Below are 114,135 nucleotides of genomic sequence, written 5' to 3' on the forward strand. Positions count from 1 at the left end.
GCGGAGTTGAAGAGCAAGAACATGGACGCCTACCTGGAACTGGTCAATGAGGCGCACAAGCGCTACCAGGAGAAGAACTAGCAGACCTGTCCGGTCCGGTCGTGTCGGCGCGACCGGACCGGGCACCCTCCACCCCGAGCACAGGGACGACGATGCGGATCACCGTTGCGGAGCAACCCGTCGGCCGGCTGAGCGACGCGTGGCGCCTGGCCGTCGGCACCGGCCGGCTCGACCTGGCCCTGCGCCGCGACTACCAGGACTCGTTGGCGCTGGTCCAACGCGAGATCGGCTTCCGGTACATCCGCGGGCACGGCCTGCTCAGCGACGGCGTCGGGGTGCACCGACCGTACGAGCACCGCGGCCGACGCCAGGTCCGGCACGCCTTCGGCTACCTCGACCAGATCGTCGACGCCTACCTCGAACTGGGCGTCAGGCCGTTCGTGGAGCTGGGTTTCATGCCCTCCGGGCTGGCCAGCGGCGAGCAGACGGTCTTCTGGTGGCGCGGCAACGTCACCCCGCCCCGGTCGCACACCGAGTGGGCCGACCTGGTCCGGGCAACCGTCGGTCATCTCGTGGACCGGTACGGCCTGGACGAGGTACGCGGCTGGCCGATCGAGGTGTGGAACGAGCCCGACCTCAAGGAGTTCTGGCAGGACGCCGACGCCGACGCCTACCACCGGCTCTACGAGGTGACCGCGCACGCGGTGAAGGACGTCGACGCCGACCTCCAGGTCGGCGGCCCGGCGCTCTCCCCCGGCGCCGACGACGGATGGTTGCCCCGGTTTGCCGAGTTCGTCACCGACCGTTCGGTCCCGATCGACTTCGTCAGCCGGCACGCCTACAGCTCCGGCCCGGCCCAGCACGTGCCGTTCGGCGTACACCAGACCCTCGCTCCGGCGCAGCGGCTGCTGGAGCAGTTCGCCAGCCCGCGCCGGTTGCTCGCCGGCACCGCGCTGGCCGACCTGCCGGTGCACGTCACCGAGTTCAACAGCTCGTACCGGCCGGACAACCCCGTCCACGACACCGCCTTCCACGCCGCCTACCTCGCCCCGGTGCTGGCCGGCGGCGGTGACCTGGTCGACTCCTTCGCCTACTGGACCTTCAGCGACGTGTTCGAGGAGGTGGGTGTCCCGACCACGCTGTTCCACGGCGGCTTCGGCCTGCTCACCCACCGGCAGATCCGCAAGCCCACATACCACCTGTACGCCTTCATGAACCGGCTGGGCACGCAGGTCCTGGCCCGTGGCGCGGACCACCTGGTCACCCGGGACGACACCGGCCGCATCGCGGTGCTGGCCTGGGCACCGGTCGACGTCACCGGCGGTGAACCGGTGAACGGCCACGCCGTACGCCTGTCGCTACCGGTCACCGACCCGGCCGCCCGCACCGCGTTCCTGCTGCGCTCCTCGGTCAGCGAGGAGTCCGGCAACGCCTGGCGGGCCTGGTGCGAACTGGGCCGACCGCCCTCCCCCACCGCCCGCCAACTGGACGTCCTGCGGCAGGCCGCCGAGCCGGCCCGGCGACACGGCTCGCTGCCGGTGCTGGCCGGCCGCGTCGAGTTGGACCTGCACCTGGCCCGGCACGAGGTGACCCTGGCCGAGGTGAGCCCGGTGACCGACGAGACTCCGCCCTGGTGGGACGAGCGGCGGCTGTTGGGCGGTGAGCCGTCGTGAGCACCGCCACCCGTCGTGAGTTCGGTGCCGGCCCGCTGTCCCGAGGGGCGGCGCTGATCTACACCCTGCTGGTGGTCGAGTTGCTGCTGCTGGTCTGCGCGGCGCCCGGCCTGGTGGCGCTGTTCGCGCTGGAGCGGCACGTGAGCAACCTGCCGCTGGTCGCGCTCTGCGCGGTACCGCTCGGCCCGGCCTTCTCCGCCGCGCTGTACGCCCTGCACCGGCAGCGTCTCGACCTGACCGAGCTGCATCCGTGGCGGCTGTTCTGGCGCGGGTACCGGGCCAACCTGACCGGTTCGCTGCTGGTCTGGGTGCCGACGCTGGTGTGGCTGACCGTCATCGCGGTCAACCTGGTCAACCTGTCGGCGGCGGGGGTGCCCGGGTGGTGGGCGGTGCCGCTGGTGCTGGTCGGTGCCGGGGTGTCGGTGGTCGGGGTCAACGCGCTGGTGATCACGTCACTGTTCACGTTCCGGCTGCGTGACGTGTTCCGGCTGGCCGGGTACTTCGTGCTGCGCACCCCGATGGTCGCCGCCGGCACCGTACTGCTGCTGGTGGCGGCGACGGCGCTCACCATCGTCGCCTCGGAGGCGGCGCTCGCCGCCCTCGGCTCGGTGCTGGCGCTCGCGCTGGTTCGTGGTGGCGCACCGATGACCGACATCATCGCCGAGGAGTTCGTCGAATGAGCCCGCCCGTCCCGCCCGAGGTGCCCGTCGGTGCCACCGCCGACCCGCTCACTCGGTCTCTGTGGTGAGGGTACGGAGGTTTGCGCGTACCTTCTCGAGCAGTTCGACGAACGTGGCTCGTTGATCGGTCGCCATGCCGGCGGTTGCGGTCTCGGCGAGCGTGCGCCAGGCCGCCTCGATCTTCGGGATGACGGCGCGGCCCTTGGAGGTCAACCGGATCCGGGTGGCCCGCCGATCGCCCGGTACCGGTTCCCTGACGAACCATCCGCCCTGATCGAGGCGACTCAGACTGCGGGTCACCGTGGGTTGCTCCACGCCGAGCCGGGCAGCGATCTCGGAAACCGTCATGCCGTCGGGTTCCTGGCCGAGTATCCACAGCAGGACGTCCTGCCCCGGGTGCAGGGCGAGCGCGCTGAGCGCGTCGGCCTGCGCGCTGCGGTACAGCTTGGCCACCTTGACCAGGGCTTTGTTGGTGGCCAGGACATCCGTCAGTTCCACCCGGGCAGTGTACGAGTTGACGAGTCGGCACCAACCGATCCATAGTCGGCTAACATATAGCCGACTATGGAGAAGATGGTCATGGAAACCGGTCTGTCGAACAGGGTCGCCCTCGTCATCGGGGCCTCCGGGGACATCGGCCGCGCCATCGCCCTGCACCTGGCGGCCGAGGGCGCCTCCGTCGCCGTGTCCTGGTACACCAACCAGGACGGTGCCCAGGACGTGGTCGATGCCGTCACGAGAGCCGGCGGTCGGGCCTGCGCCGTCCACCTGGATCACGGCAGCCCCACCAGCATGCCGGGGGTCATCGAGGACGTCGCCGAACGGCTCGGGCCGATCACCGTGCTGGTTGCCAACGCCGTGCGGTGGCCCTCCTTCGACGCCGACGAGATCGGTGGTCTCATCACGTCGCTGTCCGCCAACACCGTGGGTCCGGTGGCACTGATCGATGCGGCTCTGCCAGCCATGCGTACCGCCGGCTGGGGACGCATCGTCGTCGTGTCGACCGACATCGTCGCGCAACCCATGGCGGGGCCACTCGCCTACGCCACGGCGAAGGGCGCGCTCGAGACCGCCGCCCGGGTGCTCGCCGTCCGGGAAGCCCGCCACGGCATCCTGACGAACATCGTGCGTCCCGGCTTCACCCTCACCGACAAGGCACTGACCGCCCCGTTCCTGGGACCGGACGCGGTCGCGGCCGAATCGGCGAAGACCCCCACCGGTCGCATCTGCACTCCCGAGGACGTCGCCACCGCCGTCACCTACCTGGTCTCGGCGGCGAACGGTCACGTCAACGGGCAGACGTTGTCGCTGGCCGGTGGTCGGGAACTCGTCCGCGAGTGACGCCGACACGGGCACCGGTGTCCGAAGGACGCGAGTGCGCTCCACGCCCGCACGGTCCGCCACGAGCGGCGGGTGGGTGGATAATCACCGGCGATGCAGCTGTACGAGCGGTCGACCGCACTCCGGCTCCTGGACACGCTGCTGCGTGGGGCGGCCGACGGCGGTCGGGTGGGGCTGATCGCGGGCGAAGCCGGGATCGGCAAGTCGTCGGTGGTCAAGGCGTTCGCCGCGGCGTGCGGCGGCCGGGCTGTCGTGCTCTGGGGGGCCTGCGACCCGCTGGTCACCCCGCGCGCGCTGGGGCCGCTGCACGACATCGCCCGGCAGACCGGTGGTGCGCTGGCCGAGGCGGTCGCCGCCGGTGCCGGGCAGGCGGAGCTGTTCTCAGCGCTTGTCGCCGAGCTGTCCGGGCCACGTCAGCGGCCACCCAGGGTCATGGTGGTCGAGGACGCGCACTGGGCCGACGAGGCGACGCTGGACCTGCTGGTGTTCCTGGGCCGGCGGATCGAGCGACTGCCGGCGTTGCTGCTGGTGACCTACCGCGAGGACGAGGTGGGGACGGAGCACGCGTTGCGGGCCGCGCTCGCATCGGTGCCCAGATCGGCGGTGACGCCCGTCCCGGTGACACCGCTCTCCGCGGCCTGCGTCGCCGGGCTGGCTGCCGACCACGGTCGGTCGGGTGCCGAGATCTTCCAGCTCACGGGCGGCAACCCGCTGCTGGTCACCGAGCTGCTGGCCGCAGATCGCGCACTCCCGGCCACCGTCGGCGACCTGACGCGGGCACGGCTGCGTCGGCTGTCGGCCGCCGCCCGCGAGGTGGCGCATCTGGTGTCGGTGATCCCGACTAGCGCCGAGGCCGCCGTACTGGCCGGCGCGGAGGACGCCGTCGACGAATGTGTCGCGGGCGGCGTCCTGGTGGCCCGGGGCGACATGATGGCCTACCGGCACGAGTTGCTGCGCCGGGCTGTCGAGGAGTCGCTCACCCCGCCGCGACGGGCGGCTCTGCACCGCCTCGCGCTGACCCGGCTCGCCCGGATCGAGGGGACCGACCCGGCCCGACTGGTACACCACGCCCGGCTCGGCGGCGACCATGCCGAGCTCGTCCGTTTCGGTCCGCGGGCCGCCGCCGGCGCCGCCGCGCAGGGCGCCCACCGGGAGGCGGTAGCCCACTTCCGGGCGGTCCGGCCGCACGCGGCGATGCTGCCGGAAGGTGACCGGATCAACCTGCTCGAGTCGTACGCCGAGCAGGCATACCTGGCCGGAATGGCGTCCGAGGGACTGGAACCGGTCACCGCCGCAGTCGCCGAGCGGGAGAGACTCGGGGACCCGTTCGCGCTCGGCGAAAGCCTGCGCCGGTTGTCCCGGCTGGCGTGGTGGAGCGCGCAGGCGGAGCAGGCCCGCGACGCCGCCGACCGGGCCGTACGGGTGCTCGCACCGCTCGGCCCGAGCCGGGCGCTCGGGATGGCATACAGCAACCTGGCGCAACTACACATGCTGTCGCACCGGATGGCGGAGGCGGTCGAGTGGGGCGAGCGGGCACGGCGGCTCGCTGACCAGCTCGACGACCCGGCGACGTCCGTGCACGCCTCGATCAACATCGGGACGGCGCGAATGTTCGCCGACCCTACTGAGGGCCAGGCCACGCTGCGGGCAGCGCACACCACCGCGGCGCGCGCCGGACACGTCGATGACGCGGCCCGCGCACTGGTGAACCTGACCACCTGCCACGAGCAGGTCGGCGACTACGCGACCGCCCACGCGGTGGCGGAGGAGGCGCTGCGGTACGCGGACACGCACGAGCTGGGTGGCTACGTGCAGTACCTGCTCGGTGTCCGGGCGGTGCTGCGGGTCGGGCGGGGCGACTGGGACGGCGCGCTGTCCGACGCGGCCGAGTCGCTGGACCGGGCGAGCGTGGCCAGCGTGGCGATCGTTCCCGCACTGGTCGCGAAGGGACGGGTCGACGCGGCGCGAGGCGGCGACGCGGCTGCGACCCTGACCCGGGCCGTCGACGCCGCGTCAGCCACCGGCGAGCTTCAGCGGATGGCGCCGGTCTGCGCCGCGTGGGCCGAGTTTCACCTGCTCAACGGCGAGGCCGAAGCGGCTGCTCGGCAGTTGCGTCCGGCACTGCGGCTCGCGGTCGACCGGGGGCACCCCTGGTTCGCCGACGAGCTCGCGTTCTGGCTGTGGCGAGCCACCGACGAGCCGGCACCACCCGTCGCCGCGTCCACGCCCGCCGATCGGCCGTACCGGCTGTTGATGAGCGGCGACTGGGCCGGGGCCGCCGCCCTGTGGCGGGCGCGCGGCGACGCGTACCGCGCGGTCCAGGCGCTCGCGTTCGGGGACCGCGCGGCGGCCGTGGCCGCGCTGCGCGAGTTGGACCGCCTGAACGCCGTACGAGCGGCCCAGAGTCTGCGGGCCGCGCTGCGCGGGCGCGGTGTGCCGGGGGTGCCGCGCGGTCCACGGCCGGCGAGCGCCGCCAACGCCGCAGGGCTGACGCCACGTCAGGCCCAGGTGCTCGGGCTGCTCGCGGAGGGCTTCACCAACGCCGAGATCGCCAGCCGGCTGACCCTGGCACCGAAGACCATCGAGCACCATGTGGCAGCCGTGCTCGACAAACTCGGCGCGACCACGCGCGGTCAGGCGGTCGCCGCAGCACGTCGACGCCACCTCATCGGCTGAGCGTACGACCCGGTGAGCTGCTCGGCGGCCGGCTGCGGCGTACGCCAAGTTAGGGGTAATCCCCCAGGACGCGCCGGCCTTCGGACCCTAGCGTCCGGCACATGACGCACCTACGAACACCCACCGAGTCGGCACTCTACGCGGCCGAGGCCGACCGGCACGGCTATGTCCCGGCGTACGCGCGGGTCTTCGCGCTGGCGCCGCAGGCCTACCGGGCGTGGATCGGGCTGGGCGCGGCGGTGCGCGGCGGGATGGACGAGCGCCGCTACGAGTTGGTCACCGTCGCCGCGGCCAGCGCAATGAGGGCCCGCTACTGCGTGCTCGCACACGCGGCGGTGCTGCGTGACCGGCACCTCGGCGACTCTCAGCTGCGCGCCGTGCTCACTGACCACCACGCTGCCGGGCTGGACGACACCGAGGTCGCGGTCATGGACTTCGCGGCCCGGATCGCCACGGACCCGGCGTCGGCATCGGCCGAGGAGATCGAGTCGCTGCGCGGGCATGGGCTGTCCGAGTCGGACATCTTCCAGGTCATCCTGGCTGTCTGCGTGCGCCGCTTCTTCGCCGGAGCCTTGGCTGCGGCCGGCACCGTGCCCGATCCCGAGCTGGCATCCATTGCCGCCGTCGTAGCAGCCCGACCGTGAGTCCTGAACGACAGCATCCGCACGACAGCAGGAAGGACGCCATGGCGAACAAGGCAGTAGTCAGTCTCACCACCGGCCTGGAGGATCCCGAGTGGGTGACCGTCGCCTTCCTCGTGGCCGTCGGCGCAGCGGAGTCCGGTCGACCCACCCTCATGTTCCTGACCAAGGAGGCCGCTCGCCTCGCGCTCGGCCAAAGTCGGGTGCGGGCGGACCGGCAACAGCAGTAGCGTCCCGACCCATGACCTCGGACGCTTTCGTACCTGCCGGCTTCACCCCGCCGACGTCGCTGGTCACCGACCGGTTCCGCCTCGAACCGCTGGGTCCGCAGCACAACGTGGCGGATCACGCCGCGTGGACGTCGAGCATCGAGCACATCCGCGCCACGCCTGGTTACCCGGACGGCAACTGGCCGCCACCGAGCGGCATGTCGCTGGAGAAGAACCTTGCCGACCTGCGCCGTCATGCCGACGACTTCGTCAACGGCACCGGGTTCACCTTCACCGTCCTCGACCCGGGCGACGGCGACGTCATCGGCTGTGTCTACCTCTACTCGTCAGCCTCGGCGGAGTACGACGTGACCGTCCAGTCCTGGGTACGGGCCGACCGGGCAGACCTGGACGTGCCGCTCGCCGACGCCGTCGCGGACTGGATCGCCACCGACTGGCCCTGGCAGCGCCCGGACCGGTGCGGCCGGTGAGGAAGCGGTGACTATCCGACTGTCCGGCGGCGGAGTGCCGTCCCCTGGTCGTTGATCGCGGTTGCTCCCGTGACGCGCAGCAGGTCCAACTTGTCGGCGTCCGGGGAGCCGGCGGGTGCCGTGTACACCACGACGCGCAGGTCGGAGCCGTGCGCGGTCAGCACGTCGCAGTCCAGGGTCACCGGGCCGACAGCCGGATGCGCGACCGTCTTGCGTTCGCTCTCGTGCGCGGCGACCGCTCCGGAGTCCCAGAGGGCGGCGAAGTCCCGACTGGCGGAGTGCAGCGCGGCGACGAGTGCCGCCAGCCGGCGGTCATGCGGATGAGCGGCCGCTGTGGTGCGCAGGTCGGCGACGAGGGCGGCCGGCAGGGCCGGGGAGACACCGTCGGGGGCGACACGCCGCCAGGCGGGTGACGCGCCCGGCAGGAACAGGACACGCAGGAGGTTGCGCTCCTCCGGGGCCACGACGGCCGGGTCGCCGAACAGGGACGCCCACAGCGGGGTCCAGGTGAGCAGCGTCCAGTCGGCCGAGAACACGGCCAGCGGGACGTCGCCCAGGCGGGCGACGATGCGGGCCACGCCGGGCGGGATGTGGGTGCTCACGTCGCCCGCGGCGGGTGGCAGCAGACCCGCGGTGCGGTACAGGTGGTCCCGTTCGGCATTGTCGAGTTGCAGGGCGCGGGCCAGAGCCGCGACGACGTGCGCGGACGGGTTGCGGGCACGGCCCTGCTCCAGGCGGACCACGTAGTCGACCGACAGGCCGGCGAGGGACGCCAACTCCTCGCGACGCAGACCGGCCGCCCGACGGCGGGCCGTGGTGGGCAGGCCGGTGTCAGCGGCGGAAAGCCGGTCCCGCCAGGCCCGTACGGCGGCACCGAACGCACTGGTCACCTCACCAGTATCCCGACCGGCCCGAGGCTCGGCCTGGTACTGCTGGTCCTACCGTCGTACCGGGTGCTGGCTACCCGCCGCCGCCGCGGCCACGGTCGAGGCATGACCGAGACGATGCTGATGACCGGCGCGAGCCGGGGAATCGGGTGGCACGCGGCGGTTGCGATGCTCGCCGCGAACCCACGGCTGCGGATGTTCGTGACCGATCGCACCGGCGGACTGGCCGAGGCCCTGCGCGACAAGAGCGGAAACCAACAGGTGTACGGCGTACGCACCGACCTGGCTTCCCTGGGCTCGGTACGCGCCGCGGCGGACCACGTGATGCGGCGGGCCCGGGTTACGTCGTTCGTCGGCAACGCGGGACTACAGGTGACCAGCGGGGCCCGGTGCAGCGCCGACGGGTACGAGGTGACGTTCGCCGTCAACGTGCTCGCCAACCACCTGCTGCTGCGACTGCTCGGCGACCAGCTACGACGAGCGGTGATCACGGCCTCGGACACCCACTTCGGGGACTTCCGGCACAACCTGGGGCTCGCGCCCGCGCCGGTGTGGCGGCCCCCGGCGGAGCTGGCCCGTCCGGATGGGCCGCACACCTCGGTAGCCGGGCGGACCGCCTACTCGACGAGCAAGCTCGCCGTCATCCATCTCGTGCACGAGTGGGCGCGGCGACTGGACAACACCGAGGTGTACAGCTGGAACCCGGGCTTCGTTCCGGGCACCGGACTGACCCGCGACGCGGGTCCGATCGTGCGGTTCGCGGCGGCCCGGGTGCTGCCGCTGCTCACCCTCACCCCGTTGTCGGTGAGCCCCCGCACCGCCGGCCGTCACCTGGCACGGGTGGCGACCGGTCCGGCCGTGGCGCCGAGCGGGTCCTATGTGAACCTCGGGCGGGCCGAGCGCTCCTCGGACGCATCCTACGATCCACAGCGGGAGGGTGAACTCTTCGAAGCCGCCCAGGCTCTCACCGCGACCTGACAGCCCTGCGACGACACGCGCCCAGGCACCACGACGATCCCGCCGTGCTACCGGGCTCCGGTCACCGGGGGCGTCCACCCACGGTCACGACCGGTGAGCCCGAGGACGCGGTCGAGCAGCGGAGCGTCGTCGGGCCGGGCGATCGACGGGCCGAACAGGCCGGGCGTGCCGTCGCTGCTGGCCTGCTGGGAGACGAGCCGGTAAACCGTTTCCAGGGTCTGGTCGTCGATGTCGTACGGCTGCCCGGTCGCGCGGGCGAGATCCCATCCGTGCACGACCAGCTCGTCGAGCGCGACGACGCCCATGATCTCGGCCGGCAGCCGCACCCCGCCAACGGCGGTCTCGCCCGTCCAGGCGGCGGGCTCGCGCCAGGCGGCGACCAACTCGTCGAGCCGCCCCGGCAGTGCCCTGCGCCACTGCGGATCGAGCTTGTCGGCTGAGGGCTCACCCGGACCGTCCGGTGCGGGATCCGGTCCCTTCTCGGCAGCCGTCCGGAACGCGAGCGTCAGTCCTACGAGGTGGTCGAGCAGGTCACCGACCGTCCAGCCGGCACACGGAGTGGGACCGGAAAGCTGGTCGTCGGTGACCCCGGGCAGCAGCGCCTGCAACGCGCGGGCTGCGGGCGCGAGATCCGGGCTGCCGTGACTGTCGATCATCTCTGCTCCTTCGTCGCGAACTCCGCCGCACGCTACGCGCCGGGACCGACAGAACAGCGCGTGCGGACGGCCGATCAGGAGGTGCCGGGGGTGGCGTGGCGCCACTGGGACGGGGTCACCCCGTGTTCGGCGCGGAAGCGTTTGATGAAGTAGCTGACGTCGGGGTAGCCGGCGCGGCGGCTGATGGTCGCCACGGTCAGGTCGGTGTCGGTGAGCAGCAGGCGGGCCTGCTGCATGCGACGCTGCGCGAGCCACTGCTGAACGGTCCGGCCGGTCCTGCGGCGTACCACCGTGGTGAGATGCCCGGCGGTGAGCGCCAGTTCGGCGGCGACGTCGGCGAGTGAGATGGGCTCCCGGTAACGCCGCTCGATGACGTCGAAGACGGCCGCGAGCAGCGGCTCCTCCGCCGACCGCAGTTGGTCGGCGACTGCGGTCGGCAGCCGCGCCGCGGCCACCAGCAACAGGGTCAGGTGGGCGAGGGCGGCGTCCTGGTGACCGTCGCGCCGGGCGCGCAACTCGGTGTCGAGCGAGACGAGGCGCTCGACCCAGCCGGCCCGGTCGGACGGCGGGATGCGCAGCCGCTGCGCCCGGTGGGTGCCGTGGGCGAACGGGAGGAGCAACGGATGCGACCGCCACGACGAGTAGGCGCCCGACGTGCCGGGCCGCACCGCGTCGGTCGGGAACCACACCGCCCATCCGTCGGTGGCCGTGGTCTCGATCGGGTCGAGGAAGGAGACGACCTGCCCCGGTGCGATGACGAACAGGTCCCCGTCGGTCACCGTCCACCTGCGGCCGTCGATCACCAGCTGGCCGTCGGCACGGTGCGCGTAGAACAGCACCAGGAATTCGTGGGCGTGGGTACCGCCGGCGGCCGGCTGCGCGATCGGCGTACCCGGTGCCACCCGGGCCACGGCGACCGGGGCGAGGCCCGCCACCCGGCCGAACCCGATGACCGGCACACCCTGCCCGGTCGCCCCGACCGCGAGGGACCAGGGAACCGAACTTTGTCGCATCCGATCCACGGTTACGCCATTGTCCACGGTGTCACGCTCCACGACGCTGATGGTACGACCGAACTTCGTCTGATATCGGAGCGTCACATGACCGGACCGTCCCACCACACCGACGCGCAGCAGTACCTGCCCGGCATGGGCAGGCACTGGCTGCTCCCGCTCTACGATCCGTTCTCCCGCCTCGCCGGCATCGGGCGCATCCACGGGCAGCTGATGGACCGGGCGAACCTCCGGTCCGGCCAGCGGATTCTGGAGATCGGCTGCGGTACCGGCAACCTGCTGACCGCGCTCGGGCGTCGCGTACCGGACATCGACGCGCTGGGCATCGACCCGGACCCGGCCGCGCTGCGCCGGGCCCGCCGCAAGGCCGCCCGGCACGGGCTGCCGATCCGGTACGAGCAGGCGTTCGCCGGTGCGTTGCCGCTGCCCGACGACAGCGTCGACCGGGTGCTGTCCGCGTTCATGCTGCACCACTTGGACGACGACGAACGCGCCCGGGCGTTACGGGAGGCCGGGCGGGTGCTGCGCAGCGGCGGTGAGCTGCACGTGCTCGACATCGACGGCACCCCGTCCGGGCGGGGTGGCGGGATGGCGCACCGCAACGCCCGGGTGGCGGCCAGCCTTCCCGAGCGGGTGCTGGCCTCGCTCGTCGACGCCGGCCTGGCGGGCGTGGCGGGAAACGGCGGGGGTAAGGCGTGGTTCGGCCGGTTCGCCTGCTACCGGGCCGAGGCACCCTGAGGCGGACGACACCGCTTCACCGCAGGCCGGCTCAGTGCAGGGGCCGGCCGTGCGCGTCGGGTATCCCGGACTTGCGGTGGAAGTAGGCGTTGATCTGGTCACGCCACTCCCGGGCGCAGCGCAGCTGCTCGTCGAGTCGTTCGGTCACCCGGGCGTGCACCGCCGCGTCCACCAGCCCGACCAGCGACGTCCACCGCAGGCGGGCCGCCTCCACCTCGGCCACCCCGTCGAAGTGGGTGTCGTAGACGTGCTGGATGACGGTGCGACCGCTGTGCAGCACGTGCTCGTACGGCACGTGGTGGAAGAAGAGCAGCAGTTCGTCGGGGCAGGTGTCCGGGGACTCGTACACCCGGGACCACGGCCGGGGGTACTGGCCGGTGAAGCCGGTGCCGGTGGCCCGGGTGCGGTCCACGCCCACGCCGTCGCGATCGGCGAAATGGTACGTGCCCCACGGGGTGTACTCGTATCCGTCGACGTCGGGGCCGTAGTGCAGCCCCGGTCGCACCATGAAGCCCACGCCCAACGGGGCGGTGTAGCGCTCGTAGGTGCGCCACGAGTCGTCCATGATCTCGTGCAGGGTGCGGCGGAGCAGGTCCGGGTCGGCGGTGGTGTCCGGATGGAAGGTCAGCTCGATCCACTCGTCGAGCAGCTCCGCCGGTCGTAGTCGCGGATCCCAGGCCAGCCGGCCGAAGGCGTACAGGTTGGCCTGGGCCAGCGGATGTCCGGTCCAGAACGGGTCGTCGCCCACGTTCGACACGGCGACCAGGCCGCCACCGTCGGCGGCCACACCGGCGACGGTACGTCCGTCGTCGCCCCAGCCGAACCGCAGCACCTCGCTCCACCAGGGTGCCAGGTAGCACACGTGCCGCTGCTGGCCGGTGTACTCCTGCGTCACCTGGAACTCCACCGCCATCCGGGTGCCGGGCATCGCGGTGATCACCGGGGAGACGGGCTCCCGGGTCTGGAAATCCATCGGACCGTGCTTGACCTGCACGATGACGTTGTCCCGGAAACGGCCGTCGAGTGGGGCGAAGTGGTCGAACGCGGCCCGGGCCCGGTCGGTGGAGCGGTCCCGCCAGTCCTGCCGGTGGTTGTAGACGAAGGCCCGCCAGTGCACCACCCCGCCGTGCGGGGCCAACGCCTCGGCGAGCAGGTTCGCCCCGTCGGCGTGGTCGCGACCATAGCTGAACGGACCCGGTTGTCCCTCCGAGTCGGCCTTGACCACGTAGCCACCGAAGTCGGGGATGCGGGCGTACACCGCCGCCGTGGTCCCGGCCCACCAGGCCCGCACCGCGTCGTCGAGCGGATCGGCGGTGGGCAGGCCGGCGAGGACGACGGGCGCGGCGAAGGTGACCGAGAGGTGCACCCGGATGCCGTACGGGCGGAACTCGTCGGCGATCTCGGCGACGTCGTCGAGCCGCTCGGTGAGCAGCCGCGCCTCGGTGGCGTGGACGTTCACGTTGTTCACCGCCACCGCGTTGATCCCACCCGCGGCCAGCAACCGCGCGTACGCGCGCATCCGGGCCCGGTCGCGGCGGGGGTGGCCGGCCTGCCAGAAGATCGACCCACCGGCGTAGCCGCGTTCGACCTGCCCCATCACCGGGTGCACGTCGACGTTGTCCCAGTGGTCGAGCATGCGACGGCGCATCGCGGGACGGTGCGACCGGGCCGCGTGCGGCGCGCCGAACGCGGCCTCACCGAGGCGGATCAGGTGGAACAGCCCGTAGAGCAGCCCGGCCGGTTGGTCGGCGAGCAGCACCGTGACCTCGCCGTGGCGGGCCAGGGCGTAGCCTTCCGGGCCGAGCGGCGCCGCCTCGGCCGCCTCGACCTCGGCCAGGGCGGCGACCAGTGCGGCTGGGCCGTCGTCGCCGACGGCCGGGACCAGGGCGAGCACCAGGCTCGGCGGTGGCCCCTCCGCCCCTCGCCGGACGCTGCCGCCGTGCTCGGCGCAGGCCCGCTCGACCTCGGTGACGACCGTGTCGACGAGCCCTCCGTCGCCGAGTACGAGGCAGTGCCGGGAGCCGATCGCGCGAAACGCCTCGGGCGGCAGCCAGGCGGGGTGGACGTCGGTCGGGGCGGGGGCGGTCATCGCGCAGATCGTAACGTTCCCACCAAACACGTCAAGATACTTCCGGAAGTTCCGGTGACCGGTGGGCACGCCGCGCGGGCGTGCCCACCGGGCCGTCGCCCCACCCCCGTCAGGCCGGTTCGACGGGCAACCACAGCTCGCAGGTGGCGGTGCTGAAGTCGGCCGCGCGATCCAGGATCGCGACGATCGACGGGCCCGGCCGCAGCCGCCACGGGTTCGACGGGAACCACTCGGCCGCGGTCGCGGCCCAGGTCTGCTGCAGCGTCTGCGGGTACGCTCCGGCGGTACGGAAGACCGCCCACGTGCCGGCCGGCGTGGCGATGCTGTCCAGGTCGTCCGGGACCGTGGTGTCGCCGGTGACGGCGACCCCGTGCAGGTAGGTCAGCTCGGTGCCCTCGGCGGCGTCGGGAGCGACGTCGTCGGTGACCTGGAGCAGGCCGGCGGGCTCGGTGTCACCGAGTTCCTTGAGCCGCTGGTGCTCCTCGGCCGGCAGGGCGGTGACGTGCCGCTGGACGTGCGGGTTGACGCCGTGGTGGATGAGCGGAACCCGGGTGGCGTGTCCGACGAGCCGGAACGCGGGGCGGTCGACGATGCGGGTGTCCATGGGGGTGCTCCCTTCGACGCTCAGGCGGAACCTGAGTTGTGGCTGGGTACGAAGGGGGCCTCCGTCGCGGCGCACCTCACCGGGGCCGACACCGTGGACGGCCCGGAACGCACGTCCGAACGCCTCCGTGGAGCCGTACCCGTACCGCACCGCGATGCCGAGCAGGTCGTCCTCACCGCGGACGACGTCGGCGGCGGCGACGGTCATCCGCCGCCGGCGCACGTACTCCGACAGCGGAATGCCGGCCAGCGAGGAGAACATCCGGCGCAGATGGTACTCGGTCGTGCCGAGCGTCCGAGCCGCCCCGGTGACGTCGAGTTCCTCGGTGAGGTGCTCCTCCACCAGGTCGACGAGCCGGTTGAGTGCCGAGATCATGGGATCTCCCTTCGAGATCCAGCCTGGCCCGCCCGCCCCACGCGGCGCCCGATCGTTCTGGCCCGATCCGATCACGCGGGGAGCGGGGGCGGGGCTCGACGCACCGGCACCCGAGGCGACTCACGTCGCAGGTCAGTGCAGCGCGACGCGCTGGGCCACCGGTTCCAGGTACACCGGGAGGTGGTCACCGGCCTGCGCGACGAACATGGCCACCTCGTACGCCATGTCGCCGACCTCCGCGTCGCCGTCGATGCCGACGGCCAGGACGGCCCCGTTGCCGGTGGTGGCGTGGAACAGGAACGCCCGCGACATCTGCACCACGACCTGGTGCAGCTCGCCGTCACCACAGACCCGTGCGGCGGCCAGGCCCAGCGCCTGAAGCCCGCAGACCATGCTGGACAGCTGGCCGGCGAGTTCGTCGTCGATGCCCCGGGAGGCGCCCAGCAGCAGCCCGTCCGGGGAGAGCACCACCGCGAACTGGGCACCCGGCACGCGGTCGACGATGTTGTCGAGCGCGCGGCCGAGGTTGTCGGCGGTGGCCACCGCAGAAGTCATGGCAGGTCCTCTCGTTGACGGAACCGGTGGTCCGGACCGGTCCCCGTGGCTCAGTTCACGGCCCGTCGGGGCCACGGCTGTCCGTTCGTGGTGTACGACGGTTCGGCCAGGATGGTTCGAAGCATGGCCAACAGGTCGGTGCGGTTGGCGCAGTCGAGCCGCGAACGCATCCGGGCCACGTGGTGCTCCACAGTCTTGGCCGAGATGAACAACCGGTCCCCGATCTCCCGGTAGGTGAGACCGGCGACCACCAGTTCGGCCACCTCCCGCTCCCGGTCGCTGAGCCGGTGCGAGACGGTACCCGCCGCCGGTTTGCGGTCCTCGGCGGCGGACCGGCCCTGTAGCGCCCGGGCGCAGTCCAGCAACGTCGTCATCGCCCGTCGGTCCGCGGTACGGATGGCGGCCTGGCCGGCCAGCCGGGCGCCGTCCCAGCACAGGCCGGTGTCGTGCAGGCCCCGGGCGGCGGCCTCGACCCGGACCGGGTCGACGGTGCCGCGCAGCACCTCCAGCCAGCACTCGGCCGCGGCGGCCACCACGGCGGCGTACCGGCTGTGGCCGGCGGCGGCGACCAGGGCGGTCACGTGCTCGTCGGCGGCGGCCGGATCGTCGGTGAGGATCGCCGCGTGCAGTCCGCTCCAGTGCAGCGGGGTACGCCACAGGGGCGGGTCGGCCAGCCGGCCGAGCAGCTCGTGGGCGTCGCGCAGGTAGGGCTGGAGCCGGCCCAGGTCACCGAGCCGGGCACCGGCGATGGCCAGCTCACCCAGCGGCAGCAGGGTAAACAGGTCCACCGGGTGGCGGACCACCGCCTCCAACGCGGGCACCCATTCGCGCTGCAACGCGCCGAGGTCGCTGACCCGCCGGGCGATACCCATGGTCAGACCGGCGGCGAAGAGCAGGTCGCGGGGTCCGAGCGCGACGCCGGCGGTCGCCTCGGCGAACTGCTCGCTCGCCGCGGCGATCCGCCCCCGCGTCATCAGGATCCAGGCACGCAGCAGCCGGTGCCGGCCGGTCAGCAGCGGCCCACCGATACCGCTGGTCAGGGCCCGGTCCAGGACCCGCTCGGCGATGTCCAGTTCGCCGCAGTGCACGGCGGTCAGCGCCGCCAGCGCGGCGGGGCTGTCCGGCAGCAGCACCGCCCGCCCGTCCGGTTCCAGCAGGGCCGCCGCCTGCACCAGGGTGGACAGGGCCGCCGACGGGGTGCCGTGCACGCTCTCGCGTACCCCGTCGGCCATCAGCCGGGCGGCGCCGGCCGGCAACGTCGGCGGGCCGTCCACGACTGGTTCGGGATGCCCGGCCGGTCGGCCGGTGGCGAGGGCGCCGACGGTCGCGAAGGCGTGTGCGCTGCCCCCGCCCGACCAGCGGTACAACTCCACGCTGCGGTCGGTCTGTCCACGGTGGGCCAGGGCGGTGGCGGCGACCAGCGCGGCGTCCGCCCGACCGGCCGGCGCTCCCGTGGTGAGCAGCCGGTCGGCCAGCCGCAACGCGAGGTCGAGGTCACCGGCGAGAGCGGCGGCGACCGCCTGCCGGGCGGCGGTGGGTCGACCGGCGGCACCGGCCGCGGCGTACAGGCGCGCCGCCAGCGCCGGCTCGCCGCCGAGGGCCTCCTCCGCCGCCGCCTCCAGAGTGCCGGCCGGGCAGTCGCCGGCGACACCGGCCGCCAGCAGCGAACGCACCAGCGGCAACACGGGTGCGCCCCGGTTGAGCGCGAGTTCGCTGAGCAGGTGCCAGACGGCGGTACGGTCGGCGGCCGGGCTCAGCACGGTCACCGCCCGGCGCACCAGCGGAGTGGGTCGGCCGTCGGCGCCGAGCAGGCCCGCCGCCCGGGCCTCGGCGACGAGGTCGTCGATCTCCGCCGGTTCGCGGTTCAGCAGCGGGCGCAGCGCCTCCGCGGGCAGCGGAACGCCGGCGGCCAGCGCGATCAGCAGCCGCCGCACGTCGGCGGGCAGCTGTTCCAGGTCGGGGCCGAGATGCAGCACCACCTGGCGGGGCAGGTCGGTCGGTACACCGACCGTCTCCTGCTCGCGCAACCCGTCGGCCAGCCATGCCACGTGCCGGGGCGTCCCACCGGTCTGGGTGTGCACGAAGTCGACCAGGTCGGCGCGGCGGCCGAGGCGGGGCACGGCGGCGAGGTACGTGGCGGTGCGGGCCCGGGTGAACGGGGTGAGCAGGAGCTGGCGTCCCTCGCGGCGCAGCGTGTCGGTCAGCTCGGTCAGGGCCGCTGGTCGCGGCCAGGGGCGGTAGCTGATCGCGATGCGGTGTCGACGGTCGGTCACCAGTCGCCGCAGCGTGCGCAACCGGGCCTCGTCGAGCAGGTGCGCGTCGTCGATCAGCAGCGCCGTGTCGGGGGCGTACGCGTCGTCGGTGGCCGGCACCTCGGTGTGCACGGCGACGCCGGCCCGGGCGTACCGGGTGGCCACTTCCTGCAGGTAGGTGGTGCGGCCGTGGCCGCCCGGTCCGGCCACCCCGAGGGCGAGCGGTGCCGCCGGCTCCGCGGTGATCGCGTCGAGCAGGTCGGTCGCGTCGGCGGCGAGGACCAGCGGGCTGTCCGCCACGGCGCTCGGCATCATTGCGGTCATCCTTCGTGCCCCGGGCTGCGTACCAGCTTCCGGCGGGATCGCTTCGGCAGGTCCAGGGGCGGGTAGCGGATCGGCGGGCGGGGCGGCGGCTCGTCGGATGGAGTCAGGTCGTCGGCCGGGAACGGGCCGGCGGTGCGCGCCATCGAACCGACGGAGCCGGCTGCGACGGTGGCGGGGGTGCCGCCGGTCGCGGGTGGGCCGGCCGGTGGCGGCGGGCCGGCCGGCAGCGGGCGTGGGGACAGGATCCGGGTGCCGGCGGCGGCCGCGCCGGCCGCCGCGGTGTGCTGTGGGTCGGGCGCGGTCTCCACCGCGAAGCCGGCGGTGGCCAGCAGTTCGGCGACCAGCGGCACGCGGCTGGCACCGCCGGCCAGCAGCACGCCGTCGAGTTGCGCGGGTGTCAGGTCGGCGGCCCGGACGGCCTGCGCCAGCAGTTCCACTGTGGCCTGCACGGCCGGCCGGATCAGGTTCTCGAACTCCAGTCTGGTCACCGGCGCGCGGACGGGCCCGGCCGGCAGTGCCAACGCCACGTCGGTCTGCGACCCGACGGTCAGCTCCCGTTTGGCCCGTTCGCACTCGACGGGCAGCTGGCGCAGGGCGGCACGGGCACCGGGGCCGGCGGCGGCCAGGTCCCGGGCGAGCACGGACCGTACGTGCGCGGCCAACGCCTCGTCGAAGTCGACGCCACCGAGCCGGGCGAGCGTCACGGGAACACCGACGGTCTCGTACCGGTCCCGGGCGTTGCGTCGGACCAGCGCGGTCTCGAAGGTGTCGCCGCCGAGCGCGTACACGGCGGCGACACCACCGGCGAAGCCCCGGACGGCGTGTCCCTCCGCCACGGTGACCGTGCGGGGCAGCAGTGTCACCGCGCCCAGGCCGTAGTCCCGCAAGGCGTGGTGCAGCAGATCGCGACGGTACCGACCCCAGGACGCGGGATGGCTCAGCACGACCATCTCGGCCGGCGCGCCCCGGGCACCGTGAACCTGGTCGACCACGTGCGCGGCGAGCAGCGCGACGAGCGTCTCCGGTCGGTACCGCTCGCCGGCGAGCAACAGCGGCACCTCGTCGCCGACTCGGCTCAACACTCCCCGGGCGGTACGTTCCGGCTCGTCACCCTCACCGAGGGTGAAGGTCCCGTCGGTGGACAGCAGCAGCGTCGACGGCAGTGGGCCCGGCTCGGGATGCAGGGCGATCGGCTCCGGGTGACCCCAGTGCCCGTCGCGGTGGCGGGCGACCGCGGCGACGGTGCTGGTGTTGCCGATGTCGATCCCGAGCACGTAGGCCATCTGCTTTCTTCCTTGACCGCGTCGGCCGTTGGGGGTGGGCCGGACAGGCCCGCCGATGCGGGCCGCCCCGGGGAACCCCGTGGGCTCCTACGTTCGTACCAGAGATCACTCCGGCATCAGGAGCCCCAACTTCGGCGGGCGCCGGTCCCCCACTCCCCCTAACGTACGAGAGTCCCGTCGCCCCTAATCGGACGGGTCGGATTGCGGGATCGTCCCCGATGCCCGGTCCCGGGCACCGCCCGTAGCGTCGTCGGCGATCACCGGTCGTTGACGTTTCGCCGAGGAGTGAACCCCCACATGGACCAGACCCTGCACGACTTCGTGCTCAACCTGCTGACCGACGCGGACGCCCGGTCGGCGTTCGACCTCGACCCGGAGGGGGCGCTGCGGGCCGCCGGCCTCGGTGACATCACCGCCGCCGACGTCCAGGACGTGGTGCCGCTGGTGGTGGACTACGCCCCGGTGCAAGGGCTGGCCCCGGTCGCCCCGGTGACCGGGCAGCTCGGCCTCGACCCGCTGGTGGGTGACGCCACCGACGCGATCAGCCAGTTGCAGAACGTGGCCCACCAGATCAGCGTCGGCAGCTCCCACTCCGGGGTGGACGTCAAGGCCGGGGTGCTCGGCACCATCGCCGTCGACCCGTCGACGGTGACCGCGGGGGCGAGCGTCTTCCCGGGTGTCGGCGTCGGCGTGACCCCCACCGGGGTCGGTGTGGACCTGTCCGGGGTGCACGACGTGGCCGACACCCTCGACGCGGACGTGGTCGCCCCGATCGATCGCGTCACCGAGCCGGCGCTCGGTGACGTCACCGGCACGGTGGGTGACCCTGCGTCGGCGGTGCACGGCACCGGTTCCGGGCTGCTGGACACCACGTCGGGTCTGCTTCCCGGCACCACCAGTCAGGTCGGCGATCTGGTCGGTTCGCTCGGTGTCGACGACACCCTCGGCGGGCTGGGCCTGACCGGCGACACCGGTGGCCTGGTGCCGTCGGTGGACCTCAATTCCACTGTGGGCGGTGTGACCGGGCAGGTCGACGGCCTGCTGGGCGGAGTGACCGGCGGCGTCACCGGCGGCAAGGCGGGGCTGCTGGACGGCGGGGTCAGTGGTTCGGTGAGCGGGGACACGGCAACCCACGGCGAGGCCTCCACCTCGACCGGCGGGGTGCTGGGCCTCACCGACGGTCTCCTCTGACACCCGCCGGCGGGCGGGGTCGGCACCGGCCGGTGCCGACCCCGCCCGCCGCCTCGCACTTGATAATTGCGCCGAATTCAGCACACTTGGTGCGGTGATGGCGGGAATCTGGCTCGACGCGCTCGACGACATCGCCCGCACGTGCCAGGAACACGGTCGGGGCGACCTGCTTCAGGCGGTTCGCCTCAAGCGCGCACACCTGCTCGATCCGACGTTGACCGTGCTCGTCGTCGGCGAGCCGAACCAGGGAAAGAGCCAGCTGGTCAACGCGATCGTCAACGCGCCGGTCTGCCCGGTCGGTGACGGGACCACCACCGTCCTGCCGACGGTGCTGCGGCACGCCGAGGTCGCCTCGGCGACCGTCGTGCAGACGCCACTGTCGAGGCCGGGAACGCCGCCGGCCGCCGACCCGCCGGCCGTGCGACGAACGCCGGTGCCGACCGACCAGATCGCCGCCGGAGTCGGTGGCAGCACCGGTCGGCTGCCCGGCGGCGGCCCCGCGTACATCGAGATCGGCCTGCCGCGGGCGTTGCTCGGCGCGGGCGTGGTGCTCGTCGACATGCCGGGCGGCGGTGACGTCGCCGCCGTGGGTGCCGGCGCCCCGGTCGCCGCCCTGGCCCGCGCGGACACCGTCCTGCTGGTCACCGACTCCACTCGGGACCTGTCGGTGAACGAGCTGAACATGCTGCTGCACCTCACCCGGTCGCACTCCAACGTGGCCGTGGTGCAGACCAAGACGGACCTGGTGCCGGACTGGCGGGCCGTGGCCGACCGCAACCGGCGGCACCTGGCCGACGCCGGGGTGCCGGTCCCGTTGATCCCGGTGTCCGCCGCGCTGCGCCTGCACGCCGCCGCCACCGACGACCACGCGCTCAACGCGGAGTCCGGCTTCCCGGCGCTGATCGCCCTGCTCCGGCGGCAGCTGGCCGGCAAGCCCGACACCCTGGCCCGAGCCGCCGTGGTGCTGACCGCACGCACCGTGGTGGAGCAGCTCGCCGCGCCGCTGCGGGCGGAACTGACCGACCAGCGCTCGGCCGAGGAGTCCGCGCCGATGGCCCGGCTGCACGCGGCGCAGCGCGAGGTCGACGAGCTGCGCCGGTGCGCCACCCGGTGGCAGAACACGTTGACCGACGAGATGGCCGATCTGATCTCCGACATAGAGCACGACCTGCGCGAGCGCACCCGGCAGATCCTGCGGATGGTCGACGAGGCGTTCGAGACCGCCGACCCCCTGGTGGCGTGGGACGCCGTCGCGCAGTGGCTGGAACAGAGCCTCGTCGAGGCGGCCACGGCGAACCGGCGGTGGCTGGTCCAGCGGTGCGACTGGATCGCCCGACGGGTCGCCGAGTCGTTCGCCCGGTACGGGCACGGGTCGCTGCCGCCGTGGCCGCTGACCGCCTCGGTGGAGTACGGCGCCGCAGTGCCGGAACTGGAACGTCCCGCCGTCGACCGGTTCACCGTCGGCCAGAAGGTGTTCACCGGCATGAAGGGCTCCTACGGCGGGTTGCTGATGTTCGGCCTGGCGCTGACGCTCGCCGGCCTGCCCATGATCAACCCGATCTCGATCGGCGCCGGCGCCCTGTTCGGTGGCAAGAGCATCCGCGACGAGGGCAAACAGCTGTTGCGTCGCCGGCAGGCCACGGTCAAGGCGGCGGTGCAGCGGCACGTCGACGACTTCTTCATCCAGGTCAGCAAGGACAGCCGGGACGCGGCCCGCCGGGCGCAGCGGGTGCTGCGGGACCACTTCGCCGCGCTCACCGACGAGTTGCAGACCGCCATCATCGAGTCGCTGCGCAGCGCCAAGGAGGCGGCCGACACCGAAGCGGCGGTCCGGGAGCGACGGCAACGCGAGATCCAGCAGCGGATGGTCCGCCTGGCCCAGCTGTACGAGCAGGCGCAGCAGGTCACCGCCGCCCGCCCGGCTTCACTGGCATGACCGGCGCGCGGCTGGACGCGGCGGTCCGGGACCTGCTGCACCGGGCGCTGCACGGCTACCGCGACAACCCCCGCGCCGCCGAGTCGCTGCGGCGCCAACTGGCCCGCTACGACCAGCCGCTGCGGGTCGCCGTCGTCGGTGGCTGGCGCAGCGGAAAGTCGACGCTGCTCAACGCCCTGATGGGTGAGGAGGTGGCCCCGGTCGACGGGAGCGCCTTCACCTGGTACGAGGACGGGCCGCAGCCGGACGCCACCGGGTACTCCATGAGTCATCCGCCGCAGCGGCTGGCGGTGCTGCGCTCCGGCACCGGGATGCGGGTCGACCTCACCGGTTGGCGGGCCGGAGAGCTGCGCGACATCGTGGTGCGGTGGCCGGCCCGCTCGTTGCGGCAGGTGACCCTGCTGGACACCCCGGCGATCGGCGCGACCGACGAGCCGACGGCGGATCCGGTGCTGAACCGGGTGCTGCGGGAGACCGACGCGCTGCTGTACCTGAGCCGCGACGCTCGGGGCGCCGACCTGCGTGCCCTGGCGGCGACCCGGGAGGGCGTCGTCGGGCAGGCGGCGCCGGTTCACACGATCATGGTGTTGTCCCGGGTGGACGAGTCCGGTGGTGGTCGGGTCGACGCGCTGCTCGGTGCCCGTCAGCTCGCCCGGCGGGCGCTGCGGGACCCGCACGTGGACGCGCTGTGCCTGACGGTGGTGCCGTGCAGCGGGTTGCTCGGCCTGGCCGGTCGAGTGCTCGGCGAGAGCGATTTCGCCGCGCTGGCGACCCTGTCCCGGGTGCCGCGTGCCGAGCTGGAGCCGTACCTCCTCTCCGCCGAGCGGTTCGCCCGCGGCGAGCCACCGGCCGGGTTGGACGCGGCCACCCGCGGCGCGCTGCTGGAGCGACTCGGAGTGGTCGGGATCCGCCTGGCGACCACCCTCGTCCGCACCGGCTGCGACAACCGGGTGGCCCTGGCCGCCGAGCTGGTCCGGCGCAGCGGCCTCGGCGAGCTGCGCGAGTCCCTCAATCGCCTCTTCGTCGACCGCCGGCACGTGCTCAAGGCCCGGTCGGCGCTGATCGCGGTGGAGGCGCTGCTGCGCGACGAACCCGGTCCGGCCACCGGCGACCTGCTCGCCGCGCTGGAGCAACTGCTCGCCGGTGCGCACGAGTTCGCCGAATCGCGGCTGCTGGCGGCGCTGCGCGACGGCCGGCTCGGCCTCGACACCGAGCTGGCCGCCGAGGCACGGCGCCTGGTCGGTGGGGACGGTGACGAACCGGCGGCCCGGCTCGGCATCGCCCCCGAAGCGACACTGGCGTGGTTGTGGGAGACCGCCGCCGAGGCGCGCTGGCGGTGGCGGGAACGGGCCGAGGACCCCGGACTCCCGTTGCCGCAGCGCCGCGGCGCGCAGGTGGTGGCCCGCAGCTGCGAGGGCCTGCTCGCCGACCTGGCCGCCGCCCACGCCCGTTGAGGCGGTGTCCAGGAACGTTTTCGGGCCGGTCCGGGCGCAGCCGACGACCGGCCGCGTCGGGACCGGTGCCCGGTCAGGCGGGTCGGGCCGGACCGTGCACACCGACCAGGCCCGGCACGGCGGCGCGGCCGAGTTCGCCGCCGGTGTCCGGGTCCTGCCAGCACACCGCCGCCCGCTGGCCCAGGTAGAGACGGGCGCCGTCGGCGCTGAGCACGAGGCCGCCGACCGGGTCGGCGGTCACCCGCTCCGCGGTGACGGCGAGACCGGCCAGGTCGACGGTACGTAGGGCGGTGCCTCCGCCGAGGAACAGCCGCTCGGCGGAGGCCGCCGCGTACGCCGGGGCACCACCGGCGGCGAGGGCGGCGACGCGGCGGACGGTCAGCTCCTCGGTGGAGATCTCCGCGACGGCGCCGGAGCCGACGTCGGCGACGTAGAGCCGGCCACCGTCGGGGGTGATCGCCATGGTGTGGCCGTCCGCGCCGCCCTCCCCGAACGGGTGCGGCAGGTCCACGCAGTACGCCCACCGCTGCTCCAGGTGCAGCGTGTGGACGAAGGCGTGCACGTCGCGGCCCGGCCGGCCGCTGATCCGGTCCCGGGTGTGCTGGTGGTCGGGCTGGTGGGTGTAGAGCGTGTAGAGCACGGTGCGGTTCGGGGCCAGCACCGCCTGCCGTCCGTCGCCGCGCATCTCCTCCTCCGCGCCCGGCGGAACCGGCGTCTTGGCGCGGGTGAACAGCGGCCCGGCGATCCCGGTGGCGAGGTCGACCAGACGTACCCGGTAGCGGTCCGGGGCGGCCGGCGGCAGCCATTCCAGCACGAACAGTCCGGCCAGGTCGTGGGTGAACGCCTCCGGCACGACGGTGCCCGGCAGCCGCAGCCGTTGCCGCACCCCGGCGGCGTCGGCGATCAACACGAGTGTCTCGTCGCGCCCGGCGGGACGGTCCCCGGTCGCGCTGAGGTGTTCGGTGGTCAAGGCCAGCCGGGTGCCGTCGGTGGAGGTGGTCTGCGGCACCCACCGGCCGGGCAGCCGTACCCGCTCCGAGGCGTTGCCGCGGCCGGCGTCGACGCGCCACAGGAGGGTGTCGGCTCCGTCGGCCACGGCGGTCCACACCAGCCGCCCGTCGGCGGTGGCCACCCCGGCGCCGATCGACTGCCGGTCGGTGCCCCGCAACACCGTCAGGCCGCCGTCGAGGGTGACCAGGAGGGGGTCCGGTAGCGGGTCGGCGGCGGCCGGGGTCGGGTCGCAGCCGACCAGGGCGGCGGCTCCGGCCCCGGCCAGGGTGCTCAGCAGGGTACGCCGCGAGATCGTCGTGTTCGCCATCATGACCCGGTGACACCGCCGCAGCGTCCCGGGTTCCTTCTCGACCCGATGGAACCCGTTCGGCGTGGGCGGTGTCAGTAGTGGTGATCCCACCGGAGGTTGCCCTGGACGACGAGCAGTTGGTCACCCGCGCGCAGGCCGGTGACCTGGCGGCGTACGAGTCACTGGTCGCCCGGCACACCGCGGCCGCGTACCGCACCGCGGTGCTGCTCGGCGCGGGCTCCGACGCCGAGGACGTCATCCAGGAGGCGTTCGTGAAGGGGTACCGCAAGCTCGACCGCTATCGCGGCGAATCGTCGTTCCGCTCCTGGCTGCTGGCGATCGTGGCCAACGAGACGCGCAACCTGCACCGCACCAGGCAGCGGCGCGACGGGCTGGTGCTGCGCGCGGCGAGGGTGGCACCGGGCTCGGAGATCGTCGAGGACGACGCCGTCGGCGCGATCCTCGCCGGGGAACGCCGGGCCGCCCTCGTGCGGGCCCTGCGGTCGCTGCCGTCCCGGGACCGGGAGGTGATCGTCTGCCGCTTCCTGCTGGACCTCAGCGAGGACGAGACGGTCACCATGCTGGGCTGGCCCCGGGGAACGGTGAAGTCGCGCACCTCGCGGGCGCTCGTGAAACTGCGTGGTCTGCTCGCGGTGGAGGAGGTCAGTCGTGGATGACCTGGAGCGGGAGCTGCGTGACCTGTCCGCGTGGTTGGGGACCCCCGAGCCACCGGACGTCACGGCCCGGGTCCGTGCCCGGCTGGCCGCCGCGCCACCCGCCGGCCGCCAGATCGACCGACGACGCTGGCGGTACGCGTTGGCCGCGGCCCTGGCCGCGCTGCTGGTGGCGGTGCTGCCGCCGGGACGGGCCGCGCTCGCCGACGCGATGGCGGGCCTGTTGCGCTTCGCCGGCGTCACCATCAGCACCTCCCCGGTCGGGACGCCGCCGTCGGGCGTTCCGTCGCCGCCGCCGGGGCAGCGCTCCGCCACCCTCGACGAGGCGCGACGGCTGGTGCGCTTCCCGATCCGGACGCCGACCGTGCTGGGCCCGCCCGAGCAGACCCTGCTGGCCGACCCGGACGACACCGGCGGACACCGGGTGGCGAGCCTGCTCTACCGGGCCGGCACCCTCCGCCTGGACATCTTCGACGGCCGCCTCGATCCGGTCTTCGTCAAGCAGGCCGGCGGGTCGGACACCGAGTGGACGCAGGTGGGTACGGCCCAGGCGATCTGGATCGACGGACCGCACCCGATCTCCTACACCGGCCGCGACGGGGTCGTCCGCCAGGCGAGTGCCCGCCTCGCCGCCGCGACCCTGATCTGGGAGGACGCCGGGGTGACGTATCGGTTGGAAGGCGATCTGACCATGGCGGAGGCGGTCACGATCGCCACCACGCTCCAGTGACGCCGTACCCGCCGGTTTTCCGCGTTTCGTCACGGTCATCCGATGCCGACGACCCCTGCGTCGAATTGCGGATGTAAGCGTGATCAACCGATCTGCTCCGAGCGTCCCCGGCCGACTGACCCGCCGCGGTCCGGTATCACCTTCGTAACGGGCACACAACGATTCCCTCTCGGCGAGACCGGTGACGGCATCCGAACTCCTACCGGGATTTTTCCGGGACCAGGATGACAGCGGCCAGGCCTCCGCAGCGGCGCGGAGAACCGCTCGGTCCAGCTACCGGACGTTTCCGACCCCAATGCGGAGCAGTGGTTGTTAGCGCGAACACGCTGTCACGCAGAGCCACGGTCGTGACCGCCCTGCTACCGCCGCCGACAAGACCGACTGAACAACGAGGTCACCACCTCCGGCACTAGGTCACGGAAGTTTCGGAAACGTGTCTTGTTTTTTTCGGACAAGTCTGCGACCGTTTTGGCCGTCGGTGGCCTGGGTCACTCCGAGGTTGATCGCGATGCGACCGCGAGTCGAGCCCGGACCAGCGCCTGTCGACAGGAGACAACCCTTCGGCGTCGCCGTGGTGCACGTTTCGGCCGGCGGCTCGTCCCCAGGGGTGTTTCAGGTGGGCGGACTCGGCAGAGAGGAAGATTGATGAGGGCGAGAAAACTACTGGCTGTGTCGGTAGCCCTGGCAACCGGCGTCCTGGCGACGGCGGCCTGCGGCGGTGGCGACTCGGAGGGTCGCAACAGTGACGGCTCGGTCACGATGAGCTTCTGGCACAACGCCAGCACCGGCCCGGGCAAGGCCTTCTGGGAGAAGACCGTCGCCGACTTCGAGGCCGCGAACGAGAACGTGAAGATCGAGATCCAGTCGATCCAGAACGAGGATCTGGACGGCAAGCTGCAGACCGCGCTCAACTCCGGCGACGCACCCGACGTGTTCATGCAGCGCGGCGGCGGCAAGATGGCCGCGATGGTCAAGGCCGGCCAGCTGATGGACCTCACCGACTCGATCACCGACGACACCAAGAAGGTGATCTCCGAGGGGTCGTTCACCGCGCAGACGATCGAGGGCAAGGTCTACGCCATGCCCGTCGCGGTGCTGCCGGGCGGCTTCTTCTACAGCAAGGACCTGTTCGCCAAGGCGGGCATCGCCCAGCCGCCGGCCACCCTCGCCGAGCTTCAGGACGCCGTGGCCAAGCTGAAGGCGGCGGACGTCCAGCCGATCGCGCTCGGCGCCAAGGACGCCTGGCCGGCCGCCTTCTACTACTACTTCTTCGCGCTGCGTGAGTGCAGCTCGGAGACCATCACCCAGGCCGGTCAGACGATGACCTTCGACGACCCCTGCTGGCTCAAGGCCGGCCAGGACGTGCAGAACTTCGCCGCGACCGAGCCGTTCAACAGCGGCTTCCTGACCACCTCGGCCCAGCAGGGTGCCGGCAGCTCCGCCGGTCTGCTCGCCAACAAGAAGGCGGCGATGGAGCTGATGGGCGCCTGGAACCCCGGCGTCATCGCCTCCCTGACCCCCGACCAGAAGCCGCTGCCCGACCTGGGCTGGTTCCCCTTCCCCAGCATCGAGGGCGGCGCCGGCCAGCCCGGCGCGATCCTCGGTGGTGTCGACGGCTACTCCTGCTCGGCACAGGCCCCCAAGGCCGAGTGCACCGCCTTCCTGAACTACATCGCCAAGACCGAGGTGCAGAAGGCCTACTACGAGGCGTTCAACGCGCCGCCGGTGAACAGCGAGGCGCAGGCCGCGGTCACCGAGCCGCACCTGCAGTCCATCCTGGCCGCCTACAACCAGGCGCCGTTCGTCTCGCAGTGGCTCGACACGGTCTACGGGCAGAACGTCGGCAACGCGCTGAACACCGCCGTGGTGAACATGCTGGCCGGTAAGGGGGACCCGCAGAGCATCGTCAACGCGGTCAAGGACGCCGCCAAGAGGGCGCAGTAATCCAACCGCCATGTCTGAAACGCAACACGAGAGCGTACGGCTCGCGCCGGACCCGACCCCGGGTCTGACGAAGGTCGGGGGTGACACGCCGGTCGTGTCGCCCCCGGCCCGGCGCCGCCGGCGCAAGGGCATCGGCTGGGCCGCCCGGCTGGAAATCGCACTGATGACGGGGCCGACACTCATCGTGTTCCTGTCCTTCGTCATCCTTCCCGTGGCCATGGCCGCCTACTACGGCTTCTTCAGCTGGCAGGGGTACGGGCCCGCTGAGGACTTCGTCGGCCTCCGCAACTACCTGCTGATCTTCGAAGACAGCACCTTCATCGACGCCCTGCGGCACAACGGCATCATCGTGGTGCTGTCGCTGCTGCTGCAGGGGCCGGCGGCCATCCTGCTCGCCCTGCTGCTGAACCGGCAGATGCGGGGGCAGACGCTGATCCGGGTGCTGGTCTTCATCCCGTACGTGATCGCCGAAGTGGTGGTCGGCACCGGCTGGAGCCTGATGCTGCACGGGGAGGGCGTGGTCAACGCCGTCCTCGGCAAGATCGGGCTCGACTGGTTGCAGAACGACTGGCTGGCCGATCCGAAGATCGCGATCTGGACGCTGATGGGCATCCTCACCTGGAAGTACATCGGCTTCGCCGTCATCCTCTTCCTCGCCGGCCTGCAGGGCATCCCGGAGGAGCTGACGGAGGCCGCGGCGATCGACGGCGCATCGTTCTGGCAGATCCAGCGACGCATCACGCTACCGCTGCTCGGGCCGACGATCCGTATCTGGGCCTTCCTGTCGATGATCGGCGCCCTGCAACTGTTCGACCTGGTCTACATCATCTGGGGCCAGTACGTGGCGGCGACCGCCGGGACGTCGACGATGGCCACCTACATGGTGGCCAACGGACGGAACGCGGGAGAGTACGGGTACGGCAACGCGGTCGCCGTGGTGCTGTTCTTCATCTCGCTCTTCGCCGCCCTGCTCTACCAGCGGTTCATCCTGCGCCGGGACACCGAGGGCGCGATCACCGGAGGGAGGCGCTGATGGCCGTGACCGCCGTAGCCGGACGCGGGGCACCGCGCAGGTCGTCCCGGTCGAGGAAGCCGTTCAGCTGGACGGACCCGTCGGTGTACTTCGTCGCGCTGCTGCTCATCGCGACGATGCTGGCCCCGGTCGTCTACATCATCCTGGGCGGCTTGCGGACCAACGCGGAGATCACCACCGACCCGGCCGGGCTGCCCACCGACTGGCAGACCCAGAACTACCTCGACGTGCTGACCGGCAGCACCTTCTGGCAGCAGGTCGCCAACTCCACGATCGTGGCCCTGGCCACCACGGCCGGGGTGGTCACGCTCGGTCTGATGACCAGCTTCATCATCGCGCGTTACCGCTTCTGGGGGCGGGGGGCGATGTACGCGCTGTTCGCCGCCGGTCTGATGTTCCCGCTGACCGTGGCGATCACCCCGCTGTACATCCTGGTCAAGACCCTCGGGCTGATGAACACGCTGCCGGGGGTGATCCTGCCGCAGATCGGGTTCGGCATCCCGCTGACCATCATCATCCTGGTCCCGTTCGTCCGGGCGATCCCCGACGAGATCCAGGAGGCCGCCTCGATCGACGGTTGCAGCCGACTCGGTTTCTTCTGGCGGATGGTGCTCCCGCTGGCCATGCCGGGCGTCATCACCGTGGCCATCCTGACCTTCATCCAGAGTTGGAACGGTTACCTGCTGCCGCTGTTCATCCTGAACCGGGAGGAGACCTTCACGCTGCCCCTCGGCGTGCAGGCCTTCGCCTCGGAGTACTCGGTCGACACGGCGAAGGTTCTGGCGTTCACCTCCCTGTCGATGATCCCGGCACTGGTGTTCTTCAGCCTGTTCCAACGCCGGATCGTCGGCGGACTGACCGGAGCCGTGAAGGGCTGATCCGTCGGCGGACGCGGCGACAACTCCTCGGCGCGCCCGGCCGCCCCGGTCCAGACTCAGGTCTGGACCGGGGCGAGCCGGGCGCGTCGGTGTGTCTGGCGGCGCCATCGGTGCGGCGCCTGCTACATCCGGCCCTGCAGGACCGTGCCCATCCGCAACGCGACCTCCTTGCGCCGGTCCGAGTCACCGATGTCGGCCTTGATGCCGCAGAACTCCCCGTCGCCGCACGGGAACCACAGCTCGCCGTGCGTGTCGTCGTAGACGGCACCGTCGGCGGATCCGCTCACCGGCTCCCCGATCTCGGCCACCGCCTCGTACTCGTCGGTGGGCAGGACCGTGGCGTGCAGCGCCTGCCCACCCGAGGTCGCCGTCCAGACGCAACCGCCGAGCTGGTAGTCGTGCTGGCCGCCGTCGTGGGCCCCGATCGCGTCCGCGACCTCGTCGGTGGTGAGGCGTTCGCACTCCTCGCCCTCCGGCTCGGTCAGGGAATCTGCCGCGTCGTCGGCGGTCCGGGCGTCGCCCGGCTTGTCGCCCGGCGTCGAGGAACCGGTGCCCGCGTCACCCCCGCACGCCACGAGCGTGGCGAGCGCCGCACCGATGATCGCGGTCTTTACCAGCCTGCTGAGGATCTCCATGGGTCATCCCTCCGCCGCGGCACCGCTTGCCGCCGATGACCAACTCCAGCACGACCAGCCGAAACTTGAATCGGTGGATTCCCCCGGCTTAACCGCCGTCGTCCCGCGGTGACGCGGGGTCAGTTGGCGGGCGGGACGGCCAGCATGGCCAGCGGCACGTGGTGCTGACCGGCGTGGATGTCGCGGTCGCGCAGGCCGCCCTGCGCCACCGGCCTCGGGTAGCTGATCTTCACGACGTTCAGCGAGGGAATCCGAAAGAACTGGACGTCCGCCGCCTCGACGCCGTAGAGGCGGGCGATCACCGAGGCGTCCAGGAACGACGGATCGGCGAGGACGGCGTAGGCGTCGGCATCCCGGGCGAAGATCTCCATCGTCACCCAGAACGGTCCGGCGTTCTTCGACCGAACCTCCAGCGCGAGATCGGCGACCACGGTCATCGGTTGTCCTCCAGGCAGACGCGGAACAGGCTGGTCGGCGACGACACCTCGACGACGTGGTTGAGCACGAACTCGTACACCGGTCCCCGTTCCGTCTCGGCCGGTGAGGTGGCGAATGCGAGGCTGGGCAGGTAATCCAGGTCCGGCGTGGGCAGGTGCAGCATCAGCGGGTTGGCGACCTTCGCGACCGCCGTCGCGGTCGCCTGGTCCGTCGCGTGGACCAGGAGCATCACGCCCACCTCGCGAGGCGGCCCGGTGGCCGGGTCGAGGTCACCGAGGACCGCGTCGTACCCGTAGCGGCGGATGTCGAAGCTGTAGTCGCCCTCGGCCAGCCCGATGGTCCCGGACACCCACTCGGTGATCATCTTGCGGAGCAGGGCGGTCCAGGCGTCGATCTGGCCGAGGATGTGCGGGTCCCGGATCGCGGTGAACGACATCGTCTCGTACCCGGTGATCCGCGCGCCCTCCAGCTTGATGGTGTGCTGCGCGGCCGGCGCGAACCGGGAGCCCTCGACGCGCACGCGGCGCTCGTCCAGGGCCCGGTAGATCGCGTCGCCCACCTCGATGGTGCCGGCGGGCTCGCGCATGCTGAACGGGTTGACCGTCTCGTAGAGCATGTGCGCCGCGACCGAGGTGGGCGTGCAGGCGTTGCTCGCGTCGAGCGGCTCGATGGTGAAGCCGGTGGCGTCGACAGTGGCCAGGACGCCGCCGGCACGCGGGTTCGTGGTGCACTGCCCGCCGCACTCGACGATCTTCGCGGCGTGCCACACGGGCCCGGCCGGCATGCCCTTGAGCAGCGGATAGGCGGCGGCCACCGCGGTGTCGGTGGCCCGTCCGGCGAGGACCACATCGGCACCGGCGGCCAGGGCCGCGGCGATCGGTTCATGGCCCATCATCCCGACGATGTTGGTGCAGCTCTCCAGGGTCGCCCGGTCGAGGTCGCCGGCCGGCGGGAGGGGGTGGATCCGGTCCAGATCGAGGTCGGCCGCCTGCTGCGAGCTGTAGATCGTCGCCAGTCGCAACCGCAGGCCCTCCTCGGTGAGGATCTCGCGAGTGATGCCGGCGACCCAGTCGACGCCGGCGTCGGTGCCGCTGGTGCCGCACGAGCCGACGACCAGCGGGATGCCGGCCGTGGCCGCCGCCCGCAGCAGCAGGCGCAGGTCGCGGGCGACCGCGGCGCGGGCGGTCTTGGCCGTACCGGCACCGAGATAGTAGGGCCCGGAGTCGGTCGAGCCACCGTCCACCGCGATCACGTCGGCGCCGAGGGCCAGGCCGCAATCGACGGTCTCGGGCGGGAAGCCGGCGCCGAGCATGCCGACCGGCACGAGGATGCGGACGGAATCAGGAGTGGTGACCATCGTTCCTCACTTCTTGGCGATCGCTCGGCCGGCCTGCCGGCCGGAGAACAGGCAGCCGCCCAGGAAGGTGCCCTCCAGGGCGCGGTAGCCGTGCATGCCCCCGCCGCCGAAGCCGCTGGCCTCGCCGGCGGCGTACAGGCCGGGCACCGGCTGCCCGGCAGCGTCCAGGACCCGCCCGTCGAGGTCGGTGTGCAGGCCACCCAGCGTCTTGCGGGTGAGCACGTGCAGGCGTACGGCGATCAGCGGGCCGGCCTTCGGGTCGAGGATCCGGTGCGGCGGGGCGGTCCGCATCAGCCGGTCGCCCCGGTAGTTCCGGAAGTTCCGGATGGCGGCGATCTGCAGGTCCTTGGTGAACGGGTTGTGCAGTTGCCGGTCCCGCGCCTCGATCACCCGCCGCACCTCGACCGGGTCCAGCAACGGGGTCTCCGTGAGCGCGTTCATCCCGTCGACCAGCTCATCGAGGTCAGCGGCCACCACGAAGTCCGCGCCGCGGCTCTTGAACGCCTCGACCGGTGCCGGCGCGCCGGCCCGGACCCGACCCAGCACCTGGCGGACGCTGCGGCCGGTCAGGTCCGGGTTCTGTTCCGAGCCGGACAGCGCGAACTCCTTCTCGATGATCTTCTGGGTCAGCACGAACCAGCTGTGGTCGTACCCGGTGGACCGCAGGCGGGCGAGGGTACCGAGGGTGTCGAATCCGGGCGAGAGTTCGGCGGGCAACCGCTGCCCACGGGCGTCCAACCAGATCGAGGAGGGTCCGGGCAGGATGCGGATACCGTGCGCGTGCCAGACCGGATCCCAGTTCTGCACGCCCTCCACGTAGTGCCACATCCGGTCGGGGTTGATGACTGTGCCGCCGGCCGCCTCGGCGATGCCGATCATCCGGCCGTCCACGTGGGCCGGAACCCCGGAGATCATCCGGGCCGGCGGCACGCCGAGCCGCTGCGGCCAGTTGCGCCGGACCAGGTCCTGATCACCGCCGATGCCGCCGGAGGTCACCACCACCACGGGCGCGGAGAGCTCGAAGTCCGCGACGGCCGTGCGGCCGCTGGCTACGCCGCGCCGCGCGCTGCTCGGTTCGAGGATCTTTCCGCGTACGCCGGAGACGACACCGTTGGTGCGGACGATCTCGTCGACCCGGTGCCGGAACCGGAACCCCACCTTCCCGGCCCGGGCCGTGGCGATGAACGGCTCCAGCAGGCCCGGCCCGGTCCCCCAGGTGATGTGGAAGCGGGGCACGGAGTTGTTGGCCCGCTCCGCCCAGCCGACGATCGGGAACAGTCTGATGCCGAGCTGGCGTAGCCAGGCTCTCTTCTCCCCGGCGGCGAAGTCGACGTACGCCTCGGCCCAGCGTCGGGGCCACTCGTCCTCGGGCCGGTCGAACCCGGCGTTGCCCAGCCAGTCCGCCCAGGCCAGCTCGCGCGAGTCGCGGATGCCCATCCGGCGCTGCTCGGGCGAGTCGACCATGAACAGGCCACCGAACGACCAGAACGCCTGGCCGCCGAGACTGCGCTCGGACTCCTGGTCGAGCAGGAGGACACGGTGGCCGGCGGCCACGAGTTCGGCGGTGGTGACGAGCCCGGCCAGGCCGGCCCCGACAACGATCACGTCAGCGGTCATCTTCTCTGCTCCGGGTCGATCAGGTGGGCGTTGACGGAGGTCTGTGGCTTCCCGGCCAGGGCGGCGACCAGTTCGCGGGCGCCGCACAGGCCCGCGTCGCGGCGGGCCTCGGCGGTCTGGCCGGCCATGTGCGAGTAGACGGTGATGCCGTCGACACCGCGCAGCACGCTGTCGGCGGGCAGCGGTTCGACGTCCACCACGTCGAGGGCCGCCCCGGCGATCCGACCGGACCGGACCGCCTCGGCCAGGGCGGCCACGTCGACGATCGGCCCGCGTGCCGTGTTGATCAGGTGAGCCGTCGGCTTCATCCGGGCCAGCGCCGCCGCGTCGATCAGGTGCCGGGTACGCGGGGTCAGCGCGGTGTGGATCGACACGTAGTCGGCGTCACGGAGCAGGTTCTCCAGGGGAACGTCGTGGCCCAGCACCGTCATGCCGAACGCCTCGGCGAGCGGTCGCACCCGTTGGGCCACCGCGCCCCGGCCGATCAGGCCGAGGATCTTGCCGCGCAACTCGTGCCCGTCCCTGCGCGGCCAGCCACCGGCCGCGACCCCGGCCGCCATCGGGACCAGGTGCCGCGCCTGGGCCAGCAGCAGCGCGATGGTGTACTCGGCGACCGCGTTGGCGTTGATGCCGGGCAGGTTGCTGACGCTGATGCCGAGGCGGGTGGCGGCCGCTACGTCCACCGAGTCGTACCCGACGCCGGTGCGCACGACCACCCGCAGTCGGGGTGACGCCGCCAGCACCTGCGCGGTCACCGGCTCGTTGGCGATCAGCGCGCCGTCGACGTCGGCGAGCGCGGCGATCAGGTCCGCCGGCCGACGCGGGCCGCGCATCGGGTCGTGCCGGGTGGTGAAGCCCTGGCCGGTGAGGTAGGTGTCCACCTCGTCACCCGGGCTCAGGTAGTCGGTGGTGATCAGGATGGTCGGCATCGGCACTCTCTCAGCTGGTGCGGGCGGGGGTCGTCGCACGGGCCCGCTCCAGGCGGGCCAGCCGGATCACCACGACGGCCGCGAGCGTGGCCAGCACGGCGATGTCGAGCAGCATCCAGGTCCAACCGACGAGGTCGACGGCAGCGCCGACCAGTGCCGGCCCGGCGAAGCCGCCCAGGTACCAGGTGACCGCGTAGAGCCCGGTGTAGGCGCCGAGCATCCGGCTGGACGGGGCCAGGTTCCACAGGGCGACCGCCGCGTTGATCAGGAAGCCGGCGGCGCCCATGGCGGCGAGGCAGAACAGCACGACCGTGCCGGTGGGGGTCCGCACGACGGCGCCGGCCGCGAGTGCCCCGGCGAAGACGGCGATGCCGATCAGGATCACCCGTAGCCGGCCGAAACGCTCGGCCGCCAGTGCTGCCGGATAGGCCGCGATCAGGTACGCGACGCCGCTGGGCAGGGTGAGTCCGCCGGCCTCACCGCGGGTCAGGCCCAGCACCTCCATGCCGTACGGGGTCATCAGCGACCGGGAGGCGAACCAGGCGCCGCCGAAGAGGAAGACGGTGAGCAGCAGGAACACCCGCCGCCGGTCGTGGCTGGTGACGAGTTCGGTGACGACCCGCCACAGCGGCGATCTCGTCTCGCCGGCTCCGGCGGTCGCGTCCTCGGCCACCGCGGCCCGATAGGCCGGGGACCGGCTGTCGCGCACCTTGGTGATCATCACGGCGGTGGCGACCAGCATGATCGCCGCCGGGATGACGAAGGCCGCCCGGGGATGGTCGTCCACCACCAGGAGGCTGATCAGTGACGCCACGATGATGGTGAGCGACGTGGCGATCTTGACGACGGCGTTGGTCCGGCCACGGCGCTGCGGCGCGACGAAGTCCGGGGTCAGCGCCTCGGCGAGCGGTCGCATGGAGTTCGCGACGAGCGCGTAGGCGACCATCACCGCGACCAGCGTGACCAGCGACGTGGTCCAGGGCAGCAGCAGGAAGAACAGCGCCCCGAGTGGCATGCCCACCGCCAGGTACGGGATGCGCCGTCCCCACCGGGTCCGGGTGTTGTCGGAACGGTTGCCGATCCAGGGCTGGATGAAGATCCCCAGCAGGTTGTCCATGCCCATCAGCACGCCGACGAGCGCGGCGCTGGTGACATGCTCGCGCAGCAGGACGGGCACCTGGTTGTCGTAGAAGTTCCAGGTCGACTCCTGCGCGAACAGCGCGAGCGCGATGAAGAAGGTGATCTTCCGATACGACACCTCGTCGCGGGTTTTCATTTCGGCCATGTCGCCTCCACGTAACGTGTGCCGCGTCACGCTAGTTTGCTATAGCAAATTCGTCAACAGTCGCATGTAGCCTTTGCGATGGCATGCGTTAGGGTGTGGCCATGACAGTGACCGAGACGCTCGGCGACCAGGCGTACCGGCAGGTCCGCGCCGCCATCGCCGCCGGTGAACTCGCACCGGGAGAGAAGGTGACCGAGCGCGGGCTGGCCGAACGCCTGTCGATCAGCCCCACCCCGGTCCGCGAGGCCCTGCGACGGTTGGAGTCCGACGGGCTGATCGAGCGGATCGGGCCGCGGACCGTGCTGGTCGCCGAGATCCGGGACGCCGCCATCGACGACCTCGCCGAGGTCGAGGTCGGACTACGCGGACTGGTCGCCCGGTTCGCCGCCCGGCACGCCACGGCAGATCAGCTCGACACCCTCGACGAGATCCTCGACCGGGCCGACGACCTGCTGATCCTGCTCAAGGAGCGACGTGCCCAGGGCTTGCCGACCGAACGGCACCTCACCGCGCTGCTCGACACGATGCTGGAGTTCAACGAGACGGTGAACGCCTGCGCCCACAATCCGGTCCTCGTCCGGATGCTCGACCAGAGCCGGGTGTTCACCCGTCCACAGAGACGGGAGCTGCTCCTGGAGCGGGTCGCCGCGGACGACACCTTCGGTCTGGAGCGTTACACCAGCCATCGCGCCCTGGTCCGGGCGCTACGGGCCGGCGACTCCGCCGCTGCCGAACGCATCGCCATCGCCGACTCGCAGGGCGGCCTCGACGCACTGCGGAGGAGCCGATGAACCACCGGATCGCCGTCATCCCCGGCGACGGCATCGGCAAGGAAGTCGTACCGGCCGGAATCGAGGCCCTGGAGGCGACCGCCGGGCGCTTCGGTCTGCGGCTGGAATTCACCGACTTCGGCTTCGCCAGCGCCGACTACTGGCAGCGGCACCAGCGGATGCTGCCGCCCGACTGGGAGCAGACGCTACGCGCCTTCGATGCCATCTTCTTCGGCGCGGTCGGCTGGCCCACCGTGGTGCCCGACCACATCTCGCTGTGGGGCAGCCTGCTCCAGTTCCGGCGGACCTTCGACCAGTTCGTGAACCTGCGCCCGTGCCGACTCATGCCCGGCGTCCGCAGTCCCCTCGCCGACCGCGAGCCCGGCGAGATCGACTTCCTGGTGGTCCGCGAGAACACCGAAGGTGAATATTCGAGCGTCGGCGGACGCATCTTCGAGGGCACCGACCGGGAGACCGTGCTCCAGGAGACGGTGATGACCCGAGTCGGCGTCGACCGGGTCCTGCGATTCGCCTTCGAGCAGGCGCAGAGCCGCCCCAAACAGCACCTCACCTCGGCGACCAAGAGCAACGGCATCGCCATCTCGATGCCGTACTGGGACGAGCGGGTGGCCGCGATGAGCCAGCAGTTTCCCCGCGTACGGGTCGACAAGTTCCACATCGACGCCCTCGCCGCCCAGTTCGTGTTGCACCCCGAGTGGTTCGACGTGGTGGTCGCCAGCAACCTCTTCGGCGACATCCTCTCCGACCTCGGCCCGGCCTGCACCGGCACACTCGGCATCGCGCCGAGCGCCAACATCAACCCCGACCGCCGTCACCCGAGCCTCTTCGAGCCGGTACATGGCTCCGCACCGGACATCGCCGGTCAGGGCGTCGCCAACCCGATCGGCCAGATCTGGTGCGGCTCGATGATGCTCGACCACCTCGGTCACCCCGAGGCCGCCGCCCACCTCCTCGGTGCCGTCGAGGATGTCCTGGCGCTCGGGCCGAAGGAGTCGCCGCTCACCCCGGACCTGCACGGCATCGGTACCACGGCCGAACTGGGAAACGCGATCGCCGAGCGCGTCCGCGAGCGCTGAATCACGCCCCGGCCGGAGATGCCGGGTCGCCGAAGCAGCGGGTGGCTGGCACCACGCCGAGGCCCTCAGGAGCGGTAGGTCGACACGACACGACCTGGCGCTCCAGATCTCTTGCGCCGCTGCCATGGGTCACGGACCGTGAGCCGACGGCCAAATGCCATTTCAGTGCGCGATGAGGCCGCCGACCGGGACCGGCGCGACGTGCCCGGTCGCCGGGCGCGTCCGCGCCAGGGCGAGGCCGACGTCCACGAGGGAGGATCGGCGCAACTGCACCACATCCGGTAGCGGGGTCCAGACCGGCTCGGCAGTCGCACCGTTCGGCTCCGGCCGAAGGACCCCTCCCATGATGCGGACCTGGTAGAAAATGCCCACGTTCTGGTGCTCGCGTCCGGACCGCGCCTCGGCGGCGGGGATCACCCTGGAGTCCACGCCCAGCAGGCGGTCGACCACCGCGGCGCAGCCGGTCTCCTCGGCAACCTCCCGGAGCACCGCATCGAACGGATCCTCCGCGTGCTCGACCCGGCCGCCCGGAAGGGACCAGGTCGTCTCGCCCGACGGCGCCACACACCGGACGAGCAGCACCCGCTCGGCGTCGATGCACACGGCGTAGGCGGCCAGCCGGAAACTCATCCCGGCAGAGGTCCCCGTGCGCGACCCCGGGACGCCGACCACGCCACCACGCTGTTCATACGCTGGCGAGCAGCGCGTCGAGCGGCTGCGGCACGGTGCCCCGGGCGACGGCGGCCTCGACGAGCAGCCGGGCGTAGCGCAGGTTGCGGCGCGAACTGCTGCGCAGGAACCGCCACAGCTGCGCCTCGGGATCCCGACCACGCCAGGCGGGCTGGCTCTGGAACCCACGGAACAGCCGCAGGTCGCCCTGAGCCTCGAAGAGGGCTTCGACGGCCGGGTTGCCGACCGCCCGGATCAGCTCGTCCTCCAGGTCGTCGACGCAGACGAAGACGCCGAGCTGCGCCAGGTCGGTACGGGTGCGGGGCGTACCGACGCCCGCCTCGGTCAGCCCGCGCCGGAAGATCTCCTCCTCCCGCAGGTCGCAGAGGCCGGCGAGGCGTAAGCCGACGCCCGGCGGGCCCAACCTGGTCAGGAAGCGACCGATCGCGTGGGCGCCGCCGATCGGGACGATGACGATCCGCTCGGCGTCGAGATCGCGGCCACGGCCGGCCGCCAAGGTCTCCAGGGCGATCTGGTCGCTGATGCCCTCGACGAGCACCGCGGCCTCGGCGGACTCGGCCCGGGCCAGCGCGCGGGCGGTGGCCCGCATCGAGGCGGCGTTACCGCCCAACGGCCCGTCGAGGCCGGCCCGGGGCGGCTCGCGGCGCGAGGTGACATCCATTGGTTGGCCTCCCCGTCCGGCCGGAGGCGGAGCCCCGCGACGGGCGACAAAGACAAAAGGCAGAGAGTCACCTCCCTGCCACTCCTAACGTATAGCGCACCGGGGGGCTTGTGGCAAGACCCGGGTTCTGCCGCAGAATCGTCGGCCGGACGCGGCACTGACGAAGAAACGGGGCACACCGTGCGGGAGCTGACGACGGACGAGACGACCGGGCGGTACGTGGTGCGCCTGCCCGACATCGATGAGACGCGGGTCGACGTCGTGGGCGGTAAGGGGGCGCACCTGGGGGCGTTGTCGCGGATCGACGGCGTCCACGTGCCGGCCGGCTTCTGCGTCACGACCCAGGCCTTCCGACGGATCCTGGCGGAGGTGCCGTCGATCGACGATCTGCTCGATCGGCTGGCCCGGCGCAGCCCGGACGATCGGGAGGCCGTTCGGGCACTCGGCGCCGAGATCCGGCACGCCATCCGGGCCGTGCCCGTGCCGGCCGATCTGGCGGCGGCGATCAGCGGTTCCGTCGACGAACTCGACGGGCGGGCCGGGTACGCCGTCCGGTCCAGCGCGACCGCCGAGGACCTGCCGACGGCCTCCTTCGCCGGCCAGCACGACACGTACCTCAACGTGGTCGGGCCGACCGCGGTCGTCGAACACGTCCGCCGGTGCTGGGCGTCGCTGTTCAGCGAGCGCGCGGTGACCTACCGGCAGCGCAACGGCGTCGACCACCGTACGGTCCAGATGGCCGTCGTGGTGCAGCAGCTGGTGCTCCCGGACGCGGCCGGCATCCTGTTCACGGCCGATCCCGTCACCGGCGACCGCCGGGTCTGCTCCGTGGACGCCGGCTTCGGTCTCGGTGAGGCCCTGGTCTCCGGTCTGGTCAACCCGGACGTGTTCAAGGTACGCGACGGCGAGATCGTCAGCCGGACCGTCGCCACCAAGCAGCGGGCGATCCACGCCCTACCCGCCGGAGGTACCCGGGAACAGGCCGTCGACCCGCAGCAGCGGGGCCAGCCGGCGCTGACGGACACCCAGGTCGTACGACTCGTCCAGCTCGGGCGGCGAGTCGAAGCGCACTTCGGCAGCCCGCAGGACATCGAATGGTGCCTGGCCGACGACGACTTCCAGATCGTGCAGACCCGGCCCATCACGACACTGTTCCCCGTCCCGGCCGGCGACGGGAACAATCGCGTCTACGTCTCGGTCGGCCATCAGCAGATGATGACCGACGCGATGAAGCCGCTGGGTCTGTCGATGTGGCGGTCGACGGCCATGGCACCGATGCAGGCGGCCGGCGGGCGGCTGTTCGTCGACGTCACCCAGCGGCTGACCTCCCCCGCAACCCGCAACGCCCTCCTGGAACTCATGGGTAGGGGCGATCCGCTGGTCAGGGACGCCCTCGAAACCGTCCTCGGCCGCGACTTCATCCCGACGCGGCCGGACGCAGGGCTCGCCGGGGCCCCGGCCGTCGGGGCCGAGGTCGGCGCGGTGCGGGCCGCGGCGGCAGCCGGCCCGGCGGTACCTCCGATCGACCCGGATCCGGCCATCGTCGCCGGGCTGGTCGAGCGCAGCCAGGCGTCCATCGCCGCCCTGGGTCGCGAGATCCGGACGAAGACCGGCACGGCGTTGTTCGAATTCCTGACCAGCGCCTTCGACGAGCACAAACGGATACTCGGTGACCCGCTGAGCATGCAGGTCATCATGGCCGGGATGGAGGCCACCTGGTGGCTCAACGAGCACCTCCGGGAGTGGCTGGGTGAGAGGAACGCGGCGGACACGCTCACCCTCTCCGCTCCCGGCAACGTGACGTCGGAGATGGGACTGGCGCTGCTCGACGTCGCCGACGTGATCCGCCCGCATCCCGAGGTGGTGGCGTACCTGCACGGCGTCGAGGACGAGGGTTTTCTCGACGAGTTGCCGAAGCTGCCCGGCGGCACCGAGGCGCGGCAGGCCATCGAGGCGTACCTCGACCGGTACGGCATGCGCTGCGTCGGCGAGATCGACATCACCAGGCCACGGTGGCGCGAACGTCCCACCACCCTGCTGCCGGTGCTGCTGGAACACGTCCGGCACGCCGAGCCGGGTGCCGCCGAGCGTCGTTTCGAGCGGGGACGGCAGGCCGCGGAGCAGAAGGCGCGTGAGGTGCTGTCCCGGCTGCGGGCTCTGCCGGACGGGGCGCGCAAGGCCGCCGAGACCGAGCGGATGATCGACCGGGTCCGGACCTTCGCCGGCTACCGGGAGTACCCGAAGTACGACATCATCAGCCGCTACTTCCTCTACAAGCAGGCGCTGCTGGACGAGGCCGATCGCCTGGCGCTGGCGCAGGTGATCCGCGACAGGGAGGACGTCTTCTTCCTCACTGTCGACGAGTTCCACGACGCCGTGCGCACCAACCAGGTCGACGACCGGCTCATCCGTCAACGCCGGGAGGAGTTCCGGTCGTACCAGGCACTCCGGCCGCCGCGAGTGCTCACCTCGGACGGTGAGGCCGTCGACGGGGCGTACCGGCGCGACGACGTGCCGGCCGGTGCCCTGGTCGGCCTGCCGGTCTCCAGCGGGACGGTGGAAGGACGCGCCCGGATCATCCTGGACCTCGGCCGGGCCGACCTGGGACCGGGCGACATCCTCGTCACCGCCCACACCGATCCCAGTTGGACGCCCCTGTTCGTCGCCGCCGCCGGCCTGGTGACGGAGGTTGGTGGACTGATGACCCACGGCGCGGTGATCGCCCGGGAGTACGGCCTGCCCGCCGTGGTCGGAGTGGCAGACGCCACCCGGCTGATCCGCGACGGGCAGCGGATCCGGGTGCACGCCACCGACGGCTACGTGGAGATCCTGTCCCGATAGACGCCCTCCCCATGACGTGGCAGGCGGCGCGCGGCCGCCACCTGTGCGAACCTCAGCGATCGAGCGGCGAAGCCGTCGTTCGGCGGCGGGCCGGTGAGCCTCCGGTGGATCTTCGTGCACATGATCGAGGAGACCGCCCAGCACCGCGGACACCTGGACCTGCTTCGAGACGCCCTCACCCGGTGGGCAGTGTGAACGCTCCGATCGCCGCGGCGAGGGGCAGGGACAGGAAGACGACCGCGCCGCCGGCGCCCACCCACAGGGCCACGTGACTTCTTCCTGTCGCCTGCCGGGCTCTCCGGCGGGACTCAGTACATCGCGTCAGCCGCCGGCCCGGGCAGTGTCGATCGTCATGAGGTCGCGCAGGGCGAAGCGGAGGTGCTCCCACTCCTCGCCGATGATCACGTGCAGGCAGCGCAGGACCGACACCTCGTCCTCGGCCGACCAGGGGTTGCGTCGAGGCTCGGCAAGCATCTGCGGGGTGACGGTGGCGAGGAACCCGCGGACCATGGCCTGCCGTTCGGCTCGCAGGTCGAGGACCTCGGCCAGCGCCGGCTGCCTCGCGGCGAAGATCGAGGTGTCGAAGCCGTCCATCGCGTACTCGGCGTGCGGCTGCCCGAGCGGGTGGAAGGGCTGCGGAAGGCGCAGCACCGCCTTGCCGAGCCAGGCGTCGGCGGCGAAGGCGAGGTGACGCAGCGTCTGGGCGAAGGTCCACTCGCCGTCGACCGAGGTGTCGACGGCGCCGGCCGGCATCGCGGTCGCCCGCTCGACCGCCGCCGCCCAGGCCCGTTCGAGCGCCGCCCACGCCGCCCGCAGTCCCTCCGGATCGTCGGCCTGCCTCAGCTCCCGACCCGGGAACCGCCGGTTCAGCTCGGCCTCGACCAACGGCACGACGTCGACCCCGTTGACCAGCAGCGACCCCTCTGCCAACCAGGGTGCGTCGATGTCGAGCCCGCGCACCTCGACGCTGCGCATGACCGCTCCGGCCAACGTCGACCTGATGAACCGTGCCCCCGCCAGATCCCGATCGACGAACTCCTGCACCATCCGGACTCCTCCCGTGAACGAATCGCGGCGAGAGTAACGCCGAGGTGCGACACCGCCGTCCCAGTCACCGATCCGTACCGCCGCCCACCTTGCCCGCCGGTACGCGAACCCATAGCCTTGATTCGCCGACGTCAATGGATCACCACCCGCGACGTCGCGATGGTGGGCCGGCCACGTTCCCGCCGGCCGTACCGCCGGGTGGTTGCGGCGACGGGGGGATCCTCGATGCGACGGACGGTGTGGCGGATCCGGCTGGCCACCGCCCTGGTGGCGGCGGGCAGCCTGGTGGTCTCGACAGCGGTGAGCAGCCCCGCGCACCCACCCGCCACCACACCCACCGTCGTGGTCGACTGGAGCGCCGAACGGCAGCGGGTCGACGGCTTCGGCGGGTCGTTCGCGTTCCACAAGGCCGGCGGGATCCAGCGGCTCGGCGAGCCACTCACCACCCAGATGCTCGACATGGTCTTCGACGACCGGGCCGGGATCGGCCTGGACATCGTACGGGTGATGGTCGGCGACGGCGGCGGGTGGGGCGACCAGCTCTACGACGGCCCGACGCAGACGATCGCCCCCGAGCCGGGCGTCTTCGTGTGGGACCGACCCGACTGGCCGCAGCGCAAGGCCGACTTCGACGCGTACCAGGTCTGGCTGATGCGGCAGGCGCAGGCGCGCGGCGTCGAGACGATCCTCGCCAGCGTGTGGAGCCCGCCGGCGTGGATGAAACAGAACAACAGCGTGACCTCCGCCAGCCCCACCGGCGCACCGAACAAGCTCCGACCCGAGATGTACCAGGCGTTCGCGGACTACCTCGCGGAGTACGTGCTCGGCTACGAACGCGAGTTCGGGATCCGGATCACCCACCTCTCGCCGACCAACGAACCCGACCTCTCCACCGGGTACTCCAGTTGCCAATGGACCGCCGAGGAGCTGCGGGTCCTGGTCCGCGACCACCTCGGTCCCACGTTCGCGCGACGGGGCGTGACCGCGAAGATCGTGCTCGGCGAGGGCGTCGGCTTCCACGAGGGGTACGCGCTGCCCGCGATCAGCGACCCGGCGGCGAACCGGTACGTCGACGTGGTGGCGGCGCACGGCTACGCCGGGCTGATCGACGACGCCACCCGGGCCGCGCCCACCGCCTTCACCACCTCACACACGCTGGGCAAGACCATCTGGCAGACCGAGTACATGAACCAGGGCGCACCGCGTGACAGGTTGTTCGTCAACAACACGATCAGCGACGGCCTGCGCTACGCGACCCTGATCGGCAACCTGTTCGACGAGACCCGGCTGAGCGGATACTTCTGGTGGTGGCCGGTGGCGAACAACGGCGCGGACGGCTCGGACCTGATCCGACTGGTCAACACCGGCACCCCGCAGAGCGGCAACCCGACCGAGAACGGCCAGTACCGCATCTTCAAGCGGTACTACACCTTCGGTCAGTACAGCCGGTTCCTCGACCCGGGTGACGTGATGATCGGCGCCACCAGCACCCCGTCACCCGGGGTCACGGTCACCGCGTACAAGGACGAGGCGACGCACGACTTCACGGTCGTGGTGGTCAACAACAACGCGGACGACGTCCCGCTGACCGTCGATCTCACCGGCGGCTTCCCGCTGCCGCCGGAGACCAGGCGCGACTGCCGGAAGGGCGGGTGGGCCCACTTCGTCAACCCGACGTTCCGCCACCAGGGCGAGTGCGTCTCCCACGTCGCCGCCGGCACGGGTCCACGTCCGTCGGTGGTGCCGTACCGCACGTCGGGCAGCGAGAACATGAAGAAGCTTGCCGACATCCGCATCCACGGCGGGTCCTTCCACGCGAACCTCCGTGGCCGCAGCGTCACCACGTTCGTGCCGAAGTGGTCCGAGCTGCCGGCGCTGCCCGACCGCAAGGACGTCTTCTCCACCTATCTGGCCGAGGAGAACGACGGGCAGTCCGCCGGCCTGCGGGTGACCACCACACCCGAGCACGGCAAGGTCGTCACGGGCGTACGCGACGGAAGCCACCTGCGCTGGGCGAACGTCAACTTCGCGGACGGCTCGGCGGCGGGCTTCGCCGACCAGAAGGGTCAACTGCGCCTGCACGCCACAGTCGCCCCGAAGGCGGGTGGCGTGATCGAGGCACGCATCGGCAGCCCGGACGGACCGCTCGTCGGCTCGATGAGCGTACCGTCGGGCTCCGGCACCGACTGGGTCACCGCGACGACGGCGATCGACACCAGCCCGTCGGCGGCGAACGGCTTCCACGACCTGCACCTGGTCTTCACCGGTGGTGACGGCACCCTCTTCACCGTCGACCGCGTCGAATTCAGCGACTGAGCACCAGCGGTGGCCATTCAGCGGCTTCAGTAGAGTCCTCGACAGACGGGTCGATCCGCCGAGGGCGTCGGGTGACCGCTGCGGTCGACCGTCTGGCCGTCGCAGGGAAGAGGTCGGGAATGGTCGACGCAGATCAGCAGCGCCGCAGCACCGTGGCGAAGGTCCTGGCCAGGGCGCTGCCCGGGACCGCCGCCGACGTGCCGTTGGCGATGGCCCGCGAGATCCTCGACGTCCTGCCCGACCTGCGTCTACTCGACGACGCCCGCGCCGCCCAGGCCACGATGGAGCAGACGATCGAGCGGATACGGACGGAGTTGGACCGCACCCCCTGGACGGTCGAACTGCCGCCGCCGGGGACCGACCTCGGCGAGGCGTTGCGGGATGAGGCCCGGCTGTTGCGGCGAAACACCGCGACGAGGACCGGCCCCTACGCCGTCGGATTCGCCGCCGGAAGTGCGGCGTTCCTGCGTTCCCTGGAGGCACGCGCCGCCACCGTGCCCCCGCGGTCGCGCCCGGATCCCGCCGGCGACAGCCCGGCGGCTTCGGTGCCGGACGACCGCCCCAACTCGGTACGGCTCGCCGTCGAGTCACGCGTCGCGGGGCTGCCGTCCGATCCGGCTGCCCGAGAGCACCATCGGCGGATCCTCGTCGGCAACGAACTCGTCCGCTACGGTCTCGACACCGGGGTGAACTCGACCGAGCTGGCGTCAACCGTCGCCGATCTCGTGCTGGCCGCGCTACCGGAGATCGACACCCTGTCCGAGACACTGGACGCCCTGCGGGCCAGGGAGGACGAGGTGCTGTCGCTCTGGCAGCGGCTCGCCGAGGAGCAGGCGAACCATGGGCTCACCGAGCCCGAGATACGCTGGCGCAACGCGCTGGCCGGGGAGTTACGCCAGCAGGCCGACACGGTGACACCCAACGCCGGGACGACCGACAGCTTCACCATCGGCTTCAGCCTCGCCAGTCAGGCCCTGGCCCGCAAGCTACGCGCCCGAGCCGACGAGATCTTCGTCCTGACCATCCCGACCGACCCGTGGGCGCTGCCGAAGCGGCAGGACGAGCCCGAATCCTGACCTCCGGGGGGCCGGCGACAGACGCGCGGGTGCCCCGGGTGCCGCCCGGCGCGGCACCCGGGGCGTCCCGGGCCCCGTCGGCCCGCCTATCCGCGCACCGCGACGGTGTCCGCCGTCGCAGTGCGCCGCTGGTGGGAGCGGATCAACTCGGCGTAGCGGTGGCCGCTGGCCTTGACCGTCCGCCGTTGGGTGGCGTAGTCGACGTGCACCAGACCGAACCGCTTGTCGTAGCCGTACGCCCATTCGAAGTTGTCCAGCAGTGACCAGGCGAAGTAGCCGGCCAGCGGCACACCCCGGCCGACCGCCGCGGCGCAGGCCGCCAGGTGCCGTTCCAGGTGGTCGGTGCGCTCGGTGTCGTCGACCCTGCCGTCGGCGGTGACCGTGTCCGGCCAGGCCGAGCCGCTCTCGGTGACCAGGATCCGGGCCGGGGCGTACTCCCGGCTCACCTCGACCAGCAACCGCTCCAGGCCATCGGGGTGTACCTCCCAGTCCATCGCGGTGTGCGCCGCGCCGGGCACCGGGACCTGCCGGGCGTACGGTGCCGGTCCGTCCGGGTCGTCGGCCGCCACCTGCCGGAAGTAGTAGTTGACGCCGAGGAAGTCGGCCGGTGCGGCGATCACCGCGAGGTCGTCGCCACGTACCGGCGGCTCGACACCGTAGGTGGCGACCATGTCGGCCGGGTAGCCGCGACCGTGCAGCGGGTCCAGCCACCAACGGTTGACGTGCCCGTCCAGCCGTTGGGCGGCGGCCACGTCGGCGGGGCGGTCGCTGGCCGCGTCGATGGGGCTGAGGTTCAGCACCGGGCCGATCGAGGCCGGCCGGTCGGCGTGGGCCCGGATCGCGGCGGTGGCCAGGCCGTGGCCGAGCAGCACGTGGTGCGCGGCGGACACGGCCCGGCCCAGATCCCGCTCCCCCGGGGCCATCCGCCCTTCCAGGTGGCCGATCCAGGCGATGCAGAGCGGCTCGTTGACGGTGCACCAGTCGCTCACCCGGTCGCCGAGCCGGGCCGCGACCACCGCGGCGTAGTCGGCGAACGCCGCCGCGGTCTCCCGGCGCGGCCAGCCACCGCGGTCCTGCAACGCCTGCGGCAGGTCCCAGTGGTAGAGGGTGACGTACGGCCGGATACCGGCGGCCAGCAGCCCGTCGGTCAGGCGGTCGTAGAAGTCCAGGCCGGCGGCGTTGACCCGGCCGACCCCGTCGGGACGGACCCGGGGCCAGGCCACCGAGAAACGGTACGCACCGACGCCGAGGCCCCGCATCAGCGCCACGTCCTGCGGCCACCGGTGGTAGTGCTCGCAGGCCATCTCCCCGGTGTCGCCGTTGTCGATGGCGCCCGGCCGGGTGCAGAAGGTGTCCCAGATGGAGGGTCTGCGACCGTCGGCGGTGACGGCGCCCTCGATCTGGTAGGCCGAGGTGGCGACACCCCAGCGGAAGTCGGGCGGCAGCGTGGACAGGTCCGGCACGGGCGGGTTCTCCTCGGTTCTGGTGGTGGACGGGCTCACTTGACCGCTCCGGCGGTGAGGCCGGCGACGAAGTAGCGCTGCAGGGCCAGGAACCCGGCGACCACCGGAACGCTCACCACCAACGAGGCGGCCATCACCTGGTTCCAGTAGACGTTGAACTGGGTGGAGTAGCCCTGGAGACCGACGGCGAGGGTGCGACTGTCCTCGTTGGTCAGCACCGAGGCGAACAGCACCTCGCCCCAGGCGGTCATGAAGGCGTACACGGTCACCGCGACCACGCCGGGCACGGCGGCCGGCAGCACCACCTGGAACAGGGTGCGCAGCGGGCCGGCGCCGTCGACCTGGGCCGCCTCGTCCAGCCCGCGCGGGATCGAGTCGAAGTAGCCGACCAGCATCCAGATCGAGAACGGCAGCGAGAAGGTGAGGTAGGTGATGATCAGGCCGGTGCGGCTGGCGTAGAGCGCGATGCCGGTGGCGTTGCCGAGGTTGACGTAGATCAGGAACAGCGGCAACAGGAACAGGATGCCGGGAAACATCTGGGTCGACAGCACGGTCACCGAGAAGACCTGCCGACCCCGGAACCGGTACCGGCTGACCGCGTACGCGGCGAAGATGGCCACGCTGACCGAGAAGATGGCGGCGACACTGGCCACCAGCAGGCTGTTGAGCAGGTAACGGCCGAGCGGCACGGTCGACCACATGTCCACGAACGCCTGCAGGGTGGGACGCCGGGGCCACCAGGTGAAGGCGCCCTGCACGTCCTGCAACGGTTTGATCGCCGAGCTGACCATCACGTAGAGCGGGACGAGGACGAAGCCGGCGAGCAGGGTCAGCACGATCCGGCGCGACCAGCGTTCGGCGGCGGTCTCACGCATCGTTCCTCCGTCGGTTGGTCAGCAACAGGTATCCGGCGGTGACCAGGAGCAGGAACAGCAGCAGCACCACCGACATGGCCGAGCCGGTGCCGAAGTCCCAGGTCTGGAACGAGCTGCGGTAGATGTGCAGCGAGATGAGGTCGGCCTCGGCCGGTGCGGAGCCGCCGAAGAGGACGTACGGGGTGTTGAAGTCGTTGAAGGTCCAGAGGAAGAGCACCAGCAACAGCACCAGGTTCACCGGGCGCAGCATCGGCAGGGTGACCGAGCGCAGCCGTCGCCAGAACCCGGCGCCGTCCATCGCGGCGGCCTCGTACAGCTCGTCCGGGATGTTCTGCAGACCCGCCATCACGCAGAGGAAGGCGAACGGCCAGGTCCGCCAGATCGAGACGATCAGCAGGGCCACGAAGCTGTTGTCGCCGATCAGCCAGAACGGTGCCTGGTCGACCAGGCCCAGCTGGTCGACCAGGACGTGGTTGACCAGGCCGGTGTCGCGCTGGAAGAGGAAGGTCCAGGTGATCACCGCGGTGTAGACCGGCAGGGCGTACGGGGTGAGGAAGAGCGCCCGCAGGACGGCCCGGCCCCGGAACGGTCGCTGCAGCAGCACCGCGGCGGTGGTGCCGAGCGTCCAGGACAGGCCGACCGACAGCACCGTGTAGAGCACGGTGACCCGGAACGAGCGCAGCAGCTCGGCTCCGGCGGCGGAGTCGACGTCGAACACCACCCGGTAGTTGTCCAGCCCGACGAAGGGTGCCCCGGACCAGTCGCGGATGTGGAACTGGGTCAGCTCCAGCAGGCTCATCCAGGCACCGACGAGCATCGGGACGACGTGGATCGCCAGCTCCAGCACGACGGCCGGGGCGAGCAGCAGGTACGGCAGCAGGGACCGGCGGGGCCGGCGGGCTGCGGGGCGGGCGGGCCGGCCGGTGCCGGCGGCCCGGTCGGCGGCGGGTGGCGAGGTGGTGGTGGTCATCGAGGTCCCTTCGCGGGCTGGCCGTGGGAGGGTCGGCGGCACCTCCCACGGCCAGCGGTCCGTGGTCAGCGCATCTGCTGCTGGGCCCGGGTCAGCTTCTCCCGGACGCTGTCCTCGGTGACCGGCCTGCCGCTGGCCGCGTCGGCGAAGAGTTCCTTGATGGCGGTGCCGACGAGCGTCTCGAAGGTGCTCTCCTCGGGCACCTGCGGCAGCGGTGCCGCGGTGGTGGCCAGGGTCTGCGCGAGCACCTTCTGTTCGTCGGCGGCGAAGGCGGGGTCGGCCGCGACGGTGCCGACCGCCGGCAGCGAGCCGTACGTCTTGTTCAACGTGACCTGCTCGGTGTCGCTGGTCATGAACTTGACGAACTCCAACGCCCCGTCGAGGTTCCTGGTGTGCTTGAACACGGCGATGTTGATGCCGGCGACCATGCTGTTGACCTGTTTGCCACCGGCCGGCGGGTTGGCCAGGAAGGGCACCGGGGCCACCCCGTAGGCGTCGGCCGCCATGTTCTGTGACTGGAGGTTCGCGCCGGCGGCCTGCCAGAGCAGCATCGCGGCCTTGCCGTTGGCGAAGTCGGAGACGGACTGGTTCTGCGCGTACTCGGCGTTGCTCGGGTTGACGATCTTGTCGACGGCCATCAGGTCGATGTAGCGCTTGACGGCGGCGACGTTCTGCGGGGTGTCGAAGGTCGGCTGCCCGGCGGCGTCGAACCACTCCCCGCCGTACTGCTGAGCGAAGGTGAAGGCGTGGTGGGCGTTCTCCGACGGGTTGGCGCCCTCCACGGCGAGGCCCCACTTGCCGTCGCCGGTGAGCTTCCGGCCGACCTCGGCCATTTCCTCCCAGGTGGTCGGCGGGGCGGTGATGCCGGCGTCGGCGAAGGACTGCTTGTTGTAGTACAGCGCGTAGGCGAGGCTGTAGAGCGGTACGGCGGCCGGCGGTTTGTCGGGCGCTCCGGCGGCGGCGAGCGCGGCCGGGACGAAGCGGTCCTTCCCGCCGACCTTGTCGAGGGTGGCGTCGTCGAACTCGACGAGCGCGCCGGTGGCCTGCAGCGAGGCCGACCAGGTGTTGCCGATGTTCACCACGTCCGGGCCCTGCCCGGTGGTGGCGGCGGCCAGCAGTCGGTTGAGCAGGTCGGACCAGGGCACGACCTCGACGTTGACCTTGATGCCGGTCTGCTGTTCGAACTTGTCCAGCTCCGGCTGGAGGATCTCCTTGTCGGCCTCCAGACTGGCGCCCTGGTTGCTGGCCCAGTACGTGAGGGTCGTGCCGCCGTCGCCCGGCTCGTCGCCGGAGCCGCAGGCGGTCAGCGACGCGGCGGCCAGGACGGTCGCGGTGAGCATCGCGAGGTGTCGTCTCGACACGGTCTGCCCCTTCGGTCTCAGGGTCGTGGTGGTGGAGGAGAGAGTTACATCACGGCTTAATTAATGTCGTCATTAAAATGGTTCGGCGGAGGGTCGTCAAGCACGGGGTCGTACAGTCGCCCGGGAGCGGCCGACGGGATGAGGTGACACGTGGAGCTGGCGCGGGCGACGAACCGCAGCGTCCGGTTGCGCAACCGGTCGGCCCTGCTGTCCCGGATCTTCCTCGACGGCCCGCTGACCCGGCAGGATCTCGTCCGGGCCACCGGGCTCAGCCAGCCCGCGGTCAGCAACGTGGTCGGCGACCTGATCGACGAGGGGCTGGTGATGGAGGCCGGCGCCGCCGAGTCCGACGGTGGCCGGCCGAGCATGATGCTGCGGGTGGCGCCGCGCCACGCCGTCGTGGTCGGCGTCGACGTGGGCGAGACCCGGGTACGCGTCGAACTGTTCGACCTCACGATGACCGTGCTGGGCAGCGTCGAGTACCCGCTGGAACACAACGGCACCAAGCCGGCGACGGTGGCCGGGCACGTGCTGGCCGGCATCGACCGGGTGCTGGCCGACTCGGGGATCCCCCGGTCCGAGGTGCTCGGCGTCGGCGTCGGTGTATCCGGGGTGGTCGAGCAGGGCAGCCAGGCGATCGTGGACGCGCAGACCCTGGGCTGGCACCGGGTGCCGCTGCAACGGCTGATCGCCGAGGGCACCGACCTGCCGCTGCACCTCGACAACGGCGCGAAGACCCTCGGCCAGGCGGAGATGTGGTTCGGCGCCGGGCGGGGCGCCCGGCACGCCGTGTTCGCCCTGGTCGGGTCCGGCGTCGGCGCGGCCGTGGTGACAAACGGCGTCACCTACCGGGGTGCCTCCAGCAGCGCCGGCGAATGGGGTCACACCACCCTGGTGTACGGCGGCCGGCCCTGCCGCTGCGGCGCCCGCGGTTGCCTGGAGGCGTACGTCGGCGCCGAGGCGGTCATCGACCGCTACCGGGAGGCCCGGCGCGGCCGACCGGTACCCGGCGAGGACGAGGAGTCCCAGCTCGGCGCGCTGGTCGCGGCGGCGGAGAAATCGGAGACCGCGCGGCGGGTCCTCGACGAGACCGCCGACTACCTGGGCGCCGGTGTGGCCAACCTGATCAACCTGTTCAACCCGGAGCGGGTGGTGCTGGGCGGCTGGGCCGCGATGGCGCTGGGCGGACTGCTGCCCGCCATCCGCGCGGCCGCCGGCCGCCAGGCCCTGCGCGCACCGTACGCGCAGACCACCATCGAACTGGGCCGGCTCGGCGTCGACGCGGTCGCGCTCGGCGCCGCCACCCTGCCCATCGCCCGCCTGCTCGCCAACGGCGGCACCCGCCGCTGACGGAGACCCTCACCGCCGCAGGCCCCGGACACCCGGCAGGCCGCCCGCCACCGCCTCGGCCGGAGCGTCATACGACGGCGGGCAGCCCTTTCCCGCGGGCACTTCTACCCGCGCGGGAATCCCGGCGACCCGGTCCGCCGACCCGTCACCCTCGGCGACATCACGTCCGACCGGCCTGCTACCCACGGCACGCTTTGCTCTGCTTCAACCGACGCAACGGTCACGCTCCGTCGCGCCACGCGGTCGAGCGGCGCATCACCTCCAACGCGCCGCCGCTGCTCAACGGCTATTGCGTGGATTGAAGCAGAGCAAAGCGCGGCGAGTGCAGGTGGAAAGGGCGGCCGAAGGCGACCGCTCAGTGAGGCTCACCCAGTGTCATCAACAGGGCGAATGCAGATCGATGTCTTGACGGCGACGCAACGTCGCCGCAACACTCTTCCGCAAGCGCGCTCCCCGCACCGCGGTGCCAACCCGGCGGCATCATCGTGCGGCAGCGTCAGCCGTCCCGAATCCCCGTCGCGCCCGTCGTCAGCAGCCCCTCGACCGACAGGCGACGTCATGACACCACCCGTTTCCCTCGTACCATCCGCGCCAGGCCGCAGACCGCGCACCCGCGGCCTGCTCACCGGCCTGGCGGTGGCTCTGGCCGCCGCGCTGGTTCCGACCGTCGGCGCGGTGCCCGCCCAGGCCGCGCCGGTCCTGCTCTCCCAGGGCCGGCCGGCCACCGCCTCCTCCACCGAAGGCGGCGCCTTCCCCGCCTCGGCGGCCGTCGACGGCAACACCGGCACTCGCTGGTCCAGCGCCTTCAGCGACCCCCAGTGGCTCCGGGTCGACCTGGGCAGCCGCGCCACGATCACCGGCGTCACCCTGCGCTGGGAGGCCGCGTACGCCCGGGCCTTCCAGATCCAGACCTCCGACGACGGCACCGCCTGGACCACCATCCACAGCACCACCACCGGTGGCGGCGGAACCCAGACGCTCACCGTCACCGGCAGCGGTCGCTATGTCCGGATGTACGGCACCCAGCGGGCCACCGGCTACGGCTACTCGCTGTGGGAGTTCCAGGTCTTCGGCGAGTTCGGCGGTGGCGGACCGGGTGACCCGGTCGAACCGACCGATCCACGGAACCCGAACCTCGGCCCGAACACGTACGTGTTCGATCCCGCCACCCCCACCGCCACCATCCAGAACCGGCTGGACACCATCTTCAGCCAGCAGGAGACCAACCAGTTCGGCCCGCAGCGGTACGCCGTGCTGTTCAAGCCGGGCACCTACACCGCCGACGTCAACCTCGGCTTCTTCACCCAGGTCGCCGGGCTCGGCATGTCCCCCGACGACGTCAACCTCATCGGGCACGTCCGCGCCGAGGCGGCCTGGTTCGGCGGCAACGCCACGCAGAACTTCTGGCGGGCCGCGGAGAACCTGTCCGTGACCCTGCCCGCCGGGACGGTCGTCGAGCGGTGGGCGGTGTCCCAGGCCGCGCCGTACCGGCGGATGCACCTACGCGGCGGGCAGAACCAGATCCAGCTCTGGGACGGATACACCGGCTGGTCCAGCGGCGGGCTGATGGCCGACACCCGCATCGACGGGCTGGTGGTCTCCGGTTCGCAGCAGCAGTGGTACTCGCGTAACAGCGAGTTCGGCAACGGCTGGACCGGCTCGGTGTGGAACATGGTGTTCCAGGGGGTGGCCGGCGCGCCGACGCCGAACTTCCCGAACCCGTCACACACCGTCATCCCCACCACGCCGCTGGTCCGGGAGAAGCCCTTCCTCTACGTCGACGGCACCGGCGAGTACCGGGTCTTCGTGCCGGCGCTGCGGGCGAACTCCGCCGGCACCAGCTGGTACAACAAGACCCCGGCCGGCTCGTCCATCTCGCTGGCCGACTTCTTCATCGTCCGGCCGGGCACCTCGGCGGCGACCATCAACAACGCCCTGGCCCAGGGTCGGCACCTGCTGTTCACCCCGGGCGTGCACCGGGTCACCGAACCCATCCGGGTCAACCGGGCCGACACCGTCGTCCTCGGCCTCGGGCTGGCCACCATCCAGGCCGACAACGGCACCGTCGCGATGCGGGTCGCCGACGTCGACGGGGTCAAGGTCGCCGGCATCATGTTCGAGGCCGGCGCCGTCAGCTCCCCGGTGCTGATGGAGGTCGGCCCGACCGGCTCCGCGGCCAGCCACGCCGCCAATCCCACCTCGCTGCACGACGTCTTCTTCCGCATCGGCGGGCCGGGCGTCGGCCGGGCCGCCACCAGCCTGGTGGTCAACAGCGACCACGTCATCGGCAACCACATGTGGCTGTGGCGGGCCGACCACGGCGACGGCGTCGGCTGGACGGTCAACACCGCCGACACCGGGCTGATCGTCAACGGCGACAACGTCACCATGTACGGCCTCTTCGTCGAGCACTACCAGAAGTACCAGACCATCTGGAACGGCAACGGCGGCCGGACGTACTTCTACCAGAACGAACTGCCGTACGACCCGCCCAACCAGGCGGCCTGGATGAACGGCTCGACCCGGGGCTACGCCGCGTACAAGGTGGCCGATTCGGTGACCAGTCACCAGGCGTGGGGGTTGGGCAGTTACGCCTACTTCAACGTCGACCCGTCGGTGGTCGCCGAGCGGTCGTTCGAGGTGCCGAACCATCCGAACGTGCGGTTCACCAACATGGTGACCGTGTCCCTCGGTGGGGTCGGCACCATCAACCGGATGATCAACAATGTCGGCACCACGGTCAACGCCAGCAACCAGGTGTCCTACCTGACCGCGTACCCGTAGACCGATCGACGCGGGCCCGGCCGGTGACACCGGCCGGGCCCGCGCCCGCCGACCCCCGGCCGGGCTCAGCCCGGTCGGGCAGGGCCATCCTCGACCGTCGCGTCCACCGGACCCACCCGCAGGACGCCATCGGTCAGCGGGGTGCAGCGGACGCCGCCCCGGCCGCGCAGGCCGCGCCAGGCGCCCGGCCCGACGGTCACGTCCATCCAGGCGCACGGGTGTGCCGCCCGGTTCAGCCGCAGCCGCACCGGCCCCTGACCCGAGTCGAGCACCAGCACCGAGCCGACCAGGTCGTCCACGGGGATGCCACTGGTCAGAATGTTGCGCCGGACCTGAGCCAGGCCGGCACCCGGCGGCAACGACTCGGCTGCGATGACGGTGACGCTGGCCTGGCGGTGCGCGGCCTTGCCGAAGTACCGGTCCCCGACGATGCCCAGCTCCGCCCGGAGCTGGATCTCGTCCACCAGTTCGTCACCCGGCACCGGCACCGGGCCGTCCGCCGGCCGGCCCACGAACCGGTGCACGGGTGAGGCCAGCAACTGGACGATCTCCGGCATACCCAGACTCTAGGCCGCACGGTAACCCGACGGTCAGGAGAAGCGGCGACCCTCGTCGCGCCGTACGCCCAGCCGGCGAGCGACGCCAGCCCGACGACCCACACCCCCAGCATGATCATCGAAAGTGGCTCGGGCCGGAAGTCGCCCACCGCGCTCCACATCAACTCGACCGCGCCCCGCGTGGGCAGGAACGGCGCGATCGCCTCGATGAAGGCGGGTGCCTGACCGGGCGCGGTGAGCAGTCCGCCGCCCACGGCCAGCGGGAAGAACACCAGCTGGGCGACCACGATCGCCGCCTTGCTCGGCAGGGCGTACCCGATGGCCAGCCCCATCAGCGTGAACGGCACCGACACCAGCGCGACGGCGGCGGTGGCGAGCGCGAACCCCGCCACGGAGGTCCGCGCCTCGGTGAGCAGGGCCGCGATGAGCACCACCGGCAGCAGCGACAGATAGGTGAGGGTCAGCCCGGCCAGGACCCGGCCGGCGAACCGGGGTGCCGGCCCCACCGGCAGGGTCCGCAGGTACGGATCCCACGGTTGGGCCCGGTCCTCGGCGACGCCGACGCCGTACTGGAAGACGTTCGCGCTGAGCACCGCGAAGGTGACCATGGCGGCGGTGGCGTAGGTGGCCCCGACGGCGTCGTCACCGACGGCCGGTACCACGAAGAAGAGCATCGCGACGGCGGGAAAGAACGCGCTGCCGAACACCGCGACCGGGGTCCGGACGAGTTCCAGCAGTTGGTAGCGGGCGTGGGCCAGGGCGTACTGCACGGCGTCTCCTCAGGCGGTGGTCGGTACGCCGGCCTCCGCCGGCCGGCTCTCGGCGGTGATGGTGAGGAACGCCTCCTCCAGCGAGGTGGGTCGGACCTCCAGGTCACGGAAGGCCACACCGGCGGTGACCAGGTGGCGGACCAGTTGGTCGGCGTCGCCGGTGAGCAGGTGGATCCGCTCCCGGTCCCGTTCCACCCGGACCACGTCCGGCAGGGTCGGCAGCTCGTCGGCGGTCAGGCTGACCCGACGCAGGCCGACCACGCCACGGATGGCGGCGACACTGTCGTCGGCGAGCACCCGGCCCTGCCCGATGACCACCACCCGCTGGGCCAGCGCCTCGATCTCCTCCAGGTAGTGGCTGGTGAGCAGGACCGTGCCACCGTCGGCGTGGAAGGCCCGGATCGCGTCCCACAGCGCGTGCCGGGCCTCGACGTCGAGCCCGGTGGTCGGCTCGTCGAGCAGGACCAGCCGGGGCCGACCGACGAAGGCCAGCGCCACCGCCAGTCGCCGCCGCTGCCCGCCGGACAGGCCGCCGGTCTGCCGCCGGTCCAGATCAGCCAGACCGAACCGGTCGAGCAACTCGGCCCGTGGCACCGGGTCGGGAAAGTGCGCGCCGACGAAGTCGACCACCTCACCGACGCGGAGCGAGCCGGGCAGCCCGGTCTCCTGAGGAGTGACCCCGACCCAGCGGCGGTACGCGGGGTCCCGAGGATCGCCGTCGAACAGCAGCACCCGGCCGCCGGTGGGTCGGCGCAGCCCGACGAGCAGGTTGAGCAGGGTGCTCTTGCCGGCGCCGTTCGGCCCGAGCAGACCGACCAGTTCGCCGGCCCGCACGTCCAGGTCCACCCGGTCGAGGGCCAGGACGTCACCGTAGCGTCGGGTGGCCTGTTCGGCCCGGGCGAGGATCATGGTGTCTCCTTGACATCGGCGGGCGCCAGCAGCGCTCGGATCGCCTCCGTGTACTCCTCGAAGGCCAGGCGACCACGGCTGGTGAGGGCGATCAGGGTGGCCGGGGTACGACCCCGGTGGGTCTTGGTGACGGCGACGTAGCCGGCCTCCTCCAGCCGCCGCAGGTGCACCGAGAGGTTTCCCGCGCTCATCCCCAGCAGTTCCTGAAGGCGCGGAAAGGTCACCTGATCACGATCTGGCAGGGCGGACAGGGCGGCGACCACCCGCAGCCGGGCCTGGGCGTGGATCACCGGGTCGAGTTCGGTCATCGCCGGCCCCGGCGACGCAGCCAGCCCAGCAGCCCGGCGAGCAGCATCCCTCCGCCGCCGGCGACCGCGACGACCAGGGCGTGCCAGCCGGGACCGGCGATGGTGCCCAGCAGGTTGACCGCGGTGATCCAGACGCCGAGCAGAAACAGGGTGCGGTCCAACCAGATCGCGCCGCCGGCCATGTGCAGGATGCCGGTCAGGCCCACCGCGAGGGCCGACCAGAGCAGCCCGACGAGGTCCGGCGGGAGGCTGTCGGACAGCCGGCCGGCGAGCACGAAGAGGGTGAGGAAGCCGAGTCCCCAGGACCAGCCGTACCAGGCGCCGCGCCGGGCGGACTCGCCGGCCACCTGCCCGTACGCCCGCGCGCCGGCCACCGCCGAGACGGCACCGGCGGCGGCCAGCAGGACGAACAACGTGGTCAGCGGCAGCCAGGAGGGCATCTCGACCAGGGGCACGTCACCCGGCGAGAAGTGGAGGAAGTGCAGCCCGAAGCCGATCAGCCAGGCCAGACCCCAGGGCCAGTAGTAGGCACGTGGGTCCGGTTCGAACTGACGCGCGGCGGTCGCCCGCTGCTCGTCGATCAGTCGCAGGGCCGCGGCCGGGTTCTCGGGGGGCAGGTCATCATCGACTGTCACGCAAACTACTTTATGACGCAAAGTCAAGCCTGCTGACGGTGGACCCGCCGGTGGCCCGGCGCACCTCGCTGGTCTGCGGACCGGTCAGCGGTCCACAGACCAGCGTGGTCGCTTGTCAGCCGGCGCAGGTCGCCGTGATCCCGGACGGCGCCGTGCCGGCCGAGGCGAGCAGCCCGAACGTGGTGGTGCCGCCCGGCGCGACGGTGCCGTTGTACGACGCGTTGCGGATCGTGACGTCAGCGCCGGCGCCGGCGGACACGCCACCCCAGACCGACTGGATCCGCTCGTCGCCGGACCACCGCCACCGCACGAGCCAGCCGTCGAGCGACTCGCTGCCGGTGTTGCGTACGGTGACCGTGGCAACGAAGCCGCCGCCCCACCGCGCGTCGATCGTCGCCGTCGCGCTGCACGCCGACAACGGTTCGGTCCGCGCCGGGCCGCCGATGACGTACGGGTCTCGCCGGGCGTCGACGTCGCTGAACCGGAACCAGTACTCGGTGTCCGGGGTCAGCCCCTCGAGCGTCACCTGCCCGTTGCGCTCCAGCCCGGTTACCGCCTCGGCCACCGGATTCTGCCAGGTCGCCGCGTCTTCGTAACTGGCGAAGAGCAGCACGGTCATCGGCAGGTCGTAACCGCAGGGCGGGCCGCTGAACATCAGGGAGTAGCTGACGGTCATCGTGGTGGCGGTGACTCCGGTGACCATGCCGCTGATCGGCAGGGCCGGCGGGCACGCGACCGTCGGGGTCGCGGTCGGGCTGACGGTCGTCATCAGGCCCGGGGCCGCGATCGGGGCGGCCGGGGCGTTGGCGGCACCGGCCGCCGTGACCCCGGCGACAGCGGCCAGGGTCACGGCGGTCAACACCACGCCGAACGTGCGAAGCATCCGTTACCTCCAGGAGACGGGGACCGGCGGGGTCGGCTCAGCGCCGACCGACGGCCGGTGGGTCGTCGGGCGCCGGCGACCGGACCGCTGACGGCGTCGTCAGCGGATGTCACGGTGACGGCACGTGCGAGAGAGAACTGCCCGGATGCGTGGCACGGACGGAGCGCGCCAACGCCCGTCGAGTGACCGCACCGGCTCCCAGACGCGGTCGACGAGCCCGAGTCTCTCAGTCGACGTCCCTCGATACAACCGGCCGGTCCGGCAGACCGGATCCTCGCCGGACGGCGGGTGTCGCATCAGGACCGGGTGCCGGAACTCCGCCCGTCGCGCGGGATCACCCCATCGACTTGGCGCCGTCGACGGCCTCCCGGATGATGTCGGCGTGCCCGGCGTGCTGGGACGTCTCCGCGATGATGTGCAGCAGCACCCGGCGGGCCGACCAGCGGGCGCCCGGCTCGAACCAGGGCGCCTCCGGCAACGGCTGACCGGCGTCGAGGTCGGCCAGGGTGACGACGAGCTCGTCGGTGCGGCGGGCCACCTCGTCGTACGCCGCCAGAATGCCGGCCAGGGTCTCCCCCGGCAGCATCTGGAACGACTGCGCGTGGCGCTCGTAGGCGCCCGGGTCGTCCGAGCCGCCCATCGCCGTGGGACCCTCGAGGATGAAGTCGACCCAGCCGCGCTCGGTGTGTGCGACATGCTTGATCACACCACCCACGCACAGCTCGCTCACGGTGCTGCGCTCGGCGGCCTGCTGGTCGGTCAGGTCCCGCGCGGTGTTGCGCAGGAAGAAGCGGTGCTGGCGCAGGGTCTGGAGCAGGTCGGCACGCTCGGCTGGCAGATCGGTTTCGGTCATGGTCGGCCCTTCATCGGCGGTCAGCCGGATGTTATCGGCCACCACCGACAGTTCCCTGCGCCAACGCCTCGCGCATCCGGTTGATCTCGACACCCTGCTCCACCACGACGGCGCCGGCCATCTCGTTGACGGTCACGTCGGAGCCGAGCGTCAACGCCTCCTTGCCCATGTCGATCGCGCCCTGGTGGTGATCGGACATCATGTCGACGAACAGCCGGTCGAACTCGGCCCCCCGAGCGGCGGTGAGGCGGTTCAGCGCCGCCGCCGACTGCATGCCGGACATCTCATGCCGATGGTCGCCCCCGGAGTCGCGGTCGAGGCCACGGTCGGCCAGCCACGCCTCCAACACCTTGATCTCCGGCCCCTGGGCGGCCAGGATCCGATCCGCGATCGTCTTGAGTTGCGGGTTCTCGCCGCGCTCCGGCGCCAACCGGGCCATCACGAGCGCCTGCTCGTGGTGCGGGATCATCATGGTCACGAAGCGGACGTCGGCGTTGTTGTACGGCGGGCGCGGCAGCGCCGACGTCTCGTTCGCCGGCCGCGACGTCGCCGGCTCGCCGGGGCGTCCGGGCATCAGCACCGGCGCGGTGGCGTCCGGGTTCGCCGGCAGCTCGATCGGCGCGGGCGTACGGGTCGTCGCCGCCGGCTCCGAATCGCCGTCCGGCCACCGCAGGACCAGCGTCGCCCCGACGACCAGCACCGCCAGCACCACCAGTTCGATCAGTACCCACCTGCGGGATCGCCTGACCAGTTCCCGGATCCGTGCACCCAGCACCACGTGACTCCCGCCGTCGTCGAGCTTGGCCGGATGTTAGCGCGGACTGACCTGCGGCGGGAGAGGCGGGACGTCGCGCGGCACACCCAGGGCTGGTCGGTCCGGTGCGTACACCCGCGCCGGCCCCTTGACCGGAAACCCTGATCGGCTTAGCTTCATCGATCAGGAAGGTCTCTTAACTGATTTCGCCCACCCGTCGGGAGTGCCGATGCGATCGTTGCGTCCCCGCCACCTCACCGCCCTCGTCGTCCTGACCGCCCTGCTCGTCGCCGCCGCGCCACCGGCCGTCGCCGACGCGACCCCGGGCCGCAGCGACGGGTACCACCGGGTCGGCTACTTCACCCAGTGGGGCATCTACGGCCGGGCGTTCCCGGTGCGCAAGCTCGACACCTCCGGCGCGGCGAGCCGGCTCACCCACGTCAACTACGCCTTCGGCAACATCAGCGAGGACGGCCGTTGCCATGTGGACGGCGGGCCGGGTGAGGGTGACGCCTGGGCCGACTACCAGCGACCCGTCCCGGCGGAGGAGAGCGTCGACGGCGTCGCCGACACCTGGGGTGAGCCGCTCAACGGCAACTTCGGCCAGTTGGCCAAACTGAAGGCCAAGCACCCCGACCTGAAAGTGATGATCTCGCTGGGTGGATGGAGCTGGTCGACGTACTTCTCCAACGCCGCCCGCACCGACGCCTCCCGCCGGGCTTTCGTCGCCTCCTGCATCGACCTCTACCTCAGGGGCAACCTGCCGATCCTGGACGGCGGCAGCGGCGGTCCCGGCGCCGCCGCGGGCGTGTTCGACGGCATCGACCTGGACTGGGAGTGGCCCAACTGGCCCGGCGAGCCGGGCAACGTCATCCGCCCCGAGGACCGGGAGAACTTCACCAAGCTGCTCGCCGAGTTCCGCCGGCAGCTCGACGCGTACGGCCGGCAGACCCGTCGCCATCATCCGCTGACCGCCTTCCTCCCGGCCAACCCGGCCACCATGGACGCCGGCTACGAGGGACGCAAGATCTTCAAGTACCTCGACTTCGCCACCGTGCAGGGCTACGACTTCCACGGCACCTGGGAGGCGGTGACCAACCAGCAGTCCGCGCTGCGCGTACCGAAGGGCGCACCGGACGACCCGGACTTCTCCGTCGAGGTGGCGGTCGACGGCTGGATCGCCCGTGGGGCGCCCAGGCACAAGCTGGTGCTGGGGATCCCCTACTACGGCCAGGGCTGGACCGGCGTCACCGGCGGCGGCGACGGGCTGTTCCAGCCGGCCACCGGGCCCGCTCCGGCCACCCACGCGGCCGGGTTCGAGGACTACAAGCAGCTCAAGAACCTGGCCCGGGACGGCTTCACCGTCCACCGCGACCTGCGCGCCGGGCACGCCTGGCTGTTCGACGGCACGACCTTCTGGACGTACGACGATCCGGTGGTCGTGCTCCAGAAGACGCTCTACATCCGCCGGGCCGGCCTGGGCGGGGCGATGATCTGGTCACTCGACGGTGACGACGACCGCGCCACCCTGACCAGAACGATCAGCCTGGGACTGACCACCCGGTAGCGGCACCGCTGCCCGGCCGCCCGTTTCGCACCGGCGGCGGCCGGGCAGCGCTCACCCGAGAATGCCTTCGTGCAACGCGCGGAGCACCGCGTTCGTGCGGTCCCGGGCGCCGAGCTTGGTCAGGATCGTGGAGACGTGGTTCTTGACGGTGCCCTCGGCGAGGAACAGCACCTCGGCGATCTCCCGGTTGCTGTAGCCGTGCGCCACCAGCCGCAGCACCTCCTGCTCGCGTCCGGTCAGGCCCTGCACCGGTGGCGCCTGCGGCCCGGCCGGGGACGGCCCGGAGCGGATCGCCCGCAGCATCCGGTCGGTGATCGACGGGGCGATCAGCGTGCCACCGTCGGCGAGCGTACGGATGGCCCGGGTGAGCTGTTCCAGCGTGACGTCCTTGAGCAGATAACCCCGGGCACCCGCGCGCAGCGCGGCGAGCACGAGTTCGTCGTCGTCGAACGTGGTCAGCACCAACACCGGGACGTCGATGCCCTCCGCGCGTAGCTGTTCCAGCGTCCAGATGCCATCGAACCGGGGCATCCGCAGGTCGAGCAGGATCACGTCGGGGGCGGTACGCGCGACGACCGGCAGCGCGGCGCGACCGTCGTCGGCCTCGCCGACCACGTCGATGCCGGCGACCTCCAGCAGCCCACGGATGCCCTGCCGAATGAGGGTCTGGTCGTCGACCACCACCACCCTGGTCATCGCGCCGGCACCCGCGCGGTCACCCGGAACCCGTCGCACCCGTCCACGGACAGCTCACCGCCGAGCGCGGCGAACCGCTCGCCCAGGCCACGCAGCCCGTTGCCGAGCGACGGTTCCGGTGCCCCCCGACCGTCGTCGCGGGCGTCGAGCACGGTCTCCCGATCGTCGGCGGTCACCGAGATCCGCAGGGTACGCGCGTCGGCGTGCCGGATGGTGTTGGTGACGATCTCCTGGGTGGCGCGGACGAACGCCGCACTGTCGTCCTCGTCGATCCGCACCTCCGGCGACACCTCGATCGTCACGTCGAGACCGGGCAGGTCCCGCGTCACCCGGCGCAACGCCTGCTCCAGGTCGGGGCTCTCGGTCCGCAGCCGCCCGACCGTGGCCCGCACGTCGCCGAGCAGGTCCCGGGCGACCCGGTCGGCCCGTTCGAGGTGGGTACGCACGGCCGGACCCTCCAGGTGACGAGCGGTCTCCAGTTCCAGGGTCAGCACGGTCAGCTGGTGGCCGATCAGGTCGTGCAGTTCGCGGGAGATGCGCAGCCGTTCCGCCGTGGCGGCAGATTCCGAGAGCAGCACAGTGGCGGCCTGCAACTCGACGTGCGCCTCGGCCAGCTCGCGGCGCATGCGCTGTTCCCGCAGCAGCGTGACCGAGCTGAGCAGCGTCGCCACCTGGATCAGCAGGTAGAAGATCAGAATCATGACGCCGTCGGCCCGGGCCCGGGTCAGCGATGCCGCGCCGAACGTGATGACCAGCGTGTTGGCGACCACCACCGCCAGACCCACCGGCACCGGCACCACGTACACGCTCACCGCGGCGGTGAGGACCAGCAGCACCGGCAGGAGTCCCAGGTTCGATGCGGTAAGCAGTAGGGCCCAGGCGGCGGCGACGGTCACGGCGAACGCCATGTACCGCACCACCCGGGACACGCGGGTGGAGACCGAGACGAGCAGGGCAGCCAGGTACGCGGCGAACAGCGCGATCCACCAGCCGCGCGGGATTGTGGTACCGAGGGCTCCGAAGATCCCCGGGCCGGCGACGGCGAACGCGACCACGAGCATCGCGAGGCCGGACCATTCGTCTGTCCCGACGCGCCGCATGGACCCACTCTAGGTCGGGCCGTGGCCAGCCCACCTGTGCCGGAAGTCATGCCCGCAGGTGATGACTTCCGGGACCCGACACCGGCCGGAAGCGTTCGTAGCCTCACAGCATGACCAGCACCGAACCGGCGATCGTCGCCGAGCATCTCGCCAAGAGTTACCGCGGTACGCGGGCGGTCGTCGACGTGAGCCTGCGGGTCGAGCTCGGCGAGGTGGTCGGTGTGGTCGGTGCCAACGGCGCGGGCAAGACGACGACCGTTGAGATGATCGCCGGGCTACGCGTACCCGAACGGGGGCGGGTACGCGTGCTCGGCCTGGATCCGCGCCGCGACCGGGCGCGGCTGCGACAGGTCCTCGGCGTGCAGTTGCAGCAGGCCCACCTGCATCACGCGCTCCGGGTCGCCGAGCTGGTCGACCTCTACCGGAGCTTCTATCCCGATCCCCGGCCCACCGGCGAGCTGCTCGACCTGGTCGAGCTGACCGAACAGCGCCGGACCAGCTTCGACAAACTCTCCGGCGGCCAGCAGCAGCGGCTGTCCATCGCCCTCGCCATCGCCGGCCGACCCCGGGTGGTGATCCTCGACGAACTGACCACCGGCCTCGACCCGAAGGCCCGCCGCCGGATGTGGCACACGGTCGAGCAACTCAGATCCGAAGGGGTGAGCGTGCTGCTCGTCAGCCACACGATGGAGGAGGTCGAGCGGCTTTGCGACCGCGTCGTCGTGCTCGACGCCGGACGGGTCATCGCGCTCGACACCCCGGCGGGCCTGATCGCCCGCGCCGGCACCGCCACCCTCGACGACGCGTTCGTCGCGCTCACCGGCCGGCAACTGGAGGAAGAACCCGCATGAACACCCTCGTCGAGGCCCGCCGCCCGGGGCTGCGTTCCCTGATCACCCTTATCGGGTGCGAGGCCAAGATGGTCATGCGGGACACCGCCGGGCTGGTGGTCCCGCTCTGCCTGCCGCTGCTGATCATGTTGACGAGCGCCTCCTCCGCGAGCCGCACGACAGTCGACAACGGGCGTACCGCGCTGGACGTCTACGTCCTGCCGCTCGTGTTCACCATGGTCATCGCGATCATCGGCATCATCAACATGCCGAGTTTCCTCGCCTACTACCGACGCTCCGGAATCCTCCGCCGGCTCGGGGTCACCCCCGCATCGCCGGCCATGGTCCTCGCCGCCCAGGCCGTCGTCAGCGTCCTCCAGGCGCTCGTCGGCATTACGGCTGCCCTGGTCGTGGCGTTCCTGGCCTTCGGCGCCAACCCGCCCGCCAACCTCGGCACGGCGCTCGGAGTGGTCGCACTGGCGATGGCGGCGATGTACAGCGCCGGCATGATCGTCGCGGCGGTCGCACCCACTCCCAACTCCGCGGTCGCCATCGGCCTGGTCGCCTTCTTCATCCTCGGCGCCCTCGGCGGCATGTTCGGCGGCCGGGACTCCCTGCCCGAGCCGCTCGCCGAGGTCGGCGGCTGGCTGCCGTTCGGCGCGGCCGTCGAGGCCCTGTCGTCCGCCTGGGCCGGCGCCGCGGTGCCGGCGGCGAACCTGATCGGCCTCGGCGCGACGATCGTCGTCGCAGCCGTGGTCGCGGGCCTGCTGTTCCGCTGGGAATGACCCGCGGTCCGGCCGGCCGGCCGCACCTCGTCAGCTGAATGGCGGCCGGAAGGCGGGAGCCGGGACCGGCCGGTCAGCACCCTTGGGCGGTGAGCAGGTAGTCGTCCGCCTCGGCGCTCCACCGCAGACCCACCGCCCCTTCCGTGGCGGCGGCCTTGCAGAACTGCAGAAAGCCGCGGTAGCCCAGCTTCTTCTCGCTGAAGTCCGGCCGCACCCGCCGGAGTTGGTTCTTCAGCCCGGACAGGGCCACCTCGCCGGTCTCACCGCCGAGATCCCGAACCACGGAACAGAGCAGCGCGAATGCCGTTTCCCGGTCGCCATGTTCCGGCAGGGAGACCTCCGGGTCGCCCTTGGCCGGGCCTTCCGCCAGCTCGATCACCCGGAGTTCGGCGAGATGGCGCAGCAACTCACCGAAGGTGCGGAACCCGTAGTCGGACTCGCTGAACGTGGGATCCTTACGCAGCAGGGTGCGCTTCAACCGTGAGGCGGTCACCTCCCCGCCGGAGCTGCGCTGCAGACCCGCCACGGTCTGGGCGACGAGGACGGCGAGCGCGTCGGCGTCCCGGGCCGGCTCCTCGGTCGGCGGCGCCTCGGGTTCGGCCTGCTCGACGGGCTCCGGCTCGGGCAGCCGGGCCGGACGGCTCCGTCGTCCCCGCGTCGGCAGGATGTCGACGCCCTCCAACCGGTCGTAGTAGAGGAACTCGTCGCACGCCGGTGGCAGCAAGGCCGAGGTGGACTTCTCCACCCCCACCCCGATCACCTGCTTGTTGAGTTCGCGGAGCTTGTGCACCAGCGGGGTGAAGTCGCTGTCGCCGGTGCAGAGGACGAAGGTCGAGATGTACCCGCGTTCGAAGGCCAACTCGATCGCGTCCACGGCCATCTTGATGTCGGCGGCGTTCTTGCGGGTGGCACCCATCCGCTGCGGAATCTCGATCAGCTCGACGTGCGAGCGGGTCAACATCCGCCGATCCTCGTCGAAGTACGACCAGTCGGCGTACGCCCGGCGCACCACCACCCGGCCGCGCTCGGCCAGCGCGTCGGCGATCGGTCGGAAGTCGAACATCGCCCCGCCGTGGTGGTCACGCACCCCCAGCGCCAGGTTCTCGTAGTCCAGAAACAGGGCGATCCGGTCCTCATGCTCCACCAGGGCAGCGTACGTCGAGGTGGCCGGGTACCCACCGGTGGCACCGCGCCGACGCGGGACCGTCACGGACGGCGGCTACCATCGCCCGATGGATCTTCGCGGCACGATCAGCCCGGACCGTCCGCTGCTCGTCCTGGCCATCGCCGAGGAGGCCGCGTACCTCGACGCGGGGTTCCCGGTGCTGCTGACCGGAATGGGAAAGATCAACGCGGCGGCCGCGGTGGCGGCGACGCTGGCCCGCTCACCGTTGCCGTCGGTGCTTGTCAACCTCGGCACCGCCGGCGCGCTGCACCCCGGTTGGACCGGCACCCACGAGGTCGGCAGCGTCCTCCAGCACGACCTGGACACCGAGTTCATCCGCCGGCTCACCGGGCAGACCGTCGGCGCGCCCCTGGACCTGGGTGACGGGCCGACGCTGGCCACCGGCGACCGGTTCATCGCCGACGACGAGGCCCGCGCGGCCCTGAGCCGCCGCGCCCACCTGGTCGACATGGAGGGGTACGCGGTGGCGTCGACGGCGCACGCCCTCGGGGTACCGGTCCGGGTGGTGAAGCAGGTGAGCGACGAGGCCGGCGACGGGGCGGAGCGCAGCTGGCAGGAGTCGGTGGACGGCTGCGCCCGTGCCCTCGCCGGCTGGGTGCGGGACAACCTCTGACCGTGGTCGCCCGGGCGGGTGCTCGGTGAAAGGCACGTTTGGCGCCGCGAGCCCCGGGTAGCCGCGCTGCTGCGGCTACGGATTGGAAAACGGGTCATGGAGCTGTCGGCACGTACGACGATCATCCTGCGCAGTGGCGTCCGAGGGGTCATCGCCGCGATGGCGATGTCCGGGTTACGCCAGGCCACCACCTCCCTGAATCTGGTGCAGAGTTCGCCGCCGAAGTCGGTGCTGGAGAAGCTGGCGCCCGGACTGCTCGACCGGTTGCCCGGCGACCAGCACCCGGCGGCCCTGGCAGCGGCGCACTGGGGCTACGGGCTCAGCGCCGGGCTGGCCTTCGGCGCGCTGCCGAAACGCCTCCGTCATCGGATCTGGGTCGGCCCGCTCTACGGCATGGTGCTGCTGCTCGGCTTCCACGCCACCATCGCGCCGGCCCTCGGCATCGACCGCCGGCTGTCGGACTGGCACGAACAGGCGGCCCTGGTCGCCGACCATCTCCTGTACGGCATCGTGGTGGCGGGCTTCCCGATGCCGCACCGGGACTGACCGCCACCGGGCGGCATGGCCCACCCGCCTGCCGAGCCTGCCGACGCGCCACGCGTCGACAGGCTCCACGCCAGGTCAGGCGCCGCCGGCCAGGTCGCGCCGGCGGAAGGCGGACACGGCCGCCCGGGCGAGAGCACCGGCGAGGACGGTCAGCACCACCACCGCGACCACGCTGACGTCCTCCAGCGGGTACTCCCCCACGTGCTCGAAGGGCGACAGCCGCAGCACATTCTCGGGTAGCTCCAGGATCGGGGCGAAGTAGCCGGCGATCAGCCCGTAGCCGAGCACCACCCAGATCACCGGCAGCATCCTCGGTGCCGCCGCGTAGAGCAGGGCGACGGCCCCGAGGACCAGCCAGACCGCCGGGGTGTGCGCGAGGTGGCCGAGCAGCAGGTCACCGAAGAGACCCGGGTCGCCGGTGCTCACCGCCGCGCCGACGCCCATGCCCGCACCGGCCACCAGCAGCAGCCAGGGCACGCCGAGCGCCACGACGGCGAGGTGACCGCCGATCCAGGCGGCCCGACTGACCGATGTCGCCAGCACCGGCTCAGCCCGGCCCTCGGTCTCCTCGGCGCGCAACGACTGCACCGCGAGCACCGCGAAGACCCCGACGACGAGCGCCATGGTCAGGCCCATCATGCCGAGGTACCCGGCGAGCAGGTCACCCGAACCACCACCCATGACCTCCACCAGGTCCGCGGGTGCGTTCTCGAAGCCGTCGAGCAGGGGCTGGGTGAACGATCCGTAGGCCACCCCGGCCACCAGCAGCGCCGCGCTCCAGCCGATCAGGCTCGCCCGGTGCAGCCGGAAGGCGAACGCGAGCGGGCCGGCCAGCCAGCTCGCCGCCCGGGGCGGACCCGGGCGGGGCGGCACCAGGCCGGCACCGAAGTCGCGCCGCGCCGACAGGACGTAGCCGGTGGCGGCGGTCGCCGCCGCGAAGGCCAGCGCGATGGCCAACGGCCACCAGCGGTCGTGGACGTACGCGGCGGTCTGCTGCGACCAGCCGATCGGCGACAGCCAGGACAGCCAGGACGGCCCGCTGCCCTGTACCGCCGCCATGTCGCCGAGGCCGCGCAGCACGAACGCGGCACCGAGCGCCGTCCCGGCCATGCCGGAGGCGGCCCGTGGGTACTCCGACAGCTGAACGGTGACCGCGGCGATGCCGGCGAAGGCGAGGGCGACCGCACCGACGGAGGCGCCGAACAGCATGGATCCGCCCGGATCGAAGCCACTGCTGGTCATCATCGCGCCGATCAGCAGGGCGACCAGCGCCGCCATCACGGTGGTGAGGGTGAGCGCGGCGGTCAGCTGGGCGTGCCGACCGACCACGTTGGCGCGGACCAGTTCGGCCCGGCCGGTCCGCTCCTCGGTCCGGGTGTGCCGGACCACGGTGAGCAGGCCCATCAGCCCGGCGCCGAGCAGCACGTAGAGGCCGTACTGGCCGGCCAGGAAACGTTCGATGGTCAGGTCGTCGAAGCCGAAGCCGGGCCCACCGAACAGGGCTCCGGCGGGGCTGCTGGTGAAGGCGGTCAGCCCCGCCAGGTCCTCGGGAGTCTGCGCGATGGTGCCCAGCGCGGCGGCGAAGTACGTCATCAGCAGGGGCAGACCGAGCGTCCAGGCGGGCAGCCGGATCCGGTCGCGGCGCAGCATGAACCGCAGCAGGTTGCCGGTCCCGGTGACGGCGGTGCCGGTGTCCACCGATGCAGCGCGGTGCAGCGTCGTCGCGGTCATCACGCCCCCTCCCCGGCACCGTTGCCGACGAGCCGGTCACCGTAGTGCCGCAGCAGGAGTTGCTCGAGCGTCGGCGGCCGGACGGTCAGTCCCTGCACACCGAGGTCACCGAGTTCGCGTACCACGACGGCGAGCTGGTCGCCGTCGACCTCGAAGCGGACCTGGCCGTCGGCGGTGCGCAGGCCGTGCACGCCGGCCAGGTCGGCCAGGCCGTCGGCCGGCCGGTCGGTGACGGCCTCGACCGAGGTACGGGTGAGGTGGCGCAGTTCGGTGAGCGAACCGGTCTCGACGCTCCTCCCCTGTCGGATGATCGAGATCTGGTCGGCGAGCACCTCGACCTGGGCGAGGATGTGGCTGGACAGCAGCACGGTGCGCCCGGCGTCCTTGACCTGGCGGATGCACTCCTGGAACACCGCCTCCATCAACGGGTCCAGCCCGGCGGTCGGCTCGTCGAGCAGCAGCAGCTCGACGTCGCTGGCCAGCGCCGCGATGAGCGCCACCTTCTGCCGGTTGCCCTTGGAGTAGGTGCGGCCCTTCTTGCTCGGGTCCAGGTCGAAGCGCTGGCACAGCTCGTCCCGGCGCACCGGGTCGGTGCCGCCGCGCAGTCGGGCGAACAGGTCGATCGCCTCGCCGCCGGTCAGGTTGGGCCACAGCTCCACGTCGCCGGGCACGTAGGCGAGGCGCCGGTGCAGGGAGACCGCGTCGGCCCAGGGGTCACCGCCGAGCAGCCGGACCCGGCCGCCGTCGGCGCGCAGCAGCCCGAGCAGGATGCGGATGGTGGTGGACTTGCCGGCGCCGTTGGGGCCGAGGAAGCCGTGCACGGTGCCGGCGTCGACCCGCAGGTCGAGTCCGTCGAGTGCCTTGACCCGGCCGAAGGACTTGTCGAGGTGGTGGATGTCGATGGCAGCAGTCATGGTCGTTGACCTCGTTCGAGGTAGCCCGGGCGTACCGGGGTGCGATGTGGTCGATCAGCGGATCCGGGGCAGCGCCACGCGGAGTCCGGTGTGTGTCGCGGTGGTGCGCGGATGAGTGGGCCACGCGGCGGCGTGGTGGCGGTTCAGCTCGCCGTACCGTCGGGGTCGGCGGCGTTCGGTGCGGCCGACGGCGGATCCGGCACGTACATCAGGTATTCGTCGAGCATCGACCGGTCGACGAGCAGCCCCTCGGTGAACAGTTCCAGCGCCGGCAGCGCCAGTTCGCCCATGTACTGACGGAACAGGGCGGGGAACTTCTCGGGCTCCGCGTCGGCACCGTGCAGGGTGAACCAGAGCAGCATGCTGCCGGTCGCCTGGTAGGCCAGGTAGCGGGTGCGGGCGGCCCGGTCCCGGCTGGGCCGCACCACCCCGGCCGCCTCCCCGGCGGACAGGTACGCCTCGGCGTCGCTGATCATGTGCTCGATCAGCTGGGCGGCCAGTTCCCCGCCGGCCTGCATGCTGCGCAGCAGGTACTGCACCATCGGCGCGAACTGCTCGACCTGGGCCATCTGCGCCAGCAGCATCGTCCCGGTGCCGTCGGTGAGCGCCTTCTCCTTCTCCCGGCGCATGATCTCCAGCACCCGCTCGTCGCAGGCGCGACGGAGCCCGTCCTTCGAGCCGAAGTGGTGCACGATCAGACCGGCGGTCACCCCGGCGTCCGCGGCGATGGTGCGGAGCCCGACCCGGAAGCCGTCGCGGGCGAACCGGGCGATGGCGGCGTCACGGATGCGGCTCGCGGTGGCGAACTCGCCGCCGCGCTCCTCCGAAGCTCCGCCCAGGAACGTCACGACACCAGATTAAACACTTGTTCAATCGCCCGGCAAGGCCCTGCGGCCGCGTTCCTGCGAGGCGCCTGGGAATGGCCTGATGACCTCGGTCACCGTCCGCGAACGACCTCCGGCCCTCAGTCGGGCTCGGGGGCGGGGATCTCGCGGAGACCGGCCTCGTCGAGGCGCAGCCACCGCTCGACGCCGATGTCGGCCAGAAACCGCTCGTCGTGGCTGACCACCACGAAGGCGCCCCGGTACGCGTGCAACGCGTTCTCCAACTGGCCCACGCTGACCAGGTCGAGGTTGTTCGTGGGCTCGTCGAGCAGCAGCAGGTGCGGCGCCGGCTGGGCGTAGAGGACACAGGCCAGGGTGGCCCGCAGTCGCTCACCGCCGGAGAGGACGCCGACCGGCAGTTGGGCGCGGTCGCCCCGGAACAGGAACCGGGCCAGCAGGTTCATCCGTTCCGACTGCTGGCGGTCCGGGGCGTACGCGGTGAGGTTCTCCAGCACGGTGCGCTCCGGGTCGAGCAGGTCCAGCCGCTGCGACAGGTACGCCACCCGGCCGTCCGCCCGACGCACCTGCCCGCCCTGCGGATCCAGCTCGCCGAGCAGCAGGCGCAGCAGGCTGGACTTGCCGACACCGTTGGGGCCGGTCAGCGCGATCCGTTCCGGACCACGGATGGTCAGGTCGAGTCCGTCCCCGGAGAACAGCGCCCGGCCGCCGTACCGGACCTGCATCCGCTGACCCTCGACCAGGGTGCGGCCGGTCGGGACGTCGGTCTCCGGCAGTTCCACGGCCAGCGTCTGGTCGTCCCGCAACGCCCGACCGGCCTCGTCGAGCCGGGACTGCGCGGCGCTGACCCGGCTGGCGTGTGCCTGCTGGGCCCGGCCCGCCGACTCCTGGGCACTGCGCTTGAGCCCACCGGCGACGATCCGGGCCAGACCCGCGCTGCCGAGATTGCGGGCGGCGTTGCCGGCTCGCCGGTCGGCGCGCTCGCGGGCCTGCTGCATCTCCCGCTTCTCCCGCCTGACCTCCAACTCGGCGCTGCGCACCTGGCGCTCCGCCAGCTCCCGGGCAGCCCGTGCCGCCTCCTCGTAGGCGGTGAAGTTGCCGCCGAACATCCGCACCTGCCCGCCGTCGAGCTCGGCGATGCGGTCCATCCGGTCCAGCAGCATCCGGTCGTGGCTGACCAGCAGCAGGCAGCCGGACCAGTTCTCCAGCACCGCGTACAGCCGGTGCCGGGCGTCGATGTCGAGGTTGTTGGTGGGCTCGTCGAGCAGCAGCACGTCGGGACGCCGCAGCAGTTGCGCGGCCAGACCGAGGGAGACCGCCTGGCCGCCGCTGAGGGTGTCCAGGCGACGATCCAGCGCCACCTCGCCCAGACCCAGCCGGTCGAGTTCGGCGCGGCTACGCTCCTCGACGTCCCAGTCGTCACCGATCGCGGCGAAGTTGTCCTCGCTGGCGTCGCCGGCCTCGATGGCCCGCAACGCGGACAACGCCGGGGCGACGCCGAGCACCTCCGCCACGGTCAGGTCACCGGTGAGCGGCAGGTGCTGCGGCAGGTAGCCGAGCAGTCCCTCGACGGTGACGCCGCCGCCGGTGGGTACGAGGTCACCGGCGATCAGGCGCAGCAGCGTCGACTTGCCGGCGCCGTTCGGCGCGACCAGGCCGGTGCGACCCGGCGGCACGGTGAAGGACAGGTCCTGGAAGACCGGGGTGTCGTCCGGCCAGGAAAAGGACAGGTTGGTGCAGACGACGCAGGCGTCGGACATCGAGAAGTACCTCGGATGAGAAGCCGGGGCGACCACGCCCCGGGCAGGCAGACAGGGCCACGACACAACAGGCCGCCGTCACGGCGGCGGGGTGCTCACCCCGAGATGTCGTCGTCCCCCGAAAGCATGTCGCGCGCTCCTCGCTGCGTACCGGGCGGTTGAACCGCAGGGGCCAAGCCTAGCAAGTGCCGTTCCCGTCCGGGCCCGAGGCGGCGACCCACCCGCCGGGCCCCGAACCCCGGCGGGTGGGTCGCCGATCAGGACCGGACTCGGCCGCGCACCCGCAGGTAGAGCAGCGCCGCCGCGGTCACCGCCACCGGCCAGAGCAGGTAGACACCGGTCATGACCAGGAGGAACAGCACCACACCGATGGTCGCGGCAGCGGCGTACCAGGCGGCGCTGCGGCGGGGCAGCAGCCGCAGCGCCGACGCGACACCGATCACGTAGACGGTGATGAAGGAACCGGTCGTGACCAGCACCAGCGAGTGGGTGTCGAGACCGGTGCCGAGTGTCGCCGCGAGGGCGAGGAACGCCAGGGTGGCGGTGACCGCGAGGCTGCGGCGGGGCACCTCGCCCGCCACGCTGCCCCGGGCGAGCCAGTCGGGCAACGCCGCGTCCCGGCCGAGGGCCGCACCGAGCTTCGCCGCTCCGGCGTAGTAGGCGTTCATCGCGCCGAAGGTCAGCAGCAACGCCGCCCCGGCGACCAACCAGCGGACGTCGCCGCCGAGCGCCACGGCGAACAACTCACCGAGCGGTGCCGTGGAGTCCGCCGCCGCCGAGCCGAGTACGGCGACGGTCGCGAAGGCCACCGCGAGGTACAGCGCACCAACCACGACGACCGCCGCGGCGGTGGCCCGGGGCAGGTCCCGCCCCGGACGGCGGAACTCGCCCGTCAGGTGGGTGATCGCCTCCCAGCCGACGAAGCTCCACATCAGCAGCGCCGCCGCGGGGCCCACGGCGGCCAGGCCACGCGGGGCGAAGGGCGTGAGGTTCGCGGCGTCCACGTGCGGCAGCGACAACAGCACCGCCAGCAACAGGAGTGCGACAAGCGCCCCGGCGAGCGCGAGCTGCACCCGGCCGGCGAGCTGCACTCCGGCGTGGTTGGTGACGGTGACCGCGACCATCAGCAGCACCGCCGTGACCGCGACGGTGCGCGTACCGCCGCCGACCGCCGCCTCGACGTAGGCCGCGCCGAACAGCGCCGCGGCGGCGGCGCCCGGTGGCACCGCGAAGTAGAAACACCAGCCGACGACGGCCGCCGCCCGCGACCCGAAGGCCATCCGGGCGTACGTCGAGACGCCACCGGCGTCCGGGTGACGGGAACCGAGCGCGGCGAAGGTGGCCGCCAGTGGGGCGGAGACGATCACGAGCAGCAGCCAGGCGAGCAGCGAGGCGGGACCGGCGGCCTCGGCCGCCAACGCGGGCAGCGCGATCACCCCGGTACCCAGGACGGCACCGACGTAGAGGGCCGCGCCCTGGGCGGCGGTGAGCCGTCCGTCGGTCACCGGCGTGGCACGGGTCTGGGTCATGTGATCACCGTTGTCCGGGCCGGCCGGCCGGGACAGCCGGATTGACGCCGCACTGCGTTAGATTTCTGCCATGCGTCCGCACGTCGTCGCGATGGCGGTGACCGACAACCTGCCGATCTTCGAGCTGGCGGTCCCGCAGGAGGTGTTCGGCACCGACCGGCGGGACATCGTCGACCCGTGGTACGAGCTGCGGCTGTGCGCGGCCGAGCCGGGCCCGCTGCGGACCACCGGTGGTTCCTGGCTCGACCCCGGGTACGGCCTGGACGACCTGGTCGAGGCCGACACCGTGCTGGTGCCCGGATGCGCCCGACCGGCCCAGACCGACCCCCCGGCGGAGCTGGTCGAGGCGCTGCGCGTCGCGCACGCACGGGGGCGACGCATCGTCGGCATCTGCACCGGCGCGTACCCGATCGCCGCGGCCGGTCTGCTCGACGGTCGACGCGCCACCACGCACTGGATGAACGCGCAGGACTTCGCGGGCCGGTTCCCACTCGTCGACCTCGACCCCCGGGTGCTGTACGTGGCGGAGGGCACCGTCTTCACCTCGGCGGGTACCGCCGCCGCCATCGATCTCTGCCTGCACCTGGTGCGGCTGGACCACGGCGCCGCGGTGGCGAACGAGGTGGCGCGGCGGATGGTGGTGGCACCGCAGCGGGGCGCCGACCACACCCAGTATCCGGCACCGCCGGTACGGGGAGTCTCACCGGCCGACCTGAGCCCGGTGCTGGAGTGGGCCCGGCAACGCCTGGACCGGCCGCTGTCGGTCAACGACCTGGCTCGCGCGGCCAACCTGAGTTCGCGCACCCTGGCCCGCCGGTTCCGCGACTCGCTCGGCACCACGCCGTTGCAGTGGCTGTTGGAGCAGCGGGTCCGATTGGCCCAGGAGCTGCTGGAGACCACCGAGGATCCGGTCGAGCGGATCGCGCACCGCACCGGTTTCGGCAGTGGCGCGAACCTGCGCCAGCACTTCGGCCGGATCAGCGGAATGTCCCCGCAGACCTACCGACACGTGTTCCGGTACCGGGCCGGCGCGTCGGCCCGCCCGACCGTGCCGCCACGGCCGGCCGGACAACCGCTCCGATAGGCAGCGACCGCACTGCCGCCCGCCGCCGCTTCGACGGCGGGCGGCGCTGCGTCGTTACCGGAAACTTCCGGAAGTTCTGGTCACCGCCGTGGTCTCGACATAGCATGCACGCGCTTAAATCCGTCCGAAGGGCCACGTCAGACACACCCCACCAGCACCGATATTCTATAGAGGGATTTCGATGAATATCTGGAACCTCTCCCGTCGATCACGACGCCGATCCCGGACCATCGCCCTGCTCTGCTCGGCCGCGCTCGTCACCGCGTTCGCCGTGGCACCCGCACCAGCGGCCGCCGCCGAGGTCGTCCTCGCCAACGACTTCGAGTCCGGCTCGTACGCCCCGTGGGGACCGCGCGGCGACATCGCCCTCGCCATCGCCGACGAGGGCCACGAGAGCGACAGCAGCCTGTCGGTCACCGGCCGCACGGCGAACTGGCAGGGCCCGGCGACGAGCGCGACGGCACTGTTCCGTCCCGGTACGCAGTACTCGGTCACCGCCTGGGTGAAGCTTCCGGCCGGCACCGAAGGCACCGCCGGCGTGCACTTCACCGTCGAGGCGACCCCCGCCGACGGTGGCGACAACACCTACACCTGGATCGGCGGGGACGTCCCCACCACCGCCGACGGCTGGGCGCAGATCGGCGGCACGTACACGTTGCCCGACGGGCTCAGCGCCGCCACCCTCTACGTGGAGGCGGCGGAGAGCACCCCGTTCCTCCTGGACGACGTGCTGATCACCGGGCCCGACGGCGAACCGGGCGGACCTGAGCCCGGCACGGTCGTCATCGACACCGACTTCGAGGACGGGCTGGACGGCTGGGGCCCCCGCGACAGCGGACCCGGCGCCCCGACCGTCGAGATCAGCGACGTCGCGCACGGCGGTACGGCCGCGGCGCTGGTCACCGACCGGGTCAACCAGGGTGCCGGGCTCGGACGTGACGTGGCCGGCCTGTTCGAGGCGGGCGTCACCTACGAGTTCAACGCCTGGCTGCGGTTCGCCGACGGCCAGCCGACCGACCAGATCTGGCTCAGCCTGGCCAGCACCGCCGGCGGCAGCCAGTCGTTCAGCACCCTCGCCCAGTTCGAGTCCATCACCAACACGGGCTGGACCGAGGTCAGCGCCCGGTTCACCATGCCCGCCTCGGACGAGGCGCTGCTCTACTTCGAGACCCGCTGGCAGGGCGCGGACGTGGCCGGCAACACCAGCGACTTCCTGGTCGACGACATCGTCGTCCGGGTGCCGGAGCCACCGGTCATCGAGGACCTCACCCCGATCCACGAGACCACCGACTTCCCGGTCGGTGTGGCCATCGACGCTCGGGAGACCGTCGGCGGCACCGCCGAACTGCTGAACCGGCACTTCAACCAGGTCACGCACGAGAACCACATGAAGCCCGAGGCCTGGTACGACGACGAGCGCACCTTCCGACCGCACGAGCAGGCGCTCGCGGTGCTGGACTTCGCCCGCGACAACGACCTGCGCGTCTACGGTCACGTGCTGGTCTGGCACAGCCAGACCCCGGCCTGGTTCTTCCAGGACGCCGACGGCCAGCCGCTGACCACGTCCGCGGCAGACCAGCAGGTGCTGCGCGACCGGCTGCGGACCCACATCTTCGACGTCGCCGAGTCACTGTCCGACCGCTACGGCCTGTTCGGCTCCCCCACCAACCCGTTGTACGCCTGGGACGTCGTCAACGAGGTCATCAGCGACAGCGGTGAGTACGCCGACGGCCTGCGCCGCAGCGAGTGGTACCGGATCCTCGGCGAGAGCTTCATCGACCTGTCGTTCGAGTACGCGCACGAGGCGTTCAACGACGTTCACGCCGTACCCGGCAGCGACCCGGTCACCCTGTTCATCAACGACTACAACACCGAGCAGAGCGGCAAGCAGGCCCGCTACCGGGCGCTGGTGCAGCGGCTGGTCGACCGGGACGTGCCGATCGACGGGGTGGGTCACCAGTTCCACGTGTCGCTGGCCACACCGGTCAGCAGCCTGGCGGCCACCCTGGACACCTTCGCCGACCTGCCGCTGACCCAGGCCGTCACCGAACTCGACGTCACCACCGGCACCCCGGTGACCCAGGCACGGCTGATCGAGCAGGGTTACTTCTACCGGGACGCCTTCCGGATCTTCCGGGAGCACACCGACGACCTGTTCGCCGTCACCGTGTGGGGGCTCACCGACGGCCGGTCGTGGCGGTCGGCCAACGCGCCGCTGCTGTTCGACGACAACCTGCGGGCCAAGCCGGCCTACTACGGGGCGGTGGACGGCGACCTGCCGGCACGTCTGCGCACGGCAAACGTCTTCGCCGGTGACGTGGCCCTCACGGCCGCCGCACCGAAGGACCTGACCTGGCGCAAGCTGCCCCTGCACCCGATCGAGGACACGGCCCGGTTCCAGCTGCGCTGGGCACCGGACCACCTGACCGCGTACGTCACGGTCGACGACGCCTCGGTCTCCGACGACGACCAGGTCACCTTCGCCCTGGGCGACGAGACGTACCGGGTCGCCCGCGACGGCGACGGCGACGTGCCGGCCGTGGCAACCGAGCGGGACGGTGGCTACCACCTGGTCGCCCACCTGCCGCTGGCCGACGCCGCCGAGGGGCAGACCCGCACCTTCGACGTACGGGTGACCGACGACGGCACCACCTCCGGCTGGAACACCCCGGGCGCCGTGGGCACCCTGAACCTGGTGGAGGAGCTGTCGTACCTGGAGGTACGGGAGGCCGGCACCGCGCCGGTCATCGACGGCACCGTGGATGCCGGCTGGGCCCAGGCCACGTCGGTCACCACCGCCAAGCAGGTCTCCGGCACCGACGGCGCGACCGCGAACGTTCGTACCCTGTGGCGAGGCCAGACGCTGTACGTGCTGGCCGAGGTCACCGACCCGGTCGTGGACGTCTCCGGCTCCGACCCGTGGACCCAGGACTCGGTCGAGATCTACGTCGATGCCGGCAACGCCAAGAACGGTCCGTTCCGCTACGACGACACCCAGATCCGGATCAACGCCGACAACGTCGTGTCGTTCGGCACCGGTGACGAGGCGTTCCAGGCCGGGCGGCTGGAGAGCGCGGCCGTGCGTACCGAGACCGGCTACACCGTCGAGGCGGCGATCAGCCTGCTCGAATACGGTGGTCTCGGCACGTTCCACGGCCTGGACTTCCAGGTCAACGACGCCGCCGACGGCGCACGCACGTCGATCCGCAACTGGGCCGAGCAGAACGGCGAGGGCTACCAGACCACCGCCCGCTGGGGCGTGGGCCGGCTGGTCGCCGGCTCCAACGTGGAGATCGCGATGGAGCGGATCGCCCGCTGGAACTCCGACAGCGGCGGCGGCTACTGCGCCACCATCACCGCCACCAACAACCGCGACAAGCCCGTCGAGTGGACCGCGGTGGTCGATCTGGAGGGTGACATCTACACCGCCTGGAACTTCAAGCGGGAGCGGCTGACCGACGGCAGCTACCGGATCCGGGGAGTCGACTGGAACCGGACCCTGGCCGCCGGCGCCAGCACCTTCAGCATCGGATACTGCGCCAACCTGTGATGCCCGGCCGGGCCACGGCGGCGGACATGCCGCCGTGGCCGGTGAGGTGGTTCCGGTGGCGGCCACTGCCCGCTGAGGGCGGTGGCCGCCACCGGCCTGTCCGCGATCCGGCCGGCCCGGAGGCGACCCGACTCGGCACGCCCTGCCGGGCACGAGCGTCGCCCGAATCGCGAAAAAGTGGGCGTGGTCGGGAACTTCGGACGACCCGCGACCGACCACTTGACCGTGACGTGCCGCGCAGGTCGCGGACCACCCTCCGGAAAGGTTGTTGCAATGATGGTTCTCAGACGTCGCAGGCTCGCGCAGGCCGGCGCCCTCGGAGTCTTCACCGCCACGGCGGTGGCGCTCACCGGAGCACCGGCCGCCGCGCACGTCACGGTCAGCCCGTCGGTCACCACCGCGGGTTCCTACACCGTCCTGACGTTCGGTGTGCCGCACGGCTGCGACACGTCGGCCACCACGAAGGTGTCCATCAAGATCCCGGAGCAGATCGTCTCGGTCACCCCGACGATCAACTCGAACTGGACCGTGCAGAAGGTGATGGCCGAGCTGAACCCGCCGGTCAAGGACAGCCACGGCAACGAGATCACGCAGCGGGTCACCGAGGTGGTCTACACCGCGAAGACGCCGCTGCCGGCCGACCTGCGGGACACCTTCGAGCTGTCGTTGAAACTGCCGGACGCTGCCGGCGAGACGCTGGCCTTCCCGGCCGTGCAGACCTGCGAGCAGGGCGAGACGCCGTGGGTGGAGATGCCCGCCGCCGGTCAGGACGCCGATGAGCTGGAGCACCCGGCACCGACGTTCGTGCTGACCGCGAAGGCCGACGCCGACGCCGAGGAGGCGGCCGTGCAGCCGGTGTCGCAGACCACCGAGGAGCCGGCTGGCGGCACCGGTGTCGTCGGTTGGATCGCCCTGGTGCTCGGTGCCCTGGGCCTGGTGGCCGGCGGGCTGGCGCTGCTGCGTACCCGCAAGGCCGGCTGACGGGCGGACGACCTTGCGGGTGAGATCGCGCGGCACCCGGGCGGCAGCGCGATCGGTGCCGGGTGGGTGGGCGCGGCGGGCGTGTGCCGCCGCGCTCGCCGCCCTGCTCGGCCTGCTGGCTGCCGTTGCCCCGGCAGCACCGGCGGCCGCTCATGCGGTGCTGGTGGGCACCGACCCGGCCGACGGAGCGGTGCTGACGACCGCCCCGGCCGAGGTCACGCTGACCTTCAACGAACCGGTGACGGTGCGTGCGGGTGGGGTCAGGCTGCTCGACGCGGCCGGCGAGGAACTGTCCACCGACAGCCGGTCGGTGGACACCACGGTGGTCCTGACCGTCCCACCGGACCTCGCCGGTGGCACCTACATCGTCGCGTTCCGGGTGATCTCGGCGGACAGCCATCCCGTGTCCGGCGGGTTCAGTTTCGCCGTCGGAGCGCCGAGCAGTGCGGCGGTAGCGGTACCGGAGAGTCGTCCGACCCGCGCACTGGATCTGCTGCGCCAAGGGGCCGAGGCGGCGGCCTATCTGGGCCTGCTGGTCGGTGCGGGCCTGCTGGTCTTCCTCCTCGTCCTGCTCCGCGCGGAGGCACCGGTGCTGCGACGTCGGCTGCTGCGGCTCGCCGGCTGGTCGGCGGGCCTGACCGTGCTTGCCCGGCTGGTGCTGGTGCCGGCCGTCCCCGCCTGGCAGGACGGGCGCGGGCTGACCGGCATCGTCGACGCGGCCCAGTGGCTGACCGGTCTACGGTCGGAGGAGGCACTGAGTTCGGTGCTGGTCGTCCTCGGGCTGGGCGCCGCGCTGTGGGCCACGGCGACGGTTGGCGCACCGGCGATCCGGCAGTCCGCCGCCGCAGCCGCCGGGATAAGGGCGCATCCCGAGCCCGCCGCCGCAGCCGCCGCGACGCCGACAGCCCAGGGGCGCACAACCGCCGCGACACCACTGCCGGAGTCCGGCGCGGTCGGGACACCCCCGCTGCCGGAGAGTGCGGCCACCGAGGCGAGGACGGACGTGGACGCCGCCATCGCTGTCGGCCAGCCGGCCCGCCGCGCCGCGCTGACCGCCCTGGCCTTCGCCGGTGTCGCCCTTGCCTGGGGGGCGGTCGTCCTGGTCGGGCACACCCGCACCTACGGCCCGGCCTGGCTCGTCGTTCCGGCCGACATCCTGCACGTCAGCACCGCCGGGGTGTGGCTCGCCGGGTTGGTGGCGCTGCCCTGGACGCTGAGCCGGTCGGCCGACCTGAGGGCGGGCGCGGCGGTCCGGACGGTGTCCGCGTTCTCCCGCACCGCCGCCGTCCTGGTCGGCCTGCTCGGTGCCGCCGGCCTGCTGCTCGCGTGGCGCATCCTGCGGTCCTGGGAGGCACTGTGGGCCACCTCGTACGGTCTGGCCCTGCTCACCAAGGTCGCGCTCACCGTCGTGGTCCTCGTCGTCGCCGCCCACAACCGGTTCCGCCTGGTTCCCCGCGTCGTCGCCGCCGATTCTGACGACGGCCCCGCCGTGGCGTGGCGGCTGCTGCGTCGTACCGTCCGGGTGGAGGCGGCGCTGTTGGTCGGTGTCGTCATCGCCACCGGATTCCTGGTCACACAGAGCCCGGTCACCGAGCCCACGCCCCGGTCGGCGCCGCAAGCCACTGCCGGTCCGATCGTGGTGGAGGCGCCGCTCGGCTCCGGTCGCGCGGTCGCCCGGTTCACCCCCGGAGAGGTAGGAGTGAACGCGATGGAGCTCGAACTCGTCGACGCCGCCGGTCAACCCGTGGTCCCGGTGGCGGACCCGACGCTGACGGTCCTGCTGCCGGCGATGGACATCGGCCCGCTGGAGCGGACGTTGGCCACGACCGGCCCGGGCCGGTACGAGGCCGTCGTCGACCTGCCCCTCGCCGGCTCGTGGGTGGTGCAGGCCAGCGTGCGGACCTCGAAGTACGAGAATCCGATCGCCCGGTTCACGGTGGACGTGCGATGAGCCCACGGCGATGGATCGGGATGGCGGGCCTGGTGGTGGCCGGCTCCATCGGGTACCTGGTGCTCGGCGCCGTACCTGCCGCCGCCCATGTCGAGGTCGCGAGCGCGCAGCCGAACGGTGACGGTACGACAACGCTGACGTTCAGCTTCGACCACAGCTGCGACGACTCCCCAACCACCGAACTGGTCGTCGCCCTGCCGGACGGGGTGACCGCGTCCGGCACCGTGCCACCGGAGGGCTGGACCGCCACGGTCGCCGGTCAGCGAGTCACCTTCACCGGACCCGGCCGGGAGACCGCCGAGGTGGGCGTGACCACCCGGATCGTGGCCCGGGCCGGGGACACCCTCACCTTCCCGGTACTACAGCGGTGCGCCGACGGTGGTTCGTACGACTGGATCGACATCACCGCCGACAGTGAGCATCCGGCACCCCGGTTGATCGCGACCAACGCCGTGCTCGCCGAGCAGCCGCAGGTGCCTGCCGCGCCGCCGGACGCGGCGGCCGGCGGCACGGAGCCGACCCAGGGTGGTGGCGCCACCCTGGGTCAGGCGTCAGCCGTGGTCGTCACCTTCGTCGCCGCCGCGGCGCTCGCCGGTTTCGTCACCGTCCGGCGGTGGTGACCGTCCGGCAACGGGCCAGGACCACCGGTACGGGGCGACCTCCGCGCACCGCTCAGACGGCGCGGGCGATGCAGATGCGGGCGTCCAGCCGAGGGCCGGCCTCGTAGATCATGTACGAGACGCCACCGTCGGTGCCGAAGGCCGGCGCGGCGACCCGACCGTTGTCGGAGGCGATCGGGGCGTGGAAGACCCCGAGGTGCACCTCCCGGTCGAAGTTGTTGCCGACCTCGGTGAGCCGGATCCGTCCATCGTTGCCGTGGTAGGCGACGTAGCTGGTGCCGTTGCGTTTGAGCAGGTGCGGGCTGGAGATGTCGGTCAGCCCGTCGCCGGCCGGCGAGATCAGCGGGTTCGGGGCGAACTGCCACTGGTCCCAGCCATTGGGTGACCATCCCCAGAAGATCTTGCGGGTGCCGGGGCCGACGGTGTGCGCGCCCATGAAGAGCATGACGTACTTGTTGTTCTTCCCGGCGACGGTGTGTTCGAAGACCCGGGCGTACGAGGTCTCGGTGGTGTTCGGCACCAGCCGGGTGCTCAGGATCGGCGTCTCGTCGGTGAAGGTGATGCCGTCGCGGGAGCGGGCCACCCGGGTGGTGAAGTTCTCCCCGTGGAAGTAGAGAAAGAACTCCCTGGTGGAGGCGTTCCACACCACGTGCGGTGAGGAGACGTGGCTGACCGTGGTGGTGGGCAGCACCCGGTCGACGATCGGGTTGGCGGGGTGCTCGGTGTAGGGGCCTTCGAGCCGGTCGGCGTAGGCCAGGCAGATGCCGCCGGGCGCGTCGTGCGGGGCGTAGTAGAGGTAGTACCGCCCCCGAGCGCCGGAGATCTTGTCGTAGACCCCGCGTACGCAGGGAAAGATCGTCTCACCGGTGGGGTTGTAGCGCAGCGGCCCGGCGAACGCGTCGCGGACGTACCGGTAGCTGGGGAAACCGGCCGGGCCGGCGAGGGCGGGAGCGGCGGCGAGGGTGCCGCCGAGCGCGGTACCGGCGGCCGTGGCGGTGCCGATGAGGGCGGCTCCGCGCAGCAGGCCACGGCGGGTCACCGGGGCGGGTCGGGGTACGGACCGCTCGTGCATGCGGGTCTCCGATCGTGAGTAGGACGCTCGTCGATGGCGGAGCTGGGATGGTGCGGGACCGTCGCTGCCGGCTGGAACGCGGCGGAACGGGTGGGGTGGCAGGCGTGGACTCCGGTCGCCGCAACGACTGCCGGTGACCGTGCGTGATATCGGGCTCCATGAGGGAGCAAGCCTTGTGATCGATGAGTCTGCGGTCGGCGACGAGCCGAGTCAAGGCGCTAATACGAATTATCACGACGATTATCCGGAGAGATTTCCGACGACAAGGGGTTGACGGCAGGCGGTGGCGGGTCGCAGGATTTCACACCAACGTAGCTAATGCGTATTAGCGCAGAAACGATTGGACACGGAAAGTGACCGGATCGCGCAGGCGGGTGACCCAGCAGGACATCGCCCGGATGACCGGCGTCAGCCAGGCGACGGTCTCGCTGGTGCTCAACGGCCGCGACGACGGCAGCGTCCGGATCGCCCCGGAGACCCGGGAACGGGTGCTGGGCGCCATCCGGGCCACCGGGTACGTCGCCGACCCGGTGGCCCGGCGGCTCGCCGCCCGGCACAACCGGATCCTCGGCGTCTTCACCTACGAGCCGGTCTTCCCGGCCGGCACCGGCGACTTCTACCACCCGTTCCTGGTCGGTATCGAGGAGTCCGCCGAGCGCCTCGGCTGCGACCTGCTGCTGCTCACCAGCGCCCCGGTCACCGACGGCCGGCGGCGAATCTTCCACGACGACAACCGGCTTCGGCTGGCCGACGGCTGCGTCCTGCTCGGTCGCTCGCTGGACCGCGACGAGCTGGGCCGGCTGGTCGCCGAAGGGCACCCGTTCGTCTCCGTCGGCCGACGCGACGACGCGGGCGGACCGGTGCCGTACGTCGGCGCGGACTACGCCGCCGCCACCGCCGACGTGGTCCGGCGTGCCCTCGACGCCGGCCACACCAGGCTGGCGTACCTCGGCCAGGGCGCCGGCCCGGAATCGCACACCGACCGGTTCGCCGGGTACCGGGCCGCCCTCGACGCGGCCGGGCTGCCGACCCGGCACGAAACCACCGACCGCTCCCCCGCCGACCTGCTCGACGCGCTGCTCGACGCCGGAGTCACCGCCGTGGTGGTCGAGGAGTACGCCGACGGTGTCGCGCTGGCCACCGTCGCCGCCGAGCGCGGCCGGACCGTGCCCGCCGACCTGTCCATCCTCGCCCTGGGCGACCCGACCCGGCCGACCACCAGCGACCGGGAGTTCACCGGCTTCCGGATTCCCCGCCGCGAGATGGGTTGGCAGGCCGTCGAGGTGCTCACCGGGCTGCTCGCCGGGGTTGCCGGCACGGTGACCCAGCGGCTGCTGCCGTGCCAGCCGGTCGACGGCGTCACCCTCCTGCCGCCCCGGCACTGACCAGCTCACCCCGGTCGCCCCGCCGGGCGACCCCTGGACCGTTCCATGAGAGGACCGACCGTGCCCGAGATGCAGGCCGAAGTACTGATCGTCGGCGGTGGGCTCGGCGGCGTGGCCGCCGCCCTGGCCGCGCTGCGCGCCGGCCGCAGCGTGCTGCTGACCGAGGAGTACGACTGGCTCGGCGGGCAACTCACCAGCCAGGCCGTCCCGCCGGACGAGCACTCCTGGGTGGAGCACTTCGGCGTCACCGCCAGCTACCGGGCGCTGCGGGACGGCATCCGGGAGCACTACCGGCGCTGGTATCCGCTGACCGACCGGGCTCGGCGCACCACCGCGCTCAACCCCGGGGCCGGGCACGTCAGCCGGCTCTGCCACGAACCCCGGGTCGCGGTGGCGGTGCTGGAGGGCATGCTGGGGCCGTACCGGGGATCCGGGCGGCTGCGGGTGCTCCAGCCGTACCGGCCGGTGGCCGCCGACACCGACGGCGACCGGGTCACCGGTGTCACTGTGGCGCACCGGCGCACCGGCGAGCGGGTGCACCTGACCGCGCCGTACGTGCTGGACGCCACCGAGACCGGCGAGTTGCTGCCGTTGACCGGCACCGAGTACGTCACCGGCTTCGAGTCCCGGGCCGACACCGGCGAACCGAGCGCGCCGGAGCAGGCTCAGCCGACGAACATGCAGGCGGTGTCGGTGTGCTTCGCGGTCGACCACGTCGACGGTGACCACACCATCGACAGGCCGGCGGCGTACGACTTCTGGCGGGCGTACCGGCCGCCGTTCTGGGGCGACCGGATGCTGTCGTTCCGCTCCCCCAACCCGCGCACCCTGGCGATCTCCGAACGCAGCTTCACCCCCAACCCGGACGACGACCCGTGGCTGGTCCAGGCCGACCAGCGGGTCAACCCCGGCGACGGGAACCTGTGGACATTCCGCCGGATCGCCGCCCGGCGCAACTTCGCCCCCGGCGCGTACGACAGCGACATCTGCCTGGTCAACTGGCCGATGCTCGACTACTTCGAGCAGCCGGTGATCGACGTACCCGATCCGGACGCGCGGATCGGGGCGGCCCGGGAACTGTCCCTGTCGGTGCTCTACTGGCTGCAGACCGAGGCCCCCCGCGCCGACGGCGGCACCGGCTTTCCCAGCCTGCGGCTGCGCGGCGACGTCACCGGCAACGGCACCGCCGCCACCGGTGGCGACGTCACCCACAGCGGGCTGGCCCAGGCGCCCTACATCCGGGAGTCGCGCCGCATCCGCGCCGAGTACACCGTCGTCGAGCAGGACCTCTCCCTGGAGATCCGGGGCGACAAGGGCGCGGTCAGCTACGCCGACTCGGTCGGGGTCGGCATGTACCGCATCGACCTGCACCCCTCCACCGGCGGCGACAACTACATCGACGTGGCCTCCTGCCCCTTCGAGATCCCGCTCGGCGCCCTGATTCCCCGCCGGGTGGAGAACCTGCTGCCCGCCGGCAAGAACATCGGCACCACGCACATCACCAACGGCTCCTACCGCCTGCACCCCGTGGAGTGGAACGTCGGCGAGGTCGCCGGCCTGCTCGCGGACTTCTGCCTGGCCAGGCGGGTCACCCCCCGCGCGGTGCGCTACACCCCCGGCCTGCTGGCCGACTTCCAGAACCGCCTCGCCGATTCCGGTGTCGAGCTGCGCTGGCCCGACATCGCCGGCTACTGAGGAAGGACATAACCTGATGAGGAACCGGTTGACGGCCGTCGTCGCGCTCACCGCGCTGCTCGGCCTGACCGCCTGCGGCGGCGACTCCGCCGAGTCCGACGGCCCGGTCACGCTGCGGATGACCACCTGGTCGGCGAACGAGGCCCACCTGAAGCTGTTCAACGAGATCGCCGCCGAGTACACCGCGACGAATCCGGACATCGCCGGGATCACCTTCGACCCGATCCCGTTCGAGAGCTACACCACCACCCTGACCACCCAGATCGCCGGCGGCAACCCGCCCGACCTGGCCTGGGTGCTGGAGAACTCCGCGCCCGACTTCGTCACCTCCGGCGCGCTGGTGCCGCTTGACGACACCCTCAAGGGCACCGAGGGGTACGGCTTCGACGAGCTCGCCCCGGCCGCGACGAAGCTGTGGCAGGCCGACGGCAAGCTGTACGCGTACCCCTTCTCCACCTCCCCGTTCGGGGTGTTCGTCAACACCGACCTGGTGAAGTCCGCCGGCGCGCAGCGCCCCGCCGAGCTGATCGCCGCCGGCCAGTGGACCTGGCAGAACGCGCTGACCACGGCGAAGGCGGTGCAGGCGGAGACCGGCAAGGCAGGTCTGGTGGTCCGCGACTTCGACTACAAGGGTTGGGACTTCCTGTCCACCGTCTGGACCGGTTGGGGTGCGCAGGCGTGGAGCGAGGACGGCCGCACCTGCGGCTTCAACTCGGCCGAAATGGTCGAGGCGATGACCGTCCTGCACCGGGGAATCTTCGTCGACAAGGCGCTGCCGGGCCCGGGTACCACCGCCGACTTCTTCGCCGGCGACGCCGGCATGACCATCACCCAGATCTCCCGCGCGTCCCTGCTGGAGGGGCAGAAGTTCGGCTGGGACCTGGTGCCGCTGCCCGCCGGACCGAAGGGCGAGTACGCGGTGATCGGCCAGGGCGGTATGGGTGTGCTCAAGCAGGGCCGCAACGCCGAGGCTGCCACCGACTTCCTGGCGTACCTGACCAACCCGGCCAACTCGGCGAAGCTGGCGCAGTTCTTCCCGCCGCCGCGTACCTCGCTGCTCACCGCCGAGACCCTCGCCAAGACCAACCCGCTGCTGAGCCCGGAGCAGTTGCAGGAGGTGGTCATCGACGGAATCGCCGACGGGGTGGTCAAGCCCAGCCACACCGGCCAGGCCGAGCTGAACCAGGCGGTCCGGGCCGCGCTGGACCCGCTGTGGCGGCCGGACGCGGACGTGCGGGGCGTACTCGACGGCGTCTGCACCGCGATCAACCCGCTGCTGGCGAAGTAGGAACACTGTCATGTCGGTCCTGACCAGGGACACCGTGGGGCGGGCCGGTGGCCGGTCCGCCCCCGGCTCGGGCACCCCGCGTCGGCGGCGCGGCTGGTGGACGACCCGCCGCCGCGACCAACTCGCCGGGCTGCTCTTCGTCGCACCGCAACTCGCCGGCTCGGTGCTGTTCGTGCTGATTCCGCTCGGGTTGGTCGTCTGGTACAGCCTGCACGAGTGGAACGTGCTCGCCGGCACCTTCGAGTTCGTCGGCGCGGGCAACTACCAGGCCATGGCCGACGACCCGAACCTGCCGTCGGTGCTGCGGGTCACCGCGCTGTTCTCGGTCGGCCTGGTGGCGTTCAACCTCAGCCTGGCCCTGCTCCTCGCGGTGCTGCTCAACCAGCGGCTACGCGGCACCGTCGTGTTCCGGACGTTGTTCTTCTCCCCGGTGGTCGTCTCGCTGGTCGCCTGGACGATCGTGTGGGGGTTCCTGCTCCAGGACAACGGCGGTGTCAACGGGGCGTTGGGTGTGGCCGGCGTGGACGGGCCGAACTGGCTGCGTGGCGACTGGACGGCACTGCTGTCGGTGATCGTGGTGCAGGTGGTCAAGAACGTCGGCCTGAACATGGTGCTGTTCCTGGCCGCCCTCCAGGGCGTGCCGGCGGAGCTGTACGAGGCGGCCCGGGTCGAGGGCGCCAACGCCTGGACCCGGTTCCGGCGGATCACCGTGCCGCTGATCAGCCCGACCATCCTGCTCACCTCGATCATCACGGTGGTCGGGTCGTTGCAGGTGTTCGCCCAGATCGCCGTGCTCACCCAGGGCGGGCCGGGCACCTCCACCACGGTGCTCGTCTACTACCTGTACCAGCGGGCCTTCCAGTTCCACCAGTTCGGCTACGGGGCCACGCTGTCGGTGCTGCTCTTCCTGATCGTGCTGGTGCTCACCGTCGTGCAGTGGCGGATGCGCAGGAAGTGGGTCTTCCATGAACAGTAGGCTCTCCGCACGGGCCAAGGTCGCGCTCTACGGCGCGCTCTGCCTGCTGGCCCTGCCGTTCGTCTTCCCCACCTGGTGGATGGTCACCTCTTCGGTGAAACCGGTAGGCGACATCTTCGCCTTCCCACCGTCGCTCATCCCGACCGAGGCCAGCCTCTCCGCGTACCGGCGGGTCTTCGAGCTGCAACCGTTCGCGCAGCAGTACCTCAACAGCGGGTACATCGCGGCCGTGGTCACCATCGGCACACTGGCGGTCTCGTCGCTGGCCGGGTACGCCTTCGCCCGGATCCGCTTTTGGGGTCAGCAGGTGCTGTTCGTGGTGGTGCTGGTCGGGCTGCTCATCCCCAGCGAGGTGACGATCGTCCCGCTGTTCCGCATGTTCAACTCGTGGGGCATGGTGGACACCCACTGGCCGCTGATCCTGGTGCCGATCCTCGGCGCGCCGAGCGTGCTGGCCACCTTCATCATGCGGCAGTTCTTCATCACCCTTCCCGCCGAGTTGGAGGAGGCGGCGCGGGTGGACGGGCTGGGCCGCTTCGCCACCTTCTGGCGCATCGCGTTGCCGCTGGCCCGTCCGGCGCTCGGCGCGGTGGCGATCTTCACCTTCCTGCACAGCTGGAATCTCTACCTGGAGCCGATCGTCTTCCTCTCCACACCGGAGAAGTTCACCCTGCCGCAGGCGCTGACCCAGTTCGTCGACGCCTACGGTGGGCCGATGTGGGACGTGCAGCTGTCAGCGGCGTCGATGACCGCCATCCCCATCCTGGTGATCTTCGTGATCGCGCAACGGCAGTTCATCGAGGGTCTGGCCCACACGGGCCTCAAGGGCTGACGCGGCCCTCGGACCTCAGCTGGGGCGAGCCCCGGGCGACCGTTGCTGATCGCCCGGGGCTCGTCGTGCGGATGTCGGATCAGGCGAGGTCGAACCGGTCCAGTTCCATCACCTTGGTCCAGGCGGCCACGAAGTCGGCCACGAACTTGCCACGGGCGTCGTCGCTGGCGTAGACCTCGGCGAGCGCCCGGAGCTGGGAGTTGGAGCCGAAGATGAGGTCGACCGCGGTCGCGGTCCACTTCACCTGGTCGGTGGTCACGTCACGGATCTCGTACGCGTGCTCCTGGTTCTCCGACGCCTTCCAGCGCGTGCCCGGGGAGAGCAGGTTGCGGAAGAAGTCGTTGGTGAGCACGCCGGGCCGGTCGGTGAGCACGCCGTGCCGGCTGTCGCCGACGTTGGCACCGAGGGACCGCAGGCCGCCGATCAGGACGGTCATCTCGGGCGCGGTCAGGTTCAGCATGTACGCCCGGTCGATCAGCAGCACCTCCGGCTGGGTCTTCTCGCCCGGACGCAGGTAGTTGCGGAACCCGTCGGCGCGCGGCTCCAGGACCCGGAACGACTCGATGTCGGTCTGCTCCTGGCTGGCGTCGGTGCGGCCCGGGTGGAACGGGACCGTGATCTCGACCCCGGCGTCACGCGCGGCCTTCTCCACGGCGGCCGAACCGGCCAGCACGATCAGGTCGGCGAGGGAGATCTTCGCCCCGCCCGCCGCGTTGAACTCCTGCTGGATGCCTTCGAGGACGCTCAGCACCGTCGCGAGCTGCTCCGGCTGGTTGACCTCCCAGCTGCGCTGCGGTTCGAGGCGGATCCGGGCGCCGTTGGCGCCGCCGCGCTTGTCGGTGTACCGGAAGCTCGCGGCCGAGGCCCAGGCGGTGCTGACCAGCTGGGCGGTGGTCAGGCCGGACTCCAGGACCTTCGCCTTCAGCGCCGCGATGTCGGCGTCACCGACCAGCTCGTGGTCGACGGCCGGCACCGGGTCCTGCCACAGCTGGGGCTCCGGCACCCACGGTCCGAGGAACCGGCTGACCGGGCCCATGTCGCGGTGCAGCAGCTTGAACCACGCCTTGGCGAAGGCCAGCGCGAACTCGTCCGGGTTCTCCAGGAACCGGCGGGAGATCTTCTCGTACGCCGGGTCGACGCGCAGCGACAGGTCGGTCGTGAGCATCGTGGGCTTGTGCTTCTTCGACGGGTCGTGGGCGTCCGGGATGATCGCCTCGGCGTCCTTGGCGACCCACTGCTTGGCGCCACCGGGGCTGGTGGTGAGTTCCCACTCGTAGCCGAAGAGGATCTCGAAGAAGCGGTTGCTCCACTGCGTCGGCCGGTCGGTCCAGGTGACCTCGAGGCCGCTGGTGATGGTGTCGGCGCCCTTGCCACTGCCGTACGTGCTCAGCCAGCCCAGGCCCTGCGACTCCAGCGGCGCACCCTCGGGCTCCGGACCCACGTGGTTGTCCGCGACACCGGCGCCGTGGGTCTTGCCGAAGGTGTGCCCACCGGCGATCAGCGCGACGGTCTCCTCGTCGTTCATCGCCATCCGGGCGAAGGTCTCCCGGATGAAGTGCGCCGCCGCGAGCGGGTCCGCGTTGCCACGCGGGCCCTCGGGGTTGACGTAGATCAGCCCCATCTCGGTCGCACCGACGCCCTGCGACATCTGCTTCTCGGAGACGTAGCGCTCGTCACCGAGCCAGGTGTCCTCCGGACCCCAGAAGATCTCCTCGGGCTCCCAGACGTCCTCGCGGCCGAAGCCGAATCCGAAGGTCTTGAAGCCCATCGACTCCAGCGCCACGTTGCCGGCGAGCACGAGCAGGTCGGCCCAGGAGATCTGCTGGCCGTACTTCTGCTTCACCGGCCACAGCAGGCGGCGGGCCTTGTCCAGGTTGGCGTTGTCCGGCCAGCTGTTGAGCGGGGCGAAGCGCTGACCGCCGTCACCGGCGCCACCGCGTCCGTCCTCGATGCGGTAGGTGCCCGCGGCGTGCCAGCTCATCCGGATCATGAGGCCGCCGTAGTGCCCGAAGTCGGCCGGCCACCAGTCCTGGGAGGTGGTGAGGACCTCGGTGATGTCCCGCTTGAGCGCCTCGACGTCGAGCTTGGCGAACTCCTTGGCGTAGCTGAAGTCCTCCCCCAGCGGGTTGCCCTTCGACGAGTGGGCGTGCAGCACCGAGAGGTCCAGTTGGTTGGGCCACCAGTCCCGGTTCGTCCGCGGGCGACCGCCGGTCTTCGGGGTCGGCGAGTCGATCGCCGGGTTCTCGCTCTCGCTTCCGTGGGCGGTCACCGAGTCGTGCGCGACCGGGCAGCCGGCCGCCGCCTTGGCGTCCACGCCCTGGGCGCTGGACGGGGCGTCGTGCTCTGCGTTGCTCAATGTGCTTCCTTCCGACCTGGCGGTTCACTTGTGGTGCGTGCGGTCGCGCAGTCGGGGCAGGTGCCCCAGTAGACGACCTCCGCCTCGTCGACCGCGAACCCGTGGTCGTCGGAGGCGGTCAGACAGGGGGCGTAGCCGACGGCGCAGTCCACGTCGGCGATCACACCGCAGGAGCGGCAGACGACATGATGGTGGTTGTCTCCCACCCGGGACTCGTAGCGGGCGATCGCCCCGGTGGGCTGGATGCGCCGCACCAGACCGGCGTCGGTGAGCGCCCGCAGCACATCGTAGATCGCTTGGTGGGACACGGTGGGGTGATCGGCACGGACCAGCCGGATCACGGTGTCGGTGTCGACGTGCGGGTGGTCGCGCAGTGCCGCGAGCACCGCCAGCCGGGGCCGCGTCACACGCAACGAGACCGCCCGCAGCTGCGCCTCGAAGTCGGCCGTCATGCCGACGAACCTACTCGACTCTTCTGGAATCAATCAAGTTTTGTGGTTGATCAGGAGTTCGTGTCGTCGGTGCCGCCGCCCTCGTCCGCCGCCGACGTGGTGGAGGTCACCGAGGTGGTGGGAGACGTCTGCGTGGGGGTGGGAGTCGTGGTCAGGGCGGGTTCCGTGGTCGGTGGTGGGGTCGGGTCCGGCGGAGGCGGGGTGGACGGCCGCTCCGTCGCCGCCGGACTCGACGTCGCCGAAGGGCTGGCTGTGGGGCTGACCGTGGGGCTGGCGGTCGCCGACGGGCGCGGCGTGGGCGGCGGAGCGGAGGTGGCCGGTGCGGAGGTGGCCGGTGCTGAGGTGGTCGGCGTGCCCGACGGCGTCGCCGACGGTACGTCCGACGGCTGAGCCTCGGGTCGACCCGATCCGCCGCCGCCGCCGTCCGGAGCCGGGCGGTCCCGTTCCGGCGTACCCGATCGGACCCGGGAGGTCTCCTCCGTCGATGCCGCCGGCTCGGCCGACGCGGAAGCCAGCACCGCTGTCCGGACGTGGGTGTCGGCATGTTCGCAGGCGACGCCCGCCAGGCTGAACCGCTCCGGTGTCTCGTGCCCACCGGACTCCACCCGGCCGTGCAGGGTCGCCGTCGCGTCCGTACCCGGTTCCGCCGGCGCGTTCAACCGGAGGGTGACCCGCTGCTCGTCGTGCGTCCAGGCAGCGCCGCGCACGTCGAGAAGGCGCTGACTGGCCGGCAGGGTGAAGCTCAGCGCCCGCTGCCCGGTCCCGGTTTGCCCGGTTCCCGTCACGCTGATCCGCGCCAGGAAGCGTCCGTCGGCCGCCTGCTGTGCCCGGTACTGCACGGTGCAGCCGGCCTCGGCGGCGGGTGGGTCGGCCGAGCCTTCCTCGGCGGCGAGCAGTCCGGGCAGGATCCCGGCCAGCGCGGCCGCCGCGGCGGCGGGGGCGGCGAACAGCAGCCCGCGCCGCCGCCGGACGACCGCCGACCGCCGGGCAGGTCCGTCGGCCGGCCTGGTGGGGCCGGCGACCGTGTGGGTGGGTACGGCTACCCGGCTGGCCACCGCGCCCGGCGCGGGCCGCACGGCCAGAGTCGCACCGGTCAGCGCCTCGGCGAGGTCGGCCGCTTCCGGACGCCGGTCCGGGTCGGCCGCCAGGCATCGACCGATCAGCTGCACATGCGAGGCGGACAGTCCCTCGACGGTGGGGACGGACACCGGTTCGTGCGGGGACCGCTGTGGTGCCTGCCCGGCGAGGCACTCGGTGAGGACGACGCCGAGCGCGAACACGTCGCCCGCCGGTACCGCCTCCGCTCCGGCGGTCAACTCCGGCGGCAGGTAGCTGGGGGTGCCCCAGAGCTGCCCGTCCGGCTCCGCCGGGTCGTCGCCCGCGCCGACCGCGATGCCGAAGTCGACCACCTTCACGCCACTCTCGGTCAGCATGATGTTTCCGGGCTTGACGTCCCGGTGCACGATGCCCTGCTCATGCGCGGCGGCGAGGGCCGCCGCCACCTGCTGACCGATCCGCAGCGTCTCGTCCGGCGGCAACGCACCGGCGGCCCGGAGGCGGGCGGCCAGCGTCGATCCGGCGACGAACTCCATCACCAGGAAAGGGGTGGGAGTCCGGGTCAGATGCCGCTGCTCACCGTAGTCGTAGACCCGGGCGACGCCGGGGTGGTCGAGCCGTGCCGCGGCCAGCGCCTCGCGGCGGATGCGGTCGCGGGCGGCGGGGTCGCCCAGCAACGGTGCCGACAGCAGCTTCACCGCGACGGTGCGCTGCAGGCGCAGGTCGTAGCCGCGCCAGACGGTGGCCATGCCGCCCCGGCCAACCGGTTCGTCGAGCCGGTAACGCCGCTGCAGGCATCGCACGAGCACAACCTCCCGCTCCGGTCGCGCACCCCAGCCGGGGTGTCCGGTCGGCGGATCCTGTCCGGTCACCGCCCCTGTCGACTAACGCGCTACCCCCGTCCGGAGGCGGGAAAACCCCTGGTCAATCGATTGAAGGAGGTCGACTCGGGATGTCATGCGACCGTCACACGTTCGCGCGGCGCTCGTCATCCCGCGGGGCATCTCTGAGCAGAGGCACCGTTTCGAGGAGGCGACGACATGAGCGACGTTCCGTACGGCGTCCGGCACGCAGCGCTCGCCACCGCGCTGGCAGCCGTGCTCGCCGTCACCGGCTGCGCCCCCGAGCCGGAGGCGGAACCACCACCACCATCCACCGGCACCAGCCCGCCGAACACCCTCGCCCAGGTCGACGTGGGTGACGCGCTGACCGTGACCGCGGCCGTGGATCGGGTCGTCGACGAGCGGGCGCTCGTCGTGCGGGACGTCGACCTGGCCGACCGCAGCCTGCTCGTGCTGACCCGGCAGCCCGTGGAGGCGACTCCGCCGCAGTTGCTCAGCGTCGAGGGAACCGTGGTCCGGTTCTCGTACCGCCGCCTCGCGGCCCGCCACCACCTGACCGACCCGGCGGCCTACCGCACGTTCGAAGGGCAGAAGGCACTGGTGGCCGGTCAGGTCACCGTGTGGCGGTGACGGCACCCGGGTCGGCGGCGGTCGTCGACGCGGACACCCGGAGGAGGCCCGAGCGCGGCATCACGGCTTGCGCGCGACGAGTCCGACGAAGGTGTGGTAGGTGTCGCTCTGCTCCGGCGCGGTCTCATCCGGGTCCGGTCGCCACGCGGCCACCGGGACCAGGCCCGGTTCCAGCAGTTCCAGGCCCTCGACGAAGGAGAGGATCTCCTCGTCGGTACGCCAACGACCGGTGCCGAGGGACTCGTTGAAGATGCGTTCGACCTCCCGCGCCTTGCGTGAGGCGTCGGGGTGCCGGTCACCGGGATCACGGAAGTGGGAGATCGTGACGTAGCTGCCCGACGGCAGGGCGTCGATCAACCTCGTCGCCACCGCCTTCGGGTCCTCGTCGTCCGTGAGGTGGTGCAGAATCGCGAAGAGCAACAGCCCGACGGGGCGGTCCAGATCCAGGAACCTGCGGACCTCCGGGTGTTCCAGGATGGCCTCCGGCGACCGGATGTCTGCCTGGACCACCGTCGCGGTTCCGGCGTCGGCCAGCAGCGCCCGACCGTGCGCCAGCACGATCGGGTCGTTGTCGATGTAGACCACCCGCGCCTGCGGGTCGTGGCGCAGGGCCACCTGGTGCACATTGCCCTGGGTGGGCAGACCGGAACCGAGATCGAGGAACTGGCCGATGCCCTGCTCGGTGAGGAAGCGCACCGCCCGACGCAGGAAGGCCCGATTCGCCTGGCCCGCCTGCGGGCCGTCCGGGGTGATCCGGAGCGCGTGCTCGGCGACGGCGCGGTCCACCGCGAAGTTGTCCTTGCCGCCGAGCATGTAGTCGTACACCCGGGCAATGCTCGGCACGCTCATGTCGACCCCAGCGGGTGCCACCTCTTCGTTCGCCACAGCTCGTCTCCTCGTCCACACCGGATCACGGTCGGCCGAACCGCTCGGGCCGTACGCCGTACCGCGGGCGGCCCGACGTCGTAGCGGGTTCGGTCGGCGTGCCGCCGCACCTGCTCCACATCCTGCGGCCGACGCCGCCGACCATCCTAAGTGGTCGCCTCGACGGCGCGCTCGCGCTGGTCGGTCTCGGCCTCGTGCTGTCGGCGCACCATCTCGGCGATCCAGGTGGGCGCGTACGGAGAGGTGCAGCCCGGTGAGGTCGGATAGTCCTTGAGCACGCCCAGACGTTCCCCGATGTCGATCGCGCGGGCGCGGTGCCCGGCATGCTCGATCCCGATCTGCGCCAGGCAGTGGTTCATCGCCCACTGCAGGCGCTCCGGGGCGTCCCCCATCTCCGCCTCGATGGCGTCGAGCAGCGCGGTGAGGTCGAGGCCCTCGGGTTTCGCGGCCACCCGGTCGGTGGTCAACGCCCATCCGGCGCTGGCGACGACCGGATCCGGATCGGCCAACCACGCCCGGCGCAACTGCTCGCTGTGCGGGCTCTTCCGCACCACGTAGTTCACCAGCCAGTCGTGCACCTTGGGTCGACGCGCCTCGCGCAGCATGGTGTCCAACTGGTCGCGCTCGAACGCCTTCGGGCGGCAGACCAGGATCGCCAGGAGTCGCGCCGCGGTGTCGCCCGTCTGCCACAGCTGCTCCGCGAGATCCTGCCGGGTCTTCAGCCGCTTCGCGAGGGCACGCAACGTGCTGAGATTCACCCCGTGATCGTCACCGTGCCGCTCGTTGGCCTCGCGTGTCCTCGGGTCTGCGAGCTCGGCCAGCTCCGCCATCACCTGCGCCACCGTCGTCCCGGTCAGCGTCGTCTCGGCCACCTCTGCCTCCTGTCCGTCAACCGTCAAGGCAGCGTACGACGAAGTGCACCCTGCGTGACTGCCCGCGTCCATGCGCCGGATCGCGGGGGTCGAAGCCTGTCGGTGGGCGGTGCCAGAATGCCGCGCAACCGATCATGGGAGGTTTCATGGGTGCCTGGGACAACGGACCGTTCGACAACGACACCGCCGCCGACTGGTGTGGCGACCTCGATAAAGCCGACGCCACCCAGCGTCCGGCGCTGGTCCGCAAGGCCCTGCACGAGGCCGCCGTCGAGCAGGACTACCTCGACGCCGACATCGCCTGCGAGGCTATTGCCGCAGCCGCGATCGTGGCCGCGCACCTGCCCGACGGGCAACCCATCAGCTCACCGTACGCGCCGGAGGTCCTCCGCAACGGCGGCCGACTCGACCTGCCCGCCGACCTGCCCGCGCTGGCCGCGAGCGCGCTCGACCGGATCATGTCCGCGAATTCCGAATGGCACGACCTGTGGCAGGAGGCATTCGCCGACGACGACAACCGGGCCTTCGACACCGTCCGCGAGCTGCGCCGGACACTGACGGCCCGATCCGGGACGGGTGGGTACGCGGTCGACCCGATCACGGCTCGGTGAGGTAGGACGGAGGGCCTCTCGGGACTCCGTGCGACCCGTGCTCACCTGGTCAGGGACGCCGCCCAGGTGAGCACGCGCTCGACGTCCGCCCGGGTCCAACCAGTCGCGGGATCGATCGACACGAGCAAGGTCGGTACCGAACGGGCAGCGGCCCACCGCCGACCGACGGCGGTGTGGTTGTCATCGAGCCACGCGGCCGGTCGATCGGCGGCCACGGCATCCACGGCCGGCACCTTGAGTTCAGGATCGAACGGCACCGGTGGGAAGCCGACCACCGGCAGCGGCGCGACTCCCAGCAGCGGCAGGTAGACCTCGTTGGCCGTCTCGCCCCAACCCGTTGCCCACCACAGCTCACCGGCGGCGGCCAGCTCCCGGATCCAGTCGGCGTGTGCCAGGCAGTACCGCTGCGGGTCTTCACCGTCGAAGAGGACGCGTTCCTGGTAGCCGTCAGGACAGGTCGGTGCCGCGAAGGGATTCAGTACACCGTCGAGGTCCAGGAAGACGACGGGTGCGTCGGGCCGTCCCGCGCGGTGGGGATTCAACGGACGCACGAGGTCGGAAGGGACCCTAGGACGCCTGGCGGACGGGCATGTCGGCCCGCCAGACCTCGGCCAGGTCGCTGAGGGGGACATCGAGGGCGTGGCTGAGGCAGACGACGGTGCCGAACGCCGGCGCGGGCAGGCGGCCCGCCTCGATCTTGCGGAGCGTCTCGGGCGAGATGCCGGCGGCCAGGGCCACCTCGACGAGACTGCGGCCGGCCCGGGCGGCTCGCAGGGCGGCGCCCAGGCGCTGCCCTGCGGCGATCTGCTCGGCGGTGAGTGGTTGGCGGACCATGCGAAGGAGGATAGCCCCTTCCGGGCGACCCCACCGTGGCGTGGTATAAAAATACCGACAGGAGGCGAGGGAGGCTTTCATGATCGAACTCAAGTCGGCCGAGGAAATCGAGCGGATGGCAGTGACCGGCCGGTTCGTCGGCGAGTTGCTCGCCGAGCTGAGCGGTGTCGCCGCGGTCGGCGTCAACCTGCTGGACCTTGAGCACCACGCTCGCCGTCGGATCGCCGAACGCGGTGCCGAGTCCTGCTACTGGGACTACGCCCCCTCGTTCGGCCGTGGTCCGTTCCGCAACGTGCTGTGTCTGTCGGTGAACGACGCCGTGCTGCACGGCCTCCCCCACGACTACGTCCTACGGGACGGCGATCTGCTCAGCATCGACATGGCGGTCGGCATCGACGGCTGGGTCGCCGACTCCGCGCTCTCCGTCATCGTCGGCACCCCGGACCCGGCCGACCTGAGGCTGATCGAGGCCACCGAGGTCGCGTTGGAGGCCGCCATCACCGCCGCCCAGCCCGGCGGCCGCCTGGGCGACATCTCCGCCGCGATCGGCGAGGTCGCCCACTCCTACGGCTACCGGGTCAACGGCGAGTTCGGCGGCCACGGCATCGGCCGCACCATGCACGAGGCCCCGCACGTGGCCAACAGTGGCCGCCCTCGTCGCGGCCTGAAGCTGGAGCCCGGCCTCACCATCGCCATCGAGCCCTGGCTCTGCAACTCCACCGACAAGATCAGGTATGACGAGGACGGTTGGACGATCCGGTCGGCCGACGGTTCCCGCACCGCACACTCCGAGCACACGGTCGCCATCACGGCCGCCGGCCCCCGGGTCCTGACTCGCCGCCCCGCCCACGGCACCGGCTCCACCGGCCCTGCCGCCAAGTCCGCCACCGCGTCCTGACCGCTTCCACCGCCGGACGGTCGCTGGGGCCGGCGTGTCGGCAGCGGCGCGTCGGGATCGGACTAACGACGCCTCATGACACGGAACTCGTTGCCGTCCGGGTCGGCCAGCATGACCGCGCCATCCTCGCCGGCCTCGATCCACGTGGCGCCGAGGGACAGCAGCCGGTCGACCTCCGACCGCTGATGACGGTCAGCCGACGGCGCCAGGTCGAAGCGCTGCCGGTTCCTCCCCTGCTTCGGTGCCACGGGTGGACCTCCCCAGGCGACCTTCGTGCCGCCGTCCGGCGCCTGTACGGCGGTCTCCTGATCCTGGTCCCACACCAGTGGCCAACCCAGCGCGGCGCTCCAGAAGAGGCCGACCTCCCGGGTGCCGTCGCAGGCTATCTCACCGAGAAGGCCGCAGCCGGCGAGGAACCTGTTGCCCGGCTCGATCACGCAGAACGCGTTGCCCTCGGGGTCGGCCAGGACGATGTGTCCCTCCTCCGGGCGCTGCCCTAGATCGACGTGGGTGGCACCGAGGGCGAGCGCGCTGGCCACCGTCTGCTGCTGGTCGGCCGGGCTGGCGCTGGTGAGGTGCAGGTGCACCCGGTTCTGCCCTACCCGCTCGGCGTGGCTCGCCACGAACCGGAGGCCGAGCTGCGTGTCAGTGCCGGGAAGAGACGCACCGCCGCCATCGTGGACGATCTGCCGGTCGAGCAGGCCGGCCCAGAACTGCGCCAAACGCATCGGTTGGTTCGCGTCGAAACACACGGCGACCAGCTGACAGGACATCGCATTCCCCGATCGTCGGCTCACCACCGTCGGCAGCTCGCCATCCGCCGCCGTTCGGGTGGAGCGTAAGGGAACTCGGTGCCGGGCGTCGCCGAATATTCGGCGACGCCCGACACGGTCTGTGCACGGGGTGATGGCGGGCCAGGACCCTCCGATCACGGCCCGCCGAACGGGTCAGCAGCCGAGGCGCCTGGTCGACAGGGCGATGTCGTCGATCCAGAGGTCGAACTCGCCCGGGGTGGTGCCGCCCTGGTAGAGCTGCCAACCGATCTTCACGGTGTTCACGTCCGGCAGGACGAACGGCACGTCGTTGCCACCGTGTTCGGTGGTGGAGGCGGTCAGTTCCGGGTTCGCCACCCCGTCGATCCACACCGCGACGCGATTGTCCGTCGGATCGAGGTGCCACTCGAAGCACTGCCAGGTGTCTTCGACCACTGGGGCGGACTCCCGCCAGTTCGTCCAGTCGCCGGTCGGCCCGCCGTCGGCACCGACGCCCCAGAAGATCCCGGGGACCGTCGGTGCGTACTGGCCGCCGATCGGACGGACAATCTCCGAGCTGCCGGTGCCGGTCGCCTCCACGAGGGTGAAGTGCGCCCAGTCGGGGCCGGTGGGAAATGCGTCGACGCGCAGCCGCATCCGGCCGTAGAAGCGGTTGCCGGGCGCGGCGAAGTCGTCGACGCGCAGGAAGGCGCGGCCGTTGTCGACCGTGTGGACGTGCAGTACCTGGTTGCCACGGCGGGCACGTTCGACGGTGAGCGTGCCGTTGCGCGTGTCGATGCCCCAGTCCAGGGTGCTGGCACCGCCGGGCGGCAGACGCTCGAAGTCCTCGCAGAAGAGCAGGTGTCGGGTGCAGGAGCCGCGATGGTTGGCGCCAGCTGCGTCGGACGGGACACTGCCGGCCGTGACGCCGATCAGCAGAGCGGTCAACCCGGCAAGAAGGTTGCGCATGTTTCCTCCATCGACTGCTTCCCCGCCACTTTCGACGTGGCGGGGCTACGGCGTGCAACGCCTCACCCGGTATCCGGGGCGAGGACGAACGCCCCAGTGACCGGGGCGACGTCCGAGACGCCTGTCTTCATTGCCCCATCCTTGGGAGCGTTCCCATATATAGCAGATATTCAATCTCTACGGGGCCCTGGTCTCCGCCGGGCAGGAGCCAACCTCGTCGTTCCGTTCGCCGTTGTGCCGCAACAGCGATCGGAGCAGCGGGGTTTCTCCATCTGTGCGGCGATTGATACGACCCAGTTGCCGGCGCGTTACGCACCGGCCCCGGCAACTGCTCAGGATCGGATGGAACGTCATGCTCGTCCTCGTCTCGGCGGTGCCGCCGTTCATGCTGAGGACCGACGACAATCCCGCCAGGGTACCCGTCGAGGTGTTCGACGGCATTCGCGCCGGCTCACTCACCGACCGCGCGCAGCTCTACAAGGACCTGACTGACGGCCCGTTCTTCGGCCACCACCAGCCGGGAAGCGGCGTGTCGCAGGGAATCCGGGACGTATTCTGGCTGCAGAGCATGGCCGCCGGACACCGCAACGCCTACGAGTGCATCGCCGCCTTCTCCGCCACCGACTTTCGCCCGGACCTCGACGCCATCCACGTGCCCACCCTGGTCATCCATGGCGACGACGACCAGGTCGTGCCCTTCGAGCTGGGCGGCAAGGCATCCGCCGCCCGCGTCAAGGGTGCGCGGCTGACGGTCTACCCGGGCGCCCCACACGGCATCACCGACACACCCAAGCGGCAGCTCGGCGACGACCTGCTCGCCTTTCTCGAGGAGTACCAGCCATGAGACCCATCGTCCTGGTGCACGGCTTCTGGGTGACGCCACGCAGCTGGGAGAACTGGATCACGCACTACGAGAGCAAGGGCCACCAGGTGGTGGCCCCCGCGTACCCCGGATTCGAGGTCGAGGTTGAGGCGCTCAACGCCGACCCGACCCCGATCGCGCAGGTTACGGTTCCACAGATCATCGCCCACCTCGAAGAGGTCGTACGGACGCTGCCGGAGCCGCCGATCATCATCGGTCACTCCGCCGGCGGCGCCTTCACCCAGATCCTGCTCGACCACGGCTACGGCGCGGCCGGCGTCGCGCTCAACTCGGCCCCCACCGAGGGCGTTCGCGTGGTGCCTCTGTCACAGGTCAAGTCCACCTTCCCGGTGCTCAAGAGCCCGGCCAACCGGCACCGGGCGGTCGGCCTGACCCCGGAGCAGTGGAAGTACGCCTTCACCAACACGTTCACCGACGAGGAGTCGCGGGCCCTGTACCAGCGCTACCACATCCCCGCCCCGGGCGGCATCGTGTGGGGCGGCGTCCTGGCCAACTTCCAGCCCGGCCATCAGGACACCTGGGTCGACTACCACAACGACGACCGCGCGCCCCTGCTGTTCGTCTCCGGCGGCGAGGACCACATCATGCCGCCCGCCGTGCAGAAGTCGAACGCGGAGCACTACCGGTCCAACACCGTCACCGAGCGCCACGAGTACCCGGGCTACGCCCACCTGCTGCCGGCACAGCAGGGCTGGGAGCGGATAGCGGACGAGGTGCTCGACTGGGCCGTGCGGCACGCGGAATGACCGACGTCCGGGTCACGCACATCGGCGGTCCGACCGTACTGATCGAGTTCGACGGGTGGCAGCTGCTCACCGATCCGACGTTCGACGCGCCCGGCCGGACCTACCGGTTCGGCTGGGGCACCGCCTCGCGCAAGCTCACCGGCCCGGCGCTGCCGGCGGAGTCCCTCGGCGACCTCGACGCGGTGCTGCTGACCCACGACCACCACGCCGACAACCTCGACGACGCCGGCCGGGTGCTGTTGCCAGCAGCGGGTCGGGTCGTCACCACCGTGGCCGGAAGCCGACGGCTGGGGGTCGACGCCATCGGTCTGGCCCCGTGGCAGCACACCACGCTCACGGCGACCGGGCGGCCGACCATCGAGGTCACGGCGACCCCGTGCCGGCACGGCCCGCCGCTGAGCCGGCCGGTCGTCGGCGAGGTGACCGGGTTCGTGCTGCGCTGGGCCGGCCAGCGGCACGGGCCGCTATGGATCACCGGCGACACCGTGCTCTACGACGGCGTCCGTCAGGTCGGCGGCCGGTTCGGCATCGGCACCGTCGTACTGCACCTCGGAGCGGTCCGGTTCGGCCGCACCGGTGCGCTGCGCTACACGATGACCGCCGCCGAGGGTGTCGAACTGTGCGGGCTGGTCGGCGCCCGTTCGGTGTTGCCGGTGCACTACGAGGGCTGGAGTCACTTCAGCGAAGGCCGGCAGGCTGTCGAGGCCGCCTTCGCCGCCGCCCCGGCCACGGTCCGGGCGAGCCTGCACTGGCTCATCCCCGGCACGGCCAGTTCTCTCACGGTCTGACCGCGCCCGACTGGCGGCGGACCCCCGCCGCCACCGGGCCGGGCAGTTCCGAACGAGTACACAGAATCACGCTGTCGCGGATCGGTTCCTACCCGGACGGTAGCCTGCGATGCTCAACGCGCCCTTCCCCACTCCGCCGAACCGGAAGGACCGTCATCGTGAGCAACCCGGCCAGCACAAGCCCGGGCGAGTCCCCGACCGCGAAGCAGCGACGCGTGTGGGACAGGTCCGCACCGAGCTACGACAGGCAGATCGTGTTCCTCGAGCGGGTGCAGTTCGCGGGCGGCCGGGAGTGGTTGGGCGACCGGGTGCGTGGTCGGGTGCTGGAGGTAGCCATCGGCACCGGCCGCAACCTGCCGTACTACCCCACCGACGTAACCCTGACGGGCATCGAGTTGAGCCCGGCGATGCTGGACATCGCGCGTCGCCGTGCCGCCGATCTCGGCCGGACGGTCGACCTGCGCGAGGGCGACGCGGAGCGGCTGCCCTGCGCGTCCGCGTCGTTCGACACCGTGGTCTGCGCTCTCTCGCTCTGCTCCATCCCGCACCCGGCGCAGGCGATCGACGAGATGAGACGCGTCCTCGTACCCGGTGGCCGGCTGCTCCTGCTGGACCACGTCGCCAGCACCTGGCCGCCGGTGCGCGCCGCCCAGTGGCTCCTCGAACGGGTCACCGTCCGCATGGCCGGTGAGTACTTCACCCGCCGTCAGCTACCCCTGGTGCGTGCGGCGGGATTCACGATCGTCGAGGTCGAGCGGTTGAAGGCCGGCACCGTCGAACGGCTGCACGCGGTCAAGCCCGACTGAGACCGCCGGCGACGACCGAGCGTGAGCGTCGGGAGCTGCTCAGCCGGTGCGCCGTACGGGCACCGGGAGTCGAGCATCATTCGCCTTAATATGAGTTAACTGATATAGATCAGAGCCTATCGATTCCGGTTAGGTTGGCGATGGCCCACCTGATCAGGCCGGCGTCCCGCCGAGGCGCCCGGCAGCGGCACCGGCCAGGTCACGGGCTGCGGCGCCCGCAGCACCGTCGCCCAAACCCCGAGGGCGGAGCGCGGCGGGACACCCCCCGCCCCGATCGCGGCGCACCCCCGTTCCGCGCCGCCGTTTCCACAGGAGGCAATAGATGAGACGAGTTCTCACCCTCGCGGCAGCAGCGATCCTGCTGCCCGTCGGTGCCATCGCCGTCGCGGTGACCCCCGCCGCAGCGGCCCCGCTGCCCGACCCCGGCACCGCCGCTACGGCGGCCGCGTCGTCGGAGATGCTCGCCGCGATGCAGCGTGACCTCGACCTGACCCCGACCGAGGCACGCACCCGGATCGCCCGGGACGACAAGGGAACCCGGACGGACGCCAGTCTCCGCCGGTCCCTGGGCTCGGCGTACGCCGGTGGCTGGATGACCGCCGACGGCCTGGTCGTCGCCGTCACGGGCAAGGCCGCGGCCAACCGGGTCAAGGCGGCCGGTGCGCGGGCGACGCTCGTCGAGCGCAGCGGCGCGGAACTGGACCGGATCAAGGCGAGCCTGGACCGCCACGCCGCCAAGGCACCGGCCAGCGCGGTCCCCGGCTGGTACGTCGACGTCACGACCAACACCGTCGTGGTCCTCGCCAGCGGCAACACCGCCGCGGCTGCGAAGTTCGTCCGCACCAGCCGCGTCGACGCCACCGCGGTCCGGGTGGTCAGCACCACCGAGGCTCCCCGGCTGCTCTACGACGTCCGGGGCGGCGACGCCTACTACATGGGCGGGCGCTGCTCCGTCGGCTTCTCGGTGACCGGAGGCTTCGTCACCGCCGGACACTGCGGCCGCACCGGCACCGCCACCCAGGGCTACAACCAGGTGGCCCAGGGCACCTTCCGCGGCTCGTCGTTCCCGGGCAACGACTACGGCTGGGTGCAGACCAACTCGAACTGGACGCCGCAGCCGTGGGTCAACAACTACTCCGGCGGCAACGTGACGGTGGCCGGTTCCACCGAGGCCGCCGTGGGTGCGGCGGTCTGCCGCTCCGGCTCGACCACCGGCTGGCGGTGCGGCACCATCCAGGCCAAGAACCAGACCGTCAACTACGCCGAGGGCTCGGTCAGCGGGCTGACCCGCACCAACGCCTGTGCCGAGCCGGGCGACTCGGGCGGGTCGTGGCTGTCCGGCCAGCAGGCACAGGGCGTCACCTCGGGCGGCTCCGGTAACTGCTCCTCCGGCGGGACCACCTACTTCCAGCCGGTCAACGAGATCCTCTCGGCGTACGGCCTGACGCTGCGCACCAGTGGCGGGGGCAACGAGCCGCCGCCGCCCACCGGGTGCAGCGGATACGAGGCGACCTACACCGGCAGCATCTCCTCCGGCCAGAGCCGGTACCAGCCCAACGGCAGCTACTACTACTCGTCCTCCTCGGGCACCCACCGGGGCTGCCTGGACGGGCCGACCGGTGTGGACTTCGACCTCTACCTGCAGAAGTGGAGCGGATCGTCCTGGGTCGACGTGGCCGGCTCGTACACGTCCGGGCCGGATGAGTCGCTGAGCTACAACGGCACGGCGGGCTACTACCGCTTCGAGGTGCACGCGTACAGCGGCTCCGGCAGCTACTCGCTGGGCATCACCAACCCCTGACAGTACGACGAACCGGCGGCGGGGTGCGGATCGGATCCGCACCCCGCCGCTCGGCCTGTTCGCCGGTGACCGGCGACGTGACCCGTCACCTGAAGACCGCTGGTCACCAGAACGCACACGCGGGACGGGAACTGGTCCGGACACCCTGTCGGGTCCGGACCAGTTCCCGGTGTCGTCAGCGTTGCAGGGTGAGCAGGCCGGGGCGGTACGGCAGCAGGCCGTAGTCACCGCCGGAGTTGGGTGAACGGCCCTGGTAGAGCAGTTGCAGGTTGCACGGGTCGACGGTCATGGTCTGGTCGGCGTTGGTCCGGATCAACTCACCGTGGCTGATGTCGTTGGTCCAGGTGGCGCCGCTGTTGGCCTTACCGGCGAACGGGTTGCTCTCGGTGGCCGCCTGCGGCGTCCAACTGCCGCCCAGGCTGGTCGCGGTGAAGGACCGGAAGTAGCGGCCCTGCGAACCGATCGCCTCGACGATCATCAGGTACCGCTGCTGCCCCTGGAGCTTGTAGACCTGGACGCCTTCGAACAGGTTGTTCGTGGTGTCGGTCATGATCGTGGTGTAGTTCGACCCGAAGCTGCCCGGGAAGTTCCCGATCGGCATGCTGGCCCGGTAGATGCGGCCGTTGTCGCCGGCGAAGAACAGGTACATGTTCTGGTCGTCACCGATGAGCGCCTGGTCGATCGGGCCCGTACCCGAATTCGAGATCGAACCCGTGAACAACGTCTGGTGCGCCGACCAGCTGTTCACGTTCGTCGGGTTCGTCGAGGTCCGGTACGAGAACGCCGGCCCACCCCACTGGTACGCCAGCACCCAGACGTTACGCGGCGCGAAGTAGAACAACGACGGCGCGACCGCCGAGAACGGCATCGCGTTCTGGCTGGCCGAACCCATCTGGTTCCAGTTCGAGAACAACCCGAAGTTCATCGAACCCCACGATGTGCCGGTGTCGTGCGTAGTGGCGTAGACCAGGTGCTGACCGTTGTACGGCGCGTGGGTGAAGTCCTTCAACGACACCCAACCCGACCGCGGCTGCGCCAGCGCACCCGTCGACGACCACCGGTACGACGACGGCAGGTTGCAGGTACCGGTCGGCGGTGGCGAAGTCGGCGGAGTGGTGGTCGGTGGGGTGGTGGGTGGGGTGGTGGGTGGGGTGGTGGTGGGTGGGGTGGTGGGGGTGACGCCGCCGGTGCAGGTCACGCCGTTGAGGGCGAAGTCGGTGGGGGTGGGGTTGCTGCTGGTCCAGGAGCCGTTGAAGCCGAACGAGGTGGTGCCGTTGGTGGGGATGGTGCCGTTGTAGCTGACGTTGCGGGCGGTGATGGCGGCGCCGCTCTGGGTCAGGGTGGTGTTCCATGACTGGGTGACGGTCTGCCCGGCACCGAACGACCAGGTCAACGTCCAACTGGTCAACGGGTCACCGAGGTTGGTGATGGTGACGTTGGCGCCGAAGCCGCCCGGCCACTGCGAGGACACCGCGTAGTTCACCGAACAACCCGCCGCCGCCGCATTCGCGGGCATGGCCACGGCGAGCGCCGTCGACGCCAACAGCGCAGCACCGAATGACGCCAAAAATGTATTGACGGATCTTGATCTGGACATGGGGCATCCTCCGGACTGGGTGACGGTGACGCATTGGCGGTCATCGGTGTTAGGTGAGCGTTAACAGCTGCGTCGTGTATATTACGGGAGCGCTCCCACACCCTCAACCATCGATTGGACCCTGTCGATCACAGGTCCGCCGTTTGTGCTGGTGGAATGACTGTCCGTCGCTGTCGCACGTACGCGGGCAGATCGCGCGGCCGAACCCAACCGATGGGTGAACGTTCTCAAGCAGATCGCGGCGGATGGCGTCGCCACCGAACCCACCACACCACCAATCCTGAAGGGCACATCAGCGATGAGACGTGTGAGAAGAAGACTCAGATTCAACGCCGCTCTGGTGTCTGCCGGCGTCGTTCTCCTGGCGTCGGCCGCAGTCACCGGGGCGATGCCGGGCCGGCGCGGCGGCGGCGGGTTGTTCGGTGAACTACGCGGTGTCCTCGCAGTGGCCGGGCGGCTTCGGCGCCAACGTCACCATCACCAACCTCGGTGACCCGTTGACCAGTTGGACGTTGACCTGGTCGTTCGGTGCCGGGCAGACCGTCACCCAGTCATGGAACACCACCCTGACCCAGAGCGGCGCCGCCATCACCGCCCGCAACGTCAGCTACAACGGCACCATCCCCACCAACGGCACCACCTCGTTCGGCTTCAACGGCTCCTGGACCAGCAGCAACCCCACCCCCACCGACTTCGCCCTCAACGGCGTGACCTGCACCGGCGGCGTCACCCCCACCACCCCACCCACCACCACCCCACCCACCACCCCACCGCCGACCGGGCCGGCGGACATCACGGTCAACAACGCCACCCGGTATCAGACGATCGACGGTTTCGGGGCCGCCACGTCGATCTGGGGCAACGGCACCTGGTCGACCGCAGAAACCCAGACGCTTGTCGGGTTGGGCCCGAACCAGCTTGGCCTGTCGATCGTCCGTACCGGCATCTCACCCGAGTCCGGTGAGTGGCCGGTCCATGTGAACGCCCTGCGGACAGCGAAGTCGTACGGATCCGATGTGAAGATCCTCGCCTCCCCGTGGACGGCGCCGGCGGCGTGGAAGACGAACAACAGCCGGACCAACGGCGGCAAGCTGCGGACCGACTACTACGACGACTACGCGAACCATCTGAACAGCTACGTCCAGTCGATGCGTAACCAGGGCGTCACCATCGACGTCACCTCTGTGCAGAACGAGCCGGACTGGCACCCGGACTACGACTCGATGGACTGGAGCGGCACCGAGCTGCGCAACTTCGTACGGGACCACGGAACGCGGGTACAGAACACCAGGCTGATGGTCGCCGAGGCGGTGAACCTGAACTACACCTACACCGATCCGACCCTCAACGACGCGACCGCCCGCAACAACATCGGCTACATCGGCGGTCACCTCTACGGCACCGAGGCCTCCGGTCGGCTGCGGTCCTACCCCCTGGCCGACCAGCACAACAAGCCGGTGTGGATGACCGAGTGGAACCTGCACGAGGCTGACGGCAACGGGTCCAACATCTGGGGCAATCCCAGCAACCAGACGGTCTGGAACGAGACGCTCGACGACATCATGCGTACCGTGCACCGGTCGATGGAGTCGAACTGGTCCGCCTACGTCTGGTGGTACGGCAAGCGCTACTACTCCTTCATCGGCGACGGGGAGGCGGCCTTCGGCACCACCGCCGGTGCCCCGCTCAAGCGCGGGTACGCGTTCTCGCAGTACGCCAAGTACGTCCGCCCCGGCTACCAACGGGTCGCCCTGACGAAGAGCGCCAAGGCTGCACCGTCGGAGGTCACCGCCTACACCGGCGGCGGAAAGACCACGTTGGTGATCCTGAACCGCTCGACCAGCGCGGTCAACAACGCCGTGATCCAGGTGCCACAGCACGTCACCCGGGCCGAGCACTACCTCACCGCACAGAACGCCAACGCGGCCAGCCAGCCGGTGAGCGTGAACGGTGGACAGGTCTCCGTGAACGTCGGCGCACGCAGCATCTCCACGGTCGTGCTCACCTCCTGACCACGCCGAGCCGAGCCGGGGCGTGCGGAGGTGTCCGCGCGCCCCGGGCCACCGCCGCCCCTCCCACGGCGCGCTGCGGCTCAGGTCACGACCGGAGCAGCCCGCGATCGGCCATGAAGGCACGCAATGTCTCCGCGTCCCCGGCGGACATCAGGCGGCGGGGGATCACCGTCGCCGGCATCGGACCCACGTACACGACCCAGAACTCGCGGGTGGTCCGCACCTGGGTGACGCCGTCCCAGGCGATGCCGCCGGACTCCGAACCGCTCCGCATCATGATGTTGTCCTCGGTGATGTCGTAGCCGCCCTCGACGGCGTAGCCACCGGACCGACGCCGAGCCCGCCACCGTAGCCACGGCCAGTACAGCATCGCCAGCAGGCCACCCAGGACCATCGTGATCCACACCGGCAGTGTCTGCTCGCCCCACCCGAACCCCGACGAGACGACGAGACCGATCGCGCCGACCACCGCCAGCACCGCGCCGACCAGACTGTACTTCCGCAGTTGGGCGCTGCTGAGCGCGGCGGCCACGCGGCCGGGGTAGCCGGGATCGGCCGGTACGTCGAAACGGATGTGCACGCCAGCACGATAGTGCCTGCGCCGGCCGGGAGCCCGCGCCGTCGACGCTGCGCGATTCCGGTGCCGGCCCGACCGGCCGGAGCCGGCACCGCCCTGGCCGGTCGTCGCTACGCTGCCCGGTCGTGCTGAGAACACGGCTCGACACCGCCCGGATCCGGGCGGCCCGCCGAATCATCGACCCGGTCTTCCTCGACACCCCGCTGTACCGGTGTGCGGCACTGGAGCCGGACCTGGGTTGCGCCGTGAGCATCAAGCTCGAGACGGCGAACCCGGTCCGCAGCTTCAAGGCGCGTGGCACCGAACTTGTCACCGACCGGCTCGCCGACGTCGGGCCACCCGCGGTGGTGTGTGCCAGCGCGGGCAACCTCGGCCAGGCTCTCGCCTGGTCCGGTGGCCGTCGAGGAATCGACGTCACCGTGGTCGCCACCCGCCACGCGACCGTCGCCAAGCTCGACCGCATCCGCGCCCTGGGCGCCACCCTGAAGTTGGTCGACGGCGACCACGAACTCGCCCGCGACCGGGCGGCGGCCCTCGCGCGGCAGCGCGGTATCCGACTGCTCGAAGACAGCCTGGACGTCGAGACCTGTGAAGGCGCCGGCACCATCGGCCTGGAGCTGGTGGACCGCGCGCCGACTGTCGACGCCGTGCTGATCGCGCTCGGCGGCGGGGCGCTGGCCACCGGTGTGGGTCACCTGCTGAAGGAGCTGGCACCCCACGTCGAGGTGCTCTGCGTCCAGCCGCTGGGCGCACCCGCGATGACCCGCTCCTGGCACCTGCGGCGCGTCGTCACCACCGAGTCGACGAACACCATCGCGGACGGCGTCGCCGGACGGCGACCGATCCCGGCCGTGCTGGACGACCTGCTCCTGGTCGCCGACGACGCCATCCTCGTCCGGGAGGACTCGATCATCCGCGGCATGCGGATGCTGCTCGACCAGGCCGGCCTCGTCGCCGAACCGTCCGCCGCGCTCGGCATCGCCGCGATCCTGGAAGACCCCGACCGCTTCGCCGGCCGCCACGTGGTCACCATCGTCTGCGGCAGCAACGTCGACATGGCCGCCTACCACCGTTGGGTCGACCCGGGCCAGCGGTAGCGGACGTGATCGTCGCGCCTCCGAGCCGGGACTGCGCCACACCTGGTCAGGCTGGTCGTCGGCCGGACCGGTCACCGGGAGCCGCGTATGGTGACTTACCGCGTCATAGCGGTCGAAATATCCAGCGAGCTGGCGGAGGGGAAATGAAGCAGAACTACCTACGGTTCGGGCTGGTCCTGGCGATCAGCCTGGCGGTCATGTTCGTCCTGACCTTGTCCCAGATCCGCGACTGGTCGGACTTCTACCTGAATCTGAGCAACTTCTACATGTCGCTGATCATGGTGGCCGCCATGGGGCTCATCATGATGGGCGTCATGCACCAGATGTTCGCCGCCCGACGCCTCAACATCACCCTCTACATCGCGCTGGGCGTGCTCTTCGTGGGCGGATTCGCGGCCGTGCGTACGGAGCCGTTCGTGGGCAACGAGGCGTTCCTCAAGTCCATGATCCCCCACCACTCCCGGGCCATCCTCGTGTGCCAGGAGTCCCACATCACCGACCCCGAGATCATCCGGCTGTGTGACCAGATCGTCCGGTCACAGCAGGAGGAGATCGATCAGATGAAGAAGATCCTCGACGACCGCTACTGACTCCCGGCCGACGGGCACCGGGGCGATCGTGGCCACGACTCGCCACCGTGGGATTGACGATCCTGCCTCCGGGACGACCAAATGCCCCGAACCGGGCGTACGGCCGCTGCCGACTCCATAGTCTGCGGAAAGGCCGGTTCCGCTCGCCCAGTGATCGGTTCCCGGCCCTCACCTCGAGCAGGAGGAGACGGCGTGGCAGCTGATCGTGGCGGCCGACCCCGCCGACGAACGCCGTACCGCCGCATCGCCGGGTGTGCGACGGGCGGCACCCGTCGGCGGGTCGGGGCCGTCGTGCGGTTGCTGACCGCGCTGGTGCTGGCCGGCGGGGTGTACGCGGTCTTCGCGCCCGCGGCGCGGGCGCAGGAGGAGCCACGATTCAGTGGCGCCGCCGCGGAGGGTGCGGCGCTGTTCAACGTCGGTTGCATCACCTGTCACGGGCGCAGCGCCGGTGGAGTCGAGGGGCGCGGACCCAGCCTCGTGGGGGTGGGCGCGGCGTCGGTCGAGTTCCAGGTCGGTACCGGGCGGATGCCGCTGGCGCGGCAGGAGGCGCAGGCGTTACGCAAGCCACCGCAGTACAGCGACGAGGAGATCCGTCAACTGGCGGCCTACATCCAGGAGATCGGCGGAGGCCCGGTGGTGCCCGACACCATCGAGCAGCGGTTGGCCGACGCCGATCTGGCCCGGGGCGGGGAACTGTTCCGGATCAACTGCT

At 71.5% G+C, this 114,135-nt stretch carries 101 protein-coding genes and 3 pseudogenes (2 of these 104 cut by a window edge); 53 read left to right on the top strand and 51 right to left on the bottom strand.

Annotation, left to right across the window (positions count from 1 at the left end):
- From O7605_RS27560 to O7605_RS27570, 3 genes are all read left to right on the top strand, one after another.
- Positions 1 to 81 carry the 3' portion of an ABC transporter substrate-binding protein gene (locus tag O7605_RS27560; RefSeq protein WP_269741875.1) on the top strand. The gene continues 1,557 nt to the left of window position 1, outside the view, so the window shows 81 of its 1,638 coding nt (coding positions 1,558–1,638); its start codon lies beyond the left edge, outside the window; its stop codon occupies positions 79 to 81.
- Between the two features lie 71 nt (positions 82 to 152).
- On the top strand, positions 153 to 1,673 hold the full coding sequence (locus O7605_RS27565; protein ID WP_269741876.1) for a GH39 family glycosyl hydrolase: 1,521 nt from the start codon (positions 153 to 155) through the stop codon (positions 1,671 to 1,673).
- Positions 1,670 to 2,353 (top strand): DUF624 domain-containing protein, encoded by a 684-nt coding sequence (locus tag O7605_RS27570; RefSeq protein WP_269741877.1) that lies wholly within the window; start codon positions 1,670 to 1,672, stop codon positions 2,351 to 2,353. The genes O7605_RS27565 and O7605_RS27570 overlap by 4 nt, the downstream gene beginning before the upstream one ends.
- Before the next feature lie 48 nt (positions 2,354 to 2,401).
- Here O7605_RS27570 and O7605_RS27575 read toward each other — a convergent pair whose 3' ends face one another.
- Positions 2,402 to 2,851: a MarR family winged helix-turn-helix transcriptional regulator gene (locus tag O7605_RS27575; RefSeq protein WP_269741878.1), complete on the bottom strand. Its 450-nt coding sequence runs from the start codon at positions 2,849 to 2,851 to the stop codon at positions 2,402 to 2,404.
- 81 nt (positions 2,852 to 2,932) lie between these two features.
- Between O7605_RS27575 and O7605_RS27580 the strand changes: the two genes are divergently transcribed.
- The 5 genes from O7605_RS27580 to O7605_RS27600 all read left to right on the top strand — a co-directional run bounded on the left by O7605_RS27580 (position 2,933) and on the right by O7605_RS27600 (position 7,711).
- Complete coding sequence (locus O7605_RS27580; protein ID WP_269741879.1) at positions 2,933 to 3,694, top strand: SDR family NAD(P)-dependent oxidoreductase; 762 nt, start codon at positions 2,933 to 2,935, stop codon at positions 3,692 to 3,694.
- Between the two features lie 93 nt (positions 3,695 to 3,787).
- Positions 3,788 to 6,370, top strand: a complete 2,583-nt coding sequence (locus O7605_RS27585; RefSeq protein ID WP_269741880.1) for an ATP-binding protein — start codon at positions 3,788 to 3,790, stop codon at positions 6,368 to 6,370.
- Positions 6,371 to 6,471: 101 nt separating this feature from the next.
- On the top strand, positions 6,472 to 7,014 hold the full coding sequence (locus tag O7605_RS27590) for a carboxymuconolactone decarboxylase family protein (RefSeq protein ID WP_269741881.1): 543 nt from the start codon (positions 6,472 to 6,474) through the stop codon (positions 7,012 to 7,014).
- Entirely contained in the window at positions 7,011 to 7,241 is a 231-nt protein-coding gene (locus O7605_RS27595) for a hypothetical protein (protein ID WP_269741882.1), read from the top strand. The genes O7605_RS27590 and O7605_RS27595 overlap by 4 nt, the downstream gene beginning before the upstream one ends.
- 11 nt (positions 7,242 to 7,252) lie before the next feature.
- Positions 7,253 to 7,711, top strand: a complete 459-nt coding sequence (locus tag O7605_RS27600) for a GNAT family N-acetyltransferase (protein ID WP_269741883.1) — start codon at positions 7,253 to 7,255, stop codon at positions 7,709 to 7,711.
- An 11-nt stretch (positions 7,712 to 7,722) separates the two neighbouring features.
- On the opposite strand, the gene O7605_RS27605 is transcribed toward O7605_RS27600, so the two are convergent.
- Positions 7,723 to 8,601 carry a helix-turn-helix domain-containing protein gene (locus O7605_RS27605; RefSeq protein WP_269741884.1) on the bottom strand — a complete coding sequence of 293 codons (879 nt, stop codon included), beginning with the start codon at positions 8,599 to 8,601 and terminating at the stop codon, positions 7,723 to 7,725.
- 102 nt (positions 8,602 to 8,703) lie between these two features.
- On the opposite strand from O7605_RS27605, the gene O7605_RS27610 reads away from it, so the two are divergent.
- Positions 8,704 to 9,576: an SDR family NAD(P)-dependent oxidoreductase gene (locus O7605_RS27610; protein WP_269741885.1), complete on the top strand. Its 873-nt coding sequence runs from the start codon at positions 8,704 to 8,706 to the stop codon at positions 9,574 to 9,576.
- Positions 9,577 to 9,623: 47 nt separating this feature from the next.
- Here O7605_RS27610 and O7605_RS27615 read toward each other — a convergent pair whose 3' ends face one another.
- A complete protein-coding gene (locus tag O7605_RS27615) occupies positions 9,624 to 10,232 on the bottom strand; it encodes a TIGR03086 family metal-binding protein (protein ID WP_269741886.1) in 609 nt (202 codons plus the stop codon).
- Positions 10,233 to 10,306: 74 nt separating this feature from the next.
- Positions 10,307 to 11,191 (bottom strand): AraC family transcriptional regulator, encoded by an 885-nt coding sequence (locus O7605_RS27620; protein WP_269742768.1) that lies wholly within the window; start codon positions 11,189 to 11,191, stop codon positions 10,307 to 10,309.
- Positions 11,192 to 11,332: 141 nt separating this feature from the next.
- Between O7605_RS27620 and O7605_RS27625 the strand changes: the two genes are divergently transcribed.
- Entirely contained in the window at positions 11,333 to 11,983 is a 651-nt protein-coding gene (locus tag O7605_RS27625; RefSeq protein WP_269741887.1) for a class I SAM-dependent methyltransferase, read from the top strand.
- Positions 11,984 to 12,014: 31 nt separating this feature from the next.
- Here the strand turns inward: O7605_RS27625 and O7605_RS27630 are convergent, their stop codons facing one another.
- The 5 genes from O7605_RS27630 to O7605_RS27650 form a co-directional block, all read right to left on the bottom strand.
- Entirely contained in the window at positions 12,015 to 14,072 is a 2,058-nt protein-coding gene (locus O7605_RS27630) for an alpha-glucuronidase (RefSeq protein ID WP_269741888.1), read from the bottom strand.
- A gap of 109 nt (positions 14,073 to 14,181) precedes the next feature.
- Complete coding sequence (locus O7605_RS27635) at positions 14,182 to 15,051, bottom strand: AraC family transcriptional regulator (protein WP_269741889.1); 870 nt, start codon at positions 15,049 to 15,051, stop codon at positions 14,182 to 14,184.
- 132 nt (positions 15,052 to 15,183) lie between these two features.
- Positions 15,184 to 15,606 carry a roadblock/LC7 domain-containing protein gene (locus O7605_RS27640; protein ID WP_164448927.1) on the bottom strand — a complete coding sequence of 141 codons (423 nt, stop codon included), beginning with the start codon at positions 15,604 to 15,606 and terminating at the stop codon, positions 15,184 to 15,186.
- Positions 15,607 to 15,656: 50 nt separating this feature from the next.
- Complete coding sequence (locus O7605_RS27645) at positions 15,657 to 18,173, bottom strand: LuxR family transcriptional regulator (protein WP_269741890.1); 2,517 nt, start codon at positions 18,171 to 18,173, stop codon at positions 15,657 to 15,659.
- Positions 18,174 to 18,178: 5 nt separating this feature from the next.
- A complete protein-coding gene (locus O7605_RS27650; RefSeq protein WP_269741891.1) occupies positions 18,179 to 19,465 on the bottom strand; it encodes an Hsp70 family protein in 1,287 nt (428 codons plus the stop codon).
- 297 nt (positions 19,466 to 19,762) lie between these two features.
- Here O7605_RS27650 and O7605_RS27655 point away from each other — a divergent pair, with 297 nt between their 5' ends.
- From O7605_RS27655 to O7605_RS27665, 3 genes are all read left to right on the top strand, one after another.
- Positions 19,763 to 20,656 carry an IniB N-terminal domain-containing protein gene (locus O7605_RS27655; RefSeq protein WP_269741892.1) on the top strand — a complete coding sequence of 298 codons (894 nt, stop codon included), beginning with the start codon at positions 19,763 to 19,765 and terminating at the stop codon, positions 20,654 to 20,656.
- 97 nt (positions 20,657 to 20,753) lie between these two features.
- A complete protein-coding gene (locus O7605_RS27660) occupies positions 20,754 to 22,592 on the top strand; it encodes a dynamin family protein (protein ID WP_269741893.1) in 1,839 nt (612 codons plus the stop codon).
- Positions 22,589 to 24,046 (top strand): hypothetical protein, encoded by a 1,458-nt coding sequence (locus O7605_RS27665; protein ID WP_269741894.1) that lies wholly within the window; start codon positions 22,589 to 22,591, stop codon positions 24,044 to 24,046. The genes O7605_RS27660 and O7605_RS27665 overlap by 4 nt, the downstream gene beginning before the upstream one ends.
- A 73-nt stretch (positions 24,047 to 24,119) precedes the next feature.
- On the opposite strand, the gene O7605_RS27670 is transcribed toward O7605_RS27665, so the two are convergent.
- Positions 24,120 to 25,367, bottom strand: coding sequence for a YncE family protein (locus O7605_RS27670; protein ID WP_269741895.1), 1,248 nt, complete (start codon positions 25,365 to 25,367; stop codon positions 24,120 to 24,122).
- Positions 25,368 to 25,444: 77 nt separating this feature from the next.
- On the opposite strand from O7605_RS27670, the gene O7605_RS27675 reads away from it, so the two are divergent.
- From O7605_RS27675 to O7605_RS27695, 5 genes are all read left to right on the top strand, one after another.
- Positions 25,445 to 26,023, top strand: coding sequence for an RNA polymerase sigma factor (locus tag O7605_RS27675; protein ID WP_443083971.1), 579 nt, complete (start codon positions 25,445 to 25,447; stop codon positions 26,021 to 26,023).
- Entirely contained in the window at positions 26,016 to 26,750 is a 735-nt protein-coding gene (locus O7605_RS27680; RefSeq protein ID WP_269741896.1) for a hypothetical protein, read from the top strand. The genes O7605_RS27675 and O7605_RS27680 overlap by 8 nt, the downstream gene beginning before the upstream one ends.
- A 669-nt stretch (positions 26,751 to 27,419) precedes the next feature.
- A complete protein-coding gene (locus O7605_RS27685; RefSeq protein ID WP_269741897.1) occupies positions 27,420 to 28,694 on the top strand; it encodes an extracellular solute-binding protein in 1,275 nt (424 codons plus the stop codon).
- Positions 28,695 to 28,704: 10 nt separating this feature from the next.
- Entirely contained in the window at positions 28,705 to 29,727 is a 1,023-nt protein-coding gene (locus O7605_RS27690; RefSeq protein ID WP_269741898.1) for a carbohydrate ABC transporter permease, read from the top strand.
- Entirely contained in the window at positions 29,727 to 30,605 is an 879-nt protein-coding gene (locus O7605_RS27695; RefSeq protein WP_269741899.1) for a carbohydrate ABC transporter permease, read from the top strand. Before O7605_RS27690 ends, O7605_RS27695 begins: the two co-directional genes overlap by 1 nt.
- A gap of 122 nt (positions 30,606 to 30,727) precedes the next feature.
- Here O7605_RS27695 and O7605_RS27700 read toward each other — a convergent pair whose 3' ends face one another.
- The 6 genes from O7605_RS27700 to O7605_RS27725 all read right to left on the bottom strand — a co-directional run bounded on the left by O7605_RS27700 (position 30,728) and on the right by O7605_RS27725 (position 36,866).
- Positions 30,728 to 31,240 (bottom strand): hypothetical protein, encoded by a 513-nt coding sequence (locus O7605_RS27700; protein ID WP_269741900.1) that lies wholly within the window; start codon positions 31,238 to 31,240, stop codon positions 30,728 to 30,730.
- A gap of 119 nt (positions 31,241 to 31,359) precedes the next feature.
- Positions 31,360 to 31,677 carry a DUF4387 domain-containing protein gene (locus tag O7605_RS27705; RefSeq protein WP_269741901.1) on the bottom strand — a complete coding sequence of 106 codons (318 nt, stop codon included), beginning with the start codon at positions 31,675 to 31,677 and terminating at the stop codon, positions 31,360 to 31,362.
- The gene (locus O7605_RS27710; RefSeq protein WP_269741902.1) at positions 31,674 to 33,035 is read right to left on the bottom strand and encodes an acyclic terpene utilization AtuA family protein; all 1,362 of its coding nucleotides are present in this window, start codon (positions 33,033 to 33,035) and stop codon (positions 31,674 to 31,676) included. Before O7605_RS27710 ends, O7605_RS27705 begins: the two co-directional genes overlap by 4 nt.
- A gap of 6 nt (positions 33,036 to 33,041) precedes the next feature.
- Entirely contained in the window at positions 33,042 to 34,652 is a 1,611-nt protein-coding gene (locus O7605_RS27715) for an FAD-binding dehydrogenase (RefSeq protein WP_269741903.1), read from the bottom strand.
- Positions 34,649 to 35,581 carry a phosphoglycerate dehydrogenase gene (locus tag O7605_RS27720; protein ID WP_269741904.1) on the bottom strand — a complete coding sequence of 311 codons (933 nt, stop codon included), beginning with the start codon at positions 35,579 to 35,581 and terminating at the stop codon, positions 34,649 to 34,651. The genes O7605_RS27715 and O7605_RS27720 overlap by 4 nt, the downstream gene beginning before the upstream one ends.
- 10 nt (positions 35,582 to 35,591) lie before the next feature.
- Complete coding sequence (locus tag O7605_RS27725; RefSeq protein ID WP_269741905.1) at positions 35,592 to 36,866, bottom strand: MFS transporter; 1,275 nt, start codon at positions 36,864 to 36,866, stop codon at positions 35,592 to 35,594.
- 101 nt (positions 36,867 to 36,967) lie between these two features.
- Here O7605_RS27725 and O7605_RS27730 point away from each other — a divergent pair, with 101 nt between their 5' ends.
- Both O7605_RS27730 and O7605_RS27735 read left to right on the top strand, forming a co-directional pair.
- Positions 36,968 to 37,657: a GntR family transcriptional regulator gene (locus O7605_RS27730; protein WP_269741906.1), complete on the top strand. Its 690-nt coding sequence runs from the start codon at positions 36,968 to 36,970 to the stop codon at positions 37,655 to 37,657.
- Positions 37,654 to 38,733: a tartrate dehydrogenase gene (locus O7605_RS27735; protein WP_269741907.1), complete on the top strand. Its 1,080-nt coding sequence runs from the start codon at positions 37,654 to 37,656 to the stop codon at positions 38,731 to 38,733. Before O7605_RS27730 ends, O7605_RS27735 begins: the two co-directional genes overlap by 4 nt.
- A gap of 162 nt (positions 38,734 to 38,895) precedes the next feature.
- On the opposite strand, the gene O7605_RS27740 is transcribed toward O7605_RS27735, so the two are convergent.
- Together O7605_RS27740 and O7605_RS27745 are read right to left on the bottom strand one after the other, a co-directional pair.
- The gene (locus O7605_RS27740; protein WP_269741908.1) at positions 38,896 to 39,363 is read right to left on the bottom strand and encodes an NUDIX hydrolase; all 468 of its coding nucleotides are present in this window, start codon (positions 39,361 to 39,363) and stop codon (positions 38,896 to 38,898) included.
- Positions 39,364 to 39,418: 55 nt separating this feature from the next.
- A complete protein-coding gene (locus tag O7605_RS27745) occupies positions 39,419 to 40,084 on the bottom strand; it encodes an ATP-dependent endonuclease (RefSeq protein WP_269741909.1) in 666 nt (221 codons plus the stop codon).
- A 180-nt stretch (positions 40,085 to 40,264) separates the two neighbouring features.
- Here O7605_RS27745 and rph point away from each other — a divergent pair, with 180 nt between their 5' ends.
- Together rph and O7605_RS27755 are read left to right on the top strand one after the other, a co-directional pair.
- On the top strand, positions 40,265 to 42,925 hold the full coding sequence (gene rph / locus O7605_RS27750; RefSeq protein ID WP_269741910.1) for a rifamycin-inactivating phosphotransferase: 2,661 nt from the start codon (positions 40,265 to 40,267) through the stop codon (positions 42,923 to 42,925).
- Positions 42,926 to 42,961: 36 nt separating this feature from the next.
- Positions 42,962 to 43,120: pseudogene (locus O7605_RS27755) on the top strand (mycothiol transferase); the annotation flags it as partial.
- A gap of 126 nt (positions 43,121 to 43,246) precedes the next feature.
- Here O7605_RS27755 and O7605_RS27760 read toward each other — a convergent pair.
- Entirely contained in the window at positions 43,247 to 43,972 is a 726-nt protein-coding gene (locus O7605_RS27760; RefSeq protein WP_269741911.1) for a DinB family protein, read from the bottom strand.
- Positions 43,973 to 44,197: 225 nt separating this feature from the next.
- Here O7605_RS27760 and O7605_RS27765 point away from each other — a divergent pair, with 225 nt between their 5' ends.
- Entirely contained in the window at positions 44,198 to 46,288 is a 2,091-nt protein-coding gene (locus tag O7605_RS27765) for a glycoside hydrolase (protein ID WP_269741912.1), read from the top strand.
- 119 nt (positions 46,289 to 46,407) lie between these two features.
- Positions 46,408 to 47,364 (top strand): hypothetical protein, encoded by a 957-nt coding sequence (locus O7605_RS27770; protein WP_269741913.1) that lies wholly within the window; start codon positions 46,408 to 46,410, stop codon positions 47,362 to 47,364.
- Between the two features lie 86 nt (positions 47,365 to 47,450).
- Here O7605_RS27770 and O7605_RS27775 read toward each other — a convergent pair whose 3' ends face one another.
- From O7605_RS27775 to O7605_RS27790, 4 genes are all read right to left on the bottom strand, one after another.
- On the bottom strand, positions 47,451 to 48,866 hold the full coding sequence (locus tag O7605_RS27775) for a GH1 family beta-glucosidase (RefSeq protein ID WP_269741914.1): 1,416 nt from the start codon (positions 48,864 to 48,866) through the stop codon (positions 47,451 to 47,453).
- Positions 48,863 to 49,702: a carbohydrate ABC transporter permease gene (locus tag O7605_RS27780; protein WP_269741915.1), complete on the bottom strand. Its 840-nt coding sequence runs from the start codon at positions 49,700 to 49,702 to the stop codon at positions 48,863 to 48,865. Before O7605_RS27780 ends, O7605_RS27775 begins: the two co-directional genes overlap by 4 nt.
- Positions 49,695 to 50,672: a carbohydrate ABC transporter permease gene (locus O7605_RS27785; protein WP_269741916.1), complete on the bottom strand. Its 978-nt coding sequence runs from the start codon at positions 50,670 to 50,672 to the stop codon at positions 49,695 to 49,697. The genes O7605_RS27780 and O7605_RS27785 overlap by 8 nt, the downstream gene beginning before the upstream one ends.
- A gap of 65 nt (positions 50,673 to 50,737) precedes the next feature.
- Entirely contained in the window at positions 50,738 to 52,033 is a 1,296-nt protein-coding gene (locus O7605_RS27790) for an ABC transporter substrate-binding protein (protein WP_269741917.1), read from the bottom strand.
- A 150-nt stretch (positions 52,034 to 52,183) separates the two neighbouring features.
- Between O7605_RS27790 and O7605_RS27795 the strand changes: the two genes are divergently transcribed.
- Positions 52,184 to 53,383, top strand: coding sequence for an ROK family transcriptional regulator (locus tag O7605_RS27795; protein ID WP_269741918.1), 1,200 nt, complete (start codon positions 52,184 to 52,186; stop codon positions 53,381 to 53,383).
- A 558-nt stretch (positions 53,384 to 53,941) separates the two neighbouring features.
- Positions 53,942 to 56,167, top strand: a complete 2,226-nt coding sequence (locus O7605_RS27800) for a discoidin domain-containing protein (protein WP_269741919.1) — start codon at positions 53,942 to 53,944, stop codon at positions 56,165 to 56,167.
- A 65-nt stretch (positions 56,168 to 56,232) separates the two neighbouring features.
- On the opposite strand, the gene O7605_RS27805 is transcribed toward O7605_RS27800, so the two are convergent.
- From O7605_RS27805 to O7605_RS27840, 8 genes and pseudogenes are all read right to left on the bottom strand, one after another.
- Positions 56,233 to 56,724 carry a molybdenum cofactor biosysynthesis protein gene (locus tag O7605_RS27805; RefSeq protein ID WP_269741920.1) on the bottom strand — a complete coding sequence of 164 codons (492 nt, stop codon included), beginning with the start codon at positions 56,722 to 56,724 and terminating at the stop codon, positions 56,233 to 56,235.
- 218 nt (positions 56,725 to 56,942) lie between these two features.
- Positions 56,943 to 57,494 (bottom strand): annotated as a pseudogene (locus O7605_RS27810) (ABC transporter permease); the annotation flags it as partial.
- A 9-nt stretch (positions 57,495 to 57,503) separates the two neighbouring features.
- Positions 57,504 to 58,403, bottom strand: a complete 900-nt coding sequence (locus O7605_RS27815) for an ABC transporter ATP-binding protein (protein WP_269741921.1) — start codon at positions 58,401 to 58,403, stop codon at positions 57,504 to 57,506.
- A complete protein-coding gene (locus tag O7605_RS27820) occupies positions 58,400 to 58,711 on the bottom strand; it encodes a transcriptional regulator (protein WP_269741922.1) in 312 nt (103 codons plus the stop codon). The genes O7605_RS27815 and O7605_RS27820 overlap by 4 nt, the downstream gene beginning before the upstream one ends.
- A complete protein-coding gene (locus O7605_RS27825) occupies positions 58,708 to 59,346 on the bottom strand; it encodes a transporter (protein ID WP_269741923.1) in 639 nt (212 codons plus the stop codon). The genes O7605_RS27820 and O7605_RS27825 overlap by 4 nt, the downstream gene beginning before the upstream one ends.
- Before the next feature lie 115 nt (positions 59,347 to 59,461).
- On the bottom strand, positions 59,462 to 60,229 hold the full coding sequence (locus tag O7605_RS27830; protein WP_269741924.1) for a cellulose binding domain-containing protein: 768 nt from the start codon (positions 60,227 to 60,229) through the stop codon (positions 59,462 to 59,464).
- A 334-nt stretch (positions 60,230 to 60,563) separates the two neighbouring features.
- Positions 60,564 to 61,082 (bottom strand): DinB family protein, encoded by a 519-nt coding sequence (locus tag O7605_RS27835; protein WP_269741925.1) that lies wholly within the window; start codon positions 61,080 to 61,082, stop codon positions 60,564 to 60,566.
- Positions 61,083 to 61,113: 31 nt separating this feature from the next.
- Positions 61,114 to 61,857: a DUF305 domain-containing protein gene (locus O7605_RS27840; RefSeq protein WP_269741926.1), complete on the bottom strand. Its 744-nt coding sequence runs from the start codon at positions 61,855 to 61,857 to the stop codon at positions 61,114 to 61,116.
- Positions 61,858 to 62,230: 373 nt separating this feature from the next.
- On the opposite strand from O7605_RS27840, the gene O7605_RS27845 reads away from it, so the two are divergent.
- Positions 62,231 to 63,403: a glycoside hydrolase family 18 protein gene (locus O7605_RS27845; RefSeq protein ID WP_443084012.1), complete on the top strand. Its 1,173-nt coding sequence runs from the start codon at positions 62,231 to 62,233 to the stop codon at positions 63,401 to 63,403.
- A gap of 51 nt (positions 63,404 to 63,454) precedes the next feature.
- Here the strand turns inward: O7605_RS27845 and O7605_RS27850 are convergent, their stop codons facing one another.
- Together O7605_RS27850 and O7605_RS27855 are read right to left on the bottom strand one after the other, a co-directional pair.
- On the bottom strand, positions 63,455 to 64,099 hold the full coding sequence (locus O7605_RS27850) for a response regulator (RefSeq protein WP_269741928.1): 645 nt from the start codon (positions 64,097 to 64,099) through the stop codon (positions 63,455 to 63,457).
- Positions 64,096 to 65,199, bottom strand: coding sequence for a sensor histidine kinase (locus tag O7605_RS27855; protein WP_269741929.1), 1,104 nt, complete (start codon positions 65,197 to 65,199; stop codon positions 64,096 to 64,098). The genes O7605_RS27850 and O7605_RS27855 overlap by 4 nt, the downstream gene beginning before the upstream one ends.
- Before the next feature lie 110 nt (positions 65,200 to 65,309).
- Here O7605_RS27855 and O7605_RS27860 point away from each other — a divergent pair, with 110 nt between their 5' ends.
- Positions 65,310 to 66,050: an ABC transporter ATP-binding protein gene (locus O7605_RS27860; RefSeq protein ID WP_269741930.1), complete on the top strand. Its 741-nt coding sequence runs from the start codon at positions 65,310 to 65,312 to the stop codon at positions 66,048 to 66,050.
- A complete protein-coding gene (locus tag O7605_RS27865) occupies positions 66,047 to 66,814 on the top strand; it encodes an ABC transporter permease (RefSeq protein ID WP_269741931.1) in 768 nt (255 codons plus the stop codon). Before O7605_RS27860 ends, O7605_RS27865 begins: the two co-directional genes overlap by 4 nt.
- A 73-nt stretch (positions 66,815 to 66,887) precedes the next feature.
- On the opposite strand, the gene O7605_RS27870 is transcribed toward O7605_RS27865, so the two are convergent.
- The gene (locus O7605_RS27870; RefSeq protein WP_269741932.1) at positions 66,888 to 67,958 is read right to left on the bottom strand and encodes an NYN domain-containing protein; all 1,071 of its coding nucleotides are present in this window, start codon (positions 67,956 to 67,958) and stop codon (positions 66,888 to 66,890) included.
- Positions 67,959 to 68,046: 88 nt separating this feature from the next.
- Between O7605_RS27870 and O7605_RS27875 the strand changes: the two genes are divergently transcribed.
- Positions 68,047 to 68,613: a nucleosidase gene (locus O7605_RS27875; protein ID WP_269741933.1), complete on the top strand. Its 567-nt coding sequence runs from the start codon at positions 68,047 to 68,049 to the stop codon at positions 68,611 to 68,613.
- A 96-nt stretch (positions 68,614 to 68,709) separates the two neighbouring features.
- Positions 68,710 to 69,159: a hypothetical protein gene (locus tag O7605_RS27880; protein WP_269741934.1), complete on the top strand. Its 450-nt coding sequence runs from the start codon at positions 68,710 to 68,712 to the stop codon at positions 69,157 to 69,159.
- A 75-nt stretch (positions 69,160 to 69,234) separates the two neighbouring features.
- Here O7605_RS27880 and O7605_RS27885 read toward each other — a convergent pair whose 3' ends face one another.
- From O7605_RS27885 to O7605_RS27905, 5 genes are all read right to left on the bottom strand, one after another.
- Positions 69,235 to 70,890, bottom strand: coding sequence for an ABC transporter permease (locus O7605_RS27885; protein WP_269741935.1), 1,656 nt, complete (start codon positions 70,888 to 70,890; stop codon positions 69,235 to 69,237).
- Positions 70,890 to 71,804: an ABC transporter ATP-binding protein gene (locus tag O7605_RS27890; protein WP_269741936.1), complete on the bottom strand. Its 915-nt coding sequence runs from the start codon at positions 71,802 to 71,804 to the stop codon at positions 70,890 to 70,892. Before O7605_RS27890 ends, O7605_RS27885 begins: the two co-directional genes overlap by 1 nt.
- A gap of 143 nt (positions 71,805 to 71,947) precedes the next feature.
- The gene (locus O7605_RS27895; RefSeq protein WP_269741937.1) at positions 71,948 to 72,652 is read right to left on the bottom strand and encodes a TetR/AcrR family transcriptional regulator; all 705 of its coding nucleotides are present in this window, start codon (positions 72,650 to 72,652) and stop codon (positions 71,948 to 71,950) included.
- 116 nt (positions 72,653 to 72,768) lie between these two features.
- A complete protein-coding gene (gene abc-f, locus O7605_RS27900; RefSeq protein WP_269741938.1) occupies positions 72,769 to 74,406 on the bottom strand; it encodes a ribosomal protection-like ABC-F family protein in 1,638 nt (545 codons plus the stop codon).
- A 257-nt stretch (positions 74,407 to 74,663) separates the two neighbouring features.
- The gene (locus O7605_RS27905) at positions 74,664 to 75,935 is read right to left on the bottom strand and encodes an APC family permease (RefSeq protein ID WP_332317155.1); all 1,272 of its coding nucleotides are present in this window, start codon (positions 75,933 to 75,935) and stop codon (positions 74,664 to 74,666) included.
- A gap of 70 nt (positions 75,936 to 76,005) precedes the next feature.
- On the opposite strand from O7605_RS27905, the gene O7605_RS27910 reads away from it, so the two are divergent.
- The 5 genes from O7605_RS27910 (at position 76,006) to O7605_RS27930 (ending at position 84,121) form a co-directional block, all read left to right on the top strand.
- Positions 76,006 to 77,019: a GlxA family transcriptional regulator gene (locus O7605_RS27910; protein ID WP_332317156.1), complete on the top strand. Its 1,014-nt coding sequence runs from the start codon at positions 76,006 to 76,008 to the stop codon at positions 77,017 to 77,019.
- 181 nt (positions 77,020 to 77,200) lie between these two features.
- On the top strand, positions 77,201 to 80,569 hold the full coding sequence (locus O7605_RS27915) for an endo-1,4-beta-xylanase (protein WP_269741939.1): 3,369 nt from the start codon (positions 77,201 to 77,203) through the stop codon (positions 80,567 to 80,569).
- Positions 80,570 to 80,842: 273 nt separating this feature from the next.
- A complete protein-coding gene (locus tag O7605_RS27920) occupies positions 80,843 to 81,550 on the top strand; it encodes a YcnI family copper-binding membrane protein (RefSeq protein ID WP_269741940.1) in 708 nt (235 codons plus the stop codon).
- 19 nt (positions 81,551 to 81,569) lie between these two features.
- Positions 81,570 to 83,501, top strand: coding sequence for a copper resistance CopC/CopD family protein (locus O7605_RS27925; protein WP_269741941.1), 1,932 nt, complete (start codon positions 81,570 to 81,572; stop codon positions 83,499 to 83,501).
- Positions 83,498 to 84,121, top strand: coding sequence for a DUF1775 domain-containing protein (locus O7605_RS27930; protein ID WP_164449125.1), 624 nt, complete (start codon positions 83,498 to 83,500; stop codon positions 84,119 to 84,121). The genes O7605_RS27925 and O7605_RS27930 overlap by 4 nt, the downstream gene beginning before the upstream one ends.
- A 52-nt stretch (positions 84,122 to 84,173) precedes the next feature.
- Here the strand turns inward: O7605_RS27930 and O7605_RS27935 are convergent, their stop codons facing one another.
- Positions 84,174 to 85,193 (bottom strand): hypothetical protein, encoded by a 1,020-nt coding sequence (locus O7605_RS27935; RefSeq protein ID WP_269741942.1) that lies wholly within the window; start codon positions 85,191 to 85,193, stop codon positions 84,174 to 84,176.
- Between the two features lie 374 nt (positions 85,194 to 85,567).
- Here O7605_RS27935 and O7605_RS27940 point away from each other — a divergent pair, with 374 nt between their 5' ends.
- The 5 genes from O7605_RS27940 (at position 85,568) to O7605_RS27960 (ending at position 91,369) form a co-directional block, all read left to right on the top strand.
- Positions 85,568 to 86,578: a LacI family DNA-binding transcriptional regulator gene (locus tag O7605_RS27940; protein WP_269741943.1), complete on the top strand. Its 1,011-nt coding sequence runs from the start codon at positions 85,568 to 85,570 to the stop codon at positions 86,576 to 86,578.
- Positions 86,579 to 86,647: 69 nt separating this feature from the next.
- Complete coding sequence (locus tag O7605_RS27945) at positions 86,648 to 88,273, top strand: FAD-dependent oxidoreductase (RefSeq protein ID WP_269741944.1); 1,626 nt, start codon at positions 86,648 to 86,650, stop codon at positions 88,271 to 88,273.
- 16 nt (positions 88,274 to 88,289) lie between these two features.
- Positions 88,290 to 89,561 carry an ABC transporter substrate-binding protein gene (locus tag O7605_RS27950; RefSeq protein WP_269741945.1) on the top strand — a complete coding sequence of 424 codons (1,272 nt, stop codon included), beginning with the start codon at positions 88,290 to 88,292 and terminating at the stop codon, positions 89,559 to 89,561.
- A gap of 10 nt (positions 89,562 to 89,571) precedes the next feature.
- Complete coding sequence (locus O7605_RS27955) at positions 89,572 to 90,537, top strand: carbohydrate ABC transporter permease (protein WP_269741946.1); 966 nt, start codon at positions 89,572 to 89,574, stop codon at positions 90,535 to 90,537.
- Positions 90,527 to 91,369, top strand: coding sequence for a carbohydrate ABC transporter permease (locus O7605_RS27960; RefSeq protein ID WP_269741947.1), 843 nt, complete (start codon positions 90,527 to 90,529; stop codon positions 91,367 to 91,369). Before O7605_RS27955 ends, O7605_RS27960 begins: the two co-directional genes overlap by 11 nt.
- Positions 91,370 to 91,448: 79 nt before the next feature.
- On the opposite strand, the gene katG is transcribed toward O7605_RS27960, so the two are convergent.
- From katG to O7605_RS27975, 3 genes are read right to left on the bottom strand one after another with little or no spacing between them, the layout of a single operon-like run.
- Complete coding sequence (gene katG, locus O7605_RS27965) at positions 91,449 to 93,725, bottom strand: catalase/peroxidase HPI (protein WP_269741948.1); 2,277 nt, start codon at positions 93,723 to 93,725, stop codon at positions 91,449 to 91,451.
- The gene (locus O7605_RS27970) at positions 93,722 to 94,177 is read right to left on the bottom strand and encodes a Fur family transcriptional regulator (protein ID WP_269741949.1); all 456 of its coding nucleotides are present in this window, start codon (positions 94,175 to 94,177) and stop codon (positions 93,722 to 93,724) included. Before O7605_RS27970 ends, katG begins: the two co-directional genes overlap by 4 nt.
- Positions 94,178 to 94,227: 50 nt before the next feature.
- Positions 94,228 to 96,036 carry a serine/threonine-protein kinase gene (locus O7605_RS27975; RefSeq protein ID WP_269741950.1) on the bottom strand — a complete coding sequence of 603 codons (1,809 nt, stop codon included), beginning with the start codon at positions 96,034 to 96,036 and terminating at the stop codon, positions 94,228 to 94,230.
- 237 nt (positions 96,037 to 96,273) lie between these two features.
- Between O7605_RS27975 and O7605_RS27980 the strand changes: the two genes are divergently transcribed.
- Positions 96,274 to 96,705: a hypothetical protein gene (locus O7605_RS27980; protein WP_269741951.1), complete on the top strand. Its 432-nt coding sequence runs from the start codon at positions 96,274 to 96,276 to the stop codon at positions 96,703 to 96,705.
- A gap of 60 nt (positions 96,706 to 96,765) precedes the next feature.
- On the opposite strand, the gene O7605_RS27985 is transcribed toward O7605_RS27980, so the two are convergent.
- Together O7605_RS27985 and O7605_RS27990 are read right to left on the bottom strand one after the other, a co-directional pair.
- Positions 96,766 to 97,590: an SAM-dependent methyltransferase gene (locus tag O7605_RS27985; RefSeq protein ID WP_269741952.1), complete on the bottom strand. Its 825-nt coding sequence runs from the start codon at positions 97,588 to 97,590 to the stop codon at positions 96,766 to 96,768.
- A 146-nt stretch (positions 97,591 to 97,736) separates the two neighbouring features.
- A complete protein-coding gene (locus tag O7605_RS27990) occupies positions 97,737 to 98,462 on the bottom strand; it encodes a DNA alkylation repair protein (protein ID WP_269741954.1) in 726 nt (241 codons plus the stop codon).
- A gap of 146 nt (positions 98,463 to 98,608) precedes the next feature.
- Here O7605_RS27990 and O7605_RS27995 point away from each other — a divergent pair, with 146 nt between their 5' ends.
- Positions 98,609 to 99,073 (top strand): DUF4259 domain-containing protein, encoded by a 465-nt coding sequence (locus O7605_RS27995; protein ID WP_269741955.1) that lies wholly within the window; start codon positions 98,609 to 98,611, stop codon positions 99,071 to 99,073.
- Positions 99,074 to 99,114: 41 nt separating this feature from the next.
- Here O7605_RS27995 and O7605_RS28000 read toward each other — a convergent pair whose 3' ends face one another.
- The gene (locus tag O7605_RS28000) at positions 99,115 to 99,624 is read right to left on the bottom strand and encodes an HAD domain-containing protein (protein ID WP_269741956.1); all 510 of its coding nucleotides are present in this window, start codon (positions 99,622 to 99,624) and stop codon (positions 99,115 to 99,117) included.
- A 16-nt stretch (positions 99,625 to 99,640) separates the two neighbouring features.
- A complete protein-coding gene (locus O7605_RS28005) occupies positions 99,641 to 99,907 on the bottom strand; it encodes a helix-turn-helix domain-containing protein (protein ID WP_269741957.1) in 267 nt (88 codons plus the stop codon).
- A gap of 79 nt (positions 99,908 to 99,986) precedes the next feature.
- Between O7605_RS28005 and map the strand changes: the two genes are divergently transcribed.
- Positions 99,987 to 100,805 (top strand): type I methionyl aminopeptidase, encoded by an 819-nt coding sequence (gene map / locus O7605_RS28010; protein WP_269741958.1) that lies wholly within the window; start codon positions 99,987 to 99,989, stop codon positions 100,803 to 100,805.
- A gap of 62 nt (positions 100,806 to 100,867) precedes the next feature.
- On the opposite strand, the gene O7605_RS28015 is transcribed toward map, so the two are convergent.
- A complete protein-coding gene (locus O7605_RS28015; protein ID WP_269741959.1) occupies positions 100,868 to 101,578 on the bottom strand; it encodes a VOC family protein in 711 nt (236 codons plus the stop codon).
- Positions 101,579 to 101,752: 174 nt separating this feature from the next.
- On the bottom strand, positions 101,753 to 102,526 hold the full coding sequence (locus O7605_RS28020; RefSeq protein WP_269741960.1) for a hypothetical protein: 774 nt from the start codon (positions 102,524 to 102,526) through the stop codon (positions 101,753 to 101,755).
- Positions 102,527 to 102,878: 352 nt separating this feature from the next.
- On the opposite strand from O7605_RS28020, the gene O7605_RS28025 reads away from it, so the two are divergent.
- The 5 genes from O7605_RS28025 to O7605_RS28045 all read left to right on the top strand — a co-directional run bounded on the left by O7605_RS28025 (position 102,879) and on the right by O7605_RS28045 (position 107,550).
- Positions 102,879 to 103,370 carry an alpha/beta fold hydrolase gene (locus tag O7605_RS28025; RefSeq protein ID WP_269741961.1) on the top strand — a complete coding sequence of 164 codons (492 nt, stop codon included), beginning with the start codon at positions 102,879 to 102,881 and terminating at the stop codon, positions 103,368 to 103,370.
- Positions 103,367 to 104,155, top strand: coding sequence for an alpha/beta hydrolase (locus O7605_RS28030; protein ID WP_269741962.1), 789 nt, complete (start codon positions 103,367 to 103,369; stop codon positions 104,153 to 104,155). The genes O7605_RS28025 and O7605_RS28030 overlap by 4 nt, the downstream gene beginning before the upstream one ends.
- Positions 104,152 to 104,943, top strand: coding sequence for an MBL fold metallo-hydrolase (locus tag O7605_RS28035; protein WP_269741963.1), 792 nt, complete (start codon positions 104,152 to 104,154; stop codon positions 104,941 to 104,943). Before O7605_RS28030 ends, O7605_RS28035 begins: the two co-directional genes overlap by 4 nt.
- 158 nt (positions 104,944 to 105,101) lie before the next feature.
- Entirely contained in the window at positions 105,102 to 105,749 is a 648-nt protein-coding gene (locus tag O7605_RS28040; RefSeq protein WP_269741964.1) for a class I SAM-dependent methyltransferase, read from the top strand.
- Between the two features lie 322 nt (positions 105,750 to 106,071).
- Complete coding sequence (locus tag O7605_RS28045; protein ID WP_269741965.1) at positions 106,072 to 107,550, top strand: S1 family peptidase; 1,479 nt, start codon at positions 106,072 to 106,074, stop codon at positions 107,548 to 107,550.
- A gap of 175 nt (positions 107,551 to 107,725) precedes the next feature.
- Here the strand turns inward: O7605_RS28045 and O7605_RS28050 are convergent, their stop codons facing one another.
- Positions 107,726 to 109,147, bottom strand: a complete 1,422-nt coding sequence (locus O7605_RS28050) for a non-reducing end alpha-L-arabinofuranosidase family hydrolase (protein WP_269741966.1) — start codon at positions 109,145 to 109,147, stop codon at positions 107,726 to 107,728.
- 298 nt (positions 109,148 to 109,445) lie between these two features.
- Between O7605_RS28050 and O7605_RS28055 the strand changes: the two are divergent.
- Positions 109,446 to 111,159 (top strand): annotated as a pseudogene (locus O7605_RS28055) (cellulose binding domain-containing protein).
- Positions 111,160 to 111,244: 85 nt separating this feature from the next.
- On the opposite strand, the gene O7605_RS28060 reads toward O7605_RS28055, so the two are convergent.
- Positions 111,245 to 111,739, bottom strand: a complete 495-nt coding sequence (locus tag O7605_RS28060; RefSeq protein ID WP_269741967.1) for a YcxB family protein — start codon at positions 111,737 to 111,739, stop codon at positions 111,245 to 111,247.
- Positions 111,740 to 111,861: 122 nt separating this feature from the next.
- Here O7605_RS28060 and O7605_RS28065 point away from each other — a divergent pair, with 122 nt between their 5' ends.
- The 3 genes from O7605_RS28065 to qcrC all read left to right on the top strand — a co-directional run.
- The gene (locus O7605_RS28065) at positions 111,862 to 112,833 is read left to right on the top strand and encodes a threonine ammonia-lyase (RefSeq protein WP_269741968.1); all 972 of its coding nucleotides are present in this window, start codon (positions 111,862 to 111,864) and stop codon (positions 112,831 to 112,833) included.
- A 143-nt stretch (positions 112,834 to 112,976) separates the two neighbouring features.
- Complete coding sequence (locus O7605_RS28070) at positions 112,977 to 113,423, top strand: DUF305 domain-containing protein (protein WP_269741969.1); 447 nt, start codon at positions 112,977 to 112,979, stop codon at positions 113,421 to 113,423.
- A 192-nt stretch (positions 113,424 to 113,615) separates the two neighbouring features.
- A protein-coding gene (qcrC, locus tag O7605_RS28075; protein ID WP_443083972.1) for a cytochrome bc1 complex diheme cytochrome c subunit crosses the window boundary here: on the top strand, positions 113,616 to 114,135 show its 5' portion. The gene runs 323 nt beyond the window's last position; the window shows 520 of its 843 coding nt (coding positions 1–520); the start codon lies at positions 113,616 to 113,618; its stop codon lies off the right edge, out of view.

This window comes from Verrucosispora sp. WMMA2121 (assembly GCF_027460185.1).
Classification (GTDB): Bacteria; Actinomycetota; Actinomycetes; order Mycobacteriales; family Micromonosporaceae; genus Micromonospora; species Micromonospora palythoicola.

What these genes read in the sequence shown, in the direction of transcription:
- O7605_RS27565 (WP_269741876.1), top strand. Translation starts at nt 153, where the DNA reads ATGCGGATCACCGTTGCGGAGCAACCCGTCGGCCGGCTGAGCGACGCG.
- O7605_RS27580 (WP_269741879.1), top strand. Translation starts at nt 2,933, where the DNA reads ATGGAAACCGGTCTGTCGAACAGGGTCGCCCTCGTCATCGGGGCCTCC.
- O7605_RS27585 (WP_269741880.1), top strand. Translation starts at nt 3,788, where the DNA reads ATGCAGCTGTACGAGCGGTCGACCGCACTCCGGCTCCTGGACACGCTG.
- O7605_RS27590 (WP_269741881.1), top strand. Translation starts at nt 6,472, where the DNA reads ATGACGCACCTACGAACACCCACCGAGTCGGCACTCTACGCGGCCGAG.
- O7605_RS27600 (WP_269741883.1), top strand. Translation starts at nt 7,253, where the DNA reads ATGACCTCGGACGCTTTCGTACCTGCCGGCTTCACCCCGCCGACGTCG.
- O7605_RS27610 (WP_269741885.1), top strand. Translation starts at nt 8,704, where the DNA reads ATGACCGAGACGATGCTGATGACCGGCGCGAGCCGGGGAATCGGGTGG.
- O7605_RS27615 (WP_269741886.1), bottom strand. Translation starts at nt 10,232, where the DNA reads ATGATCGACAGTCACGGCAGCCCGGATCTCGCGCCCGCAGCCCGCGCG.
- O7605_RS27625 (WP_269741887.1), top strand. Translation starts at nt 11,333, where the DNA reads ATGACCGGACCGTCCCACCACACCGACGCGCAGCAGTACCTGCCCGGC.
- O7605_RS27630 (WP_269741888.1), bottom strand. Translation starts at nt 14,072, where the DNA reads ATGACCGCCCCCGCCCCGACCGACGTCCACCCCGCCTGGCTGCCGCCC.
- O7605_RS27635 (WP_269741889.1), bottom strand. Translation starts at nt 15,051, where the DNA reads ATGATCTCGGCACTCAACCGGCTCGTCGACCTGGTGGAGGAGCACCTC.
- O7605_RS27640 (WP_164448927.1), bottom strand. Translation starts at nt 15,606, where the DNA reads ATGACTTCTGCGGTGGCCACCGCCGACAACCTCGGCCGCGCGCTCGAC.
- O7605_RS27645 (WP_269741890.1), bottom strand. Translation starts at nt 18,173, where the DNA reads ATGATGCCGAGCGCCGTGGCGGACAGCCCGCTGGTCCTCGCCGCCGAC.
- O7605_RS27650 (WP_269741891.1), bottom strand. Translation starts at nt 19,465, where the DNA reads ATGGCCTACGTGCTCGGGATCGACATCGGCAACACCAGCACCGTCGCC.
- O7605_RS27655 (WP_269741892.1), top strand. Translation starts at nt 19,763, where the DNA reads ATGGACCAGACCCTGCACGACTTCGTGCTCAACCTGCTGACCGACGCG.
- O7605_RS27660 (WP_269741893.1), top strand. Translation starts at nt 20,754, where the DNA reads ATGGCGGGAATCTGGCTCGACGCGCTCGACGACATCGCCCGCACGTGC.
- O7605_RS27665 (WP_269741894.1), top strand. Translation starts at nt 22,589, where the DNA reads ATGACCGGCGCGCGGCTGGACGCGGCGGTCCGGGACCTGCTGCACCGG.
- O7605_RS27670 (WP_269741895.1), bottom strand. Translation starts at nt 25,367, where the DNA reads ATGATGGCGAACACGACGATCTCGCGGCGTACCCTGCTGAGCACCCTG.
- O7605_RS27690 (WP_269741898.1), top strand. Translation starts at nt 28,705, where the DNA reads ATGTCTGAAACGCAACACGAGAGCGTACGGCTCGCGCCGGACCCGACC.
- O7605_RS27695 (WP_269741899.1), top strand. Translation starts at nt 29,727, where the DNA reads ATGGCCGTGACCGCCGTAGCCGGACGCGGGGCACCGCGCAGGTCGTCC.
- O7605_RS27700 (WP_269741900.1), bottom strand. Translation starts at nt 31,240, where the DNA reads ATGGAGATCCTCAGCAGGCTGGTAAAGACCGCGATCATCGGTGCGGCG.
- O7605_RS27705 (WP_269741901.1), bottom strand. Translation starts at nt 31,677, where the DNA reads ATGACCGTGGTCGCCGATCTCGCGCTGGAGGTTCGGTCGAAGAACGCC.
- O7605_RS27710 (WP_269741902.1), bottom strand. Translation starts at nt 33,035, where the DNA reads ATGGTCACCACTCCTGATTCCGTCCGCATCCTCGTGCCGGTCGGCATG.
- O7605_RS27715 (WP_269741903.1), bottom strand. Translation starts at nt 34,652, where the DNA reads ATGACCGCTGACGTGATCGTTGTCGGGGCCGGCCTGGCCGGGCTCGTC.
- O7605_RS27720 (WP_269741904.1), bottom strand. Translation starts at nt 35,581, where the DNA reads ATGCCGACCATCCTGATCACCACCGACTACCTGAGCCCGGGTGACGAG.
- O7605_RS27725 (WP_269741905.1), bottom strand. Translation starts at nt 36,866, where the DNA reads ATGGCCGAAATGAAAACCCGCGACGAGGTGTCGTATCGGAAGATCACC.
- O7605_RS27730 (WP_269741906.1), top strand. Translation starts at nt 36,968, where the DNA reads ATGACAGTGACCGAGACGCTCGGCGACCAGGCGTACCGGCAGGTCCGC.
- O7605_RS27735 (WP_269741907.1), top strand. Translation starts at nt 37,654, where the DNA reads ATGAACCACCGGATCGCCGTCATCCCCGGCGACGGCATCGGCAAGGAA.
- O7605_RS27740 (WP_269741908.1), bottom strand. Translation starts at nt 39,363, where the DNA reads ATGAGTTTCCGGCTGGCCGCCTACGCCGTGTGCATCGACGCCGAGCGG.
- O7605_RS27745 (WP_269741909.1), bottom strand. Translation starts at nt 40,084, where the DNA reads ATGGATGTCACCTCGCGCCGCGAGCCGCCCCGGGCCGGCCTCGACGGG.
- O7605_RS27760 (WP_269741911.1), bottom strand. Translation starts at nt 43,972, where the DNA reads ATGGTGCAGGAGTTCGTCGATCGGGATCTGGCGGGGGCACGGTTCATC.
- O7605_RS27765 (WP_269741912.1), top strand. Translation starts at nt 44,198, where the DNA reads ATGCGACGGACGGTGTGGCGGATCCGGCTGGCCACCGCCCTGGTGGCG.
- O7605_RS27770 (WP_269741913.1), top strand. Translation starts at nt 46,408, where the DNA reads ATGGTCGACGCAGATCAGCAGCGCCGCAGCACCGTGGCGAAGGTCCTG.
- O7605_RS27780 (WP_269741915.1), bottom strand. Translation starts at nt 49,702, where the DNA reads ATGCGTGAGACCGCCGCCGAACGCTGGTCGCGCCGGATCGTGCTGACC.
- O7605_RS27785 (WP_269741916.1), bottom strand. Translation starts at nt 50,672, where the DNA reads ATGACCACCACCACCTCGCCACCCGCCGCCGACCGGGCCGCCGGCACC.
- O7605_RS27800 (WP_269741919.1), top strand. Translation starts at nt 53,942, where the DNA reads ATGACACCACCCGTTTCCCTCGTACCATCCGCGCCAGGCCGCAGACCG.
- O7605_RS27805 (WP_269741920.1), bottom strand. Translation starts at nt 56,724, where the DNA reads ATGCCGGAGATCGTCCAGTTGCTGGCCTCACCCGTGCACCGGTTCGTG.
- O7605_RS27815 (WP_269741921.1), bottom strand. Translation starts at nt 58,403, where the DNA reads ATGATCCTCGCCCGGGCCGAACAGGCCACCCGACGCTACGGTGACGTC.
- O7605_RS27820 (WP_269741922.1), bottom strand. Translation starts at nt 58,711, where the DNA reads ATGACCGAACTCGACCCGGTGATCCACGCCCAGGCCCGGCTGCGGGTG.
- O7605_RS27830 (WP_269741924.1), bottom strand. Translation starts at nt 60,229, where the DNA reads ATGCTTCGCACGTTCGGCGTGGTGTTGACCGCCGTGACCCTGGCCGCT.
- O7605_RS27835 (WP_269741925.1), bottom strand. Translation starts at nt 61,082, where the DNA reads ATGACCGAAACCGATCTGCCAGCCGAGCGTGCCGACCTGCTCCAGACC.
- O7605_RS27850 (WP_269741928.1), bottom strand. Translation starts at nt 64,099, where the DNA reads ATGACCAGGGTGGTGGTGGTCGACGACCAGACCCTCATTCGGCAGGGC.
- O7605_RS27855 (WP_269741929.1), bottom strand. Translation starts at nt 65,199, where the DNA reads ATGCGGCGCGTCGGGACAGACGAATGGTCCGGCCTCGCGATGCTCGTG.
- O7605_RS27860 (WP_269741930.1), top strand. Translation starts at nt 65,310, where the DNA reads ATGACCAGCACCGAACCGGCGATCGTCGCCGAGCATCTCGCCAAGAGT.
- O7605_RS27865 (WP_269741931.1), top strand. Translation starts at nt 66,047, where the DNA reads ATGAACACCCTCGTCGAGGCCCGCCGCCCGGGGCTGCGTTCCCTGATC.
- O7605_RS27875 (WP_269741933.1), top strand. Translation starts at nt 68,047, where the DNA reads ATGGATCTTCGCGGCACGATCAGCCCGGACCGTCCGCTGCTCGTCCTG.
- O7605_RS27880 (WP_269741934.1), top strand. Translation starts at nt 68,710, where the DNA reads ATGGAGCTGTCGGCACGTACGACGATCATCCTGCGCAGTGGCGTCCGA.
- O7605_RS27885 (WP_269741935.1), bottom strand. Translation starts at nt 70,890, where the DNA reads ATGACCGCGACGACGCTGCACCGCGCTGCATCGGTGGACACCGGCACC.
- O7605_RS27890 (WP_269741936.1), bottom strand. Translation starts at nt 71,804, where the DNA reads ATGACTGCTGCCATCGACATCCACCACCTCGACAAGTCCTTCGGCCGG.
- abc-f (WP_269741938.1), bottom strand. Translation starts at nt 74,406, where the DNA reads ATGTCCGACGCCTGCGTCGTCTGCACCAACCTGTCCTTTTCCTGGCCG.
- O7605_RS27905 (WP_332317155.1), bottom strand. Translation starts at nt 75,935, where the DNA reads ATGACCCAGACCCGTGCCACGCCGGTGACCGACGGACGGCTCACCGCC.
- O7605_RS27910 (WP_332317156.1), top strand. Translation starts at nt 76,006, where the DNA reads ATGCGTCCGCACGTCGTCGCGATGGCGGTGACCGACAACCTGCCGATC.
- O7605_RS27915 (WP_269741939.1), top strand. Translation starts at nt 77,201, where the DNA reads ATGAATATCTGGAACCTCTCCCGTCGATCACGACGCCGATCCCGGACC.
- O7605_RS27920 (WP_269741940.1), top strand. Translation starts at nt 80,843, where the DNA reads ATGATGGTTCTCAGACGTCGCAGGCTCGCGCAGGCCGGCGCCCTCGGA.
- O7605_RS27930 (WP_164449125.1), top strand. Translation starts at nt 83,498, where the DNA reads ATGAGCCCACGGCGATGGATCGGGATGGCGGGCCTGGTGGTGGCCGGC.
- O7605_RS27935 (WP_269741942.1), bottom strand. Translation starts at nt 85,193, where the DNA reads ATGCACGAGCGGTCCGTACCCCGACCCGCCCCGGTGACCCGCCGTGGC.
- O7605_RS27945 (WP_269741944.1), top strand. Translation starts at nt 86,648, where the DNA reads ATGCAGGCCGAAGTACTGATCGTCGGCGGTGGGCTCGGCGGCGTGGCC.
- O7605_RS27950 (WP_269741945.1), top strand. Translation starts at nt 88,290, where the DNA reads ATGAGGAACCGGTTGACGGCCGTCGTCGCGCTCACCGCGCTGCTCGGC.
- O7605_RS27955 (WP_269741946.1), top strand. Translation starts at nt 89,572, where the DNA reads ATGTCGGTCCTGACCAGGGACACCGTGGGGCGGGCCGGTGGCCGGTCC.
- O7605_RS27960 (WP_269741947.1), top strand. Translation starts at nt 90,527, where the DNA reads ATGAACAGTAGGCTCTCCGCACGGGCCAAGGTCGCGCTCTACGGCGCG.
- O7605_RS27970 (WP_269741949.1), bottom strand. Translation starts at nt 94,177, where the DNA reads ATGACGGCCGACTTCGAGGCGCAGCTGCGGGCGGTCTCGTTGCGTGTG.
- O7605_RS27980 (WP_269741951.1), top strand. Translation starts at nt 96,274, where the DNA reads ATGAGCGACGTTCCGTACGGCGTCCGGCACGCAGCGCTCGCCACCGCG.
- O7605_RS27995 (WP_269741955.1), top strand. Translation starts at nt 98,609, where the DNA reads ATGGGTGCCTGGGACAACGGACCGTTCGACAACGACACCGCCGCCGAC.
- O7605_RS28005 (WP_269741957.1), bottom strand. Translation starts at nt 99,907, where the DNA reads ATGGTCCGCCAACCACTCACCGCCGAGCAGATCGCCGCAGGGCAGCGC.
- map (WP_269741958.1), top strand. Translation starts at nt 99,987, where the DNA reads ATGATCGAACTCAAGTCGGCCGAGGAAATCGAGCGGATGGCAGTGACC.
- O7605_RS28015 (WP_269741959.1), bottom strand. Translation starts at nt 101,578, where the DNA reads ATGTCCTGTCAGCTGGTCGCCGTGTGTTTCGACGCGAACCAACCGATG.
- O7605_RS28020 (WP_269741960.1), bottom strand. Translation starts at nt 102,526, where the DNA reads ATGCGCAACCTTCTTGCCGGGTTGACCGCTCTGCTGATCGGCGTCACG.
- O7605_RS28025 (WP_269741961.1), top strand. Translation starts at nt 102,879, where the DNA reads ATGCTCGTCCTCGTCTCGGCGGTGCCGCCGTTCATGCTGAGGACCGAC.
- O7605_RS28030 (WP_269741962.1), top strand. Translation starts at nt 103,367, where the DNA reads ATGAGACCCATCGTCCTGGTGCACGGCTTCTGGGTGACGCCACGCAGC.
- O7605_RS28035 (WP_269741963.1), top strand. Translation starts at nt 104,152, where the DNA reads ATGACCGACGTCCGGGTCACGCACATCGGCGGTCCGACCGTACTGATC.
- O7605_RS28045 (WP_269741965.1), top strand. Translation starts at nt 106,072, where the DNA reads ATGAGACGAGTTCTCACCCTCGCGGCAGCAGCGATCCTGCTGCCCGTC.
- O7605_RS28050 (WP_269741966.1), bottom strand. Translation starts at nt 109,147, where the DNA reads ATGTCCAGATCAAGATCCGTCAATACATTTTTGGCGTCATTCGGTGCT.
- O7605_RS28070 (WP_269741969.1), top strand. Translation starts at nt 112,977, where the DNA reads ATGAAGCAGAACTACCTACGGTTCGGGCTGGTCCTGGCGATCAGCCTG.